Origin of the sequence: Cyclobacterium xiamenense (assembly GCF_042140265.1) — a bacterium.
GTDB lineage: Bacteria > Bacteroidota > Bacteroidia > Cytophagales > Cyclobacteriaceae > Cyclobacterium > Cyclobacterium xiamenense_A.
Genome location: NZ_CP159481.1, coordinates 2,747,571 through 2,862,913, shown reverse-complemented (window position 1 = coordinate 2,862,913; position 115,343 = coordinate 2,747,571). Strand labels below are relative to the sequence as shown.

87 protein-coding genes, 1 pseudogene and 1 riboswitch (2 of these 89 cut by a window edge) are annotated in these 115,343 nt (G+C 47.5%); of the genes and pseudogenes, 39 read left to right on the top strand and 49 right to left on the bottom strand.

The genetic code is table 11. From position 1 onward, the window contains the following. From ABWH99_RS11945 to ABWH99_RS11935, 3 genes are all read right to left on the bottom strand, one after another. Positions 1–908: the beginning of an FAD-dependent oxidoreductase gene (locus ABWH99_RS11945; RefSeq protein ID WP_375586502.1), read on the bottom strand. It extends 1,378 nt beyond the left edge of the window; 908 of the gene's 2,286 nt are visible here — the first part of the coding sequence; the start codon lies at positions 906–908; its stop codon lies beyond the left edge, outside the window. Between the two features lie 274 nt (positions 909–1,182). Next, positions 1,183–1,965 (bottom strand): glycerophosphodiester phosphodiesterase, encoded by a 783-nt coding sequence (locus tag ABWH99_RS11940; RefSeq protein ID WP_375586501.1) that lies wholly within the window; start codon positions 1,963–1,965, stop codon positions 1,183–1,185. Between the two features lie 598 nt (positions 1,966–2,563). Next, a complete protein-coding gene (locus tag ABWH99_RS11935; protein ID WP_375586500.1) occupies positions 2,564–3,340 on the bottom strand; it encodes an alpha/beta hydrolase in 777 nt (258 codons plus the stop codon). Positions 3,341–3,769: 429 nt separating this feature from the next. Between ABWH99_RS11935 and ABWH99_RS11930 the strand changes: the two genes are divergently transcribed. Next, the gene (locus ABWH99_RS11930) at positions 3,770–4,036 is read left to right on the top strand and encodes a transposase (RefSeq protein ID WP_375585647.1); all 267 of its coding nucleotides are present in this window, start codon (positions 3,770–3,772) and stop codon (positions 4,034–4,036) included. 5 nt (positions 4,037–4,041) lie between these two features. After that, complete coding sequence (locus ABWH99_RS11925; protein WP_375585646.1) at positions 4,042–4,842, top strand: IS3 family transposase; 801 nt, start codon at positions 4,042–4,044, stop codon at positions 4,840–4,842. Between the two features lie 434 nt (positions 4,843–5,276). Here ABWH99_RS11925 and ABWH99_RS11920 read toward each other — a convergent pair whose 3' ends face one another. The 8 genes from ABWH99_RS11920 to ABWH99_RS11885 all read right to left on the bottom strand — a co-directional run bounded on the left by ABWH99_RS11920 (position 5,277) and on the right by ABWH99_RS11885 (position 16,319). Next, positions 5,277–7,916, bottom strand: coding sequence for a DUF5686 and carboxypeptidase regulatory-like domain-containing protein (locus tag ABWH99_RS11920; protein ID WP_375586499.1), 2,640 nt, complete (start codon positions 7,914–7,916; stop codon positions 5,277–5,279). 503 nt (positions 7,917–8,419) lie between these two features. Next, a complete protein-coding gene (locus tag ABWH99_RS11915) occupies positions 8,420–9,127 on the bottom strand; it encodes a hypothetical protein (RefSeq protein WP_375586498.1) in 708 nt (235 codons plus the stop codon). A 181-nt stretch (positions 9,128–9,308) separates the two neighbouring features. Next, the gene (locus ABWH99_RS11910; protein WP_375586497.1) at positions 9,309–10,025 is read right to left on the bottom strand and encodes a hypothetical protein; all 717 of its coding nucleotides are present in this window, start codon (positions 10,023–10,025) and stop codon (positions 9,309–9,311) included. Between the two features lie 818 nt (positions 10,026–10,843). Then, the gene (locus ABWH99_RS11905) at positions 10,844–12,310 is read right to left on the bottom strand and encodes a sodium:solute symporter family protein (protein ID WP_375586496.1); all 1,467 of its coding nucleotides are present in this window, start codon (positions 12,308–12,310) and stop codon (positions 10,844–10,846) included. A 72-nt stretch (positions 12,311–12,382) separates the two neighbouring features. After that, positions 12,383–13,726, bottom strand: coding sequence for a Gfo/Idh/MocA family protein (locus tag ABWH99_RS11900; protein ID WP_375586572.1), 1,344 nt, complete (start codon positions 13,724–13,726; stop codon positions 12,383–12,385). A 15-nt stretch (positions 13,727–13,741) separates the two neighbouring features. Continuing rightward, the gene (locus tag ABWH99_RS11895) at positions 13,742–14,782 is read right to left on the bottom strand and encodes a Gfo/Idh/MocA family protein (protein WP_375586495.1); all 1,041 of its coding nucleotides are present in this window, start codon (positions 14,780–14,782) and stop codon (positions 13,742–13,744) included. A 467-nt stretch (positions 14,783–15,249) separates the two neighbouring features. Continuing rightward, a complete protein-coding gene (locus ABWH99_RS11890; protein ID WP_375586494.1) occupies positions 15,250–15,972 on the bottom strand; it encodes an SDR family oxidoreductase in 723 nt (240 codons plus the stop codon). Positions 15,973–16,040: 68 nt separating this feature from the next. Then, complete coding sequence (locus tag ABWH99_RS11885; protein WP_154858981.1) at positions 16,041–16,319, bottom strand: YtxH domain-containing protein; 279 nt, start codon at positions 16,317–16,319, stop codon at positions 16,041–16,043. Between the two features lie 255 nt (positions 16,320–16,574). On the opposite strand from ABWH99_RS11885, the gene ABWH99_RS11880 reads away from it, so the two are divergent. Both ABWH99_RS11880 and ABWH99_RS11875 read left to right on the top strand, forming a co-directional pair. Further along, a complete protein-coding gene (locus ABWH99_RS11880) occupies positions 16,575–18,422 on the top strand; it encodes an alkaline phosphatase (RefSeq protein ID WP_375586493.1) in 1,848 nt (615 codons plus the stop codon). A gap of 66 nt (positions 18,423–18,488) precedes the next feature. Next, positions 18,489–19,676: a lactonase family protein gene (locus tag ABWH99_RS11875; protein ID WP_375586492.1), complete on the top strand. Its 1,188-nt coding sequence runs from the start codon at positions 18,489–18,491 to the stop codon at positions 19,674–19,676. 549 nt (positions 19,677–20,225) lie between these two features. On the opposite strand, the gene ABWH99_RS11870 is transcribed toward ABWH99_RS11875, so the two are convergent. Continuing rightward, complete coding sequence (locus tag ABWH99_RS11870; RefSeq protein ID WP_375586491.1) at positions 20,226–21,386, bottom strand: exo-alpha-sialidase; 1,161 nt, start codon at positions 21,384–21,386, stop codon at positions 20,226–20,228. Between the two features lie 58 nt (positions 21,387–21,444). Next, positions 21,445–24,273 (bottom strand): M16 family metallopeptidase, encoded by a 2,829-nt coding sequence (locus ABWH99_RS11865; protein WP_375586490.1) that lies wholly within the window; start codon positions 24,271–24,273, stop codon positions 21,445–21,447. Between the two features lie 190 nt (positions 24,274–24,463). Between ABWH99_RS11865 and ABWH99_RS11860 the strand changes: the two genes are divergently transcribed. Further along, positions 24,464–25,666 carry a PmoA family protein gene (locus ABWH99_RS11860; RefSeq protein ID WP_375586489.1) on the top strand — a complete coding sequence of 401 codons (1,203 nt, stop codon included), beginning with the start codon at positions 24,464–24,466 and terminating at the stop codon, positions 25,664–25,666. Positions 25,667–25,710: 44 nt separating this feature from the next. On the opposite strand, the gene ABWH99_RS11855 is transcribed toward ABWH99_RS11860, so the two are convergent. Continuing rightward, the gene (locus ABWH99_RS11855; RefSeq protein ID WP_375586488.1) at positions 25,711–26,586 is read right to left on the bottom strand and encodes a LamG-like jellyroll fold domain-containing protein; all 876 of its coding nucleotides are present in this window, start codon (positions 26,584–26,586) and stop codon (positions 25,711–25,713) included. A 286-nt stretch (positions 26,587–26,872) separates the two neighbouring features. Here ABWH99_RS11855 and ABWH99_RS11850 point away from each other — a divergent pair, with 286 nt between their 5' ends. Next, on the top strand, positions 26,873–28,444 hold the full coding sequence (locus tag ABWH99_RS11850; RefSeq protein ID WP_375586487.1) for a sulfatase: 1,572 nt from the start codon (positions 26,873–26,875) through the stop codon (positions 28,442–28,444). 18 nt (positions 28,445–28,462) lie between these two features. Then, complete coding sequence (locus ABWH99_RS11845) at positions 28,463–32,287, top strand: PVC-type heme-binding CxxCH protein (RefSeq protein WP_375586486.1); 3,825 nt, start codon at positions 28,463–28,465, stop codon at positions 32,285–32,287. 7 nt (positions 32,288–32,294) lie between these two features. On the opposite strand, the gene ABWH99_RS11840 is transcribed toward ABWH99_RS11845, so the two are convergent. After that, entirely contained in the window at positions 32,295–32,630 is a 336-nt protein-coding gene (locus ABWH99_RS11840; protein WP_375586485.1) for a hypothetical protein, read from the bottom strand. A 493-nt stretch (positions 32,631–33,123) separates the two neighbouring features. Here ABWH99_RS11840 and pdeM point away from each other — a divergent pair, with 493 nt between their 5' ends. From pdeM to ABWH99_RS11780, 12 genes and pseudogenes are all read left to right on the top strand, one after another. Continuing rightward, complete coding sequence (gene pdeM, locus ABWH99_RS11835; RefSeq protein ID WP_375586484.1) at positions 33,124–33,807, top strand: ligase-associated DNA damage response endonuclease PdeM; 684 nt, start codon at positions 33,124–33,126, stop codon at positions 33,805–33,807. A 42-nt stretch (positions 33,808–33,849) separates the two neighbouring features. Further along, a complete protein-coding gene (locus ABWH99_RS11830) occupies positions 33,850–34,740 on the top strand; it encodes a cell division protein FtsX (protein ID WP_375586483.1) in 891 nt (296 codons plus the stop codon). Between the two features lie 4 nt (positions 34,741–34,744). Continuing rightward, positions 34,745–34,951, top strand: coding sequence for a DUF3098 domain-containing protein (locus ABWH99_RS11825; RefSeq protein ID WP_375586482.1), 207 nt, complete (start codon positions 34,745–34,747; stop codon positions 34,949–34,951). Further along, entirely contained in the window at positions 34,951–35,745 is a 795-nt protein-coding gene (locus ABWH99_RS11820) for an undecaprenyl-diphosphate phosphatase (protein WP_375586481.1), read from the top strand. The genes ABWH99_RS11825 and ABWH99_RS11820 overlap by 1 nt, the downstream gene beginning before the upstream one ends. Continuing rightward, complete coding sequence (gene truB, locus ABWH99_RS11815) at positions 35,745–36,434, top strand: tRNA pseudouridine(55) synthase TruB (protein ID WP_375586480.1); 690 nt, start codon at positions 35,745–35,747, stop codon at positions 36,432–36,434. Before ABWH99_RS11820 ends, truB begins: the two co-directional genes overlap by 1 nt. Further along, positions 36,421–37,374: a bifunctional riboflavin kinase/FAD synthetase gene (locus tag ABWH99_RS11810; protein WP_375586479.1), complete on the top strand. Its 954-nt coding sequence runs from the start codon at positions 36,421–36,423 to the stop codon at positions 37,372–37,374. The genes truB and ABWH99_RS11810 overlap by 14 nt, the downstream gene beginning before the upstream one ends. Further along, positions 37,364–38,062 (top strand): CoA transferase subunit A, encoded by a 699-nt coding sequence (locus ABWH99_RS11805; RefSeq protein ID WP_375586478.1) that lies wholly within the window; start codon positions 37,364–37,366, stop codon positions 38,060–38,062. The genes ABWH99_RS11810 and ABWH99_RS11805 overlap by 11 nt, the downstream gene beginning before the upstream one ends. 6 nt (positions 38,063–38,068) lie before the next feature. Further along, positions 38,069–38,730: pseudogene (locus ABWH99_RS11800) on the top strand (3-oxoacid CoA-transferase subunit B). Between the two features lie 63 nt (positions 38,731–38,793). Next, complete coding sequence (gene gldC / locus ABWH99_RS11795; protein WP_375586477.1) at positions 38,794–39,138, top strand: gliding motility protein GldC; 345 nt, start codon at positions 38,794–38,796, stop codon at positions 39,136–39,138. A 227-nt stretch (positions 39,139–39,365) separates the two neighbouring features. Then, positions 39,366–42,254, top strand: coding sequence for a carboxypeptidase-like regulatory domain-containing protein (locus tag ABWH99_RS11790; RefSeq protein WP_375586476.1), 2,889 nt, complete (start codon positions 39,366–39,368; stop codon positions 42,252–42,254). Between the two features lie 11 nt (positions 42,255–42,265). Further along, on the top strand, positions 42,266–43,726 hold the full coding sequence (locus tag ABWH99_RS11785) for a hypothetical protein (RefSeq protein WP_375586475.1): 1,461 nt from the start codon (positions 42,266–42,268) through the stop codon (positions 43,724–43,726). A gap of 3 nt (positions 43,727–43,729) precedes the next feature. After that, positions 43,730–44,323 carry an NTP transferase domain-containing protein gene (locus ABWH99_RS11780; protein WP_375586474.1) on the top strand — a complete coding sequence of 198 codons (594 nt, stop codon included), beginning with the start codon at positions 43,730–43,732 and terminating at the stop codon, positions 44,321–44,323. On the opposite strand, the gene ABWH99_RS11775 is transcribed toward ABWH99_RS11780, so the two are convergent. From ABWH99_RS11775 to ABWH99_RS11765, 3 genes are all read right to left on the bottom strand, one after another. Further along, on the bottom strand, positions 44,320–45,642 hold the full coding sequence (locus tag ABWH99_RS11775; protein WP_375586473.1) for a sugar MFS transporter: 1,323 nt from the start codon (positions 45,640–45,642) through the stop codon (positions 44,320–44,322). The genes ABWH99_RS11780 and ABWH99_RS11775 overlap by 4 nt on opposite strands. 12 nt (positions 45,643–45,654) lie before the next feature. After that, on the bottom strand, positions 45,655–46,410 hold the full coding sequence (locus tag ABWH99_RS11770) for a glucosamine-6-phosphate deaminase (RefSeq protein ID WP_375586472.1): 756 nt from the start codon (positions 46,408–46,410) through the stop codon (positions 45,655–45,657). A 102-nt stretch (positions 46,411–46,512) separates the two neighbouring features. Beyond that, entirely contained in the window at positions 46,513–47,916 is a 1,404-nt protein-coding gene (locus ABWH99_RS11765) for a Gfo/Idh/MocA family protein (protein WP_375586471.1), read from the bottom strand. A 171-nt stretch (positions 47,917–48,087) separates the two neighbouring features. Here ABWH99_RS11765 and ABWH99_RS11760 point away from each other — a divergent pair, with 171 nt between their 5' ends. Continuing rightward, positions 48,088–49,254, top strand: coding sequence for an acyltransferase family protein (locus ABWH99_RS11760; RefSeq protein ID WP_375586470.1), 1,167 nt, complete (start codon positions 48,088–48,090; stop codon positions 49,252–49,254). On the opposite strand, the gene ABWH99_RS11755 is transcribed toward ABWH99_RS11760, so the two are convergent. After that, a complete protein-coding gene (locus ABWH99_RS11755) occupies positions 49,251–49,724 on the bottom strand; it encodes a GAF domain-containing protein (RefSeq protein WP_375586469.1) in 474 nt (157 codons plus the stop codon). The two genes, ABWH99_RS11760 and ABWH99_RS11755, sit on opposite strands and share 4 nt — an antisense overlap. Positions 49,725–49,832: 108 nt before the next feature. Between ABWH99_RS11755 and ABWH99_RS11750 the strand changes: the two genes are divergently transcribed. Further along, positions 49,833–50,558, top strand: coding sequence for a 16S rRNA (uracil(1498)-N(3))-methyltransferase (locus ABWH99_RS11750; RefSeq protein ID WP_375586468.1), 726 nt, complete (start codon positions 49,833–49,835; stop codon positions 50,556–50,558). Positions 50,559–50,730: 172 nt separating this feature from the next. Here ABWH99_RS11750 and kdsB read toward each other — a convergent pair whose 3' ends face one another. Next, positions 50,731–51,468, bottom strand: a complete 738-nt coding sequence (gene kdsB, locus ABWH99_RS11745) for a 3-deoxy-manno-octulosonate cytidylyltransferase (protein ID WP_375586467.1) — start codon at positions 51,466–51,468, stop codon at positions 50,731–50,733. Between the two features lie 176 nt (positions 51,469–51,644). Between kdsB and ABWH99_RS11740 the strand changes: the two genes are divergently transcribed. The 3 genes from ABWH99_RS11740 to ABWH99_RS11730 all read left to right on the top strand — a co-directional run bounded on the left by ABWH99_RS11740 (position 51,645) and on the right by ABWH99_RS11730 (position 54,864). Next, positions 51,645–53,531 carry a CocE/NonD family hydrolase gene (locus ABWH99_RS11740; protein ID WP_375586466.1) on the top strand — a complete coding sequence of 629 codons (1,887 nt, stop codon included), beginning with the start codon at positions 51,645–51,647 and terminating at the stop codon, positions 53,529–53,531. Positions 53,532–53,621: 90 nt separating this feature from the next. Continuing rightward, positions 53,622–54,170, top strand: coding sequence for a ferritin (locus tag ABWH99_RS11735; protein ID WP_375586465.1), 549 nt, complete (start codon positions 53,622–53,624; stop codon positions 54,168–54,170). Between the two features lie 160 nt (positions 54,171–54,330). Next, on the top strand, positions 54,331–54,864 hold the full coding sequence (locus tag ABWH99_RS11730) for an META domain-containing protein (protein ID WP_375586464.1): 534 nt from the start codon (positions 54,331–54,333) through the stop codon (positions 54,862–54,864). A 144-nt stretch (positions 54,865–55,008) separates the two neighbouring features. Here the strand turns inward: ABWH99_RS11730 and pncA are convergent, their stop codons facing one another. Genes pncA through ABWH99_RS11715 form a run of 3 tightly spaced genes read right to left on the bottom strand, consistent with a single transcriptional unit; the run spans position 55,009 to position 57,995 of the window. Next, complete coding sequence (gene pncA / locus ABWH99_RS11725; protein WP_375586463.1) at positions 55,009–55,641, bottom strand: bifunctional nicotinamidase/pyrazinamidase; 633 nt, start codon at positions 55,639–55,641, stop codon at positions 55,009–55,011. After that, positions 55,631–57,112: a nicotinate phosphoribosyltransferase gene (locus ABWH99_RS11720; protein ID WP_375586462.1), complete on the bottom strand. Its 1,482-nt coding sequence runs from the start codon at positions 57,110–57,112 to the stop codon at positions 55,631–55,633. Before ABWH99_RS11720 ends, pncA begins: the two co-directional genes overlap by 11 nt. A gap of 58 nt (positions 57,113–57,170) precedes the next feature. Continuing rightward, on the bottom strand, positions 57,171–57,995 hold the full coding sequence (locus tag ABWH99_RS11715; RefSeq protein WP_375586571.1) for a DMT family transporter: 825 nt from the start codon (positions 57,993–57,995) through the stop codon (positions 57,171–57,173). A 140-nt stretch (positions 57,996–58,135) separates the two neighbouring features. Between ABWH99_RS11715 and ABWH99_RS11710 the strand changes: the two genes are divergently transcribed. Continuing rightward, positions 58,136–58,579, top strand: a complete 444-nt coding sequence (locus ABWH99_RS11710) for a peroxiredoxin (RefSeq protein ID WP_375586461.1) — start codon at positions 58,136–58,138, stop codon at positions 58,577–58,579. Positions 58,580–58,617: 38 nt separating this feature from the next. Here ABWH99_RS11710 and ABWH99_RS11705 read toward each other — a convergent pair whose 3' ends face one another. Together ABWH99_RS11705 and ABWH99_RS11700 are read right to left on the bottom strand one after the other, a co-directional pair. Beyond that, complete coding sequence (locus ABWH99_RS11705; protein ID WP_375586460.1) at positions 58,618–59,961, bottom strand: Gfo/Idh/MocA family protein; 1,344 nt, start codon at positions 59,959–59,961, stop codon at positions 58,618–58,620. A gap of 204 nt (positions 59,962–60,165) precedes the next feature. Continuing rightward, the gene (locus ABWH99_RS11700) at positions 60,166–60,927 is read right to left on the bottom strand and encodes a DUF1080 domain-containing protein (RefSeq protein WP_375586459.1); all 762 of its coding nucleotides are present in this window, start codon (positions 60,925–60,927) and stop codon (positions 60,166–60,168) included. A gap of 267 nt (positions 60,928–61,194) precedes the next feature. Here ABWH99_RS11700 and ABWH99_RS11695 point away from each other — a divergent pair, with 267 nt between their 5' ends. The 5 genes from ABWH99_RS11695 (at position 61,195) to ABWH99_RS11675 (ending at position 65,303) form a co-directional block, all read left to right on the top strand. Further along, positions 61,195–62,397 (top strand): aspartate aminotransferase family protein, encoded by a 1,203-nt coding sequence (locus tag ABWH99_RS11695; protein ID WP_375586458.1) that lies wholly within the window; start codon positions 61,195–61,197, stop codon positions 62,395–62,397. Between the two features lie 28 nt (positions 62,398–62,425). Beyond that, positions 62,426–62,833: a peptide-methionine (R)-S-oxide reductase MsrB gene (msrB, locus tag ABWH99_RS11690; protein ID WP_375586457.1), complete on the top strand. Its 408-nt coding sequence runs from the start codon at positions 62,426–62,428 to the stop codon at positions 62,831–62,833. A gap of 109 nt (positions 62,834–62,942) precedes the next feature. Further along, complete coding sequence (locus ABWH99_RS11685; RefSeq protein ID WP_375586456.1) at positions 62,943–63,536, top strand: hypothetical protein; 594 nt, start codon at positions 62,943–62,945, stop codon at positions 63,534–63,536. Further along, positions 63,533–64,075: a 5'(3')-deoxyribonucleotidase gene (locus ABWH99_RS11680; RefSeq protein ID WP_375586455.1), complete on the top strand. Its 543-nt coding sequence runs from the start codon at positions 63,533–63,535 to the stop codon at positions 64,073–64,075. The genes ABWH99_RS11685 and ABWH99_RS11680 overlap by 4 nt, the downstream gene beginning before the upstream one ends. 151 nt (positions 64,076–64,226) lie before the next feature. Then, on the top strand, positions 64,227–65,303 hold the full coding sequence (locus ABWH99_RS11675) for an MBL fold metallo-hydrolase (RefSeq protein ID WP_375586454.1): 1,077 nt from the start codon (positions 64,227–64,229) through the stop codon (positions 65,301–65,303). A gap of 108 nt (positions 65,304–65,411) precedes the next feature. On the opposite strand, the gene ABWH99_RS11670 is transcribed toward ABWH99_RS11675, so the two are convergent. Next, entirely contained in the window at positions 65,412–65,870 is a 459-nt protein-coding gene (locus ABWH99_RS11670; RefSeq protein ID WP_375586453.1) for a cold-shock protein, read from the bottom strand. 364 nt (positions 65,871–66,234) lie between these two features. On the opposite strand from ABWH99_RS11670, the gene ABWH99_RS11665 reads away from it, so the two are divergent. After that, the gene (locus ABWH99_RS11665; protein ID WP_375586452.1) at positions 66,235–67,518 is read left to right on the top strand and encodes an acetylxylan esterase; all 1,284 of its coding nucleotides are present in this window, start codon (positions 66,235–66,237) and stop codon (positions 67,516–67,518) included. A 16-nt stretch (positions 67,519–67,534) separates the two neighbouring features. On the opposite strand, the gene ABWH99_RS11660 is transcribed toward ABWH99_RS11665, so the two are convergent. The 4 genes from ABWH99_RS11660 to ABWH99_RS11645 form a co-directional block, all read right to left on the bottom strand. Beyond that, the gene (locus ABWH99_RS11660; protein WP_375586451.1) at positions 67,535–69,256 is read right to left on the bottom strand and encodes an FAD-dependent oxidoreductase; all 1,722 of its coding nucleotides are present in this window, start codon (positions 69,254–69,256) and stop codon (positions 67,535–67,537) included. Between the two features lie 29 nt (positions 69,257–69,285). After that, complete coding sequence (locus ABWH99_RS11655) at positions 69,286–70,449, bottom strand: AGE family epimerase/isomerase (protein ID WP_375586450.1); 1,164 nt, start codon at positions 70,447–70,449, stop codon at positions 69,286–69,288. Between the two features lie 13 nt (positions 70,450–70,462). Next, positions 70,463–71,869 (bottom strand): sugar porter family MFS transporter, encoded by a 1,407-nt coding sequence (locus ABWH99_RS11650; RefSeq protein ID WP_375586449.1) that lies wholly within the window; start codon positions 71,867–71,869, stop codon positions 70,463–70,465. A gap of 102 nt (positions 71,870–71,971) precedes the next feature. Continuing rightward, positions 71,972–73,102: an o-succinylbenzoate synthase gene (locus ABWH99_RS11645; RefSeq protein WP_375586448.1), complete on the bottom strand. Its 1,131-nt coding sequence runs from the start codon at positions 73,100–73,102 to the stop codon at positions 71,972–71,974. A 162-nt stretch (positions 73,103–73,264) separates the two neighbouring features. On the opposite strand from ABWH99_RS11645, the gene ABWH99_RS11640 reads away from it, so the two are divergent. Then, a complete protein-coding gene (locus ABWH99_RS11640) occupies positions 73,265–74,485 on the top strand; it encodes an S-adenosylmethionine:tRNA ribosyltransferase-isomerase (protein WP_375586447.1) in 1,221 nt (406 codons plus the stop codon). Positions 74,486–74,488: 3 nt separating this feature from the next. Here the strand turns inward: ABWH99_RS11640 and ABWH99_RS11635 are convergent, their stop codons facing one another. The 3 genes from ABWH99_RS11635 to ABWH99_RS11625 form a co-directional block, all read right to left on the bottom strand. Then, positions 74,489–74,908, bottom strand: a complete 420-nt coding sequence (locus ABWH99_RS11635) for a LytR/AlgR family response regulator transcription factor (protein ID WP_375586446.1) — start codon at positions 74,906–74,908, stop codon at positions 74,489–74,491. 582 nt (positions 74,909–75,490) lie between these two features. Continuing rightward, positions 75,491–76,825, bottom strand: coding sequence for an NAD-binding protein (locus tag ABWH99_RS11630; protein ID WP_375586445.1), 1,335 nt, complete (start codon positions 76,823–76,825; stop codon positions 75,491–75,493). A gap of 115 nt (positions 76,826–76,940) precedes the next feature. Beyond that, a complete protein-coding gene (locus ABWH99_RS11625; RefSeq protein ID WP_375586444.1) occupies positions 76,941–77,693 on the bottom strand; it encodes a TIGR00730 family Rossman fold protein in 753 nt (250 codons plus the stop codon). Between the two features lie 265 nt (positions 77,694–77,958). Here ABWH99_RS11625 and ABWH99_RS11620 point away from each other — a divergent pair, with 265 nt between their 5' ends. Further along, positions 77,959–78,606, top strand: coding sequence for a peroxiredoxin (locus ABWH99_RS11620; protein WP_375586443.1), 648 nt, complete (start codon positions 77,959–77,961; stop codon positions 78,604–78,606). Positions 78,607–79,089: 483 nt separating this feature from the next. Here ABWH99_RS11620 and ABWH99_RS11615 read toward each other — a convergent pair whose 3' ends face one another. Continuing rightward, complete coding sequence (locus tag ABWH99_RS11615) at positions 79,090–80,163, bottom strand: DUF4407 domain-containing protein (RefSeq protein ID WP_375586442.1); 1,074 nt, start codon at positions 80,161–80,163, stop codon at positions 79,090–79,092. Between the two features lie 320 nt (positions 80,164–80,483). On the opposite strand from ABWH99_RS11615, the gene ABWH99_RS11610 reads away from it, so the two are divergent. The 3 genes from ABWH99_RS11610 (at position 80,484) to ABWH99_RS11600 (ending at position 84,271) form a co-directional block, all read left to right on the top strand. Then, positions 80,484–81,131 carry an SGNH/GDSL hydrolase family protein gene (locus ABWH99_RS11610; RefSeq protein WP_375586441.1) on the top strand — a complete coding sequence of 216 codons (648 nt, stop codon included), beginning with the start codon at positions 80,484–80,486 and terminating at the stop codon, positions 81,129–81,131. Between the two features lie 469 nt (positions 81,132–81,600). Further along, positions 81,601–82,806, top strand: a complete 1,206-nt coding sequence (locus ABWH99_RS11605) for an OprO/OprP family phosphate-selective porin (RefSeq protein ID WP_375586440.1) — start codon at positions 81,601–81,603, stop codon at positions 82,804–82,806. 71 nt (positions 82,807–82,877) lie between these two features. Continuing rightward, positions 82,878–82,979: riboswitch (SAM riboswitch) on the top strand. Positions 82,980–83,095: 116 nt separating this feature from the next. Then, on the top strand, positions 83,096–84,271 hold the full coding sequence (locus ABWH99_RS11600) for a trans-sulfuration enzyme family protein (RefSeq protein ID WP_375586439.1): 1,176 nt from the start codon (positions 83,096–83,098) through the stop codon (positions 84,269–84,271). A gap of 63 nt (positions 84,272–84,334) precedes the next feature. Here ABWH99_RS11600 and ABWH99_RS11595 read toward each other — a convergent pair whose 3' ends face one another. The 4 genes from ABWH99_RS11595 to ABWH99_RS11580 all read right to left on the bottom strand — a co-directional run bounded on the left by ABWH99_RS11595 (position 84,335) and on the right by ABWH99_RS11580 (position 91,825). After that, a complete protein-coding gene (locus ABWH99_RS11595; RefSeq protein WP_375586438.1) occupies positions 84,335–85,786 on the bottom strand; it encodes a DUF1501 domain-containing protein in 1,452 nt (483 codons plus the stop codon). 9 nt (positions 85,787–85,795) lie between these two features. Then, entirely contained in the window at positions 85,796–89,020 is a 3,225-nt protein-coding gene (locus ABWH99_RS11590) for a DUF1553 domain-containing protein (protein ID WP_375586437.1), read from the bottom strand. A gap of 146 nt (positions 89,021–89,166) precedes the next feature. Beyond that, positions 89,167–90,474, bottom strand: coding sequence for an efflux RND transporter periplasmic adaptor subunit (locus ABWH99_RS11585; protein ID WP_375586436.1), 1,308 nt, complete (start codon positions 90,472–90,474; stop codon positions 89,167–89,169). 13 nt (positions 90,475–90,487) lie between these two features. Next, entirely contained in the window at positions 90,488–91,825 is a 1,338-nt protein-coding gene (locus tag ABWH99_RS11580; protein ID WP_375586435.1) for a TolC family protein, read from the bottom strand. Between the two features lie 237 nt (positions 91,826–92,062). On the opposite strand from ABWH99_RS11580, the gene ABWH99_RS11575 reads away from it, so the two are divergent. Beyond that, positions 92,063–92,878: an aminotransferase class IV gene (locus ABWH99_RS11575; protein WP_375586434.1), complete on the top strand. Its 816-nt coding sequence runs from the start codon at positions 92,063–92,065 to the stop codon at positions 92,876–92,878. On the opposite strand, the gene ABWH99_RS11570 is transcribed toward ABWH99_RS11575, so the two are convergent. The 11 genes from ABWH99_RS11570 to ABWH99_RS11520 form a co-directional block, all read right to left on the bottom strand. Further along, positions 92,875–93,669 carry a thymidylate synthase gene (locus ABWH99_RS11570; protein ID WP_375586433.1) on the bottom strand — a complete coding sequence of 265 codons (795 nt, stop codon included), beginning with the start codon at positions 93,667–93,669 and terminating at the stop codon, positions 92,875–92,877. The genes ABWH99_RS11575 and ABWH99_RS11570 overlap by 4 nt on opposite strands. A gap of 11 nt (positions 93,670–93,680) precedes the next feature. Beyond that, the gene (gene rfbB, locus ABWH99_RS11565) at positions 93,681–94,727 is read right to left on the bottom strand and encodes a dTDP-glucose 4,6-dehydratase (RefSeq protein WP_375586432.1); all 1,047 of its coding nucleotides are present in this window, start codon (positions 94,725–94,727) and stop codon (positions 93,681–93,683) included. Positions 94,728–94,790: 63 nt separating this feature from the next. After that, complete coding sequence (locus ABWH99_RS11560; RefSeq protein ID WP_375586431.1) at positions 94,791–97,238, bottom strand: GumC family protein; 2,448 nt, start codon at positions 97,236–97,238, stop codon at positions 94,791–94,793. Positions 97,239–97,240: 2 nt separating this feature from the next. Then, entirely contained in the window at positions 97,241–98,059 is an 819-nt protein-coding gene (locus ABWH99_RS11555) for a polysaccharide biosynthesis/export family protein (RefSeq protein ID WP_375586430.1), read from the bottom strand. An 86-nt stretch (positions 98,060–98,145) separates the two neighbouring features. Continuing rightward, positions 98,146–99,303, bottom strand: a complete 1,158-nt coding sequence (locus ABWH99_RS11550) for a glycosyltransferase family 4 protein (RefSeq protein ID WP_375586429.1) — start codon at positions 99,301–99,303, stop codon at positions 98,146–98,148. 124 nt (positions 99,304–99,427) lie between these two features. Next, complete coding sequence (locus ABWH99_RS11545) at positions 99,428–102,991, bottom strand: VCBS repeat-containing protein (protein WP_375586428.1); 3,564 nt, start codon at positions 102,989–102,991, stop codon at positions 99,428–99,430. A 292-nt stretch (positions 102,992–103,283) separates the two neighbouring features. After that, a complete protein-coding gene (locus tag ABWH99_RS11540) occupies positions 103,284–105,038 on the bottom strand; it encodes a RagB/SusD family nutrient uptake outer membrane protein (RefSeq protein ID WP_375586427.1) in 1,755 nt (584 codons plus the stop codon). A gap of 12 nt (positions 105,039–105,050) precedes the next feature. Then, positions 105,051–108,221: a SusC/RagA family TonB-linked outer membrane protein gene (locus tag ABWH99_RS11535; protein WP_375586426.1), complete on the bottom strand. Its 3,171-nt coding sequence runs from the start codon at positions 108,219–108,221 to the stop codon at positions 105,051–105,053. A 369-nt stretch (positions 108,222–108,590) separates the two neighbouring features. Continuing rightward, positions 108,591–110,141, bottom strand: coding sequence for a PQQ-binding-like beta-propeller repeat protein (locus ABWH99_RS11530; protein WP_375586425.1), 1,551 nt, complete (start codon positions 110,139–110,141; stop codon positions 108,591–108,593). A gap of 181 nt (positions 110,142–110,322) precedes the next feature. Next, the gene (locus tag ABWH99_RS11525; protein ID WP_375586424.1) at positions 110,323–112,284 is read right to left on the bottom strand and encodes a hypothetical protein; all 1,962 of its coding nucleotides are present in this window, start codon (positions 112,282–112,284) and stop codon (positions 110,323–110,325) included. 5 nt (positions 112,285–112,289) lie between these two features. Then, on the bottom strand, positions 112,290–114,128 hold the full coding sequence (locus ABWH99_RS11520; protein WP_375586423.1) for a DUF1080 domain-containing protein: 1,839 nt from the start codon (positions 114,126–114,128) through the stop codon (positions 112,290–112,292). Positions 114,129–114,308: 180 nt separating this feature from the next. On the opposite strand from ABWH99_RS11520, the gene ABWH99_RS11515 reads away from it, so the two are divergent. After that, positions 114,309–115,235 (top strand): NAD-dependent epimerase/dehydratase family protein, encoded by a 927-nt coding sequence (locus ABWH99_RS11515; RefSeq protein ID WP_375586422.1) that lies wholly within the window; start codon positions 114,309–114,311, stop codon positions 115,233–115,235. Between the two features lie 62 nt (positions 115,236–115,297). Continuing rightward, positions 115,298–115,343, top strand: partial view of an SDR family NAD(P)-dependent oxidoreductase gene (locus ABWH99_RS11510; protein WP_375586421.1) — the beginning only. 737 nt of this gene lie beyond the right edge of the window; only the first 46 of its 783 coding nucleotides appear in the window; the start codon lies at positions 115,298–115,300; the stop codon falls past the right edge of the window.

Below are 115,343 nucleotides of genomic sequence, written 5' to 3'. Positions count from 1 at the left end.
TCCCGCTTTCCAGGGATCATGCCCACCCATTCCAGGGTATGGGTTTCCATGTCCAGGTATTCTCCGGAATTCTTGATATGGTGCCAGATGCCATAGATGATGCGCCAGAGTTCCCATTTGATGGTTTCCGTATCGTGAATGGTATCCATTCTCCCCCCGTATTCGACCCACCAGAGGCGGCAGCCCCTGTCGTGCAGGTTAAAGGTATGGAAGCGGGGAAGGCTGGGCAGGTCGGTATTGGCAAAGGCAGGAGGAATAAATTGTACCGGCTTTCCGGAATCCTTGCTGTGGAAATACAGGGAATGACCCAGAAGTTCTCCATAGGCCTTTTCCGGTGCAAAGGCTTCATCAAATTCCTCCCTGGATTCCGCTCCAATGCGATAAGCCGCGCCGGAGAGGTACCCCAGGATGCCATCTCCCGACGCGTCCACGAATAACGGAGCCTCCAGCCTATATTGGGTGCTGTTTTGACTACAAAAGGCCAGGGCAGCTGCAATGCGGTTGTCTCCTTCTTTTTCACATCCATTTACGGCCGTGTTCAGCAAAAGGGTGATGTTGGTTTCCTGGGTCACTTTTTCCAGCAGGACCGTATCCAGGATCAGGGCATTGCCCTCCGGATTCCGGTATTGGTTTTCCAAAAGGATCTCATCGATGACACCACCCTCCCGGGCCCATCGGTTGTTATTGCCCATGCTGGAAGTAGCTCCCAGTATCCAAAGCCGGATTTCAGAGGAGGCATTGCCGCCCAGTACCGGGCGGTCCTGTACCAGAACGACTTCCATGCCCTGCCGGGCTGCCGTGATGGCGGCGCAGATGCCTGCCATCCCGCCACCTACTACAAGCAGGTCGGCGGTAAGTGTTTTGGAAGTTAGGGATCTATTACCAGAAAAAGGGCCTTCAACAAGCATACGAAAAGATTTTATGGGCGATATGACTTTTTTGCAAGGTACATAACCCAGTTCAATTCAAATTTCCCAATCAAAAAAATTTTGATCTGTTTTATTTCGAAAGTCCGTAAACCTGTCAGGTTTTTGTAGAAATCCAACCCAAAGCAATCTTTGCATAGAGGAAACCTGACAGGTTTATCCCTTTCACAATCACTGAAAGCAGCGTTATGTTGTGGATTTAGGAAAATTAATAAGCAGGGACTGGATAAATTGGGAGTAAAGCCCAGAGCTAAACTTACCTGAAAAACCGCTCGTAAACGGAATCAATTTGAAAGCTACAAACCCCTGCCTGCTTCAAATCTTCGACAACCTCTTCTATCGGACGAGAAATCCGGCCGCTTTCAAAAACCCAGGCATTCACTGCGGCCACCACCATGAAGCCCCTGTCCGTAGCCCATTTGAATTCCTCCGGGGAAATATCGGTGGAAAAAAGGTAGTAATTTTCAGGGCTAAAATCTTTTCGATTCAAATTTTGCTTCAGCTGGTCCATGCTGCAACTCAGTTTGAGCTTTCCGGTAAAATACTCCGTGGATGCTTCGGTACCGATCAGCAGGGCTTCCGACCGAAGATCGTATTGATCCAGCAGGGCTATCAGGGAATCAAACAGGTTCTCATTAAAACCGGAAATTTTGTTATCGATCATCACCTTGATCTTGCCCTGGCAATGGGCCAAAACAGTTTCCAGCGTAAGTACCTGCTGGCCCTCACTTCCTCTCAATTGCCGGATCTCCTTCCAGGTCATCTCGGACACCTCCCTGTCCACACCGTAATACCTTTTAAAATCCCGGTCGTGGTGGGTAATCAACAGGCTGTCTTTGGTTAGCCTGACATCCACTTCCACCCGATCGTATCCCCTCTTTATGGCTTCCTCCAGGGCGGCCAGGCTGTTTTCAGGCAGGGTATCGTTGACCACCCCTCCCCTGTGTGCAATAAGTTGATAGGGAGCAAAGCCTGATTCCTGGGCCAAAAGAGCGGAATGGCAAAATCCAGGGAGGAGCAATAGGAGTAACCACTTCATAAAGTCCATACGCATTTTTTTGTAGGAAACACCGAAAATACCAACGTTACACATCAATCGACGAATTAACAAGGGTAAAAACCTGTCAGGTTTCATCCACAAAATTGGTTGTTGGTTGAATAGCACCAAAAACCTGACAGGTTTGCGGATGCTAGGAAATAGGTAAAATTAGTGTTTATTGGTCAATAGTACCTAATCAAGAAAGACCTCTACCATCTTCCGGTACAAGGAGCCATACCGCTTGCCCAGGCTGCAAAGGCATTTGGGTAAAAAGCCATTCACAGCCAATTTGCCGTAAGTAATCCAATGTTAGCGTTCAACAAATATAAGTAGTCTTTACAGAACCTTATTCCCAAAAAATCCGATGTAGATGAAAGCCAAATTCCTCCGCTCTCTCGTATTTACAATGGCTGCCTTCCTAACCCTTTCAGCGCAGGTGAAGTAATCCATTTTTCAAAATAAAAGTTTAAATAAAGTAGAATAACAACTTAATTATTTTGATAATTCTTCAAATTTTTATCATAACGAACAATTCGTTTTCAATTTGAAATGTATGATTTCCGAATAAATAAAGATCCGTTAACTATTCAGTTACGGGTCATTGATTCAATATTTCTTTTATTTTTAATTGATATTCAGGGTTAAACGTCATTCCATTGTGTTGCTGACCCTTTAGCATGATCAGGCTGTCCTGCTCTTTAAAATGTGCTTTTAATTTAATGGAGGACCCCGGATAAATGACTTCGTCCTGATCACCGTGAAAAATCACCACCGGCATGGTACAGTTTTGGATATGCCGGAAATTTTCAAAAGGATACTTGTGTAAAAATGACGGAAAAATAGGGAAATAGTGTTGCACCAGATCGGATAAGCTATAATAGGGTGCCTGCAAAATCAACAATTTGGGATGATTGACGGAAGCCAGTTTTGTAGCCGGACCCGTGCCCATCGAATATCCCAAAACGATGATCTTCTGCTCTGAATACCTACCTTTCAACACATCATAAGCCCTTTGAACATCCTCATACAGTTGTGCCTGACCCTGAATCACCCCTTCGCTTTTTCCATAACCTCTATAATCCAGGATAAAAAGGTCATAACCTAATTTGGTAAATACCTCTGCTACCCCACCCCAGGTTCTTAATGATCCTGCATTTCCATGCAGGTAAAAAATGAGGCCTTTTGGATTTTCGGTTTTGAATAGCAATCCATTTAAGGTAATGCCATCTGTCATCGGGATGTTCATTTCTTCAAATTTTTGGTCAAATTGAAAGAGGAAATTGTCTTTTAGTTTTTCAGGAAAGAAAAAAAACTTCTCCTGAAAAGCGTATACCAACCCGTAAGCCACCAAAATCAGTATTGAAAATAACATCATCGGGATCATAAACCTACGCATCATAAACCAATTGACTTCAAATTCCCAAATTAACAATAAACTCGAAATATGCATTGGTCTATTTACGCCTCGGCACCCAGGTATTACGAGCTGAAACTGCTTAGGAGCCTTTTTTACCTTTACTTCTTCCTGTTCATTTTTGTCTTGACACAAAAACGAACCAAAAAAGTCAAGGCTGTCAAATGTTATTTCAAATGATGGGTTATGGTGCAGGGAATAAATTACTTTTACGTTGCCATCATTTGATTTTTGAATCTGGATTCCAGGCTAAAAATGAGTGGATCTCCTTGTGGGAGCTAACTCATTTTCTTAACGCCTTCCATCCTGCTCCAAAAACCATAACCTTTGAAGGGGTACTAGGCTGCTTTTTTTGAACAGGTTAAAACTAGAATTTTTAACTTAGTGATTATGAAAAAGAGCAAATTTAGCGAAGAGCAGGTCATCAAGATCCTCAAACTGCAAGAGGACGGCCACAAAGTAGAAGATATATGCCGGAAGTACGGCATCAGTTCTGCGACGTTTTACAGCTGGCGGAATAAATATTCGGGCATGGATGTGCAAGAACTTCGTCGTCTCAGAAGCCTGGAGGAAGAAAACAGTCGCTTGAAGAGAATAGTGGCCAACCAAAGTCTGGAGATTGACATGATCAAAGATCTTTTGTCAAAAAAGCCCTGACGCCCGTGCAAAAGCAGGAACAGGTGACCTACCTTGAAGATACCTACAAGGTGTCCCATGCATGGGCGTGCAGCGTCGTATCGGTATCCAGAACCACAAAGTATTACCAGAAGAAAATGCCAGCAAAAGATGCCCAGATCAAAACGATGATTGAGCAGGTGATAGGCTGTAGCCGAAAAGGCAGAAACAAGGTGATCTGCCTGGTGCAGAAAAAGTATCCTCACATTAGTGGTAGCAAGATCAGGCGCGTGTACGAGCAAGAGGGATTTAGCCTGCACAGGCGTCTGAAACGCAGGATCAAGAATCAGCCCGCCAATCCGATTGAGATTCCATTAGTGGCCAACCAAGAGTGGGCAATGGACTTTATGTCTGACACGTTGGAAAACGGGAGAAAATTCAGGACGCTGAACGTGGTGGATCATTTCAACCGTGCCTGCATGGGGATTGCGGTGGCACACAGCCTGCCGTCTGTACGTGTAATCGAATACCTGGAGCGTATGATTGAATTTCAGGGCAAGCCCAGGCGTATCCGAACCGACAACGGTCCTGAATTCAGAAGCAAGAAGTTTCAGGCATGGATGAGCGACCAGCAGATAACGTGGTCGCCAATCCAGAAAGGAAAACCCCAGCAGAACGGAATCGTAGAGCGGTTCAATAGAACCTTCCGGGAAGATGTGCTTGATGCTTACCTATTCAGTTCCGTTGCGCATGCTCAAGACCTAGCCGATACATGGAAACAAGATTACAACAATCAGAGACCCCACCAGTCACTGGGATACCAAACCCCTTCTGAATATGCGGCGTAAGGTTTTCCAAAGGAATAAAACTCCCAAAACAGGGAGACAAAAAGGCTGCCCACTGGACAGCCTTGGAACCCGTTTCGGTCGGCCAGCCCTATCCCTGGTGGGTTGCTCCTCAGCAGCGCCCACTTCCGTTTCGGACCGGCATGGCAAAATTCAAAACAAAAACCTACATTTACAACCTGTCAAAATTCCCAGCCATATACCAAGGCCGGAAAGGCATGATATAAAATGCTATTGTCCAGTTTTAGGATTGAATATTGTCATTACGATAGACGATCAGAAAATGCCAGCATCACAGCAGTTGGCTTCTTACCGTTTTTTCCCCCCTTCTTGGAACCCGGGGTAAAAAAATAAAGGTTAATGGAATGGTTTAGATTTACCCTGACAGCTCTTATTTTAAAATATTTTCCAGGTGGATATTCCCTCGCAATCAAACTTTATTCCCCTACATTGACCTGAATGAAAGTAGCGATACCAAAGCGAATCCCGCCTCTTTTGTAATTGCCGTTTTCAAACCCTGCGCCAATCTCTACCCGGAAAATCCGATACAAGTTGTCCAATGAATAACCCAACTCCCAATAATGGGGAGCGTTTTCGGTTTTTAAATAATTGAAAAATAGATTTTCACGGATTCCTGAAAACCGGAGCATCGGCAATTGGGTAAAAAGAAATTTTCTGAATTGATAATGCAGGATGCTACTGAAATAAGGACCTGCTGTGCTGTATTGGTAATAATCCAAAAATCGGAAATTGCTGGCCGCCCCCATATTACTAAAAATGGTCCGGTTACCTCCAAAATGTTTGAAATCCATAAAATAGACCTGGGAGCTGTTCAGGAAAGTACCCGTTTGCACGTTTACATCCAATTTGCCACTTACGCCAAAATTAAGTGCATGCTCCACCCCTACTTCCAGGTGATCGAATTTACCAGCTCCGGAGAAATTTTTGTTATAGTTAAATTTCACCAGGGGCGCAGTCTCCATTAAAGGGAATTTTCTTCCGTTTCTTATCCGATATTTCAATCCCGGTCTCCACTCAATGGAACCGCTTAGCAATACGGCCTCATTATTTGCAAAAGCTTCATTCCCTGCTTCCTGGTTGACTGGTCGATTGGAACCATACATTCGTTCCGGCTTATTGTAAAAACTATAGTCGGAATTGTTCTCCAGATTCACCCGATCCTCGAATCTAATATTCACCCTATAGGTGAAGGCATCCGTAATTCTGTGCGCCAGGTATAATCTGGTAAAGGTTTTCTCATACAGTTTCATGTAATTCTGCCTGAAAAATAAGGAATAAAGGGCATTAACCTGCTCATTGATGGGGTCCTCCCCATTGTATTGGTAAATGAATTTCCCTCCTTCTATACCCCAGGTATGGCCCGGCCTTCCTTTGGTCACCGAGCGCCTGATGTGCAGCATTCCGTAGGGCTTTTTACTTGCAAAACCATACCTGAATGCTGGTCTGAAATTCCAGGACCGCAGGTGATTGGTTACACTGTCTGCCATTTTGGTGTTCTTTTCAGCCCGATAGTATCCTGAAAATCCGATTTTAAACCCTTCTACCGTGTTGAATGATAGGTTGGTCCAATTGGAATGAAAACCGGCAGACCTGCCTTTCCCAAAATTGTAATCTCCACCCGTTAGAAAATCAAGTGGTTGGAATTTTCTTTTGGCTTTTTGAGCCACGGAGTCAACATCACTTTCCCGGGCCGCTTCTACCACAGCCAAACTATCATCCCTGCGATAGCCTTGTATCTCTTTGGCTGTCAGTTGGACCGGCCGAATGCTATCCCAATAGACAAGATCTCTTTTCCTGGCCATGGAATCTACGGTATAGGTTCTTTCGGATAGGACCTCCGCCTGCTCTCTTTCCTTTAGCGATTCCTTTTCATAGGCATTGACCATTTTTCTGAAATCCTTTCTGCTCATCTGATCAGCCGCTTCCAACTGTTCGATGGGGTCAGCGCTTTTGGTAACTTCCGGAAGGTGTTCGGGAATCTCCTCTACCTTTTCATCCAGAATCTTGGTATCCACCAGAAGATCGGGATTCAGGGTGATTTGGTAATCCCTTGTTGATGCCAGGTATTGGTATTCCCCGGCAAAACCAAAAAACGTTCCCCCGAACGTGTAGGTATGGGTCAGGGGCATCCAAATATTTTCTTCTACCGGAGCATATTGCTGGGTTACCCCAATATCAAAACCCATGAGGGAAGTTTTCAAATTCAGGCTATGAATGGCCCATAAATCCTCAACGATATAGATATACCCATCAAATACCTTTTCTCCTTTTGACCGGGGAATAACTCGAATTTTATTTACCAAAACCCCGTTATCAAAAAAATTTCCTGCTAATCGGAACCGGTAATAAACAAAGGCAGCCCTGGAGAGCGGAGAAACAACGCCATTGATTTGGTCATCGTAAAAACTGGCCCCGATATAGGGAGCAGGTGAAGTTTGGTTGTTTTCACCAGTGGACCGTATACTGATGACCGTCTCCGTAATTTCATCTGGCTGCTTAAAGTGAATTTTAGAAACCGATTCCGAAGTATAGGCTTCATTGAGTCCAACCCCCTCCTCTTTCAGTTTCTTTTTTAAAAAAAAGGGGGCATTGGTCAGTTCTCCGGTGCCTTTGATGTACACCATCATGCTGTATTCCTGAACCTGAAGGCGGTGAAATTTTGCTTTTGCGATGGCTTTTCGCATGACGGTAAGTGCCGGATCTTCCTGATCCCCCTTTACCTCTACTTCCTGCAAGGCAAATGTTTGCATTTCCAAACGTACATTCAGTTCTACCCAACTATCTTTTATTTCTACAGTCTGTAATTTAGACTGGTAGCCGAGGTGCTGGAAAATGATATCGTAGTTTCCGGGTGGTAGTTTCCATTCGAACCTTCCATCCTGGTTGGTGGGAATGCCATCATTCAGATTCCTTGCAAAAACGGTGGCGTAAGCCAGGGGGCTGCCTTCTTCTGAAGTGACCAAACCCCTGATCCCCTGCGATGATCCATTAAAAATAGAAGCTTGAAAAAGCACTAGGCAAGAGAACACCTTTATTTCGCTGGAAAAATCAATCATATCGTTAACCTAAATGTAATTTTACCTAAAAATACGTTATGAAAATAAATAAAAAATAGTTTTGACAATTTTTAACCTGCGTTCCATCCAAAGCATACTGATGGCTGTATAGAGATCACGTCTGAAAAAGTCAGGGCAAGCTCCCTCTCTGGGTGTAGTTTGCAACTACATCCCTTGCTATCCCATTGGTTACCTATTAGGAGGCAATTGTAAAGCCGGAAACCAACGACCAACCGTATAAAAATCGTTCTTAAAAAAGAATGCGATAAGCCATTACAAATGGCCTTTTGGCAGGTTTTATCTGTTTATGATTCCGAAAATAGTTGAGTGAAGTAGCATACTTCACCCAGCGGTAGTAAGTTACCCTCTCTGGGTGTAGTTTGCAACTACATCCCCTGGATAACGTAGCATACCTCGCCCAATAAATGATTTTTTTATTTGTGTTAATCGGAGTAATCTGTGGTGCCCCCGTTTTTAGCAGGTCCAGTTGGCCATTACAAACATCAAAACCGGTAGTTTAAAAATATCCCGGTATAAGGCTGAAAGCGCAAACCATTTAGCTTCACTGTATAACCTTCGGAGGACTGAATCTGATTTTGACTGCCTTCTTCGTTAGTCCTTATGGCCATGTGTTCGGTATATTGTTGCTCTCCCATATACCCTGAAAGGCGAAACTCTGTACTAAGCAGCAAGCGCGAAGTTAGCCTAAAACGGAGGCCTGCCAGGGGGGAGAGGGAAAACCTGATTCCCCGCTCGTACTTGTCCGTATTTTCAAGATAATTGGTTTCCGGGTCCAGGTCCGGCTGCTCAAAAAAGGACCTGCTGTGCTCTCTGCTCCCTTCCAGTTCCAGTCCATAATATCCCTCCCATCTCCTTGCGAGGGGTTTGATCCATTCATAGCCCAGGGCCAGGCCTATAGTTGACCAACCGTCAATATTGGTAAATTCTGCCTCTATTTTTTTATACCTGCTCACCATTCCAAAGACCCGCAAACGGATCCTGTTTTGTTCATGAATCTTTTTTCTCAGCATCAATTCCAACGGGGTCCGCTGGTGCTGATCCATCAACTGATCGAAGGCAAAATAGGTATTGAGACCAAGCTCGTAACGGCTTGTGGAGTCTAATTGGCTCCATTTTGAAGAATCGTTTTGGGCTGATGCTGTGGCGAGGCTCATTAGGAAAAATAGCCCTGAGAATATCCGCTGATACATGTATCTTCTTTGGTTAGGTTAATGAAAATAATGACGGGATTGTTCTCTGTGTTAACAATCCCGTCAGGAAAAGATTTATTATTTTATTAGTATTTGCCTTTTTATTACGCCGTCAGGATGTTGGATATGGACATAATAGCTGCCTGAAGCTATATCCACATTTAGATTTTCTTTCATTGTTCTAAAATTTAAGGTTAATAAAAATTCCGGAATAGGGTTGAAAATCAAAAACCCAGGCCTTTGCATCATGTCCTCCGATGGAATGTGTCTCTGACCCATCAGGGTTAGCGGAGGATTTTGCAAAGCCATCCTTTCTCGATTTTGTATTGTTATAGAATATTTCCATCCGCATTTCGTAGGAAACAAAAAAGTAATGCATCGGGGAATAGGTAAAGCCAACAATAGGGACCAAACCTAATGATTGTGTAGTAATAAAATCATATCTCCTTACCTTAACGCTCCCGTAAGTCTCGGAGTAATAGGAATAATTTCTCGTAGTATTGTGGATATCCCAACCCTTCTCCAGATCTGCCCCAAAATAATAACCGAGTTTTTTGTTGATGGGATGGTGCCACTCATGTCCCAGAGCAATGGCAAAGCGGGATTGCTGGATCCTCCGGTTTTCTTCTCCTTCTATCTTATTCGTATTCTCCACCCAGCCCCTGGCCCTTAGCCGGAGGCTGCGGTCACCCGGCAGCCCCCTGCGCAGCAAAAACTCGATGGGCGTGAATGTCTCCGGATCCAATAATCTATCCATCGCAAACTGGCTGTTGATACCCAGGCTGTAGTCTTTTGCGGGAAGAAAAGCCTGGGCTGCCTCCCCTGTTTCGTTCTCTTGTGCTAAAGCTGTTCGAAAAAACCCTGTCAGCAATAGGCTTGTTATTAAAAATTTAATCATGCTTTTTTTCCGAAATGTAGGTGTCGGAAATGGGATTTCCTACAAGTTTAGGAAAATAATTATTAGTATTTTTTATTGCATTATAATAATAATATTTTTTTAGTTTTTCCCGATTTTAATGCTGAAAACGGGTATGTTGAAACTCAAAAACAGCAATAAAATACCGAAAAAAAATGTTCCTTTTAGCCTGAATAATTACGAGAGTTTTCGAGGTAATTTTAAAGCTTTACCAATTGGTTCTCTCTCTGGGTAACACTACGTCCTCCCTGGATGTAGATTGCAACTACATCCCTTGCTATCCGATTATTTACCTATTTGGAGGCATTTGTAAAGCCGGAAGTCAAAGACCAGCCGTATAAAAATCGTTCTTAAAAAAGAATACGATAAGCCATTACAAATGGCCTTTTGGCAGGTTTTATCTGTTTATGATTCCGAAAATAGTTGAGTGAAGTAGTATACTTCGCCCAGTGCTGGTAAGTTATTGGGATTGCAAAACCATTATTACGGAATCAGTTTTGTTCTTCATTTACGAAATAAATCCCCCTTCCCCCTTTGTAAAGGGGGATTTTGTCATTTTGGAAAATAATAGGTACGTTCCTACTTTTGCGTTTACCCGCTCCACAGAATTTGTAATTCCGCGGTTCAGATGGTGGGGAATTTCTAATCCCCAAAACTGTCCGACAGCTGAATACCATAGACTAGCCGTCAAGATAGTCTTTCATTAAAACGCATACAGTTCGTTAGTACTGATCTTTTAATCTGTGCTAATCTGAGTAATCTGTGGTGCACCTTGGCAAGGAGGATTGGGACGCGTAAGGCTACTCCTGCGCTATATCCGACAGCATTTGTTTGACTTTATCGGGTACGGTATCCCTTTCCAGAAAGCCTACCAATATATAGGTGAAAGCCGACGACAATACCGGCAGGCTTACTTCCAGGGCCAGGCTGTTTAATTCCACATTTTTAGTGATCACAAAGGCCAGTAGTCCAACCAGAATGGATCCAATGGCTGCCTTCGGCCCACAGGACTTGAACCAGGGAATCAGGCCAAAAAGCATGGGGATGGCGATGGGCCCTACCAACGCACCAAACCAACTGATGATCAGTCCCAATACCCCACCAAAGCGCTCGAACTGTAGCGCGATCACGATAGTCCCAAGGGTGAACAGAAAGGTAGTAATCCTTGCGGTGGTGAGTGAAGTAGCTTCCTTTCGGAATTTTTTGTTAAGGGCCGGTAAAATGTCCCGGGAAATCACGGCCGAAATGGTGTTGATATCGGACGAAGTCATGGACATGGTATTGGCAAACAAGGAAGCGATCACCAGGCCGATCAATCCAATCGGTAGCAGCTCCATGGTCAAAATGCCATAGGACTGGGTAGGGTCTTCCATATCGGGCAGGAGAACCGGTGCAGCCCACATGGGAAAAAACAAAATCAATGGCCAAACCAGGTACAAAGCTCCTGAAAGCCAGGCGGCTTTTGATGCCTGCCGCTCAGTAGGAGCGGAAATATAGCGAGTAGCCAGGTTCCATTGCCCCCCATTGTAGGATAAGAAATTGATAAACAAAAAGGCCAACGCAAAACCTACCGTATAGGGATCGTTAAACGCCTGCGAATTGCCTTCAGGCAACTGATCCCAAACGGTGAAAACGGATTCCAATCCGCCCAGCTTTTGTACGACCACCACAAACATCACCAGTCCGGCAATTATCTGTACGATAAACTGGGCAAAATCGGTGATGATCACGGCCCAAAGTCCGCCAAAAGTAATGTACAACAGGGAAATTCCCCCCGATATCAAAATACCCCAAGCGAGGGAAATGCCGGTAAATACGTTTAATAATATGGCAATGGCCGCCCATTTGGCGCCAATATCAAACAATTTCAAAATAACACCACTCCAGGCCATCAATTGCTGGGTAGCCAGGTTGTACCGGGTTTCCAGAAACTCCAGGGGTGATTGGATTTTAAACCGCTTTCGAAGCCTTACCCAGAAAACGGGGAATACCTTGGCTGAAATCATCACCGTAGTACCGATCGTAAGTGCCCACCAGATATACACCGAAAAACCATGCGTGTAGGCCAAACCGGCATAGGCAACAAAAACTGCCCCGCTGTAACCCGATACATGGTGGCTGATTCCGGATAACCACCAGGGAAGCTTGCCACCCGCCACAAAGTAGTCCTCCGAATCGGTATTTCTGAAATACGACCAGACGCCGATCAAAAGCATCAGTAAAAAAAACAGACCAATCACAATCAGGTCAACGGTACTCAACTCCATAACAGATGATTAAGGTGATTAAAAGGAAAAGGCCAAACCAGGTTTGTTTGGCCTTTTGAGATATTAGAGAATTTAAACACTGGGTTCCCAACCGGGCTCGTACTCCCGCTTCCAGAGTTCCATTGCGGTGGGATCGTATTGAATTTTACCGGTTTTTGCGTCAATATCCAATGTACGTCCTACCCGCTGGGAAATATTTCCCAACTGAACCAATAGCGTACTTTTATGGGCGCCGACGACCTCGGACCGAACTTCGGTTCCGTTGGTAATGCCCTCAAAAAAGTTTTGAATGTGCAAGGCATCGAGTGCCTGCGCCGGATTGGTCCGGTTGGTCGGGTCGATTACCTGATCGTTTTTCACGTCCTTCACCAATTCATTTTTCAGGTTGAATATCTTGTAGGAATTTCCTCCTTCAATCAGCAGGCTACCCTCTTCGCCATAAAACAAGGTGCCTACGCTTCCGCCTTCAATATGCTTGCCGTTGCAGCTTCTGCCCTCCCAGGTGATCACCGAATTGTTGTCAAATTCCAAATTGATAATTTGGGTATCCGGGGTTTCCCAGTCGTCATTGTAGCGATACCTGCCGCCGGAAGAATTTACCCGGGTAGGATAATCCACCTGCAATCCCCAGCGCGCCAGGTCCACCATATGGGTGCCATTGTTCAGGGCTTCACCGGTACCCCAGTTCCAGAACCAATGCCAGTTGTAGTGCAGGATATTGTCCCGGTAAGCCTCTCTTGGGGCAGGTCCTTGCCAAAGTTCATAATCCAGCCATTCTGGCACGGGCACCTGCTTTCCTTCACCTATAGGGCCGCGGTTATTGGCATACCAGGTTTTGGCCATATAGGGCCTGCCGATCACTCCGTTGTGCAACTCCTCAATGCCTTTCATCACGTTGGGCCAGGAGCGGCGCTGATTCCCGACTTGTACTACCTTATTGTATTTCTTTTGCGCTGCCATCAGGAGCTCTCCCTCATGGGGGTTGTGACTGCATGGCTTTTCCAGGTAGACATGTTTCCCTGCCTTCAAGGCCATTAGTGCGGCCGGGGCATGCCAGTGGTCCGGGGCAGTTACAATCAATACGTCCACCTCTTTGTCTTCCAGTACCTTGCGCACGTCTTTTTCGATTTTCGGAGCCCTTCCCTGTATCTCATTTACCGAACCGGCAAATTTTTCGGCGGCACGGCGATCTACGTCGCAGCTATAGATTACCTCACATTGTTCCTGACCGGCAAAATTGGTTCCCACGGCATGGCCCCTGCTAACCACCCCCATGCTGGCCGCCAGAATGCGGTCATTGGCTCCAAGGATTTTGCCATAGCTTTTGGCTGACATGCCGGGAAGCACGCCACCGACGGATGCGAGAGTTGCCCCTGCTATGGCTTTTTTTACAAACGTTCTTCTGCTATTTTTCATCATAATGGGTGTAATTTAAATGCTGATTTGGGCGGCTTCCCTTCGGCCTTTGTCCAAAACGGCCTGCAAGGAAACAGCCTGCCCGTTAATTTTTTTGCTTTCGTCGGCAGCCTGCATAAAAGCAAAGATTTCTATCGTTTCTTCCTCAGAGACAGGTGCTTTCCCGGAATCAAAAAACTTTGCAATCTCCACTAAAAGTGGTCGGTATCCTCCATAAGATCCCATGTCCAGGATGCCTTCTTCTCCAAAGGCTCTACCTCCGTAGCCACTTTTACCAGAGCGGGTGCCCCGAAAAGTCCCGATCCGGCCACCTTCCCAGGTTCCAACCACTACATCTGCCCCGGGTGTAAACGTCCGCTGCACGGTTTCGCAACCCGTTCCCATCAGGGTATAAAGGGTTTCGACCCCATGTATGCCGTACCAAAACAAATCCGGGTGGGTGGGTTCCAACGTCGCCGGGCTATATGCTTCGGCCCCCATCACCTTTCCTACCTTTCCATTGCGTACAGCAGTGGCGTTCTCCATGTAGCGGAGAGAGCTGCTGGAAAATACCGGTACCTTGTATTTTTTAGCCGCCGCAAAAATAGCAATGGCATCGACCAACGAAGCTGAAATCGGCTTGTCGATAAAAACGGTTTTGCCCGCCTTAAACACTTCCAGCGCCTGCTCCAAATGGAGCCTGCCGTCGTTCGTCTCCAAAAGCACCACATCTACCCTATCCAAAAGGGCTGCGATGGAATCAACAATTTCTACACCTAAGGGCTGAATCTCTTCTGTGTAACCGGGAATTCGATTGACAGAAGAGGCAATATCTCGGCTTCCATGAGGATAGGCGGCCACTACTTTATAGCCGCCCAGGTCGGCAGCTGCATCGGCCGCATTAAAGGCTTTGGTGAAGGCCAGGCTGTGCGAGGTATCCAGGCCAATAATGCCCACCCGCTTACCGTTTCTGGGCAGGGAAGAGGCGAAGCTGATTGCCTGCGGTGCCAGGGTTATGCCTACACCCGCAAGGGCCGCTTTTCCCATAAATTTTCTTCGATTGAGTGCTGTGTCCATAGTTTCTAGTGGAATGGGTATACGATTTCGGTTTTTACTGGTTAAATAGTTGGAACTTCTCCTTGTTTACGGTTCAATGTACTAAAAAAATCAACTAGGCACTCATGACTATTCCACGAAAAGCAAATTTCCTCATCTAAAACCGCCAAATGACGAGTGAGTGGACCGACCCATGCCAAGTAATCGGTTCAATCTTATGAAGTTAGCGAAACCTATTCGAATTTCTGAAATTACCTCGAGTTTTCAATAAGCGGAAAATGCCATCAGAAAAATCCAACCTCTTAAGAAAACCAGCCCATAAAATCACCCTTCTACTGCATACTGCTACAAAAACCCGGAGCCAAGCCATTTCTACGATACGATGTCTGAACCGATTCAAAAAAAGAACCGTCCGCTCCGTCAAAAAAATACCGGTACCCCCTTTCCGGGCACCGGTCATCAAAGGCATTTACCGCCTCTTTCGCGAATTACCTTTTCGGCGGCATGCTAGGGCGGACCTCAATTTTACTCGGCAGCGTGCGAGGATCTAAGTTAAAAAGACCGACGACCATTTCTCCGATATCTTCAATCTGTATTTTCCAGGCATCCTTTTCACTCACTTGGTGTTCGTTAAACCCTGTGGCCACCGATCCCGGCATGATGGTACTTACCCGAACACCCTCCTGCCGCAAATCCAGCATGATGGCCTGGGAAAATCCCGTCAAACCAAATTTACTGGCATTATAGGCAGATCCACCCGCAAAGAAATTGGTTCCGGCAAGGCTGGAAATGGTTAAGAAAAAGCCCTTGGTGGATATTAACGCGTCTATCGAGGCCTTGATACCGTAAAACACGCCAGTGAGATTGGTATCAATCGTCTCCTGCCATTTTTCGACGGAGAGTTCCTGAATTGGCGCAAAATGCCCAACTCCGGCGTTAGCCACAAAATAATCAAGCTTGCCCCATTTCCGAAGCACATCCTGTACCGCTTTCTTTTGGGCATCAAAATCCCGTACGTCGACTTCCAGAGGAAGTACCTCACCCTTGGTTCGGGGACTATTTCGAATCTTTTCTGCAGCCTCCTCGGCTCGTTGAAGACTACGGCTGCTGATGGCCACGTTGACGCCCTCAGCGGCCAATGCCTCGGCAATTCCGTAGCCGATTCCGGTGTTTCCACCGGTGATAATCGCGGTTGTGTTTTTCAATGACATGTTTATGGTGATTGGTTAAAATAAAAAAGGCCAATGATCTTTCATTGGCCCTACTTACCCGAGTGGTGTTATTTGGCTTTTTCCTTTGCCTCGGCCAGAAGTTCTTTTCCCCTCGCTTTGGTCTCTTCGGCCACGGTAGCGATGTTCTTGTTCATCTTGTCCATTTTCTCGTTCATGCCTTTTAAGAGCCCATCGATTTGACCATTGATGTCCTTCAAGTATTCTTCTCCCTTTTTGGTTAGCTTTTTCCGGGTATCCTTGCCTTTTTCCGGGGCAATCAACAAGCCAATCTGTACCCCTACTGCTACTCCTGCCAATGCACTTAAAATTACTTTCGCTGATTTCATACTATCTGGTATTAATGGTTTATACTAATTAAAAACAATTCTCCTTCAATGAAGAAGTATTTAATTAAATAACAACAACATTTGTACCAAAGTTGCCAATGCGCCAATTTTATACAGGCAGGTTGTCAATTTTTCTGGAACGACTTGGATATTCCGGAAAAAGCCCTTGGGCAACTTCCGGATTTAATACTATCTTACTCCTGTACTTCCACCCTAGTTCTTTCGATTGCGCTACCTTTGTAAAAATATCAACCCATGAAACGACAATACACGATACACTTTTTCCAAGTAATCCTGCTTGTGATAGTCCTTGGAAGCCTCACATTTCCGGTACCGGCGCAGGATGTTGCCATCCACAGCCACAATGACTACCTGCAGGAAGTCCCTTTTTGGGAGGCCTATGCGCGCGGTGCGGCTTCTATTGAAGCCGATGTGATCTTACGGAACGACACGTTGTTTGTTGCGCACGAAGAAGAGAGTATTCGGAGAGGACATACCTTGCAAAGCCTGTATCTGGAACCGATGCTTCGGGCAAAACGACTCCGGATCGGCAGCATGCAGCCCTTTATTCTCCTGATCGATTTTAAAACGGAAGCCTATGCTACCATGGCAACGCTTTTGAAAAGTATACGCGGGTACGAAGAACTCTGGGATGACCCCGAACATCCCTTTGTGAAACTGGTGATCTCCGGCAACCGTCCGAAAAAAGAAGAGTATGAACAGTTTCCTTTTCCCATCTATTTTGACTACCAAAGCGTACAGGATACGCTGGAGCTTCCTTTGGAGAAAATTGCGTTGTTTAGCCTAAGTTTTCGCAATTTTTCCGCGTGGAACGGAAAAGGCAGGTTGGTTGATGCCGACCGGGAGCGTGTAGAACAAGCCATCGCTGTCGCCCACCGCTACGGTAAACCGTTTCGTTTCTGGGCCAGCCCCGATAGCAAAACCGCCTGGAAGGCCCTGTACGAGCTTGGTGTAGATTACATCAACACGGATCACCCCGTAGCAGCCCAAAGCTACCTATCGAGCCTCTCCTCCCGCTTGTACACCCGGCCCAATCCCCATGAGATTTATCGCCCCACGTTTGCATCGGACGGCACGGAACGAGAAGTCAAAAACGTAATTTTACTTATCGGCGATGGAAATGGTCTGGCCCAAATCTCTGCCGCCATGTATGCCAATGGGAATAATTTGACCCTTACCCAGTTGAAAAACATGGGCTTGATCAAAACCCAGTCAGCCGATGATTTTACCACGGATTCGGCTGCCGCTGGCACCGCCCTTGCCTCTGGTAAAAAAGCAAAAAACAGAAGTATCGGCATGCTTCCGGATGGGAGCCCGGCCACCAATCTCCCTGAATACCTTGCCGAATTCGGTTTTCATTCAGGAATCATCACCACCGACGAGGTAACCGGAGCCACGCCGGCTTCCTTTTTTGCCCATCAACCCGAAAGGGATTGGACCCGGGAAATCGCTGCGGATTTAGCAAATAGCCCCTTATCCCTCTTTATAGGAGGAGGTAAACAGACCTTTTTGGACGAAGAATCCAAAGGAATCGACCAACTAAGAAACGCTGGCTTTTTTCTCGCCAACTCCCTTTCCGAACTGGAGGACCACGAGGGTAGCAAGGTGGGTTACTTTGCAGCGTACCAAGGCCTCCCCAAGGTAAGTCAGGGAAGGCAACACTTTCTTTCCGAAGCCACCAAAGCAGGCATCAATTTTTTACAGACAAAAAACCAACCCTTTCTATTGGTAATTGAAAGTGCGTTCATCGATTCCGGAGGACATGCCAATGAGGTGGCAACGGTGATAGAAGAAGGGATTGATTTTGATCGGGCCATCGCAGAAGCACTTCGCTTTGCCGATGCAGATGGGCATACCCTCGTATTGATTACCGCTGACCACGAAACCGGTGGAATCACCCTTCCTCAGGGGAATACGGCGAGCCACACGGTTGAACTGGAGTTTTCTACGGAAGACCATACCGGACTGATGGTCCCGGTATTTGCCTACGGGCCCCATGCCCAGCATTTCCGGGGAGTGTATGAAAACACCGAAATTTTTACTAAAATCGTGGAGATTATCGGTGGGAATACCCTCAGGTAAATGAATTGGTATCGCTTTGTTTAAGACAGGTCCCACTTTCTTCCAAATTTGCCGTATATTCATAGAATGAAGACGTACCCATTGCTGTCAGCCACAATCGGCTCCCGTTGCGGCATTCCCATCCTGCTGCTACTTATTCTGCTTGCTGCACCTTTTTCCAAAAAAACCATGGCTCAAACCTCCAGGGAAATACTCTACATCGGCACCTACAGTCAAAACGAGAGCAAAGGAATCTACGTGCTCGAATTTGACCGCTCCACCTTTTCTGCCCGGGTTCTGCAAACCGTGCACGACAAAAAGAATCCTACCTTTCTGGCGCTTCACCCTTCGGGAAAATTCCTTTACGCGGCCTATCGCGAGGGCAAGAACGCCGAAGACCCCAACGGTACGGTTGCCGCCTATGCCATCGAAGAAGGCACCGGCCGCCTTTCCTTACTGAATTGGGTTTCGTCGGCCGGAGCCAGTCCCTGTCACATCAGTGTGGACCCCAGCGGCAACGTGGTATTTGTTTCCCATTACCAGGGAGGTAATTTATCCTCATTCAAGGTGCTCGATTCCGGGCTGGTCAGTGAGGCGGTTTCCTTTGTTCAGCACGAAGGCAGTAGCATCCACCCCAATCAAACCAGACCCCACATGCATTCCATGATTCCTTCGTTGGATGGAAACTGGGTCTATGCATCGGATTTGGGCATAGATCAGCTATTGAAATACCAGGTAAACACTGAGAAAGGGAGCCTGGAAAACGATCCGGAAGTGTTCCCGGTTAAAGCAGGTTCCGGACCCAGACATTTTGTCCTCCATCCCGTTCTGCCCTATGCCTATTCGGTGGAAGAATTGAGTAACACCGTGGGCATTTATGCGGTGGACTCAAAAAATGGGGATCTTTCCTTGCTATCCCGTATAGACATGCTTTCCCCTGCATTGCATTCGGACTACAACGCCGCGGCCGATATACATTTATCGGTGGACGGCAACTGGTTGTACGCAAGCAACCGCGGTCAGGATAACCTCGCTGTTTATCGAGTGGACCAAAACACCGGACTGCTGGATCTACAGGGGCACGTGCCTACTGGCGGAACGCACCCACGAAATTTTAAAGTAGACGAAAAAGGCGCTTTGCTTTTTGTAGCCAATATGGAATCCGATAATGTGGTCATCTTTACTATCCCGAAAGACAGGGGTATCCCCGAGCCCACCGGAAAAAGTATATCCATTCCCCGTGCCGTATTCGTTGAACAATTATTCATGGATTAACAGGTTCTATCGGGCCTGTAACGTACACATTCGTTCTGAACAATGGCTCATTTGCTTTTCCCACCGGCATTCGCTACTCGTTCCCTTTTGACTTGTCCGGCAGGCGAAACGATACGAGTTTTAGCCTGCCCTCTCCAATTCCACGTGCATCTTCGCTTCCGCTCGAAATCCGGTTTCCGTTTTCTCACACGATCCGAATAGCGTACCCTGCTTACCCCTGTTCCATGCGGCTTGTATCGGAAAAGAAACCAGTAATGACGGAGATGATCGTTTTGCTGTACGCCAAATTTCATTCACCTAACGTGTTTCGCGGAATTAGGACCCCCTGAACTAATCGTTCTCACAGAATGGCTGAATCGGTCGAAAAGCCATACGCTGCCGGCAATTCATTTTGTAGCCCGGTTTGCAGCCCCAGGCGAAACCGACCTTTTCCTGGTGGCGCGATACTTTGCGATCAGGATGAGAAACGCGAGCGGAGTTTCAATTTTTCAGAAACACAGCTATTTATCGAAAAATTAAAGGAATCATTGGGTGTTAGTTCCGGGCGGCTTATTCAAGATCACTCAGGCGAAGGCGTGCCAGGCTGATTTCCTCGTAGGGATGCTGCACTCCTTTTTCATAGGCGCAGAGAATCTCCCCATTGGGCAATACCGCAAGGGCCGAATAGGCTGAGGGGCCCGCGTGAAGAACCTTAGAGGCTACCCAGGTCTTCCCGCTATCTTTGCTCAATTTCACCGTCATATTTTCCCTTTTTGTACTGGCAGGATTTGAGAATAAGACCAGATCTCCGGTTGGATCTTCCGGCCAGGAGTAGCGGATCAACGCTGCCTGACAAACGGGCTCTATCAAAGATACCGCCTCGACGGGGTCGGACCAGGAGCTTCCGCCATCCTGGCTTACGGATAGCGCCCGCCTGTTCTTTCCAAAGTAGGAGCGCATGTTCATCAGGAGGTCTCCTTGTCTATCCGCGATTTCCACTACCTGGCACTCGTTCATCTTGGGTCGAATGATACCCCCTAGTTTCCAGGTCGTACCCCGATCATCACTGTAAATTACATGCGATCCGTATTCAAAGGGACCGCCCCTTACCTGGCCGGCCGGATCATCGTAACTATGATCAGAGGGGATCACCAAACGGCCTTTATACGGTCCATGTTTGATTTGAATACCGATCCCCGGACCTGTGGCATACCATCCCCATTCCGGGTTTTTGGTACTTTGGGTAATGTCTTTTGGTTCGGACCAGGTTTTTCCATGATCAGAGGACTTCATAACAAATACCCTACGCGTATCCCGGCTTTTCTTACGAATAATATCCCCTTCGGTATCGTAGCCTCCATTCCATGTGAGGAGCAGGTGGATTTCTCCTGCTTCTTCGTCCAAAACCGGGCTGGGATTGCCGCACACATTCTCCCCATCGTCCCAAACTACGATTGGCTCAGACCAGCTATGCCCCCCGTCTTCCGAACGCCTGAGCAACAAGTCAATGTCACCCGTATCGCCACTTCCGGTTTTTCTCCCTTCGACAAAGAGCAGCAACGAGCCATCTTTGGCTACCAATAACGATGGAATTCGATAGGTATGGTATCCCCCCGTACCGCTGACAAAAAGTTTTTTCTCGAGCGGCTCATCGGTAACCTGCGCAGCGAGCGGTTTCATCGCCAGGAATGAAAACAAAACCAAAACAAAGGATAACAATCGGATACGCATCGTATTTGTCATTTGATCACCTACTATTAGTACTATTGGTTTGGGCGGAAATTGTGCACTAAAGCCCGGCCGCTTCCTGTTGAAAATCGGCAGGATACCGGATGATTGTTAGTAAGTATTCCGATTTAAGAAGTTCTCTGGCTAGCGCCTGAACCTCAGCACCTGTGACCCCTACTACTCTATCGGAGGCACCCAAAACCGTGTCAAGGGGCATGTCCCCGGTAATCGCCGCACTGATTTGACCATGCCAGAAACCATTTCGGCGCAAGTTTTCTTCCAAAGATATCCGCTTGGTTTCCCGCACTTTCTCCAAATCAGCGGGTTCTGGACCGTTTTCTTGGATTTTCTCGATTTCCTTCCATACTGCTTGCGTCAACTCCGGAACTGCCTCAGGCCCGCATGGAAAATTGATCACAAAGCTGAACCGCTCACGCGGCACCCTACCTAAACTTCCCCTCGCACTTACACCATAAACACCACCAATTTCTTCGCGCAGGGTCTCTATTAATTTGATGGTCAGGATTTCGCCCAGATAGGAGAGTTGTTGAGATTTCTCCAGATCGTAGGCAGCTTCTCCATTGAAATACATAATTACCTGACTTTTTTCATCCACGCCCACTTTTATTAACTCCGTTTGGTCTTGAGGAGCGGTGATCCCCAGATCCCGAAACTCCTCCTTTTCCGTACCGGGTTCTCCGGGAATGCCTCCAAGATATCGTTCAACCATGGGAATTACTTCCTCCAGGTCCATATTTCCGGTAAACAAAAACTCAAAATCTGCAGCATTGGAAAACCGTTCTTCAAAAATTTCCAAACTGCGGTCTACCTGTATACTATCCAGCTGTCCCGGACTGAAAACACCCATTCCTCGTGGGTTCCCGTTGCTGATTATTTCGTTCACCCGTTTGTTGAATTGAAAATCCGGATTGACCTGTGCGCTTTCCAATTGGTTTTTCTGGTTTTGTAGAAAGACCTCCCAAAGGCCCTTGTCCATCCTTGGCGATGAAAAGTACAAATGAATCAGTTGTAAAGCCAATTCCAAATCCCGGGGAGAAGTGCTCCCAGATATGGTTTCCGAATAGGTACCTATATTGGGTGTTACCTGCACATTTTTTCCAGCCAGCACTTTTCTCAGGTCAGAGGGACTGAAGTCTCCCACGCCCATAACATTTACGGCTGTACCTGCATAGCTGGCATGGTAGTGGTCCCGATCGGGATATAGCGAGGTACCACCTTTGCTGGAACCCGTAAACAAGATCTCGTCATTTTTAAAATCAGTGGGTTTGAAGTGAACCTTGAGTCCATTGTCAAGTAATAGGGTCGTAATATCCACCCCATCCACGAAGGACCGTTTGATAACCTCGCCCGGATCCGGCAGACTACGTAGTAAGTTGTCTCGCAATTCCTTTTCCTGGTAAGGGCTTGTTTCCCAATTTTTGGATTCGTCCAACACCTGTAGCAACTCCGATTCTGTCGGCAGGGATTCCTTGTCTTTTTCAGGGGCTGTCACAATTACGACGGTGTTGGTCTCGCGGATCAGTTCGCCTATCATCTCATTGACTTCCTCCAAAGTAATGGAAGGAATCATTTCACGGTAAAAGTCGTAGCGATGAGCCGGGTCATCGGCGAAGGTTTGATTCAAGAAATGGGAAACGTACTTGCCTACCAGGGATCGGGATTCCGCCTTGTCCCGTTCATTAAACGACCTTTCAGCACTATTGAGAAGGGAGCGTTTTACCCGCTCCAATTCGCTTTCAGTAAAGCCATGCTGCATGGCCCGCCGATTTTCTTCCAGAAACGAGCGCAGACCCTCGCTGGCCTTTCCTGGCCCCACCACACCCGAAGTGGTAAAAAACTCCAGGCTTTTTACCAGCTTTCCATACCGGGCACCTGCAAAGATAAAGGGAGCATCGGGGGTTTGCCTGATTTCATCCAGCCGTTGGGTTAGCATCCCACCGATCATGGTACGTAATACGCGGTCTTTGTAGGCGGCGTAGGTACCGGAGGAAGCGGGCGGGTGTTTGTAGTACAACTGCACCTGAATTCCAGGCGCTTCCTCATCCGTTAGTATCTTTACAAAATTCGCTTCGTGTTCGGGCACCTCGTAATAGTCCCGTTCCGGGGCCTCAGCGGGATTGGTAAGATCGGAGAAATACTCCCTGATCAAGGCTTCCACCTTTTCGGGTGCCAAGTCGCCCACCGCTACAATTCCCATCAATTCCGGCCGGTACCAGTCCCGATAAAAATCCCGAATCACCTCTTCACTGGCACCCCGGATAATGTCCATGTCCCCGATCGGTAATCGGTCGGCATAGCGGCTATTGTAGAGCAATACCGGCAAATAGGCATCTCTCAATCGCTGGTCCACACCTTGCCCGGTTCGCCACTCCTCTACCACGATACCGCGTTCCGCATCGATGTCCTCGGATTGCAACAAAAGGCCTCCCGCCCAATCGCGAAGTACTTGAAAACCATTCTGTACATTGACTTCCTCTTCGGTGGGAATGGGTAGTATATACACCGTTTCGTCAAAACTGGTGTAGGCATTCAGGTCGCTTCCAAAAGCCACGCCGATGGATTGCAGGTAACTGATGAGTTCATTTTTCTCGAAATTCTCCGATCCATTGAACGCCATGTGTTCGACGAAATGGGCCAGACCAAGTTGGTCCTCCCGTTCTTGCATGGAACCCGCTTTGATAGCCAAACGCAGCTCCAGTTTGTTTGCTGGCTTTGGGTTGGATTGAATGTAGTATCGAAGACCATTGTCCAATTGCCCGACGCGCACCCGCGGATCCAGGGGAACCGAATCCATCGGGGCGAATTGGCCACGCGTACTACTGGCAAGCAAACAAAAGCAAAGGACGAGTAGCTTGATTTTTTCCTTCATGGGACGGTAAGGGGGGGGATGAACTAAATAAACCAAAATCCAATATGGCGAATAAATAAGCAATTTGAAAAATATTACCCGCAAAAACGGTGGTGCACCGGCTGTGCGGTAAAATAGTTCAGTGGTAAATTGGATTTTTACTAGTGCCTTCCGATCTTTCGTTTGCTTTCATCTGTCAAACTCCAAATGTATGGGAACCAATTACCTCTATCTCGCTCTTTTACTTCTCTCCCAAATTGCCTGCTCCTCTTCGCCAATCATGAGCATTTCCCTGGACGCGGGAGACCTGGATCGAAAAAATAGCCCCCTGCTAATTCCGCTGGATAGGGATTTGCCTGCTGGTAGCGACTACGAACTGATCAATGAGCAAACCGGTAAGTCTTATCCTGCTCAGATTTTATCCTCAGGGCACCTATTGGTACTGATTGACGAAATGCCCGCAGGCACGGTTGGTGATTTTGGGTTGCGCCAGACGCCAGGTACTGTGGAAAGCAGGGTCACGATTTCCCAAACTGACGAAGGCGTCGAACTCTCTGTAGCGGGAAAGCCCGTCCTTTTTTATCAGACATCCACCGCCTTTCCCCCAGAAGCACTACCGGATTACTACAAAAGAAGCGGCATGATTCACCCTCTTTACAGCCCAGAGGGGCAGGTGCTGACCGATGCATTTCCTGTTGGTCACACCCATCAGCACGCAGTTTTCAACGCTTGGGTCAATACCCGGTTCAAAGGGGAAAAGGTAGATTTCTGGAACCAACACCAGGAAACAGGAACCGTGGAACATGTCGACCTGCTACACCAGGAAGAAGGAGTAAACGCTGCAGTATTTGAAAGCCTACTGCGTCACATCAGCCTGAAACATGGAGAAGTACTGGAGGAAACCTGGAAGGTACAGGTATATCCCCTATCGGATTATTTCCTTTTCGACTTGTATTCCGAGCAGAAAAACACCAGTAGCGACACCTTATTTATTTTGGACTACCACTATGGCGGGATGGGGTTTCGGGGTAGCCGGGAGTGGAATTCGGTGGATTCGATGCATTATACAAATACATGGAACATCGAAACCTCGGAAGGCTTTACAGGGGAATCCGCCAACCATACCCACGCATCCTGGGTGACTGCATTTGGCGAGGTAGACGGGAAAACAGCAGGTGCTACGGTCTTTGGATTTCCTTCAAATTTCCGCTATCCGCAGGCGATTCGGGTGCACCCTACGATGCCTTATTGGGTCTATGCTCCCATGGTCGACGGAGAATTTACCATTGCACCCGGAGAAACCTTTACCAGCCACTTTCGGTATTACCTACATCAGGGACCACCTGACAAAGCCGTTATTGACCGCATAAACAACGATCTACTGAACCCGATACAGGCGCGCATTGAGGACTGAGGGTGGTTGAATAACCGAATCGTAAGCTCCCCCAACTAGCTTGGTCAGTGCGGCTGCATGGTCATCTGGTAAATTTCCCGCATCTCCGCCCCCGCTACTTCCCGATCGAATACGGCCAAGCCTCCAATGAGTCCATTGAAGAAATTTCCCATGCCTCCTTGTAATACCACTGCTCCAACCGTAAAATCCGACCCATTGTCTCCCAGGCCATCCGGAAAATAATACGGGTTCTTGGAGTGAACCAGCCCCTGGGGTACACCCGGGAATCCCTTCGTGTGGTTAATGGGCTCCGGAGGTCTTTCCTGAAATTCCCCGTCCAGATAAGATTTGATGAACAGTCCATCGTAGGTAAAGGCGATAAAGTGCCACTCACCTTGGGTGAGCTCCTGCTTACTGGCTGAGTAATCGCAACTGTAGGGAAAGGGTGGCGTGGGGCCGCCGGTGGCAGAAACGTGGCCGCAGACCTGGTTGGCCCCATTGTAGTGAGGCAAATCGACAAACAATCCGTACTGCCGTTTTCCTCCGTCGGTATATTCATTCCACATACCTCCCACAAAACCGGTTTTGCCGTACCACTTCACCCAGGCCATCACTGTAACCCCCTGCATCTTGCCATGAATATTCAGCGCTTCGGTACGATCGTGTGCAAGAGAAAAAAAAGATCGGTTGCCTAACCTTGCCGAAAAACCGGAGAGGGGGCCTTCGTCAACCCGAGGAATGGGCCCATGCTGCTCCGTTAACGGGAAGTCCCCTTTTCCTGTGGCCATTCGGGGCAGGCCGGCTGGTTCTCGAAAATCCCAAAGTGCAACCAGACCCGCCTTCCTGCTAAGGGCGGCTACGGAATTCTGCCTGCCCTTAACTTCAGTTGCCCAAACAATGAGAAATAAAATGAGGATTGAAGAAAATTTCTTAAGAATCATAAAGAAATGCGCTTTACGAACGTATGGATAATCGGCAAATTAACTGAAATTAGAAAGAATTACAGGAAAGCCGCGGCAAAATCGGTGGCAAATCTCCCCACTGCACCAGGACACCTGGCACAGGTAAGGGTCTGGATGTCAAAAAACACCATTCATTTTGTCATACACCTGCCCCATTTGCTTCCGTCAAATTTCATTGTCAAAAGAAATATATCTATCTTGTTTGGCCGTCAATTATTGGGCACTAAATCCAAACGAAACCCTATTACTCTGATTCAACCGAATAATGAAACCGATCCATTTATCCTCCTTTAGTCGCTTACTTCCCTTATTTTTCGCTGCTCTTTTTTCCTTTTCCTGCGCTGAAAAAGGTACCGGCAGCGCATCGGAACCGCAGCCACCGAATATAGTATTCATATTTTCCGATGACCATGCGTTTCAAGCCATTAGTGCCTACGAACACCAACTCGCTGGTTTTGCCCCCACGCCGAATATCGACCGGATTGCAAAAAATGGCATGCGGTTCGATCGGGCTTATGTCACAAATTCCATTTGTGCTCCCTCCAGAGCCACCGTTTTGACCGGAGCTCACAGTCATGTAAACGGTCACCGGACCAACGGCGACATATTTGATGGCGAACAAATTACCTTTCCGAAACTCCTCCGAGAAAATGGATATACCACGGCACTCATTGGGAAATGGCACCTTCGGTCAAAGCCTACTGGTTTTGATCATTGGGAAATTCTGCCGGGACAAGGCCACTATTATAATCCAGATTTTATTTCCGAGACCGATACAGGTGCGGTTGAAGGGTATGTATCCGACTTGATTACGGATAAATCCCTCGCCTGGCTGGAAGCCAATAAGGGTAGCGGAAAGCCATTTATGCTTATGCTTCAGCACAAAGCTCCCCACCGGGAATGGGAGAAAGGACCGGATCACCTGAACCTTTACGAGGACGTGGAATTCCCCGAGCCACCCAACCTGTTTGACGATTACAACAACCGGGGAACCGCTGCCAAAGAGCAGGACATGACCATACGAGAGACCATGCAGTTGGACTCCGATTTAAAGATATGGACCGAAGAAAACATAAATAAGGGCAGCTATAACCGCACCTACGGGCGCATGAACGATACGCAACGAGCAGCCTGGGATGCCGTCTATGATCCCATCATTGCAGAATTCCAAGAGAAAGAATTAAAAGGCGAAGAGCTGGTTCGTTGGAAATACCAACGGTACATGCGGGATTACCTGGCCACCATACGTTCCGTCGATGACAATGTGGGCCGGGTGTTGGATTACCTCAAAGCAAATGGTCTGGAAGAAAATACGCTGGTCGTATACACCTCAGACCAGGGTTTTTACCTGGGAGAGCATGGCTGGTTTGACAAACGTTTCATGTACGAAGAATCCTTCCGCACTCCATTACTGATGCAGTGGCCGGGAGAGATTCCCGAAGCCTCCGTAAACAGCGATCTGGTCTCTAACCTCGACTTTGCCCAAACCTTTTTGGATGTAGCAGGAGTCAAGGCTCCTGACCGCATGCAAGGGAGGAGCCTTCTTCCACTGATGCGGGGCAAAACACCCGAGAGTTGGCGGGATTACCTCTATTATCACTACTACGAATTTCCAGCGGTGCACAGTGTAAACAAACACGAAGGGATAACCGGCGAACGTTACAAGCTCATTCACTTTTACGAATTGGACGAGTGGGAGATGTACGACCTGGAAAACGACCCCATGGAGATGAATAACGTTTACAACCACCCCGAATACGATTCCATACAGGCCTCGATGATGGATCGATTCAAGCGCATAAAAAGGCAATACGGAGTAATTCATCCCCGAAATTAACCCTAACTCCCGCAGCTCATGAAAAAGCTTTTGATCCTTGTTTTCCCGCTAGTCCTGTGGGGCTGTGGAGGAGGAAAGGGCGTAGAAAAACATCAGGTTACGGAAGGCCCTGTTACGCTTCTAATCGTTCGCGATGATGCAAGCGATCGGCTGCGGGTACTAAGAAAGGACTTCCCGGACACGCCCTTATTGGTTCAGGAAGCGCAAGAGGGATTTAGACCCTACATTCACCCGATCCATTCTCCAGATGGAAATGGAATTTTAACCGAATATAGTCCCGGGCACCACAGGCACCAAACGGGCCTGTATTGGGGGTTTACGAGGATAAACGAGCGGGATTTCTTTCATCACCCGGAGGAAAGTCATTGGAAGAAAGTCGCAGCGAATGTCCTCCAGGAAGAGGGGAAAATAGTTAAGTGGCAGACCGTATACGAATTGCTTGACAGTCTTGGAAACGCCATCCTTACCGAAACCCAAAACTGGTCTTTGCAGCTGGAAAACGAAAGGTATTTTTTGGATCTGGAATGGCAGGGGCGCGCAGAGGAGGCAGTTACCATTGGTAAATACGACTACGGAGGACTATTTCTTCGGATGCCCTGGCGGAAAGGAATGGAAGCCGAAGTAGTCAATACCGCGCGGCAGAAAAACGAGCTTGCTGAGGGGCAACCCTCTATGTGGTTAAACATCGGGATGCAGGTAGAAGGACGTGAAGATCCGGCAAATGTGGCACTATTTGATCATCCGGACAATAAAGGATACCCGCAAAAATGGCGCGTCGATGGGCAATTCGGAGTAGGTCCGGCTTACACCCGCGATGCAGACTGGAGCCTTCCTGCCGGGGAAACGCTGATACTGAAACACCGACTGTTGTTTTATACCGATGAATTTGATGACCTGGCCTTAACAGAGGCCTGGGGAGAATATGTGGGCAATACAGGCATGTACAATACTACTGCCCTTTGGCGAATTGCTCAGGAAGAAGGGAAAAAAGCTAAGTTTCTTTCACCCGAAGAAGCTGTGGAAGAGATGACCGTAAAAGAGGGCTATCGTGTCGACGTATTTGCCTCCGAGCCCATGATAACTCAACCCATGGCTTTTTGTTGGGACGACAAAGGCCGCCTTTGGGCGGCAGAAAACAGGGATTACGAATCCCGAGGACACGGTTTCTCAGAGGCCGGCGATAGCCGGATATTGATTTTGGAAGATACGGATGGGGATGGAAAAGCCGACCTTAAAAAGGTTTTTATGGAGGGGCTGGCCTTTCCGGCAGCACTGGCCGTAGGGTTCGACGGGGTATTTGTCGGTGCGCCGCCTAATTTATTGTTTATCCCAGACCGGGATCAGGACGACCGCGCAGATAAGGATTCCATCGAAGTCCTGCTGACCGGTTGGGGTATCCGGGACCGGCACGAAACCTTAAACAGCCTGCATTGGGGTCCCGATGGCTGGCTGTATGGGCTGCAGGGATTTGCCACTCCCTCTAAAATCCGAAAACCCTCCGAAAAAGAAAAAAACAAACTGTATTACCACAAAGATCCCTTTCCGAAAAACTTGCTGGACGCACCGGGTGTAGCTATCAACGGCGGTGTCTGGCGATATCATCCCGTCAAGCAGAAGTTTGAGGTGGTGGCGCATGGGTTCAGCAATCCCTGGGGCATTGACTACGATCCAAAAGGTCAGTGGATCATGACCGCCTGTGTGATTCCCCACCTTTGGCACGTGGTGCAGGGAGGGATTTATCACCGGCAAGGGGGAAAGCATTTCAACCCCTATGTCTACGAGGATATCAAAACCATCACCGATCATAGCCACCGATCGGCCCATGGGGGGGCGAGGATTTATCAGTCCGATGCCTTTCCAGAGGAAGAATGGGGAAGGGTATTTATGGCCAATATCCATGAACATGCCGTACTCACGGACGAGCTCGTTCCAAACGGATCGGGATTTACGGGCAAACATGCGGACGATTTTTTATTGGCAAACAATGCCCAATGGGTGGGTTTTAGCATGGAAATCGGTCCCGACGGTGGTGTGTATGTATTGGATTGGCACGATGCCGATATTTGCGGACAGGAAGTGTTGCACAGCGAAACCGGTCGCGTATTTCGAATCATGCCCGACCAAACGAATGCAGAAGACTGGGAAGGGCGGTACGGCGATTTAAATTCCCTTTCAGATGCTGCCTTGGTACAGCTACAAACCAGTAAGAGCGATTGGCATTCCAGAAGGGCGCGGGGAATCCTGCACAAACGAGCCGTACAGCAGAAACTACAACAAAATACGGTGTCCCTGCTGAAAACGATTTTTCACCACCACGAGAATGGCAATTACAGACTGAGGGCCCTTTGGGCCTTGCATCAAGTGGACGGATGGCAGGAGCATGAACGCATGGCGCTGCTGGATGACGCCGATCCTTACGTGCGGGCATGGGCGGTCCAATTACTTTGCGAGGATCAAAATCCTCCCCAAGCGGCAAAAAACCGCTTCATCCAATTGGCCAGGGAAGACCCTTCTGCAACCGTCCGATTGTATCTTGCCGCTGCATTGCAGCGTATCCCGGAGGACTGGAAATGGGACCTTTCGGCTGCATTGATGCGTCGGGAAGAAGACCGAGAGGATCATAACCTACCGAAAATGATCTGGTTCGGGACAGAATACCTGATTGATAAAAACCCTGATCGGTTCCTGGCCATGGCCGAAGAATCTGCATCACCACTACTTACCCGATTCATGGCCCGAAGGGCCGTAGATGGGGATTACCTGGATGAATTGGTGACGCGGATTGAGCTGGCGGAACAAAATAAGACGGAACTCCTGGCGGGTATGTTGCAGGGAATGGAGGGCAGAACCGATCTTTCCCCTCCGCAACGCTGGCAGGAAATCGTCGAAAAACTCAAGGGATCGGGCGAAACTAGCCGACTCGTGGCGGAGGTCAGTGCGCTATTTGGAGACGCAGTAGCCACCCAGGAGGCGCTAAACCGGCTCAAAGACCCTGCAGTTTCCGAACCGGAGAGAATCAGCGCTCTTCAACGGCTCGCCGCACAGCAAAAGGCGGAACTGCTGCCACTCTTGCCCTCCCTGTTGAACGAAAATTCCCTGCGCTTGGAAGCCATACGCGCCGTGGCTGCATTTTCCAAAGCAGATCTCGGAGCAGCGCTACTAAAAGCCTACCCGACAGCTACCGCGGAAGAAAAGGTAGCCATCCTGCAAAGCCTGTCCTCTCGTTCTCTCTACGGAAACCAATTATTGGACGAAATAAAAGCAGGAAACATCGCCAGGAAGGAAATCCCGGTTACGCTGGCCAGGCAATTGCACCGGGTTATTGGCAGCGGATTTGTCGAGGTCTGGGGGCCGATAGAGCACGTTCCCAGCGACAAAGCAGCCTACGCCTACTACCGAGACCTGTTTACCAGGGAAGCCCTGTCCTCCGCAAATCTGCGGGAAGGCAAACGAGTGTTTACGCAATCTTGTAGTAGCTGTCACAAACTGTTCGGGGAAGGGGCGGACATCGGTCCCGATCTGACGGGATCCAATCGGCAAGACCCCGATTATATCCTGTTAAATGTGTTGGAACCCAGTGCGGAAATTCAGGACGCCTATCGCCTGGTGGTCATCACTACCGTAGATGGCCGTACCTACACCGGCAATGTGGTGGGGGAAACGGCCCGGCAACTGACACTCAAAGTGGCGGGCCAGGGTTCGGTTCTGATCAATAAATCGGCGATTCAAAACAAAGAGGTTACCGATGTTTCGCTGATGCCACCGGGTTTGTTTGAGCCCCTAACCAATCAGGAAGTGATTAACCTGATGGCCTACCTGCAAACTCAAAAGCAAATCGATTAGCCCATCTCTACCAAAACCGCATCCGTGCACCCAGACCATGAGCAATACCGTGATTCCATTTGGGAGCGGTCGTCTCCCAAGTTGGCTGCGCACCGAAATACCTGCCCAGATCGTACTGAAATCGGTAATAAAGTGCCAAATACTTATTGAATTCAACGGTCAAGCCAGCATTGGGAGAAAGCATACCACGGGTATACAGCTGCGTGCGAGTATGTAGCGAGGCCAGCATTTGCTGATTGGATTGAAGGGAGGCAAAGGAGAACCCCGCGGACGCTCCGTAATAAAAAGTGAGTACATCGCTGCAATACACGTCGTACCGAAAGGTGGCCGTTGTTTCTGACAAGTTGTTGAAATTGACCTGGGCCCGCTTCACTGTCGGAGTTCCTGCGAAAGATTCCCAAATTGGCTCCCCATGCGATCCTATCGGCAGAAAAAGGGGGCTGCTCCAGCCTTGCGGCGCTCAGCTCGACCCCAAAAACCGGCTCATGGTTCCGTCGCTGGGCACCAAAGAGTTGTTTGTGCGCAATTCCTCCACTGAGTTCGAGTTCCTGGGAATTCGCCATTGGAATGCACCAAAGCAACGTAAACAACCAGGTAATTGAGACATGTTTCATGCGATAGACGAATTAATTTTCTCTCGTATAGCCTGTAAAACCGGTAGGTATTGGTGATCGGTTTCCGGGGTGCGCGCAACTTTTATACCAAAACTCGATTTCATTCGGGGATACCCGTCCAGGGAAACCCGCCTGGAAGTGGTAAAAAATGTTGATGTTGTGCCCGTACAGTTTTCTTTCCTCTGTATTCACCGTACCTTTGAGTCCTTATATGACATTCCCTTGACGAGTACGACAAAAGAAAAATATGTTTGGCATTGGCAGGATACGCCTTTGTTTTTTTTAAAGGAAAAAGCCCTTTGGCTGGAAGAAGAGAAGAGCCTTTTGGTGGCGGACACCCATTTTGGAAAAGCCGGCCATTTTCGTAAATCCGGAATCCCCATCCCGGAAACGGTTCATGGCCAAGACTTTATCCGTATGCAGCAGTTGATTGATACCTACGGGCCGGCACGATTTCTGTTTTTAGGCGATTTATTTCACAGCGAACACAATCAATCCTGGGAGCAGTTGTTGCAATTCATCGAATCCAACGAAACGGTATCCTTTCATCTGGTTAAAGGGAACCACGATATTTTGCCCCAACGGGTATACGAAAACAGTCGGTTTCGCATTCACGAAGAAACGCTGACATTGGGGAAGCTACTGCTGAGCCACGAACCCCTTTCCCGAATTCCAATGGGCTATCTCAATGTATGCGGGCACCTGCATCCCGGGGTGGTGATTCGTGGAAAAAGCCGGCAACGCATCACCTTGCCCTGCTTTTTTTACCGAAAAAATTGCCTGGTCCTACCTGCGTTTGGGAGGTTTACCGGTTTGATGAAAATTCCTCAAGAGGATGCAGCTTGCATCGTGGTTACTACTTCCGATGCAGTGATTCCAATCAAATTAAAAAATAAGGTTGGTTAAGTTAATATCCCTGATTAATTTTGATTCGAATACCCAAGGCCAATGAGCGAAAAACAACGGAAAAAAACCAGACTGGGAAGTTATAAGTTTGTAAGCGTGCTTTTCAGCATCACACTCTCCTTGTTAATGATAGGAATTTTTGGTGTGGTATTGATCCAGGCAAAAATGCTGACACGTCTGATACGCGAAAACATCGAAGTTCAGGTATTCCTATCTAAAAACCTAAACGAGTCGGAGGTTAACCGATTGCTTGAGCAAGTGGAAGAAAAGCCTTATGTAGTAAAAAAAGAGGCAGGCTCCGCCTTGCTTTTTACCTCCAGAGAGGAGGCAGCAAAGCTTTTTATGGAAGAGATAGGCGAAGATTTTACGGAATTTCTCGACGAAAATCCGCTAAGGGATTCCTTCACTTTTTCGATCAATGAGGAATTCCAGACCGAGGAATCAATCGCTTCGATGGTAGACGAATTGGAACAGCTACCGGGGGTGTTTGAAGTGACCTATATGCAAGACATGGTCACAGCCATCAACGAGAATTTATTGAAGGTCAGCCTGGTTTTGGGTACAATGATTTTTATATTGCTGTTTACGGTAATGATTCTGGTCAGCAATACGATAAAATTGGCGTTGTTTTCGCAGCGGTTCCTGATCCGAAGCATGCAGTTGGTAGGTGCGACCAAAGGCTTCATACGGCGCCCTTTTCTATGGCGTTCGTTCTTTTTTGGTACCCTTGCAGGGGTCATTGCCTCTGTTATCATTTTCTCACTGCTCGCCTATGGTAGAAATTTCATTGAAGGATTTCAGTTGTTGTACGACACCGAATTGCTGGCACTTCTTTTCGGTAGCCTGATTCTACTCGGGGCCTTGTTATCCTGGTTGAGTACCTTCCGATCCATCAATAAGTACCTGAACATGTCCCTGGACGAACTATACTGACATTATGAAAGATAGCAAACTACCTTTTACGAAGAAAAATTACCAGTTAATGTTGACAGGCATTGCGATCATCGTGATCGGCTTTGTCCTTATCGGCATGGATCGGCAGCCACATGGTTTTGGCATCATGGGCCTAACGATCGGTCCTTTGGTGGTGTTGCTGGGATTCCTTTTTCAATTTTACGCCATATTTTATAAAAAAACGAGTTAATGACATTCTTTGAAGCAGTAATACTGGGTATCGTTCAGGGGCTGACAGAATTTTTACCTGTTTCTTCCAGTGGCCATTTAGAGATCGCTTCGGCGCTTCTCAACGGAAATTCCTTACCTGAGGAGAGTTTGCTATTTACCGTAGTGGTGCATTTTGCGACCGCTTTGAGTACCATTGTGGTCTTTCGAAAGGATGTATATGACATCGTAAGAGGCCTTTTTCAATTTAAAAACAACGAAGAAAGCCAGTTTTCGATCAAAATAATCTTATCCATGATTCCAGCGGTGGTCATCGGCCTTTTTTTTGAGGAAGAATTGGAACAACTATTCGGAGGGAAAGTAGTATTTGTAGGTTTTATGCTGCTCATTACGGCCTTACTTTTGTTTCTTGCCGATCGGGCTACCAGCACAGGTAAGCCGGTTTCCTATTTTCATGCCCTGGTGATCGGTCTGGCGCAGGCCTTCGCCATGTTGCCGGGGATCTCCCGGTCCGGCGCGACCATATCTACCTCCGTTTTGTTGGGAATTGACAAAAATCGGGCTGCCAGGTTTTCGTTTTTGATGGTAGTACCGCTCATCCTGGGCAAAATCGGGAAAGACATTCTGGATGGGGCCCTGAGTTACCAGAACGAGCAATTTGGCACCATGGTAGTTGCTTTTCTCGCAGCATTCTTTGCCGGACTGGTTGCCTGCACCTGGATGATTCAATTGGTTAGAAGAAGCAAACTTCGCTACTTTTCTGTCTATTGCACCATCGCAGGCCTACTGGCCATTCTTTCCGGTTGGATACTCTGATGGCGCCGCATGAACAGGCATATGGGGAGGTTTTTTTAGTTAATAAACCGTATCGATGGACCTCTTTCGACGTGGTAAAAAAACTTCGAAATGCCCTAAAGGTCAAAAAAATAGGACACGCAGGTACACTTGACCCCCTGGCGACCGGTCTACTGATCATCTGTGCGGGGAAAGAAACAAAAAACATTGAACACTACCAGGCCCAGGAAAAGGAGTACGAAGGTAGCTTCGTCTTAGGAAAAACCACCGATTCCTACGACTTGGAGCAGGAAATTAGGGATGTATCCGACCCATCGTTCCTAACTGAAACAGCTATCATACAAGCAGCTCAATCGCTGACTGGCGACATTCTACAAGTTCCGCCCGCCCACTCGGCTATAAAGAAGGATGGAAAAAGGGTATACGAGTCGGCGAGAAAAGGCATCACGGTTCATCTGGATGCCCGCCCGGTTACCGTAAATAGTTTCGTTATTACGAAGATATGCTTGCCGGAAATTCAGTTTCACATTCGCTGTTCCAAAGGCACCTACATCCGTAGTCTGGCACGTGACATCGGCGAACTGCTCGGTGTAGGAGCGTATTTGTCCGCATTAAAGCGAACGGCAATAGGGGATTTCCGGCTTGAGAATGCCTGGGAATTGGACGATTTGATCGATAAAATCTACAAGAAGCGAAATGAAGATTTATAGATCTCTTGAGGATGTGCCGAAAATAAACCGACCGGTCGTTACAATTGGTACCTTCGACGGCGTGCATCTCGGCCATCAGAAGATACTCGAACGGATTACCCGGATTGCCGGTAGCTCCGGGGGGGAAACAGTTTTGATAACTTTCTGGCCGCATCCCCGGATGGTCTTGTTTCCGGAGGAACATGGGGTACGGTTGTTAAACACGTTTGACGAGAAAACCAGGTTACTTGCCTCTTTTGGTGTGGATCATCTGGTGCGCATTCCTTTTACACGTGCTTTTTCCGAAATGCCCTCCGAAGACTTTATCCGATCTGTACTTGTCGAGAAAATCCAAACCAGCATTCTGGTCATCGGCTACGATCACCGATTTGGAAAAGACCGGGAAGGGAGCTTTGCCCACCTGAAAGCCAGACAGGCGGAATACAATTTTGAGCTTGAAGAAATCCCCCGGGAGGACATTGACAATGTAGGTATTAGTAGCACAAAGATCCGAGAAGCACTGGAAGCAGGAGATATCACCAGCGCCAACGAATTTTTGGGAAGAGCCTATACCCTGGAAGGAACAGTGGTGGAAGGGGACAAAATCGGCCGCACCATCGGGTTTCCAACGGCCAACATCCAGGTAGCAGAACCGGACAAGCTCATCCCGATGGATGGCGCATACATCGTTCAAGTACGATTGGGAAACAAGTTACTGGACGGCATTCTCAATATTGGAAAGCGCCCAACGGTTTCGGGAGGAACGAAAAAGATTGAAGTAAACCTCCTCGATTTTGACGGTATCCTTTACGGGGAAAGTCTCGAGGTGGCCTTTCTTGAATTTTTGAGACCGGAAAAAAAATTCGGAAATTTAGATGAATTAAAAGAGCAATTGGAAAAAGACCGGCAGCAAGCCCTGGCCTTTTTCGGAACGGCTAAAAATAGAGGGAATGATAACTAAACAGGTAGCGAATGCTGCGGATGCAATCCAGGACATAGCCGACGAAGCCGTACTCCTTCTTGGAGGATTTGGTTTGTGCGGCATTCCGGAAGCAACGATTCAGGCATTATTGGATCGGAATCCAACCGGATTAACCTGCATTTCAAATAATGCCGGGGTGGACGATTTTGGCGTGGGGCTCTTACTGAAGCAAAAAATGGTGAAAAAACTGATTGCCAGCTACGTGGGTGAAAACGAAGAATTTGAATACCAATACAAAGCCGGAGCATTAGAGCTGGAACTCATCCCCCAGGGCACGCTGGCAGAACGAATCCGGGCGGGAGGAGCCGGTATTCCGGCATTTTTCACCCCTGCCGGCATAGGGTCGCAATTGGCGGAAGGAAAAGAGATTCGCGAATTTGATGGTAGACTGTATTTGCTGGAGCGATGGATAAAAGCCGATTTTGCACTGATCAAAGCCTGGAAAGGGGATACCGCTGGCAATTTGATCTACCGAGGCACGGCCAGAAACTTTAACCCCCTGATGGCAGCCGCTGGAAAAATAACCATCGCAGAAGTTGAACAGTTGGTTCCGGCAGGCGAGTTGGACCCGAATCAAATTCATACGCCTGGCATCTACGTACAGCGGATCTTTCAGGGAAACAACTACGAAAAGCGAATCGAAAAAACTACCACCTCCCCAGAATAACCGCCTATGCTAACCAAAGAACAGATCGCGCAACGAATCGCCAGAGAAATTAAAGATGGTCAATACATCAATCTGGGAATCGGCATCCCTACACTGGTAGCCAACTATATCCCTAACCACCTCCAAGTAGTCCTTCAATCGGAAAATGGGCTATTGGGTATCGGCCCGTACCCAAAAAAGCAGCCATGGACCCCGATTTGGTGAATGCGGGTAAGGAAACCGTGTCCATGGTGAAAGGTTCCTCACTCTTTGATTCGGCCGAAGCCTTTGCCATGATTCGAGGTGGCCATATCGATGTGGCGATTTTGGGGGCGCTGGAATTATCTGAAAACGGCGATATCAGCAACTGGAAGATTTCTTCCGGCCTGATCAAAGGGGTTGGCGGTGCCCTGGATTTGGTCGCCTCCAATGCAACCCTTTTCGTGGCCATGCGCCATTGCCATAAGGACGGAAGTTCTAAGCTAAAAAAACAATGTGAATTTCCCGTTACAGGAATTCGTTGTGTGCATAAAATTTTTACCGACCTCGGAGTTTTTTCCATTCTTCCCGAAGGAGGATTTAAACTATTGGAAAAAGCTCCCGGCGTTGCGCTGGATGAAATCCGGAATAAAACCGAAGGAAGGTTGGTCATTAAAGGAGAAATTCCGGAAATGACCGGGTTTGAATGAGGAGAATAGCCGAATTTCCCGTTTTGTTTGTTAGTTTTGCGTCCTGAAAAACTGATACCAAAAATGAAAAAGTCGGAAATAAAATTCTCCGTTACGCTGGACGAACAAAACCTACCAAAAAGCATTGAATGGGATGCTTCGGACAAGGAGACCGAGGGGTTGGAATCCACCCGTAGCATCAGCCTGAACGTTTGGGACAACCTCAACCAAAGTACGTTACGCATCGATCTGTGGACCAATGACATGTCGGTGGCAGAAATGAAACGGTTTTACATCGACATTTTGGGAGGGATGGGACAAACCATTCTGAACAGCACGGGAGACGAATACTATGCAGAAGAAATAAAATCCCTTTGCGACAGACTCGTTACCCACGTAAACGAAGAAAACAAAAACCAAAAAAAATAAAACCTGCAACAAAAATACCCTTACTTTCGTTTTGAATGGTGAGTTTTTTGAATGTGTTTCTGAAGGGAAATCGACGTTTGATCTCTTTGGGTAATGGTACGGCTCGTACGCACAATCGTTTTCAGAGTAACTCTACCTGAGGATCGGGGCCACGGAAATAGTAGCCGAGAAGTCCCATTTGGAGGTGTTCGTTGCATGTATTTTGGTTGACCTTTAGCTATAAAAAAATGGTAGTATCCTCTAAATTGCTCGTATCCGCTGTTCTGATATGGATTTGTCTGACGGGCAGCGAGCAGATCTCTGCGAGAGCCCAACAAATAACCGAAATATCCGGTCGGGTCACAGAATCTGACTCAAATACGCCGTTAATTGGCGTCAACATCCTTGTCAAGGGAAAAGTAATTGGAACCATTACAGATCTGGACGGGAATTTTAGCCTGCAGGTCAGCCAGGCTCCGCCACTTTCACTTATCTTTTCCATGATTGGCTTTGCCAGCAAAGAGGTGGAAATTACCGAATCCCGCCAAACCAACCTGCAAGTTAGCCTGGAAGAACAAAGCCTACTGGGCCAGGAAATCGTGGTCTCCGCGTCCCGGGTGGAAGAAAGCATCCTGCAATCACCCGTTTCCATTGAAAAAATGGATATTCTTGATATTCGGGAGGCGGCAAGCGACACCTATTACAAATCCATCGCCAATTTAAAAGGTGTAGACGTCACCAGTACCTCTATCAATTTCCAAATAGTAAATGCCCGGGGTTTTAATTCTACGGGAAATACCCGGTTTGTCCAGTTAATAGACGGCATGGATACCCAGGCACCCTCCCTAAATTTCCCGATTGGCAACCTGAACGGCCCTTCTGAATTGGATGTGGAAAGCGTAGAATTTATCCCAGGAGCCGCTTCGGCATTGTATGGACCTAACGCCTTCAACGGGATGTTGCTGATCAAAAGCAAAAGCCCTTTTGAATACCAGGGATTAAGCGCGTCCTACAAACAGGGGTTGAATCACATCAATGGCCTACCGGGCGAACCGGGTGCGCCCCAACCGATGTTTGAAGGTGCCATTCGGTACGCGCACGCTTTTTCCAATAAATTAGCGTTTAAGGTGAGTGGTTCATTCATGGAAGCCGAAGACTGGTACGGAACCGACCAGACGGATCTCAACCAGACAGCTCAGGGGGGATTGCCCGTTAATCCAGGAGAAAATCGGGTACACGTATTTGGAGACGAGGTGGCCAATAACATTGGATTGTTGCGAAACGTGGGCGCGATACAACAGCAGGCGGCGCTATTGGGTTTAGGCGGCTATATTGGCAGCATTCCCGATCAGGTGGTTTCGCGGACCGGGTACGATGAACGCGAACTCGTGGACTACGGAGCCAAAAATTACAAAGTAAGTGGTGCCGTGCATTACCGGGTAAACGACCAGGCAGAGCTTTCCTACACCCTGAATTACGGCGCTGGCACTTCGGTGTATACAGGGGCACAACGGTATTCATTGAATAATTTTTCCATCACACAGCACAAACTGGAGCTGAAAGCGGATAACTATTTTGTAAGAGGCTATACCACCCGCGGAAACTCAGGCGATTCCTACATTGCCGATCTTACAGGGGTGAATATAAACGATCGATGGAAGGGAAATTCGCAGTGGTTTGGCGAATACGCACTGAATTACATGGGCGCCCTGGCGCTTCAACAGGTAGCCCCGGGTTCCCTCGGAACCATCGCTCAACAAGCGGAAGCGCATCGATTTGCCCGCACACAAGCAGACCAGGGGCGCTTGCTTCCCGGCAGTGCTGAATTTAATCAGGCGGAGACCGATATTCGAAGGGATTTCATTCCACAGGGCTCCTTGTTCAACGACCGGTCCCGTATGTACATGATGGAAGGCCAATACGATTTCAAGAATGAAATAGACTTTTTGGACCTACAGGCCGGCGCTTCCTACCGGGTCTATGACTTGCGTTCGAACGGGACCATTTTTGCTGACGTAGAAGGAAATAACATTTCGGTTTCCGAAATCGGTGCCTATGCGCAGGCTTCCAAACGCTTCGTTGAAGATAAGCTTAAAGTGACCGGTTCGGTGCGGTATGACAAAAACGAAAATTTTGACGGGCAGTTTAGCCCCCGGATCTCAGGGGTGTACACGGAGGGTAATAGCAATTTCCGGATTTCGTACCAAACCGGATTTCGGATGCCTTCTACCCAGGCCCAACACATCGATTTGAACGTTGTATCTGCCCGATTGATAGCAGGATTGCCCTACTATCGGGAAAAATATGCCGTCTTTGAAAATGCTTTTTCATTGACCTCTGTGCAGCGGTACACCGAAGCAGTAGCGGCTGGCGCCAGTCCTGTGGCAGCCTCGGCTACAGATTTGCTAGAGCAGGTGACAGATTTGCCGGCATTAAGACCCGAACATGTAAACTCAATCGAAGGAGGATACAAAGGGCTATTGGCAAATAACCGGCTATTGGTCGATATGGCCTACTATTACAACATTTACAGTGACTTTATCTCTCAAACTGCCGTTCGGAAGGCTCCCGGACCCGTATTCCCCGGTGCTGCCCCTACTTCGGACCAGGGAGCGATCAATGCCATCAACGCTCCTACCCTACTGACTCCGGTAACCATACCCGGACAGGAAAACACCTTTCAGACGTACACAAACATCGTGGACCGGACAGTCCGGGCCCATGGTTTGGCACTTGGATTGACTTATTCCCTGCCGAAGAACTTTACTATCGGAGGAAATTACAATTTCAATAAGCTGCTGACTGATTTTGAAGAGGGTTTTCTTTCCGAGTTCAATACGCCGGAACACAAGGCTAATTTGATTTTTGGTAACCGCAAGCTGACGGAAAAGATCGGTTTTAACCTGGCCTATCGGTACCAAACGGCGTTCCGTTGGGAGTCGTCCTTTGCGCAGGGTAACGTGCCGGCCGTACACAACCTCGATGCTCAGGTATCTTACCGCTTGAAGCCCTTGCAAACCATCGTTAAATTGGGCGGCTCCAATGTGTTAAACAACCGGTATTTCCTCAATTTTGGAGGACCCAATCTGGGAGCCATTTATTACGTATCGCTTACCTTTGATGAATTGCTCAATTAAACCAGTATCGCATGAAACGAATCCATTCAGTACTGTTCTTGCTTTCGTTTGGCTGGCTGGTATCCTGCCAATACACCTTCCCGGAAGCACCCGTTTTAGCCCCGGATTCCGGAGAGGCTGATTTTACTAAAATGATTACGATAGGTAGTTCAATAACGGCAGGCGTAATGGACGGTGCCTTGTACAACCGGTCTCAACAAAACTCCTTTGCGGTTATCCTGGCAGAGCAGATGAAAGCTGCCGGAGGAGGCGCGTTCCATGTGCCCGATATAGATGCAGAAGTCGGTTCGTTTATACTGAGCCCCCCTGGACAAACCCTGGGCAGACTTATCCTACAGGTAAACGGAGGGTCAATTACACCTGCACCCATCGTTCCAGGCAATCCAATCACCCCCTTCACCGGAGACAAATCCAATCTGAATAATTTTGGCGTGAATGGGATTTCCCTGGCTGGTGCCTTGTTTCCGCAAGCCGGAGACAGTAACAATCCCAGCCATCCCCTGTTTAATCCACATTATGCGCGCTTCGCCAGCAATCCGGGCACGTCTACCTTAGTTGGCGACGCTGCGGCTGCAATGGCAGACGGTGGTACCTTTTTCGTATTTTGGTTGGGTAAAAACGACGTGCTTCCATTTGCTATTTCGGGTGGAGCGGTACCTGAATTACTGACCGATGACCAGGACTTTTTACAAGGCTACCAAACCGCATTGGGTGCCATGCTTCGGGCCAATCCAGAGGCAAAAGGAGCCGTCGGCAATATTCCAGACCTCAATGCACTACCCTTCTTCAGCACGGTACCCTGGAATGCCCTCCCGCTCTCTTCCGGGCTCGCCGCTCTGGCGAATGGAGCCTACACACAATACAATCAGGTGTTGGAAGGGGTGCAGGGATCCGGCCTACTCAGTGAATCGGAAAAGAACCTTCGCCAAATAAACTTTGAGGCTGGCGCAAATGGATTCGTCATCGAAGATAAAACACTAACCGACCTTCGGGAACTTGGGATTCCATCCATACGCCTTACCAACGCGCAGGATAAAATCAGCCTCAACGCCGCACAGGTGTTGGGACAGGTCGTGGGCGGCAATCCCCAGGCGATACAGGGCGTTACCATTCCATTGGGTGATTCTTTTGTTTTGCTACCTTCCGAGCAAGCCATGCTTGACGAGAAGATAACTACCTTTAATCAGATCATCCAATCGGCTGTGGCTGCGGAAACGGATCGATTGGTCCTTGTAGATGTGCGGGACCTGTTGAATCGGGTTGCCGAGGGCACGGTCAATGCGGCATCCGTTCCACTTACCAATTCCATAATCCCGCCAAATGGAGGTTTCTCTACCGATGGCGTTCACCCGAATGCCCGAGCCAATGCATTTCTGGCGAATCACTTCATCGAAGCGATCAACGAAAAATGGGGCAGTAGTATTCCGCTGGCAAATCCCAATGCCTACATGGGAAATGACCTTCCCCGGTAATCGGTGAGTACCGGTGTCATCATACTGGCTGCCGGAAATTCCAGCAGACTTGGAAGACCAAAACAATTGGTTGAATACCAGGGCGTATCCCTGCTTCAACAAACCCTGACAAAGGCCCTACATTTAAAATGTGGACCGGTAGTGGTTGTAGAGGGTGCCTACTCTTTTGAGCTGCCCGCAGAAGACGGTCTAACCACCGTGCAAAATGCGCATTGGCAAAAAGGAATGGGAAGTTCTATAAAAACCGGATTGAACGAACTGGAAACCGATGCCTCCGTCCGACAAGTATTGATCCTGTTATCCGATCAGCCCCTGATTCCAATTGACCATCTAAAGGCGATGTTGGCAAAAAAAGAGCAGACACCGTACCCCATGATCGCGACGTTTTACAAGAATTCCTACGGAGTTCCTGCACTTTTTGACCGGGCCTGTTTTCCCGATTTGCATCAACTGGAGGATGGACAGGGAGCCAAACAACTGTTTCAGGCAAACCCGGATGCAATTGGCGGCGTACCGTTAGATGCGGCAAGGATAGACATAGACACACCCGCAGATGTGCAGGCCCTCAACCAATCAAATTGGAAACATTTCGATTAAGCCTTGCTCCATTTCCGGATACGGTAGCCTTTAAAGGCGTAAAACATGAGGTACAGGTAGCAGGGAACCAAAACCCAGTACGCTTCCCGCAATCCAATGGTGTCAGCCAGGTACCCATACACCATGGGCAAGATGGCATTGCCGCAAAGACCCATGATCAAGATGGATGCTCCCAATTTGGTGAATTTCCCAAGTCCATCCAACGCAAGGGGCCAGATTCCTGCCCACACAAGCGAGTTGGCCAGGCCCAGCAACACGACAAACCAAATGGAAACGTCCACCTGCATGCCCAGGAAAGAAACGTCTCCTCCCAAACCAAGGATGCCTACTGTAAACAGTAGCCCCATGCTGGTAAAGGATTTGAGGACCGTTACCTGGGAGAGGTACCTGGGAATCACGATGATTCCAAAAATATAGCCTGCGATCATCGCTGCCAAGGTATAGGAAGGAAATACCTTAGCGTCCAGCAAGGATATGTCCATGGAAATGGCATAGCTCATGATGGTATCAATGGCGATCACCTGTGTACCAACATGCAGAAAAATCGCCAGGGCACCGAGTATCAAATGCGGAAATTGAAGAATATAGGATTTGCTGGCATTCGCTTGAGAGACGGCTTCGCTTTCGTTTTCCGTATTGATCTCCGGCAGGGGGGAAATGCGAACCAAGATCCCCAAAAGCACCAAAACAGCTCCTACGACAGCATAAGGAACCATCACCCTTCGTACCAATTCATCAAGAAACTGATCTTTTTCCCCAACCTCCATCATGGGCAATTGGGAAATAATCTGATCGTCAGAAACCCGAAGAATAACTGCAGCAAAGATCAACGGTGCTAAAATCCCGGCTCCTTTGTTCAGTATTCCCATGATGCTGATTCGCTGGGCAGCACTGTCCTGTGGTCCCAGAATAGTAATGTAGGGATTGGCAGCCGTCTGCAATACCGCCAACCCGGCACCAATCAAAAACAGGCCAAGCAGAAATAACTCGTAGGTTCTACCCATCGCCGCCGGCAGAAAGACAAATGCCCCCAATGCCATTACCCAAAATCCCACCATCATTCCTTTCTTAAAACCTACAGCTTTCAGCAAGTAGGAAGCCGGAACGGAGAAAATAAAGTAGGAGATGTAAAACGCGAACGCGACCAGGTAGGACTGAAAGTTATTCAGTTCACAGGCAATTTTGAAATACGGAATCAAAATGGCATTTACCCAGGATACGAATCCGAAAATAAAAAACAGGCCGCCGATAATCGCGATGGATTGATACGTTTGTCTCGGGCTTAAGGCTCCTACTTCGACAGTTTGGGTTTTGGGCATGACAGGTATCGGCTACTCGCTTAGGGCGGTGGAAGAAGGTAAAAGGGAGGCAGAGGCCTCGTCCAGATACAAGGAACAATCCGGATGCTGCTGCAAAATACTTGCAGGAAATCTTGGATCCGGGTCATTTTCCAGACAAGCTTTTACCGCAGCTGCCTTTCGGGAATCCGGTACCGAACAAATGATTTTCTTTGCCTTAATTATTTGGCGAACAGACATGCTGATGGCTTGCTGCGGCACGGCCTCCAAATCGGGAAACCAGCCCTCGCCAAGTTGCTGTTTTCGGCAAGCTTCGTCCAGGTCTACCACCAGGTAAGGCGTTTCCGTTTCAAAATCGGCCGGGGGATCGTTAAAGGCAAGGTGTCCATTTTCTCCGATTCCCACCAAGGCAACGTCTATCGGGTTTTTTTGAATCAGTTCCCCCAGTCGTTTTGTTTCCGCATCGGGATCCTTTTCCCCATCAATAAGGTAATAGGCTTTGAGACCGGGCACCTGATCCAAAAATCGCTCTTTCAGGTATTTTCTAAAACTGGCGGGATGGCTCATCGGCAATCCGAGGTATTCGTCCAGGTGAAACATCGTGACCTTTGACCAATCGATATCTTTGTGTTCCAAAAGCTCTCTAAGCGTTTCAAATTGACTGGTACCGGTAGCAAGGATAATGTTAGCCGCTCCGCGGGATTTGATTGCAGATCGAATCGCTTCGGCAGCATGCGCACCGGCGACATTTCCCAGGGCTTCCGGGTCTTTGCGTTTATAAATCTTCATTCAAACAAATTATAATGTAACCAAAGCTTCAAAATGGCGGAAAAATCATGGATTTCCAAATAGATAACGGTGATTGGAGATTATTTCCTTTCAACCGGAAAATCATACGGCGAGGATTTGGGTCGTCCCTCCCTTGGTCAATTCTACATCTACCGGTGTATTTTGCTTCCAGGCTCCTCGGGTAAAATCGGGTACGTCTATCGCTCCACTCCTATTGGCTACCGACCATTCGCTAAGCGGGCCGATGGAACTCCAGGCAGCTGCGTCGTATACGTCCATATCCAGAGGGATGCCGTTTCGCAGGCAATCAATCATTCGCCAGTCCATTAAGAAATCCATTCCGCCATGCCCGCCGATTTGCCGGGCCAATTCCCCAATTTTCTTTACGATGGGCGGTTGGAAGTTTTCCTCCAATTCCTCCATGGCTTCGGACGACAACCAACCCTCGTGTCCTTCTGAAATTTTCCCAGGCAAGGGGTATTTTTGCGCGTAGGCTTTTGTCCCGCTGATCGTGTGTAAGCGAGAATAAGGCCTGGGTGAAGTCACATCGTGCTGCAAAAGGATGGTTCTTCCAAGCTGTGTTTTAATGGTGGTCGTATTCATGTTGCCCCGGTAGCTTTTTCCAGCAAATTGCTGGTAAAATGCGTCCCTTTCTGCGAGCTCCTTCGCCATTTTTCCCATCATGAAATCCCGGCTGGATACCGAAACCAGATAGTCCATCTGATCCCCCCGGTTGATATTCATGATTTGGGCGACCGGACCCAAACCATGGGTGGGGTAAAGGCTTCCATTGCGCATGTTTTGCTTGAGACGCCACATGTCATAATACTTGGTTTTTGAGAAATTCCCCTCCAGAATGTCGTGGATATAGGCCCCTTCACCGTGGATAATCTCTCCGAAATACCCCTGTCTGGCCAGATTTAAGGTCAGTAGCTCGAAAAAATCATAACAGGTATTTTCAAGCATCATGCAATGTTTACGGGTGTTTTCGGAAACCTCTACCAGCTGCCAGCATTCCTCCAGCGTCAGGGCTGCTGGCACCTCTGTCGCCGCATGTTTTCCCTGCTCCATGGCATATACAGCCATGGGCGTATGCAAGTACCAGGGAGTGGCGATGTAAATCAAATCCAAATCTTCCCGCTCACACATTTGCTTCCAGGCATTTTCTGAGCCTGTATAGGTGGCAGGTTCGTGGTTGGTATTTTCCAAAAGCTTCGTTACATGACTGATTCTTTCGGGGCGTATGTCGCATAGCGCCTTAATGGCTACGCCTTCGATTTTACTCATCCGTACTACCGCTCCCGGTCCCCGGTTTCCCAGTCCTACGAAACCAATGCGCACGGTATCCAGCGCGGGAGCGGCGTATCCACTCATATTGAAGTTCGCCGGTCTTCTACTGGCCTTTGGTGTATTTGTCGCACCGGTAGCGTCTGAGGACCAGCCCGATAACACCGAGAGTCCTGCCAAACTACCTAGTTTCAGAAAGTTTCTTCGATTATTTTTCATACCCTTTATTTGTCGTTGATTTGCATTTTTCGTTTACCTGTCTCCATTTTTTTCGAAGAGGCAGAAATTAAAAATACTTTTAAATTCCAAATAAATAAAATAAATTGGAAGGATTCCATCCGAACATGGGATAAACGGATAAAAAACCACCATTCACCTAATATCGTAATCATGAGTATATCGTCTTCCAGCGAGACCCGAAAAGATCCGGAAATAGGTTCTCCGGTCTCCGCTGCTCCTAATGCATCCAAACGTTTGCTATCGATCGACGCCCTTCGGGGATTTGACATGCTGCTAATTGCGGGAGGAGGAACTTTCCTGGTCCTACTTAAAGGAAAAACAGGAATTGGTGCCATTGATTGGATTGCCAATCAACTTACGCACCCGGCTTGGGATGGCTTTACCTTTTATGATTTTATTTTTCCCTTGTTTCTGTTTATCGCGGGTGTATCCCTAACCTTTTCGCTAAATAAAGGAAAGTCCCTCGGCCTTTCCAAGCCTACCCTTTACCGAAAAACCTTTGTCAGAATGATCGTTTTGATCCTCTTGGGTATGCTGTACAAAAATGCTCCTGTTCCCTTCTTTGAACCCTCCCAAATCCGACTGGGGAGTGTTTTGGGAAGAATCGGGCTGGCCACCTTTGTAGCTACCTGGTTTTACTTAAACATGGATTTTTACAAAAGACTAGCCTCTGGTATGACGATTTTGCTGCTTTATTACGCGGCCCTGTACCTAATACCCGTACCCGGGTACGGCGCTGGAGACCTGAGTTTTGAAGGAAATCTGGTTGGATGGTTTGACCGGACGTTTCTTCCCGGCCGATTGCATCAGGTCACCTATGATGAATTGGGACTATTGACCCAATTCCCGGCGCTGTGCCTGACTCTTTTCGGAACCCTTGCTGGCGAAATTATCGGAAAAGCCTGGCTAGATAAGCGAAAAGGAAGCTATCTGGCCATCGGAGGAGTAGCGGGTATCGCACTTGGGCTACTTTGGGGTCTGCATTTCCCCATTAACAAGCACCTTTGGTCGAGTTCCTTCATTCTGTTGACTACAGGAATGGCCTTTTTGTTTCTCCTGGCCTTCTATTGGGTCATCGACGTATGGAAAATCAGAAAGTGGGCCTTCTTTTTCCAGGTGATCGGCTTGAACTCGCTGACCATCTACTTTGCCTATAGCTTCATTGACTTCGGATTTACCAGCCGAAAACTATTCTATGGGCTGTACACCCCGTTACCGGAGGAATGGCACGCTGTTTTTCAGGCATTTGGAGCATTCCTTTTGGTTTGGATATTCCTTTACATCTTGTACCGACTGAAACTATTTGTGAAAGTCTAGCGAGCCGTTACCTGGATTTGGTGCAATGCCATCGCTGCGGCAATGCTCATCAGCGTGTCGGATTCCTCTGAGGTAAATTCGTAGGGGTCTTTCTTGGCAATACCCAAGGTACCGTAGAGTTTGCCCTGCCAAAGCATGGGGGCGGTAATGGCCCCCTCCACTTTGGTGTCTTTGGCGCCCGGCCGCACCACTCCTGAATCGTCCGTCTGCAGGTTGCAAACCTGCACCGCCTCTTTGCGCTCCGCTGCAATGCCGGCCATTCCTTTTCCTATCGGTATGCGGCTCATTTTCGGCAGCAAAAAATCAGGAATTCCCTGCATGGCTTTTAATTCCAACTCCTGGGAACGCTGATCCAGTACGTGCAAGGTACCGGTGACACAATCAAATATTGAGAGCGTATCTTCCAACCAAACTTGCCAATTGGACTCCCGGGCGTTCTTTATGGATTCGATAAAGTTTTGTGTGTTCATGGATATCGTTTATTAAGCGTTCTCACCTACTAGTTTCTACAATTATAGGGAATTTCTTCCTTCCATTTGCCCGGAATTTCATAATTTCGACAAACAATAACGAAAGGGATGCAGCTTTTTTTTGAGGAAAACATCAACGGTGAAACCTTTGACCTTGGGGAAAAGGAATCCCACCATCTGGTAAAGGTATTGAGAAAAAACAGCGGAGACACCGTGCTCTTTACCAATGGAAAAGGGTCTTTTTTCACCTGCATGATGGAAAGCAATCATCCCAAAAAATGCCGGCTGAAAATCATCGAACAGGAATTCAGTCCCCCCGAAAAATTCCATGTGCACCTGGCCATTGCGCCTACCAAAAATTCGGATCGGATCGAATGGATGCTGGAAAAAATTACCGAAGTTGGCTTCAACGAAATCACCTTTCTAAAAACCACCCATATCGAACGAAGTCAGCTAAATCTCGAACGACTTTCTAAAAAGCTGGTTGCCGCCTGCAAGCAAAGCTTTAAGGCCTGGCTACCAAAGATGAATGAGATGAGGTCCTTTGAGGAGTTTGTATCGGATAAAGCTTTCGAAACCTACGATCGGTACATCGCCTACCTGGGTAAGGAAAATACCAGTCACCTGGCGGAGTTGGCAACTTCTGGTCGCTCTTACCTGGTCCTGATTGGACCCGAAGGGGATTTCAGCCCGGGAGAAATCCGTCTGGCGCTGGAAATGGGCTACAGAGCCTGCTCTTTGGGAAAACACCGCTTACGAACCGAAACCGCCGGACTGGTCGCCGTACATACGCTACAGCTGGTAAACGTCATCCATGATCAAGCGCAGCGGTAGCAGAGGGAAACCCATTTTCAACAACACTGGGTTTTACGATCCCATACAGCTGACTAGTTCAATCTGGACAATGGAGAGGAGCTAAAAAAACGAACAGCACCTCCCCATTTGGCTGTAAAAAATGAAGGGCATCTAACGAGGGGGTATGGCCCTGTCAAAAAAGACGTTATCTTCAATAGGAAGGGTCTATGGAGTCGTAATAGTGTAGGGCACGATCCAAATCCTCGGGTACGTCGATCGCGAGGGCCTGATGATGGGTCTCGACCATCTTTATCGCATATCCATTTTCCAGCAAACGCAACTGTTCCAGCATCTCCACTTTCTCCAGCGCTGATTTTTCCCATGAAGTAAATTTCATCAATAGCGATTTCTTGTACGCATAGATTCCTATATGCCTGTAGTAGTCCACGCTACTTTCCTCGTTTCGTTGAAAGGGAATGGGCGAACGACTAAAATAGAGGGCAAAGTTCCGGGCGTCGGTGACCACCTTTACAAGATTTGGATTTTGCACCTGTTTCGTATCGGAAATCCGTGCCATCAGCGAGGCTACCGCGACCTCTTCATCCGCAAAGGCCGCCACCAAATCGGAGAGGGATTTTTTATCCTGGAAGGGCTCGTCGCCCTGAACGTTTACGATAAGATCCGCTTCCAGGGACGCGGCAGCCTCGGCAATCCGATCCGAGCCGCTTTCGTGCTCCCGGAGACTTCGGTACACCTGCCCTCCCTCCTGCTCTATGGCCTGGGCAATGTCCGGATGGTCAGTGACCACGCACACTTCGTCAAACACTCCCGTGGCCAGGGTGCTGAGATAGGTACGGGCGATCAACGGCTTTCCCCTCAAATCAACCAGCAGCTTGCCTGGAAAGCGGGTGGCTCCAAATCTTGCGGGAATTAATGCGACGGTCTTCATTTATTCGATTTACTATTTTAACTTTAACCGTGAAGCGGATTTGCCTTCTTTTTTCAAGCCAGATCCATTTTACGGAAAAAAGGTTAAGCAAAACTAATCAATTTTAATCCAATTGAAATTCTAACTTTTTAAAAAAGGATGCGTTTCTATTTGGATGCGTGAAAACAATTAAAAATATGAGACATACACTTACAAAAACATTCCTGTTGGGCGCGTGGATGCTATTTTCCTTGTCGTTTTCTCAGGCGCAAGACGAAGACTACGTACGGGAAAATTACGTGAAGGCCGAATACGACATCCCGATGCGGGATGGGGTTAAACTCCGCACGGTGGTATACAGCCCCAAAGATAGCTCGGTAACCTACCCCTTTCTGATGCAGCGGACTCCCTATAATGCGGGACCCTATGGTGAAGGAACCATGCGGAACGCATTGGGCCCCTCTTCCTTTTTGATGAAAGATGGCTATATTTTTGTCTACCAGGATGTACGTGGGAGGTGGATGTCAGAAGGTTCCTACGACAACATGCGGCCCACAATAGGGGAAAGAACGGGAGATCCCACCGAGATAGACGAAAGTACAGATACCTACGATACAATCGAATGGTTACTCGAAAATGTCAGTAACCATAACGGAAAGGTCGGACAGTGGGGAATCAGCTATCCAGGTTTTTACAGTGCAGCGGCCCTGCCCTACGCCCATCCAAACCTGATAGCCGTCTCTCCGCAAGCACCGATTGGTGATTTTTATTTTGACGATTTTCACCACAATGGCGCCTATTTCTTAAGTTACTGGTTGGCCACCTCCGTTTTTGGATACCAAAAAGAGGGCCCCACAGACGAGGCATGGTACGAAATGGTCAATCCCGGCACCAATGACGGATATCAGTTTTTTATGGATATGGGTTCGCTAAAGAATGCAGACAAATATTATGGGGAAGACAATTTCTTTTGGCAGCAACTAAAATCCAATCCGGATTACAATGAATTCTGGCAAAAAAGGAGTATCATTCCGCATTTGAGCGACGTTAAACCGGCGGTGATGGTCGTAGGTGGCTGGTTTGATGCCGAGGATTTGTACGGTCCCTTAACCATTTACAAAACCATCGAAAAAAACAATCCAAACACCTACAATACCTTGGTAATGGGTCCCTGGTCCCACGGGGATTGGTCCCGTGAACGCGGTTATCAGACCGTTTCAAACATGTATTTCGGAGATTCCATTTCTACCTGGTACCAAAAAGAGGTTGAACATGCGTTTTTCACGCATTTTCTAAAAGGCGAAGGGAATGGCAATACGCAGCTTCCGGAAGCCTATGTATTCAATACGGGCACCAACGAATGGGGGCAATTTGAAAGCTGGCCGCCAAAAGAAAGCCGGTGGGAAAGCTTTTACCTGCAGGAAAACGGCGGCTTATCAAAGGACCTACCGCAGGGAAACCGCTTTTCTTCCTTCGAGTCCGACCCAGCCAATCCAGTACCTTATACACAGGATATCAAACTTACGTTTACTCCTCGAAAATACATGGCCGACGACCAGCGGTTTGCTGCCAGAAGACCGGACGTGCTTACCTTTGAAACGCCCGTGCTGGAAGAAGACCTGACACTGGCAGGTGAGATAGTCGCTCAGCTCAAGGTAGCCACATCTCAGACAGATGCCGATTGGATTGTCAAAGTAATTGACGTCTTTCCTGGCGACTATCCCAACCACCAATACGTTCTGGACGGTGTGGACATGGGAAATTACCACCTGATGGTCCGATCTGAGGTCATCCGTGGTAGGTACAGAGAAAGTTTTTCTGAGCCCAAACCCTTTGTACCCGATCAGATTACGGAAGTGGATTTTCAACTTCAGGATATTTACCATACCTTTAAGAAAGGTCATAAGTTACAGATCCAGATTCAGAGTACCTGGTTTCCACTGATCGATCGAAATCCGCAAAAATACGTACCCAATATATTCGAAGCGGAGGACAGTGACTTCGTCAAAGCGGTTCATAAAGTATTTCATACGAAAGACTTTCCCAGTAAAATCAACCTGATGGTACTGTCTTCGGAAAAATAGAAGCGAGCTTTTGGTTCAATTTTGGCGAAAAACCCGTACACAGTTTGGAAAAATTGCTATTTTGTAATCGATAAAACAGAAAATATCCCTATGAAAACGACAGAAAAAGAAATCGTCACCTTAAAAAGGTCCTTACTAATCGACACCGAAAATAAGCTCAACAAGCAGGTTGAGATGGAGGGAAAATCTTCTGCCTACTACCTGTCCATGGCCTCCTGGGCAGACATGCAGGGGTTTACCAATTCTGCACGATTCCTGTACGATCATGCCGAGGAAGAACGAGGGCACATGTTGAAGCTATTTCGCTACATCAACGAAGCTGGAGGGCATGCCATTCAACCGGAAATAACGTCCATACGCCAGCACTTTAACTCTCTTCGTGAGGTTTTTGAATTAATTCTGGAACACGAAATTGAGGTTACTAAATCAATCAACACCATTGTAGATCATTGTTTTAACGTGAAGGACTTTGCTACCTTTAGTTTTATGCAGTGGTACGTTACCGAACAACGAGAAGAGGAAACACTGGCAAGAAGGGCCCTTGAGATATTTGATATCATTGGCGAGGAAGGTATTGGTCTTTGGACCATCGATCAGGAACTTGGCAAACTACACGCTACGACTGAGGGTCAAACCTGATTTTCCTGCGAATTCAGCAATAGACCCTTTAGGGAATTTCTTCCTAAAGGGTCTTTCTTTTTTTACCATACGGTATTGGGTGTCTGGCTTAATTTTTGACCAATTCTTTTTAATCTTCTCAATTTATTGGTATATTTCACTTAACAAGAACCCGATAACCATGAAAAAAATATTCCCTATATGGATGGTATTGTTTTCAACATTGGCAGGCCTGGGATTTGCTCAGATTCCGGATATCGTAGAAGTTGAGCCCTTTCCCGAGCGCTCACAAAAAACCACCTCCCAAAAAGATCTCGAAGGACTTTGGGAATTGAGCTACATCTACGATAAATTCAAGCCTTTTGACGAACTATTCCCCGACAAGAAGCCCACACTTTATTTCGACACGGTGAACAAGACCGCGGTAGGCCATACCGGCTGCAACATTTTCAGCATTCTTACCTATTTGGAAGGTAACGGGATTGATGTACTGGGATTTATGGGCATGACGGAAAAGTGGTGCGAAGGGGATGGTGAAGATATTTTTTTGACTGTACTCAAAGCTGCGCACACCTACAAGATTGATGAGGAGGGGACACTCTCCTTCTCCTGTGGCAGCCTGGAAATCATGAAAATGAGGAAATTGGATGATAGCCAAAGCCACCCGCACGCAATCCCAAAGATTTTGGCCTTGAACGGTCTTCAGGTATTTTGAAGTACCCGGAAGATTGATCCGCCAGCATTGCCGGAAAAAAGGCCCGATTGGAACAGGAAGCACCTACGCTCATCTGCCGGCGGCGTTGGGGCCGGTAGTTGAGGTAGCATGAAGTCAATGGTTTAAGCTTTTATTCGCGGTCAATCAGGCCAATTCTGTCGAGGCTATCACCTTCGCCCCTGCATTTTTCATTTCCTGAAGCGCGTTTGCGGTGTCTTCGGGTGAAAGATTCACTCCCTTCGTAGCATCCGCTATCAAAATGGTTGTGAAGCCAAGCGAAACCGAGTCCAACACCGTAAATTTAACGCAGTAGTCTGCTGCAAGTCCAACGATGAATACCTGCTCGATGCCATTTTCACGAAGGCAGGACCCGAGTCCGGTATCTCCCTGCCGATTGTTATCAAAAAAACCGCTATAGGAATCTACCCGAGGATGCGTACCTTTTCGGATAACCTTTCGCCAGGTATGGGTCTGTAAATCCCGGTGAAATTCCGCTCCATGGGATCCCTGTACACAGTGAACCGGCCATAACACCTGCCTGAGTCCATCCAGATCGATAACCTCTCCCGCCGTTTTTCCAGGATGGTTGGCGGCAAAGCTCGCATGATTGGCAGGATGCCAGTCTTGTGTAGCCACCACAAAATCAAACTGCTGCTGCAGACCATTGACAATGGGGATGATACGATCTCCCTCGACTACGGGCAATGCTCCTCCTGGTAAAAAATCGTACTGTAGGTCTACAATGACCAATGCACTCGTTTTTTGATCAATCTCCATTGTCTAGCGATTTCAATTTTAAAACCAAAGATGTTCGGAATTCATACAGGCCCGCCTCCAATCCCACCGGGTATATGTGGGGATTAATCAGCCGCTTGTGGGTTTTATCAAAAGTGGCTAATCGGCTTTGGGCCCGCTCCCGGATCTGATGAATGCTGGGGCGCTGGTATACTTTTCTGCCCTTCTCAAAGATCGGTTTCAACAAGACTTCCGCCTCGGCATGTTCGACCGAGATTTTCTTTCTGCGGGTTGGATCGATGGGATCAATGATGGTGACTACGTTTCCGTACCTAAGCCCCTCCAGATAAATCATGTCTGCCATGGCTTTTCCCTTGGCTGTAAACCGCATTACATTATGGTATCCGGGGATATTAATTTTTATTGACTGCTGGGAAAGTTTGATTTTTGGCACCCATTCCCCTTGTTTATTTTTCAACGCAGATAGTTTGTATACAGCGCCAAGGGCTGGTTGCTCATAGGCAGTGACGAGTTTTGTTCCAACCCCCCAAATGTCAATGGATGCTTCCTGCATTTTAAGCGAGGTGATGATGTGTTCGTCCAGATCATTGCTCGCTACTATTTTAACTTCAGGAAAACCTGCCTGGTTCAACATTTCCCGAGCCAGATTACTGAAGTAAGCCAAATCTCCCGAGTCGATGCGTATTCCCTTCAGCTGCTTTCCGTTTTGTTGTAGCTTTTTGGCTATTGTGATGGCATTTTTCACGCCCTGAATGATGTCGTAGGTATCCACCAAGAGAACGGTATTGTCTGGAAAGGTCTCGGCATACGCCTCAAATGCAGCCATTTCGCTATCGAAGGACATGATCCAGCTATGCGCATGGGTTCCCGAAAGCGGAATATCGAACAGCTTGGCCGCCATGACATTGGAAGTAGAGGTGCATCCACCAATGTAGGAAGCCCTACTCGCCGCCAGTGCTCCATCAATTCCCTGTGCCCTTCGCAGGCCAAATTCCATGACAGGGTCACCGTTAGCCGCAAGTACGATGCGGGATGCTTTTGTAGCAATCAGCGTTTGAAAATTGATAATGTTCAACAAGGGAGTCTCCAAAAGCTGACATTGAATCAAGGGGCCCCTTACCCGGACCATGGGCATGTTTGGAAATACCACCTCGCCTTCTTCCACCGCATCGATGTCACAGCTAAAATTCATGTTCCGCAAGTAATCGATAAATCCGGGCGCGAAAACCCGCTGCCCATTGCTATCTACCCGATCTGCCAAAAATTCCAAATCTTTGTCGGCAAACGTCATATTTCGACAATAATCAATGATGTAGTCGAGGCCCGCAGCCACGGTAAACCCGCTTTGGAAGGGGTTTTTCCTAAAAAAAAGGTTGAAAATTGCTTCCTCCTCCGCCTTTCCAGCCTTCCAATAGGCGTAGGCCATGGTGAACTGGTAGTAGTCCGTCAATAAAGTCAACGAACTTTGGTAAAGATCTTTGGTGATTTTCATAAAAGGCACAAATAAACCCCAAATTTACAGGATTCAATGGCTTATGCCACCGTTTATCCTATTTATTTGTAGCCGGAAACCGGGAGTGAAGAAAGTTTAGAATAACTCCGGAGAGCACCAATAACATGCCTCCATAGGTCCACAGATTGTAGGTCTCGTCGAAAAGTACAAAACCGAAGCCAAGCGCATAGATGATACCGACATAATTCAAGCTGGCTACTTTGGCAAGGTTTGCATTCTGGTACGCCATTGTCATGTAATACTGCGCAAACTGAGTCAAAATACCAATCAATAGCAGCAACCCCCAATCCCAACCTCGCGGTGAAACCCAAAAGAAATAGCTGACCAATCCAGCAATGGGAATGGTGACCAACGGGAAGTAAAAAACGATAACGAGGGGATGCTCGGTATTTTTTAATTTCCGGATGACATTGTAAGCAAGTCCGGAAAATAATGCGGAAACAATCCCTATCCCAAGAAACAACGGCTCGATTCGTGGGTCAAACCCTTCGATCATGAGCACCCCGGAAAAAGCCACGGCAAAATAAAAAAACTGAATCAGCCGCACCCGTTCCCTGACAATGAAAATCCCCAGTATACTCGTGAACACCGGCCCGAGGTACTGGATGGTAACGGCGCTTGCCAATGGAATGTGCTGCAAGGTGTAAAAAAAGGTGATCAATCCGATGGATCCGACAAACCCTCTTAGTATCAATAGTTTTTTGTTTTTCCCCAAAACGGGTACCTGCTGCTTCTTTAATAGCAAATAGCTAAATACGAAGCTGAAAATTGAGCGAAAAAGAATGATTTCGATGGCGGGAATGTGTGGCAAAAACTTGACCGTCACGTTCATTAGGGCGAAAAAAAATCCAGCCAGCAACATGTGCCGGGCGCTTTCGTTGCTCAAAACAAGTTGTTTAGGTGGGTTATAACTGAATGATTACAAGCCAAAACTAGTACATTTGATTCCGACACAAAAATTTTAAACTTATTTCCATTCATTTTGTTCTTTACCTAAAAATCATGGGATTAAAGATTGGACAAAAAGCGCCCGATTTCACCTTACCAAGCACCTCTGGTAAGTTGTTTTCACTTTCGAAGGATTTATCCGGAAAACCCTGCGTGATTTATTTTTACCCGAAAGACTTCACCGGCGGATGTACCGCCCAGGCCTGTGAGTTTCGGGATCAATTCGAAGAGTTTAGGGGTCTGGAGCTCCCGGTCATAGGCATCAGCAGAGATGACATACCCACCCACCAACGATTTAAGAAAGCCTACGATCTTCCGTTCGATCTGTTGTCCGACACCTCAGGAAAGGTATGTGCCTCCTACGATGCGTTAGTCCCACTGATTCGCATACCCAAGCGCATTACCTATTTGCTTGATGAAAACCATCACATAAAAGATTTCTTTCAAGACATGCTGGATGCAAAAGCGCATATAAAACGCATGTTGGAGAATTATTAACAAAAAAGGGGGATATTTCCCCCCTTATTGCTATCGGCTCATACATCAGGTAGCTTCCATCCATTATTGTAGTTCGCCCGCATCATTTTATTGGCCTTGTTGCTGGTAAATTGCCCTTTTTCAGCATCCCAGTAAATCTTCTCGCCTAGTTTATACGCAACGTTTCCCATGTGTGCATTGATTGCCGCAACTGAACCCGTTTTGACACCGCAGTTGAGCATGGATGCATCGTTTGCTTTGATGGCTTCTACAAAGTTTTTGCAATGTATGCGCTGGGCGTTGCCCTCTGGCTTCACCAATTCCATTGCCTCGATTTTCTCCTTCCGCTGGCCATTTACGTTTTCCGTTTCCGCAATGACTTTCCAACCGCCCCGATTCACCACCAGGGTGCCATTATTTCCTATAAAAGCGATGCCTTCGGTGGTACCATAGTTGCCGCCGTCAATGCCGGTAGCGTGTTCCCACAGCATGTTGAATCCATCGTATTCGTACACCGTCTGCAGGGTATCCGGCGTCTCCGATGCGTCATCCGGATAGGCCAACTTGCCTCCGGAAGCCATGATGGATTTGGGTGCGCTGACACCCATGGCATACAGGGCTATGTCAATTTCGTGCACACCCCAATCGGTCATCAGGCCTCCCGCATAGTCCCAAAACCAGCGAAAGTTAAAATGAAACCGATTGGGATTAAAAGGCCTTTCCGGAGCAGGACCCAACCACATTTTATAATCCACCCCGGCGGGTGCTTGTGCATTGGGCAGCACCGGTACCGGTTTCATCCAACCCTGGTATGCCCAGGTTTTCACCAGCCGAATGTTGCCCAGCTTTCCCGATTTGACCATTTCGATGGCCTGTGCGTACTGGGATCCACTACGCTGCCACTGACCAACTTGTACCAATTTACCGTACCGCTCCGTGGCTTTTACCATAAGGTTACATTCTTCGATACTGTTGGCAAGCGGTTTTTCTGTATAGGCATGTTTTCCGGCAGACAGGCTATCAACCAGGTTGAGGCAGTGCCAATGATCCGGGGTGCCAATGATTACAGCGTCGATAGTGGGGTCTTCCAGCATCTGTCGGTAGTCCTTGTATTGTTTCGGCTTCTTTCCCCGGAGCTTGTATACATCTTCTGTACGTTGGTCCAACACGTTTTGGTCCACGTCTGCCAGCCCGACACAATTTACTTCTGGGAGCAAAAGGTGGCTGTTCATGTTTGACCAGCCCATGCCCTTGCATCCAATGAGTCCAAAATTGATTTGGTCGTTTGCGCCGACCGAACGTTGTTTTTCACCCAAGGGAATGGCGGAGAGAGCCCCAGGAAGAGCGGAAATACCGGCAGTAGCCAGCAAGGAGCGTTGTATAAATTTTCGTCGTGTATTCATATGAATAGTATCTTTTTTTGTTGCCACCACTTTTTTCATGCCAATGATCAAGATCGGTTATACCGAACGCTATTTCAAAGCATCTCACCCGATGCCACCCCGGTACCTATCGGGAGCATCCCCTCGAGCTGTCACGTGCATCGAAACCAGCGATGGTAGACAGATTCGATTCTTTGGATAAGCAATGGCAGTGAATCGGTCCGGTTAATCCAATTTTCTAACCCAGATATTCCTAAAACTTACCGGATTTCCATGGTCCTGAATATGGAAAGGTAATTCTTCGGGGTGGGCCACATAATGCGGAATGCCTATGTATTGCGTAGGGCCCCTAAGTTCCACATTGTTTTGCACCAAAATACCGTTGTGAAACACAGTAATTCTCGCGGGAGAGAGGAGCATTCCATCTTTGTTAAACCGGGGAGCCGTAAATACCGCATCGTAGGTATTCCATTCGCCGGGAGCCCGCATCGCATTAACAAGCGGAGGATGCTGCTTATAGATACTTGCGGCCTGACCATTGGAATAGGTTTTGTTTTGATACGAATCCAATATTTGCAATTCGTATTTTCCCATGAAGAAAAACCCAGAATTACCTCTTCCCTGTCCGTCTCCAACCACTTCGTCTGGCGCACGCCATTCTATATGCACTTGTACGTCACCAAACGACTCCTTGGTCTTGATGCCTCCGGTTCTCGGAGCCACCGTTAAGATACCATTTTCCACGGTCCATTTAGGAAAGCTACCGTCGCGCTCACTCACCCAGGCGTTGAGATCGTTGCCACCAAATAATACAATGGCGTCTGCGGGAGGTAAGTGATTTTCGCTTCCCGGACTAACGACCTTCACTTCCGGATCGTAAAACTCCGTTGCCTGGGGAGGCAGTTTGGTTTCGTTTTGCTGGGCCATTAGCATCAAGGGAGCAAGTAACCCCAAAAGTAACAGCAAGGGTGTGCATTTACATTTCATAGGCTTTTTTAAGTTTATGTTTTTTCGAAGGATCAAATTAAGGTATTTGAATCAAATAAACCCCAATCCGAAGGAATTAATTTTGGACTTTTTACCAAATTCCCTACTCCAGAAATTCGTTGTCTTGTATACCAAAAAGTGATGCAAATCCCTTTGCTTACCGACAAGCGTTTTAAAAGCCGCGTGTATATCTGTACTTTTGTACCAGCCGACGTTTCGTCTAAGGCGCCCCGCTTGGGTACCTTCTCATGAATCAATTTTCTTTCCATGAATAACCGACAATTATTTCTTTCCCACCTGGCGCAGACAACTGATTTTCCACTCATGCTAGAAATAGACCGGGCGGAGGGTGTGTTTCTTTACGGCCCGGACGGATCCAGGTACCTGGACCTGATTTCCGGTATCGGCGTAAGCAATGTTGGCCACAGACATCCGAAAGTGCTGGAAGCCATGCGGATGCAATCGGACAAGTACCTCCATCTGATGGTGTACGGGGAATACGTGCAGCAACCTCAAGTCCAGTTGGCAGAGGCCTTGGTCGGCACCTTACCAGCAGCACTCGACAATGTATACCTGGTCAATAGTGGAAGTGAAGCCGTAGAGGGCGCCCTGAAACTTGCCAAACGATATACCAACCGCCCCGAAGTGATTTGCTGTGAAAATGCCTACCACGGATCCTCCCATGGAGCACTTTCTGTGGGCGGAAATGAACAATTCAAAAGGGCCTATCGGCCCCTCGTGCCCGGTGTGCGGCAAATTCGCTACGGAATACCAGAAGATCTCAATCAAATTACTGAAAACACAGCAGCGATCATTATCGAGACCATACAGGGAGAAGCAGGAGTACGCGTGGCAGAACGGGACTACTTTCTGGCACTGAGAGAAAAATGTACGAAAACAGGGGCTTTATTAATCCTTGATGAGATTCAGGCAGGTTTCGGGCGAACCGGCACCTTTTGGGCATTCGAACAAATGGGCATACAGCCTGATATTCTCGTCTGCGCCAAAGGGATGGGAGGAGGCATGCCCATCGGCGCCTTTATCGCCTCGAAGCACCTGATGAGCGTACTGAAATCCAATCCGCTCCTGGGCCATATCACTACTTTTGGTGGCCATCCCGTAAGTGCGGCCGCGTCTCTTGCCACAATCCGCGTTATTCAAGAGGAACAGTTAACCTCCGGAGTGGATGAAAAAGCCAACTTGTTTAAACGGCTATTGGTACACCCGAAGATACAGGGAATACGTAACCAGGGATTAATGATGGCCTTGGTTTTCGAATCATTTGCCGTTTTAAAGCCCATCATCGATCGATGTATCGCTAATGGCGTGATCACCGATTGGTTTCTGTTTTGCGACCAAGCCATGCGGATAGCACCGCCACTTACCATCACGGAAGACGAAATTGTCTTTGCCTGTAAGAAAATCCTCCAGTCCATCGAAGAACAGGAAACCATTCACCCTCCCTTGTAGTTATTCAGAAAGAAAAAAGTACGGAATAATGGAAAAAAACGAAGCCGATCGGTTGAGCGAAGCCGATTGGAAAAACAAATTAGATCCCGAGGCATACCGGGTGTTGCGTCAAAAAGGTACCGAACGGGCCTTTACCGGAGAGTATTACTTAAACAAAGACACGGGTATTTACGAATGTCGCGGATGCGGCAACGAGATTTTTCATAGTCGGGATAAGTACGATAGTGGCTGCGGCTGGCCTAGTTTTACCCATCCCGTTTCCGAAGATGCCATAACAGTAACCATGGATTACTCTCATGGAATGATCCGGGAAGAAATCTGTTGTGCGAAATGTGGGGGGCATTTGGGCCACCGCTTTCCAGATGGCCCTTCTGAAAAGGGAGGCATACGATATTGCATCAACTCGGTATCCATGAACTTTAAGAAAAAACCCTAAGACAAGCACTTCTTCACAAAAATGACCCTCTTTTCCTTTATATTTTTTTAGTTTTGCATAATAATTGAACTGCGGTTTGCATCGATTAGCAATTTGAAACAATTCGGCCATGAGAATCATTTATTTTTTACTTCCCCTTTTTTTAGGTTTGCAGCCTGAAATGCTCGCACAGGACGAAAACCCGGATCCTGCTTCGAACGAAGGCACCATACAAGAGCAGTTTGAATACCTGAAAAAGGTTTCCTCCAATTACCAGGAATACAAGGTAGTGAAACGTGCGCAGCTAGAGCAATTGGAAGCAAATATCGGGGACTCCATCGCCCACTATCAAGGGGTAATTCAACAGTTAAATACCACACTTCAGGAGAATAAAAACCAAATCAACCAGCTCAATCAGAAAGTTTCGCAAACCAACGATCAATTGGCACAGGCAATTGCCGAGAGAGATAGCTTTCGGATTTTTGGCACTCTTTTACACAAGCGCTTTTACACCAATTTGGTTTGGGGGATCATCGCGCTGTTGTTGCTCGTACTGCTGGTCTCCTTTATACGTTTCAAACGGAGCCATCGAATTACCGCAGAAACAAAGCAGAGTCTGGAGGACCTGCGGGAGGAATTCGAGCAACACCGAAGGAATACCCTGGAGCGGGAACGCAAGCTAAACCGCCAATTGGTGGATGCACTAAACAAGACGAATTCATGAAAACCATTGCCGTAGATATGGACGGGGTGTTGGCAGATGTGTACCGACAGTTTATCGACATGCACTTTCAGGACACCGGCGAGCATTTGGTAGCGGAAGCGATTCGTGGCCTGAAGGAGCGGGAGGCTTTTCCATTGCTAGAAAAACATGTGCATACACCAGGATTCTTCGAAAATGCTCCGCTCATCCCGGGAGCGAAAGAAGCCTTACAAGTAATTCACGAGCGATACAAGGTATTTATCGTTTCCGCTGCGACGGAGTTTCCTCGAAGTTTGCAGGAGAAGCAAGCCTGGCTCAGCCGGCATTTTCCCTTTATTTCCTGGCAGCGCATGGTGTTTTGTGGCTCGAAAGAAATCATCCGAACGGATATCATGATTGATGACCACTTCAAAAATCTTGATGCTTTCGAGGGAGAAACTTATTTATTCACCCAACCTCACAACGAAAACGCCTCGCCGGGCCGGCACCTTAGGGTAGGATCCTGGCAAGAACTGGCCCGACTGTTGGTAACCGACGTAAAAGCGCATCCCGAGGGGTAAGTTCCCTAGCAGCTTCCCTACCCTACCGGACTGAAAGGTCTGAACTTTCTTATTTCAGGACAGTTATAGGAACGATTTGAAGGAATATTCGCGTGCGTTCATCCAATACCGTGTACCTCAGCGCTCGCGCTTTAAACCAGTACCAACAAAAATGAACAGAACAATTGTACCATTTATCCGAGTGATGAGCTTTTTGCTGGTTGTTTTTGGCAGTTGTTCCGTTTCTGAAAACTCAAAAAAAATCACTTACATGCACAATCCGAGGTTGAAAACCGTTCACCCTTCCGCAGATTGGAAGGGCACACCAATGAACGAAAACGGCCAGTTCACCAATTTGTACCATGAATTTGAATCAAGTTTTGCGGACTTGTGGAAATGGCAAACCTCCGAAAATCCACAGAAAGAGGAAAAGAAAAACGATACCCGTACACTGGCGGTTGCGCCCGATGCGTACCTCCCAAAAAATGGGGAAGACTTTTTAATTTGGCTGGGGCATGCGAGTTTTCTAATGCAGCTGAACGGCAAGGTCATAATCACCGACCCGGTTTTATTTGATAACTTTTTTCTAAAAAGGCAGAGCGAATTGCCCTTTCCGGTGGAAGCGCTTCCCACCATTGATTACCTACTCTTATCGCACAATCACCGTGACCATTGCGATAAAAAAACCATACAGTTTCTGGCCGAAAAAAATCCGGATATGAAAATACTTACCGGGTTGAAGGTTGGGGACGTTATTGGTGACTGGACACAGGGCCAGGAGATACAGGAAGCCGGTTGGTACCAGGAATTTCAAACAGCCGATATTACGATTACCTACCTCCCTGCCCGCCACTGGTCGAGACGATGGTTATGGGATTTGAACGAAAACCTTTGGGGTGGTTTCTACCTTTCTACCTCAGAGAAAACAATCTATTTCATGGGTGACAGCGGATTTGGACCCCATTTTAAGGATATTTCATCGATCATGGGCGCGCCACAGTATTGCTTAATGGGTGTGGGAGCCTACAAGCCGGAATGGTTCATGGCGCAGGCACACATCAGCCCTCCCGACGCAATAAGCGCTTTCAACACCCTGGGAGGTGCGTATTTCATACCCATGCATTATGGAACGTTTGATTTATCGGACGAACCAAAGATGGAACCCTGGGACGTCTTGGAAACCAACGAGGGACAATTGAATGGAAAACTCCTCAGGCCCTTTCTCGGAATGAACCTGTTTCAGAAGTAAAAAAACCGGTGACCTTCTCCCAACCGGACTTCCATAGTTTGTGCGCAAAGAAGCGGAGTATTGCTCCACTGCTAAGCGACTCACAAATTTTATTATAAATCCAGCCCTTTATTTGGCCAGTTTTACGTCGATGGCACTCAAGCCTTTGGGCGTTCGTTCGGTTTCGAATGTAACCTGATCGTTTTCACGAACATCATCTACCAAGCCTTTGACGTGGACAAACACACTATCCTGAGATTCCAGGTCTTTGATAAAACCGTATCCCTTCGACTCATTGAAAAAAGTGACCTTTCCTTTCCTTCTAAGATCTTCCGGGTCCACAGGGGCCTGCTTCGAGACACTCACTTCAATGTCCTCCAACTCAATTTTTTTCTTTTTTACCGTAGGGTCCGGAGGGGTAGAAGTAATGTTGCCTTCCTCATCCACATAGGCAATCATATCATCCAGATCGCCTCCTTTATTGGAATTGGATTTTCTGGCTTCCTTTTTTTCTTCCTTCTCTTTCTTCTTCCTTAATCTTTTTTTCTCTTTTTCTTTTTTGTTAAATGTTTCTTTCGATTTTGCCATAAATTACTTTTTGTTGAACGTTACTTGCACCAAAGGTACAACAAAGACTACCCAAAGAATGTTGCCCGAAGGCCTGAAGTTTCACCAATCGAAAGGGAACAGGGACTGAGATAAAAAAATCAATTGCGATCCGAAACCTAATCCTGGGTTAGTATGCTGTGGCCTGTTAGGTACGTACAAATTTGACCAAAATAATGGATTATTCCTATTTCCTTTCTGTATTATATTTTTCATTGTGCCATTAATTCAATTTTGCCGTATCTTTCATGTAAATTTTGAATGTTTTCTTCTGTCTCCGGTAAATTGTACGCCAGATTTATCCGGGTAAAATGGCCATATAAATTCAATTAACGAACGAGTTCCCATGAAAAAAAACGTCCTTTTCCTTACCGTATTGTTTCTCTCGATGGTTGTGGAGGCCTTGCCACAATCCCAACAGGGTCAATTTATCCGCATCATGGTCAGCCCTTCCGCCCCCGATATGACCTATAGTACCGGCGAGCGGATTGATTTTGATGTCGCGATCTATAAGTTCGGTAAGTTGGTCGAGGATGCTGAAATACGGTACGAAATAGGTCCAGAGCAGATGCCTCCGGAAATCAAAGGCGAAATGGTCCTAAAAAAAGGAAATGGAACAATTAGCGGAGGAACACTCTCTACACCCGGCTTTGTCCGATGCAGGATTACCTACAGTGAAAATGGCAGTACTTACCAAAACACAGGAACGGCCGCGATTGATCCGGACGCGATCCTGCCGACTACCTACCTTCCGGATGATTTCAGTGAATTTTGGAATCAAAACAAAGCAGCCCTAAAAGAGGTACCGCTTGAACCCGTGCTGACTCACCTACCGGAACGTTCCACGCACCTGACCGATGTCTATCATGTTCATTTTCGGAACATCAGCGGGCGCATCTATGGCATTTTAAGCAAACCAAAAAAACCAGGTAGCTACCCGGCAATCCTGCATGTTCCGGGCGCCGGCATCCGTCCCTATTACGGGGCAATGATCGACGAAAATGTAATTTCCCTACAAATCGGTATTCACGGAATTCCAGTAAATCTTTACGATTCACCCATCTATCAAAACCTTTCGGCGGGTGCGCTGAGGGATTATAACCGGATATTCCTGGAAGATAAAGATCGCTACTATTACAAAAGGGTCTACCTGGGTTGTGTCCGCGCAGTAGATTTTTTATTCTCATTAGAAGAGTTTGACGGAGAAACGGTCGGTGTCATTGGCGGCAGCCAGGGAGGTGCTTTGGCTATTGTAACCGCCGGCCTTGACGATCGAATTCGCTACCTTGTCAGCTATTACCCGGCACTCGCCGACCTAACCGGTTACTTGCATGGCCGTGCAGGCGGTTGGCCGCACCTGTTCAAGGACGAGTGGACCAACCAACCCAAAAAAGTGGAAACGTCTCGGTATTACGATGTCGCCAACTTTGCACGGTTTGTCACGGTACCCGGGTTTTATTCCTGGGGATTCAATGACAATGTCTGTCCGCCTACCTCCATGCATGCCGCTTTCAACGTCATTCCCGGAAAAAAAACGTTTTCTGGCTACCTCGATGCGGCACATTGGCGGTACCCGGAGCAAAGCGAGGAAGGGCAGCGCTGGCTTATGGAAAAACTCCGCGTGGAATAAACCAATGGTCTGGAAATCAATTGCTCGTCCAGCTTGTCTCTATGCCCTGAGACCGGATGAATTCCTGAAAGGAATAAAGCAAAGAGCGGTCTTCCCGCACCGTACGCGGTGACACTCCTTTTTCCAATGCAAAGGGAACCAACATCCCCACCGCTTCTCCTATACTCCACTCCACGGGATGCAAGCGAAAGCAACCATTGGTGATGTGCGTGGTGCCGATATTCTTATTTGCCGGAAGGAGGTTTTCCATTTTTTTGGGAAGTAGCGATCCAAGTGGAATTTGGAACGGAAGGGAGCCAAAATCAATGTAATTATCCCCCCCGGAGCTTGGATGCAGATCAATGTGGTAGTACCCAATCCCCACGCTATCGTAAAACGATGCTGCGGTGAGCTCCTCCCCTTTCAGTCCGGAAATCTGAGCCCGCTGCTCCGCACCCACATGCTCTTCCAAAACCGTAAAAAGCGCCTTGATCCGCCTGGATTCCCTCACATAGGGGTATTTGGCCAATCCATCCGCAGTACCCATCAAGTCGTTTCGCAAACGCAAGCCGGGCCAACCTTTGCCTCCATCAGGCCGGGGCGCTTCGGTTTGCAGCCAATAAAGCAGGGAAAGGCTCTGTTGTTTCCCTGCATGGACATGACGGCGAAAGTCCTCCTCACTTACGTCCACGATGTTTCCGGATACGTAATCGTTTTGGGGCCAGTTGACGATAGTGGCATCACCCTGATAAAATCCCGATTTGAAGTTAGCCTGGTGCAAAATTCTTCGGTAAAGCATTAGGTTCAGGCTATCTCCAGTCGGATAACCTTCCGGGTGAAAGCCCAATTCTTTGGGCTGCAGATTCCTCGGATTGCTGTAATTCAATTCCAACATCTTTCCTGCCCAGGGTGGACGCATTTCCGGAGTAAAATCCCGCCAAAAGGCATATTCTTCGGGTTGAGGAATGGTCCAGTCTTCTCCTTTCACATAGTCCATGGCAAAGCATACGGTAAATGCCTGGTTGTTATCCGGCCGGTGCGTTTCTCCGGCATGTAATTCTCCGGTATCGTATTTGGATTCGCTACCGGTGATGTATTCTGTTCCCGTAAGGGGAAGTAACTCCCCCAGTTCGGTGGCATCTACAAAATACCTTCCTTTGGCCACCGCTTTATTTCCAGTTCGGACGTCGTTCAGCACCAACTCTTGCACACGATTCCCCATGACATTGGCGGATGCGACCTTGGTTTCTTTCAATATAAGGATTCTTCGGGCGCTTTCGTAGGGAGCAAACATTTCTTCCAACACCCGGTGGGCCACTTTGGGCTCGTGACACAGCCTGGAAACGGATCCATTTCCAGGATTAAGTCGTTCGTTGGCGGCTGCTTCAGGAGTCAGCGGATAATGCTGTTTGTAGTACGCGCGGATATTGTCCCGAAAAAGTCGGTACAACTCGGGGGCACCATGGGTTTCGATCCATTGGTGTTCGTCCGGAGGCACCCCCTGCTGGGAAAGCTGCCCGCCCAGCCAATCGGTCTCTTCCGTCATCACCACCGATAGCCCATTTCGTAATGCGGCCAACGCTGCGGCACAGCCGCCGAGTCCTGCGCCAGCGATAATCAGGTCCGCTTCGTAGACGGCTCCATTTTCCCGCAGGTTTACTTTCCTGGTACTGCTCGCTGCGATGGTGGGCAGCGCAAGTACCGAGGCTACCGAACCAGTCCCGAGGGCTACTTTGCCAATAAATTCTCTTCGCTTCATAGGATATCTGTGTATGTTCCAAGTAAGATTTAATGAGATGCCGTTTGCTCCAAGGTTTGCCAAACCTGATACAGACCACGAGGTACATGAAAACAGCCTTTCCACTTCCCTCCCTTCAGGGGCAATTGTACCCGTCCGTACCTGTCAAGATAGCCAAACCATTCGGGATAATCCGGATCGCGAAAATGGGCCCAGGTGTAATCGTGCACTTTTTCGAACCAGTTTAAGCAAGCTTTATTCCCAGAGATCTGGTACGCTTTTGCCAAAAACACCAGCGTTTCCAGGTGCACCCACCACAATTTTTGATTCCATTCCAGTTTTTCCGGAGGGTGGCCTTTGCAATCCAAAAAATAATAGATCCCGCCATAGGTGGTATCCCATCCGTATTCCAGTGTTTTCAATCCGGTTGTAATGGCCCGATCTTGCAAGGACTCGTCACCAAAACGACGGGATAAATCCAACATAAACCACATGGCTTCAATTGCATGCCCTGGACTGGTCAGCCGACCCTCAAAGGAATCCGAAAAACTTCCATCTTCTAAAACATTCTCCAATACCAAACCCATTTCGTTGTCCAAAAACACCTCCATCACCTCATGGATCACTGCCCTCACCAATTCATTTACCAATCCCGGTTCCAGAAGGTGTTCCATTTCAAGCGTCAAGTTACTTAGGATCATGGGAAGAGCGAAGCTCTTAAGGTTTCGTGTCCCGGGAACGGCCTTGGAATAGACCCCCTTTGGATTATCCCTCCGGCTGAGAATTCGCTGAAAGGTACGGGTGGCAAGGCTTGCATAGGCGGGCTCTGGATCCACTTTATAAAGTGCGGAAAACGCCATAGCGGCAAAACAATCGGAAAAAATATTGTACGGCTGCACCAGTGGCGCACCCGCCCTGTTAAGTGAAAAATAAAAATCACCGCTGCCGTCCCTTCCGTATTTCTGAAGAAAAGATGCACCCTCTCTCGCCAGGCGAAGCCATGCAGGATTTGGTTCCACCCTGGCGTATAGCATGGAAAACATCCAGACCTGCCGTGCTTGTAGCCACACAAATTTATCCGTATCGTACACCTCCCCTGTTCGATCCAAACAAGTAAAAAACCCGCCGTGGACCGGATCCGGACTGCGTTCCATCCAAAAGGGAATCACCCTGTCAAGCAATTCATTCCTATACGCTTCCAAATAGTGTCTCATGGAGCATTCATTTTTAGTTTTTATCACCCAGCCAATAGGATTCAATGTCCTCCAGGCTCCTGCCCGCCGTCTCGGGAATCTTACGCCAAATGATGTAAAGGTACGGAAAACACATGAGAGCAAAGAAAAGAAAGGTACCGGAAGGTCCCAGTTTCTCTAAAAACCAGGGGGTAAGTTGCCCTACGAGAAAGGTCCCCACCCAAAGTGAAAATCCCGCCATCGACATGGCCAAACCGCGAATTTTATTGGGATACATCTCGGAGAGCAGGACAAAAATCACGGCAGAAATACTGATCGCCGTGCTAAAAATATAGACCAGAAACAACACCAGTAGCACTAGCGAAGACCAACCCAATGAGTCCCCAAATTGGAAGTAAAAACTGATCAGAAAAAGACTGATAATCATGCCACTTACACCAAAATACACAAGCTTTTTCCTACCCACCCGATCGATAATTAGCAGGGCCAAAATCGTGGTCACTACATTGACCAAACCCACCATCACCTGATAAAATAGCGCGTCCCCGTCGGACAAACCTGATTGTTCAAAAATTCCAGGACCGTAATACAGCACGGCATTGACCCCCATGAACTGTCCCAAGACCGCGATACCCATTCCATATAGGACCGGTCGAAGAATTTTTGGATTTTTTAATAAGCCCAGGTTGGTTTCACTGATTTTGGCTGCTTGCTCCTGAACCTCGGAAATTTTCTGCGTTGCGATTCGACCGTCCGGATACAGTTTACCAAATACACGAGCCGCCTCTGGCAAGCGTTTCCGAATCACCAACCACCTGGGGCTTTCGGGAATTAACATCAAAATTGCCAAAAAAAATAAAGAAGGTAACAACTCCATACCCAACATGCCTCGCCAGACTTCTTCGTAAAAAAACAAACTCCAGGGCCCCGAGGTACGAAAGACGCCGGAAGCAACCCAGTTTAAAAGCTGGTAGTTTACCAAATACGCGGCGAGAAAACCGATGGTGATGGCCAGCTGATACAGGGAAACCAAACTCCCCCGTATGCCCGAAGGGGCTACCTCAGAAATGTACATGGGAGAGGCAATCGACACCATGCCTATGCCTGCGCCACCGATAATTCGGTAAGTGATCAGGGAAAAAAAACTGCCCGCTAATGCACAGCCCAGGGAGGATACAGCAAATAATAGTGCGGAAAGGATCATTACATTCTTTCTGCCGACCGTATCGGCCAACCGACCCGCGATGGAAACTCCCAAAATGGACCCGAGCAGTGCACATCCCACGTACCAACCCTGCGCGAGCGCATCCAACGCGTACTGAGTACTCACCTGACCGATGGTACCAGATATGACTGCCGTATCGTATCCGAATAAAAAGCCACCTACGGCGGCGATAAGTGCAAGGAATACAATGTACCGTAAAGATGTTTCCGCGATCATAAAGGTCCGCTCAAAAGGTTTGAAAATCAGTTGCTATTCGCTGTTGGTTTCTTCATTTCTTTCATTCCGGCTACCAGTATAAACCCAGCCATTCGCCATTGCTTAACCCATTTTCAGCCATTCGGGTAAGGACCAGCCCTTCTGTGGTTCATAGCTCAGTTTGCCAGAAGTTATGTGCAGCGGAGAGCCGATATTGTTTTGGTACAAGGTACCGGTTCCCAATCCCTGCGGAAGTTTTGGGTGCAAGGTAGACGTAAACTGAGCAATGGCATTGAGACCGATGTTACTTTCCAACGCAGATGTCATCCACCACCCAATGCCTGCCTGTTCGGCCAGCTGAATCCAATCCCGCGTGGCGAGTATGCCTCCAAGTAAGGTAGGCTTTAAAATAAGGAAAGACGGGCGTACCTGGTCCAATAACGCTTTCTTTTGCTTCCTTTCAGTAATGCCAATCAACTCCTCATCCAAAGCAACCGGGACCGGAGATTCCCGGCAAATCTTCTCCAGCTGCTCCCAATTCCCCGGAGCTATTGGTTGTTCGATGCTATGGATCCCTAATCTCCCAAGCCTTTCCAGCTTATCCATGGCCTCGTTCGCACCAAAAGCACCGTTTGCGTCCACCCGCAACGTTATTTCTTCATCGGAATAGTTGTTGCGAATTTCTTCCAACAAAGTCAATTCCAGGTCAAAATCGATGGCACCGATTTTCATTTTGATGCAATCGTACCCCTGGCCGAGCTTCTGATCGATTTGTTTCTTCATAAAGGTCCGATCCCCCATCCAGATCAACCCATTGATGGGAATGGGCTTGCCCAGATCATAAAAAGGGTTGGGAAGCAATTTTCGTTTCCCTCCATAAAACAGGTCCAAGGTAGCCGTTTCCAAACCAAAACGAAGACTTGGAAACTCCTCAAGCGGCATCTCGGATATTTTTTGAAGGATTTTTTCCGGATCAAAAGGAAACTCGACGTCGCCTACTTCTTCCAAAATTTCCTGGGATCGTTGCAGAAAATCCGGGCGATCATCCACACTCAGGCCTTTCAAGGGTCCGGCTTCTCCCAATCCGCAGCTACCTGGAAAAGCAGAGGAATCCGTCCGAAGTATAAAAGTTTGCTTTTCCCGCAACACGCCCCTACTGGTCCCGGCGTCAAAGGTAAAGTCCAGGGTATACGGCCGGATCGTCGCCCGCATCGTGAAACCATCTGCCATCATCGCTTTTTTTATTCCTGTCAAATATGCGCATTTTCTTTTACATCTGAGCGCACTTTTTGCTTTAAAAAAACATCCTCCACATCGAGCGAACACGGGACACCCAGGTACTCCGGGCAAATCATTTCAAACAAAAATTGTATCTTTGCGTCCTATTTTCATTTCCCCAATTGCCCGAACAGACGCATGGAAGATACGCCTCAACTAAACGATTACCAGTACGAATTGCCCGAAGATTTCATTGCCAAGTTTCCTCTGGAAAAGCGGGATGCCTCCAACTTGTTGCATTTCGAAGATGGGCGGATTGGACATCACCGCTTTTCAGACCTCCCAACGCTGCTACCGAAAAACAGCCATTTGGTTTTTAACGACACCCGAGTTATACCTGCAAGACTCCACTTTAAAAAAATTACGGGCGGAGTGATAGAGCTTTTTCTACTAAACCCGGTCGCACCGTCCACGCTCATTCAAGAGAGCATGCAAAGCCAAGGACCTGTGGTCTGGAAATGCATGATCGGTAACCTGAAAAGATGGAAATCGGAAGAGGCAATCAAAAATGAAATCCGCATTAACCAACAAAACTACGAGCTAAAAGCCCGCCTGGTTGCCAGAGATAGCATGGAGGTGGAATTTTGCTGGACTCCATCGGATGTTTCGTTTGCCGCGCTGGTTGAGGCAGCTGGTGAGATTCCCTTGCCTCCTTACCTAAATAGAAAAGCCGAGGAAACAGATAAACTTCGCTACCAGACTGTCTACTCAAAAATAGATGGTGCCGTTGCGGCCCCGACTGCCGGATTGCATTTTACCGAACAAACCCTCAAAGAAATTAGGGACAAAAACATTCCCCTGCATTACCTGACATTGCATGTTGGTGCAGGAACCTTCCTCCCGATCAAACACGACAACATTACCGAACATCCCATGCACCGGGAACAAATGGTTTTTACCAAAGAAACCGTTACCCAACTGTATCAGGCAAGTGGCAACATCGTTGCCGTTGGCACCACCTCCATGCGTTCACTGGAAAGCTTGTATTGGTACGGTGTGAACCTGATTTCGGATCCCTCCGCGGAGTTTTTTATCGAGAAATTAGCTCCTTACGACCCTGCCGCCAAGGCCGTTTCCCGCCAAGAGAGCTTTGAAGCCGTGTTGAGAAAAATGGAGCAAAACAAAAGCGATCACCTCATCGGAGCTACCGAAATATTTATTTTTCCGGGATATACGTTCCGTGTGTGCAACGGGCTGATAACCAATTTTCACCAGCCGGGCTCTACCCTTATCCTGCTTATTGCTGCCTTTACCAACCAACAGTGGAGAAAAATTTACACCGAGGCGCTGGCGAAGCGATACCGATTCTTAAGTTATGGAGACAGTAGTCTTCTCTGGAACAAAAAGATAAGCCACTAATTATCAATCAAAACCGTTGCTGCCCAGTTTTTGAATGCCGTTGATCAAGGTTTGGTAATAGGTTCTCCCGACAGGCACCTTATCCTTTAGCACGGTCACCTCTTTCGGAGATATGGTTTTAATGTCATTGAGATTTACAATATATGATTTATGTATTCTCAAAAATAAGCGGGTAGGCAGCATTTCTTCGAACTCCTTCAAAATATTACGCAGGGAGAAACTTTTTTCCTTTGTGATCAACGTAGTATAATTACCGTCTCCTTTAAGGTAGACAATATCTGAGTAGGCGACTTTGGTTAAACAGCCTTTGTCTCTTATGAAGATTGCATCTTTGATTAAAATTTCTTTCGTATCAAGTGCCATGTCGGCCGTTTCATTGACCACATCTTCCATCATTTCCTGTACGTTTTCTTTGAGTCCCATCTTGAGTAATAAGCTTAGATTTGTCAAATAAGTAACACGGTAACCAAATAAATGTTTGTGGCTGGTAAAAATATTCACCTTCCGACAAAGGGTCGTTGCTTTCTTTGTTTGGTCAAAAAGGCATGTTACCGGTAGCTGGACGCCTTTCTCAAAAAACTGTGGACACACTTACTGCTTAAAATAGGTATTTTATACCCCTTACGGAGTAGTTTGAATTTAAAAATCAGTCGTATATTTTTATTTCCAAAGGTATTCGACTTTACCCAAAATAGAATCTGCAAGTCATTCTATTTCACTGTCTAATCCACTTTGTAGTGAAAATTTCTAAATTTTTTTGAATAATACCAGCCAACCCGCAAAAAGTCACCCCGCGTGCTTTCGATCGATTGTCTGGTAACCTGGGAAAAAGCACCCAAAAACGACCGCTCTTATTATTCGGGTTGGGTTACAAACGGTAGCACATAACCCGGGACCATTTCTGAACTTCGGGAAATGAGACAACCCCGGGACCAAGCCATTCTGAACGAAAGCGAGGATAAAATTGACCCTACATGAGAAATACCTTGTGCTGTATGCTCCAGATCAAGAAAATCGGTCCAATAGTTTATGCATGAAAGTGGGATTCTTCTGTCTGTTAATCTTTCGGAATTCTACCGAAAATGCCTTGGTAATCTTTGGCAAGATTTCAGGGTCCATTTTTCCAGCAAAAACACCTTTCTCCAAGTCTGCCATAAAATCCGATACATGTCGTTTGTCTTGAATAGCAGCCTCGACGAAATCGGGAACAAAATGCATTCCCAGAGTGCCCAGTGCAAGCACGGAAAAATGAGATGTATCAAATACCAACCGAAATGAAACCCTACCTGAAGGGTGTTCCCAATAAAAATTTTGCGAATCTTTTCCACAAAGAGTGGAAAAGTCACCATAGGTAACCCATTCCAGACCCACCACACGAAATAAATTGGAACAGCTGGATTTCGCTTCAAGGAACGCGTGTGACCCGGCAATATTTTTAGCCATTTGATACCCCTGTTCGCGAAAGGATAACTCCGGGAAATCCCTGGCAATGGTTTCCCCCGTGTACATTTTTCTACCCAATACGTAGATTCCTTCGGCAGACCGGTTCACCCCTGAATCCTTCCCTTCACATGGGTAGCCGCCGGGATGCCAATGCTCACAAAGCCAGGAAAACGTTCCAAAGGTGCCATTCTCATAAATGACCAGCTCACAGGCCATTTGAGACCCATCCCTGAGGTGTACACCCTTTATTTCGCCTTTTAAACCTACTTCGTAGCTGCTAATTTCCTGGTTAAACAGAAGTTTAATGCCTTTATTTCGAAATTGCTTAGCCAATAAGCAGGCCTCTTCCTGCGGAAAATGCACACTTATAAGGACGCTTTGATCCGTCAACAGGGTAGGCTCCAGCCCTTTGCCCAGAAGGTAATCGGCCATTGCAAGCGCAACAAACCCATTTCCGCAAACCACTACCCGCTTGAAATTTCCCAGTGTTTTATCCCGATTTGTATCCTCGTGGTCCAGACCGGGGAATAAATCTCCTTTCGTATGGGTCAGGAATTTCGGCCGGCACTCGTTTACCAGTACCAGAAAATCAAAGCTAATTGACCCTTCACCAAATAAAATTTGTTTTTCATCCACATCCACTCGCTTTAGTTTTTCGACCAGAAATTTCCAACGAATGGTGTTGAACGAACCTTCGGAAAGAAAAAAGCCCTGAGCAATGCTTTTCAAGGAACACAGTGCCTCCAAGACGAAAAAATCGGATCGGGATTCAGCAATAACGGTAATGGATCGCAGGCTGGGGTTCAAGAGCGAGTAGCGGATTAATTCCAATCCGGAAAACCCCAGCCCCAGCAAAACCAAGTCTTTCTTTCCTTTCTGTTTCGAGCTAGCACCCATTTTTTTGACGTTGCGTGGGCTACTTCGCTAAGCATCCACTTTTTGGAGTACTCGGTTTTCAACAATCAGGCCAAATGTCGGTAAAAAGAAGCTATTCCTGTGGGGTCGGTTGAAATCAACCCTCTCCAAGCAATTTGGAAGGGGTTACGGGATCTTTCCTTTTCAATCCAAACTCTTCGATCGCGTATTTTTTAAGATGCATTTCCATTTCCTCCACACTATCGGTTAATAGAAATAAGTCGAGGTCCGATTCGCTGATTGTGCCCTCTTTTGCCATGGATTGAATGTGTTCATATAGATGCTGATGAAATGCGGTACCCACTAAAACGACCGGAAACCGCTTCATCACCCGGGTCTGTATAAGTGTCAACGCCTCAAAAAACTCATCCAGCGTTCCAAAACCGCCTGGAAGCACCACAAATGCATAGCTGTACTTGGAAAGGAGAACCTTTCGCACAAAGAAATACTTGAAATTCATGTACTTATCCAGGTAGGTGTTGGGAAATTGTTCAAATGGTAGGATGATGTTGCAGCCTACGGACTTTCCACCCGCCAATTTGGCCCCTTTATTGGCTGCCTCCATGATACCCGGACCTCCGCCGGTCATTACCGTGAAGCCAAGATGGCTGATAGACTCCCCTACCTGAACGCCCAATTTGTAAAAATCATCCTCCGGCTCAAAGCGGGCTGAGCCAAAAACAGTCACGCAGGGACCTACAAAGTGCAACATCCGAAAACCTCGAATAAACTCAAGCAGCACCTTGAATCCAAATCGAAAATCCTTAAACCGTGTCTGGGGCCCGGCAAAAAACGCCTCTTCCTCTGGGTTAACCAGGGGATTGATTTTTTTCCTCTCTTCTTTAATCATCGTATTCTAAAAGTTTTTTTCTGATTTCGGTACAGTACCAACGCCAGAATACCGTGAAAAGTTACTTTATCGCAAATGATTTAGAAGGCCAAATATAGGGAAAGTTTCCTACCCTACCCTACACCCGTATTAAAAGTGATTACAAACGTAGTTTGCCAGTGGATACATCAGAAAAGTAGCCGAAGGGTGACAAGAGTCACCCTACAAAACGAATATTTCGCTGACCTTTATGTCATCAACGCACACAACAAAAATAGATACAATCATGAACGAAGAAAATATGACAACCATGCCACGAATCGGCGATCTTGCGCCGGATTTCGAAGCCATGACGACTACCGGACCCATTAAATTTTCCGAATACATCCAGGATAGCTGGACCATCTTATTTTCCCACCCAGCCGACTTCACTCCGGTTTGCACCACAGAGATGAGCGGATTTGCGCTGGAGCAGAAATTTTTCGATGAGAAAAATACCCGATTGATCGGATTAAGTATTGATTCCATCCACGCACACATCGCCTGGGTGAATAACGTGAAGAAAAATACAGGCGTGCTATTTGAGTTTCCCATCATCGCGGATATTGACATGAGCGTGTCCAAAAAATACGGCATGCTTCAGCCAGGTGAAAGCGAGACGGCTGCCGTCCGGGCTGTATTTTTCATTGATCCGAACGCAAAAATCAGGTTGATCATGTATTATCCGCTGAATGTGGGCAGAAACATGGACGAGATCAAGCGCGCGCTGGTTGCACTGCAAACAGCTGACAAACACAAAGTAGCCATGCCACTGGACTGGCGGGAAGGAGATAAAGTGATTGTTCCCCCGCCAAAAACCGTTGCCGAAATGACGGAACGAGAAAACAGTGACTTGGAAATGGTCGATTTCTATTTGGCTAAAAAAAGCATTTAAAATCATTCAGCCATTAACTATACAAGCAGGCCTGAAAAAGGCCTGCTTTTTTGGTATCTTCTAGCAAGGGAATAGCCAATTATTCCAGAGAAATCAAGCTGGATAACCACCCGGGAATAGGAGGTTTCAATGCGTCAACGAATTAAAAATTTCAACGAATTTATTAGATTCGATTTGATCTGACGGCAAGAAATACACAGCGTGAAAAAATATTCCAGGAAGTCAGAGGGTATTTGGCGAATCTGGATTTGAGCCATCTATACTCCCATAACCCATATTGCCTGCGTATCAAAGTACCGGAGCTATGCTTTGCCCCATTGATGATAAATTCTGGTGTTTTGGAGTTTATGTAGGCAAATGCTTCATCCTGTTACCCACACGGGAAACAGCTACGAGGCTCCGGACGCTTTCGTTATCCTGGTTGCAAACCCTGCTTATCTGGATTCGATAGGACAAATATCGAATAGCACGTTTTCTGCCGTTTTATTTTTCCCCAAGCATACCCAATTCAAAATCCACACGTCTCGCCTTCCTTTTATCATACAAGTCATCAAAAACCTCTTTTCTCAATGCGCTATCCCCGGATTTTTTGTGCCATTGCTCCTCTCCTGCCAGGACAATACCCGCTTCATGGAAATCCAGCAACTGGTCATAGGGCCCCCTGCTTCCCATCAGCTTGACCAGGATGGGTGCCATCTCTATCATGACAAACAAAAAAATTATCATCCAGTTGGCCCAATAAATGGCCGTATTTTTTAGCGTCAAATCCCTGAAAGCCTGTAACCGGGCTGCCAACCCATCATACGCATCCAGGGACACCATCTGATTTTGGAATTCCTGTTCCTTCAAACCATTGATTTTCCTGATTTCCGCTTCCAGATCCTCAATCCTGCCCTCGTTCAGCTTCTGGGTATATTGGTAATCCTGCTCTGCCTGATCCAGTTGCGCTTCTTTCTTCTCAGCATTGATGCCTATGCCCGCAAGCCCGGTAGTCCCTTCCGTTTTTACGCCAAACCTTTCCTGATCGTACTCTACCTGCTTCTGGTTCCGAAAATCCTCCTTGGCGGCAATCCCTGCCCTGAGACGCTCAATTTTATTTTCCAAATCAGTGATTTCCGGATACCCTGCTGCTATTTTTTCCCTGCTGTTTTCTATCGTAGCCAGACGCTGTTCATCCAGTTCTCTGTTGATTTCTTTTTCAAAGATCCGAAGTTCCAAGGGTTTGGCAATGACCAGGGCGATCAACAAGGCCAAAACCAGACGGGGAAGGGCTTGTTTGAATTCCGGAAGAAATTGATCCTGCTTTTTTAGGGTGGAAACGATGTAGCGGTCCAAATTAAAAATCATCAAGGCCCAGACCAAAGCAATACCCAAAATCGCCCAAAATGAGGAAAAAACGGTAGACAAAGCATAACCTACAGACAGGCCTGCAAAAATCGCCGTAAACAGCACTGTTGCGCCAATCCCCGTAAACCTGTTTACGCTTGCCGGACACCTCCGGACCAATGGCAGGTAAGCTCCGGAACAAAAAATCAGGAATTTCTCGAAAATATTCATCAATGGATTTTAGTTTAGCGGATGCAATTCAAAATGCATACCATGTCTATTCAAGTATAGGTGTCAAAAAAATAATTGTCATACAAAAATAAAAACTAGCTATAATTAGGTAAATTTCAATGAATTATGATCACTTGTTCTGATGAAGAATGGGAATTTGCGGATAAAAAAAGCAGTGGCAATCTGAAATGTATCCTCAAATCGAACCAAAATTCCGTTTTGTCCGCCAATTGTGTCCGCTTTTGAGGCAGTACCTGTTGCAATCTGGTTTTAATAGTCACGTGATTGTAGTAGTTTAGCCCTTCATTACAAACCAAGCCATGAAATATTACGTCTATCTACCTCTGTTGTTTTTAATTAGCAGCTCCCTGGCATTTGCTCAGGACCCTACCCGCTTTTCCGATCAGGTTAGCCAAATCTCTAAAGATTATCCGGTTTCCGATTACCAGTCTTCGGTAGTTTTTACCGGTAGTTCCACCATCCGCATGTGGAAAAGTTTGCAGCAGGATTTTCCGAAGGAAAAAATTGTCAATACCGGTTTTGGGGGCTCTCAGGCAAGTGACTTGTTATATTATCTGGATGAGCTTGTACTGGGATACCGGCCTGAAAAAGTATTTATTTACGAAGGTGATAACGACCTGGCTGCGGGAAAATCAACCGAGGAGATCATCACTACCTACAATCTGATCGTTGAACAAATTCGGGCCGAACTGCCGGATACAGAAATAATCTTGATCAGTGCCAAACCCAGTCTGTCGCGCTGGGAATTGGCGGATAGCTACCTGGAACTGAACGCTGCCATGAAAAAATATGCCCGGGTGAATAAGAATGTGCGGTATGCCAATCTTTGGAATCCCATGCTAACCGCGAACAAAACACCCATGGAGGATATTTTTCTGGATGACAACCTCCACATGAATGCAAAAGGGTATGCCATATGGGCAAAAGTGCTCAGAAAATTTCTGTAGCAAAACCAAAAGACGTTCCCTACCGCTTGACTACCAAACGAAACGCCAAGCTCTGATGCCCGAAAATCCCGTTAGTTCGAAGACAAATCAGGGCGACGGCACCAAAAGAAGTATTTTTTTCAGACCTTCCAACAGGTAGAGAGCCGGCACTACAGTCAACCACCGACGATTTTTTGCAAATGGTCTGGCTACTCTGCTTTGTAATACCCTATGCATCAGCCTCTTTCCCATCCCGTTTCAAAACCGACCGAAAAAATAACTGCCGGCCCGGCTAATAAGCGCATGAAATGCCAGGGGAAGGGTTTTTAACTCAGCGGTCAATTTCTATCTTTGCAGGTGAAGTAACATTAAATTAACATTTATTTAACTTAATTGTAACACTGGTTTTTGAAATCAGGTAGCGTTGCCTGGTCAAGTTTCCGACAGCGGATGCTAGAATAATCATCTGCTTGCTCAAACGTTTGCACGTATGCTGTTAAAAAAGAGTTTGCTATTATTTTTTCTGGGATCGGTATTGGTCAAGGGGATGGCATTTCAAGATCCCGCAGATCCGCCATCCACGGTAAACACCCAGTACAGCTCCAGAGGTTTTCAGTTTAGTACGAACGATGGGCTTTACCGCTTGCAATTGGCCGGTCGCTTGCAGTTTCGCTTTGCCACACCCACGGATCAGGATCCAATAACCTACGATGATTTTTTTGAGCAAGAGCAAACCCTGTTTAAAATCAACCGTGCCCGTTTAAAAGTAGGGGGACACGCCTACAAGCCCTGGGTTTCCTACTATTTTGAGTACGAACTTTCGGCATCTCGACTCCTGGATTTCCGGGTAATGATAGAGAAATGGCCCTGGCTCAGTTTTAAATTTGGTCAGTGGAAGTCCGAGTACTCCAGAGAACGAGTGATCTCCAGTGGAAAGCAACAAATGATGGAACGTTCTATCATCAATAGACCCTTTACGCTGGACCGGCAGCAGGGGGCTACGGTTTACGGCAGGTGGGATGGCGGGGGCCTCGCGGACTTCAACTACCATATACTCGTGCTAACGGGTACGGGTATTGGAGCTCGGACAAATGATGACGATCAATTAATGTATTCCGGACGCGTACAATGGAACGTATTGGGCGAGGGAGTGGACATGTCTGGATCTGCCCTGGACTACTACCAAAAGCCCAATGCATCGATCGCGCTGGCAGGTACGACCAACACCAGCCAATACACCAGGTATTCTTCCCAGGGTGGTGGACAATTGACTGGTTTTGAAAATGGCAAACCCGGGCAATACGCCATGGAACAATACCTGATCGAGACCACGCTTAAATACCGAGCCTTTAGCTGGCACAGTGAATACCACCGGAAAAATGTTTTTGACAACCGAAACGACCGACTAACCCGTCTCCATGGCTGGTTTGTTCAGGGGGGAATTCTTCTAAACGGTTCTGCTTCGGAAAATTCCACTCCTAAATTAGAACTGGCGGGTCGGTATGCCCTTTTCCGTCCGGAAATGGAAATTCAAGGAAACAGGGAAGAAGAGTATTCCCTGGCATTTAACTGCTTTTTTAACGATCACTTGAACAAACTCACCGTGGATTTGACGCATTTTGATTTCGACGAACAATCCGTCAACCGCGAAGCTTCCGGCTGGCGCTTCCGCGTCCAATATGATTTTTCATTTTAACCCTTCAAATTCAGCAGCGAATTTGGATATGCCACATGCCCTCTGTTTATTTGCATTTGATTCAGGAAACTGATTTATAAAGAAGGGGGGAGAGAACAGGCTCTGCGATCCTCTGGCAACCTTCCGCCGCGTGGAAAGGTGCCAAAACCTGCCCCTATTGGGACCGATAAATTAGATAATATGATAGCAAAGACTTCTCCCCTACCTTATCCGATTGCATTCGTAATGGCTGCTATTTTTTGTCCGATGGGTGCAAACCTTTCCTTCCCCTCATTGAAATCAGGTATTTATGGCTTATAAGAATTTTGAAACACAGGCAGTACGTATCGCTGCTTCCGGCTCGGACCAACGGGAGCATTCCGCTCCAATTTACCTTAGTTCCAGTTTTGTATTTGATTCGGCCGAACAAGCGAGGCAACTATTTGCGGATGAACTTCCCGGAAATATCTATTCGCGGTATGCCAATCCAAATACGAGTGATTTAATCGAAAAAGTGTGCGCGGCAGAAGGCACCGAATCCGGAGTGACCACCGCCTCCGGCATGGCTGCGATGTTTGGCAGCATGGCCGCCCTCCTCCGACAGGGCGACCATATCCTGGCCTCCCGTTCCCTGTTTGGTAGCACCCATCAATTATTAACCCGGATTTTTCCCAGATGGGGGATCACCCATTCGTATGGCGACATCTCAGAGATAGACCGTTGGGAAAAGCTACTCCAACCCAATACAAAGATGATTTTCATTGAGACTCCCTCCAATCCGGGACTGGAAATCATTGATTTGGAATACATTGCCAATTTCGCCAATGCACACAATTTAATTTTGGTTGTAGACAATTGCTTTGCTACTCCCTACCTGCAGCAACCGGCCCGCTGGGGAGCGCACATTGTAACGCATAGCGCCACCAAGTTTATTGACGGGCAAGGAAGAGTGCTGGGTGGACTCATTTTGGGAAAAAAAGAACTGATCGATGAGGTACAGTTTTTTATGAGGCACACCGGACCTTCTCTTTCACCCTTTAATGCCTGGGTCCTGGCGAAAAGCATGGAAACACTAGCGGTACGCATGGACCGGCATTGCGAAAATGCATTCGCCATCGCCGGCTATTTTGAAGGGAATCCGGAAGTGGAACGTGTCCGGTACCCCTTTTTACCCTCTCATCCGCAGTACCCGTTGGCAAAAAAGCAAATGCGCCACGGCGGCGGCATCATCACGCTGACCCTTAAAGGAGGATTGAGCAGGGCGAAAAAATTCATCGATGCGCTAAAAATGATCAGTGTTACGGCCAATCTGGGAGACAGCAGAAGCATTATTACCCACCCAGCCTCCACCACCCATAGCAAATTGACCGAGGAAGAAAGAGAACGAGTAGGAATCCTGAATGGCCTGGTACGGCTATCGGTAGGGCTGGAGCACGTAGACGATATCGTAACAGACATCGAACAGGCACTCGAACGCTCAAAATAATAATCGTGAATGGCCCCTACCTGTACTTCTGCAGAAGGGGTAGGTACAACACGGATACCAGATTCAGGAAAGAATTCCTTTCACCAGTTTTCCATGTACATCGGTCAAACGGTACCGCCTCCCCTGGTGTTTAAACGTAAGCTTTTCATGGTCGACTCCCAGTAGGTGCAAGAGTGTAGCCTGGAAGTCGTGTACATGTACCGGGTCGCGCACCACATTGTACCCCAATTCATCGGTCTCTCCGTAAGAAATCCCCTTTTTCACGCCGGCCCCTGCCATCCACATCGTAAAACAGTTGGGATGGTGGTCTCTGCCGTAATTTTCCGGAGTCAATCTTCCCTGCGAGTAACTGGTCCGCCCAAACTCTCCTCCCCAGATCACCAGCGTATCCTCCAGCATGCCTCGTTGTTTTAAATCCCGGATAAGGGCGGCCGTGGGTCGGTCCATACTTTGCGACATGGTCTGAATGTCTTTGGGAAGGTTTCCATGTTGATCCCATCCCTTGTGGTACAACTGAATAAACTTTACGTCTTTTTCTGCCAATTTCCTGGCGAGGAGACAATTGGCCGCATAGGTTCCCGGCTGGAGTACTTCCGGGCCATACATGTCGGTAATGTGTTGGGGTTCGTCGGAAATATTCATCGTTTCGGGCACGGACGTTTGCATGCGGTATGCCATTTCGTACTGCGCAATTTTGGCATTGATCTCCTGATCCTGGGATTGGGCAAATTCCAGGTCATACAGTTTTTTTAAATGGTCCAGGTAATTTCTCCGGTCCCTTCCGGAAACCCCGGGAGGATCATTCAGGTACAGCACAGGGTCCTTTCCCGAACGAAACTGAACTCCCTGGTGCAGACTAGGTAAAAACCCGTTACCCCATAATCGGCTGTACACCGGCTGCGCGCCCTGCTTTCCCTGAGAAAGCAATACACAAAACGCAGGTAAATTTTCATTTTCAGAACCCAGGCCGTAACTAACCCAGGAGCCAATGGAAGGCCTTCCCGGCTGCTGGGAACCGGTTTGAAAAAAAGTGATGGCCGGATCGTGATTGATCGCTTCGGTATACATGGACTTGATCATGCAAATTTCATCCGTGATTCCGGCAATATGTGGTAAAAGCTCACTCACCCAGGCACCCGACTCCCCGTATTGCTTAAAATCGTATACCGACCCCACCATGGGGATGGATTTCTGGCCGGCTGTCATACCCGTCAGCCGTTGCCCCTGCCGAACACTGTCCGGCAGTTGCTCCCCGTTTCGCTTGATCAATTCGGGTTTGTAATCAAATAATTCCAACTGTGACGGCCCACCACTTTGAAATAAATAAATGACACGTTTTACTTTGGGTGAAAAATGCGTACCGAGTGGATTGCCGGCGGCGTCTAGCGGCGATCCGGCCTTTAACTCAGGCGAGCCAATTAGGGAAGAAAGAGCCAATCCACCCAACCCAAGACCTGTTTTACTTAAAAATTCCCTCCTGGAATACCTGTTTGTCTGTTGGCATAAATCGGCCATAGTTGTTTGTTACTTTTTGGTATAAAACTCGTAATGGTTAAACAAAAGACTCGCAACCATGGTCATGGCCGCTGTTTTTTCGGCTGGGATGCGGGTATCTGCGGGGTACTCCCCTACCGCCAGTAACTTTCGGGCCGCTTCGGGATCGTCTTCAAAACGACGCAATTCCGAGGTATACATGCTTTTCAGGACCTCCATTTCCGCATCTTCAGGATTTCTCCCCAGAGAACTGCGGACTCCTGCTACCAACTGCTGCTCCAGGTCAGCCGCCTGAAGCATCTTTTCAGCCATTACACGAGCTGCCTCGGTCACCTGGGGATCGTTCATCAATACCAACGGCTGCAAAGGGGTATTGGTCTCCTGCCGGGAGACCATGCATTCCTCCCGGTTGGGCACATCGAAGGTAGTCATCGCTGGAGGAGGCGCCGTCCTTCTAATAAAGGTATACATGCTTCTGCGGTACAAATTAGCACCGCTATCTTGCCGGTAGTTGTACAAAAAATACGAAAACTCTCCCTTTTCTTTCCAAATTCCAGGGGGTTGATAGGGCTTTACACTAGGTCCACCCACCTTATTGACAAGGAGACCACTGGCTTTCAAATAATTATCCCGGATAAACTCGCCCTGCAGCCGGTGCCGCGCACCTCTGGCCAAAAGCACATTGTCCGGATCCCGTTCCAGCAGGAGCTCCGTGGGTTCCGAAGACTGCCGATAGGTGGCGGACATGACTATCTTTTTTAAAAGGTGTTTTACGTCCCAGCCGTTTTCCATGAAATCCACAGCCAGCCAATCCAAGAGTTCCGGGTGGCTTGGCAATTGTCCCTGACTACCAAAATCGTCTACCGTCGGTACAATACCCCTACCAAAAATACGGTACCAGTAGCGGTTTACAGTTACGCGGGCCACCAACGGATTTTTCGGACTGGTCAGCCATTTTGCTAATCCCAGTCGGTTCTTTGGCCAATCCGGCGAAAAGCCCGAAAGTACCTCAGGAACCGCCGCTTCCACTTCTTCCGCAGGAGCATCGTACGCTCCTCGCTCCAACAAAAAGGTTTTTCGGGGAACGGGACGCTCCTGCATGACCATTACCTCCTCAATTCCTCCCATCAATTTCAATTTTTCGGCTCGCAACACATCCAGCGAATCGGTAAGTTCAGCAAATCTGGGATTCTCCCAGTAATGGGTATGGCTCAGGGCTGCTTGTGTTTGACTCAAGGATCGCCCCTCTTCTTCGGAAAAAAGCCAGGCCACTTCCCAACTACTCAATTCTCTCTTGAATATTTTTAGCTCAGAAAGGCTTCCGGTGTAAATCCCATCGTCTCCACTAAACACGCGGTAACTCCTGGCCAACCGCAAGGCCTTGTCGACCACCGTATAACTTGTATTTACCGGAAGGATGCTTTTGTACAGGTTATCCTTTTCCACCTGCCCCTTCGATTGTTGCCCGTTGATAAAAATCCGTAACCCGCTTGCTTGGCCTGAGCCATCGTAAGTAAAGGCCACATGGGTCCACTCTTTGGTAGGCAACCGCTGATCACTGCTCACATGAATGGCGTTGTGCGGAAGGGCATGGATCAACTGTACGTTGATACGGTTCAGGCTGTCCAGGTACAATTCATACCCTCTCCAATAGGTGTTCTTGTTTCCTATATTTCCTAATATAAAGCGGTAAGGCTCGATGGTTTCCGGATTGACCCAGATGCTGTAGGAAAAGGGCTGATCCATCTCAAAAAGGCCGGTGCCAGGAACTTCAACGATGTCGTAGTCTTGCTTGAATCGAAGTGCACCCGTAGCAGAAGCGGGTCCGGAAACGAGCTCGGGACTACCCGAAACACGAGCCTCCAATGCCTTGTCCGCAGATAGCGTGGTTTCGTTGTCGTAGGCAGCTAACGGGAAGTGGGCAACCAGTCCGTTCTTCAAGGTCTTCGAAGGTAGGTTTTTGGTAGTAGTGGCCACTGGCTCCACTCGAACTGCCCGCTGCTTCTCTTCCAACCTGGCAATTTTTTCTTTGATGCGCTCAATTTCTTCATCCTTCTTTTCGTCTGTAAACAGCATCATGGGACCGGCATTTTTATCGTCTCCGGTCATTCCCACCTCATCTACATTGTTGTAAAAAGCCGCCAAACTGAAATAATCTTTCTGGGACAAAGGATCAAATTTATGATCGTGACATTTCGCACATTCCATGGTAAGCCCTAAAAAAGCTTTGGCGGTCGTTTCCGAGCGGTCGAATACGTATTCTAACCGGTATTCTTCATCAATAATACCTCCTTCGGCGGTCATTTGATGGTTTCTATTGAAAGCGGTTGCCAACACCTGATCTTTTTTGGCACCGGACATCATGTCGCCCGCAATTTGCCATTGTACAAATTGATCGTACGGCATATTGGACCGAAACGCCTCTATGACCCAATCCCTCCAGGGCCACATCATGCGGACTCCATCAGCGTGCAGGCCATGGGAATCCGCGTAGCGGGCCACATCCAGCCAGTCCAGCGCCATTCGTTCCGCATAGGCATCCGAGGCAAGTAACTGATCCACGAAGTTTTCGTAAGCGTTCGGGGAAGGGTCCTTTTCAAACCGCTCCACCATCTCCCAGTCAGGGGGCAAACCGGTAAGGTCAAAAGCCAACCTACGAATCAGTGTGGTGGAAGGTGCTTCCGGGGACGGGGCTAGTCCTTCCCGATCCAGCCGGCTAAAAATAAAAGCATCCACTTCGTTGTCAACCCTGCTTGTATCGTTTGGAACAGGTAGGGCTGCCTTTTCAGGCGGTAGGTAAGCCCAATGATCCTGGTATTCCGCCCCCTGTTCGATCCAACGAATCAAAATTGCTTTCTCCTGATCGGAAAGTGCCAGGTTGGACTCCGGCGGCGGCATCCGTAACCCTGGATCCTCGGCCAAAATGCGGTGGAATACCTCACTGCTACCCGGTTTCCCCGGAGCAATGGCCTTTCGGAGCCATCGACCCTGTAGCGTCCGATAAGCCCCTTCTTCGGTATCCAAACGCAATCCAGCCTCCCGGGTATTGGGATCCGGCCCATGGCAGGAAAAACAACGATCGGAAAGAATAGGCTTCACGTGCAGGTTATACAACACCTCCTGCGGGATATTATCCGTCTCTTCGAGAACGGTATCCGGGATATCCGGACCGCATCCCACCGGGAGAACTCCTGCTAGTAAAGCTACCGAAAACACCCATCCGGCGCGAGGGAAAACACGTTTTATCCAAGACATACAAGAAAAACTGGTATCCTGGCTAAAATAAGAAAAAAAAGTTTAGCTCTATGGAAAATTCCAAACAAAATCGCTATTGAAACTTTCTATAAACAGCCAAAAGTCAGGCCACCGTCCCTTTTACCCGGACTTCTACGGCGGACAAATCATTCGTCTTTTGGTTTTTCCTGTTCGGACAACTTCACCGGTTTATCGTTTTCTAACTGTGTACTGACAATAAAATAGGGACCCGTAATCACTTCCTGTCCTTCGGTAAGGCCTTCCAGGATTTCGATGTTTTCAAAATCCGAAATACCCGTTTTGACTTCCCGAATTTTCGCTACTTCTCCCTCTCTTACAAAAACCAACTCCTTCATCTTACCTTCTTCCTCTTCGGAATCCACCGTCTCATTGGCACGTGTGGTGACTGCAGCCAGGGGAATGGAAAGCACCGCTTCTTTTTTGTCCGTTATGATCTCCACACTCGCCGTCATACCCGGTCGAAACGGAAAGGGATTTCCTTCAGATATCAATTCCGCATAAGAGGCATTTAAAATACGGATACGAACCTCGAACTCCGTAACTGCATCCGCACTTGCCTTTTCATTGGCGGAATTCGCAATGGCCGTGACCACCCCGGAAAACTTTTTACCACTAAACGAATAGGCATCTACATCGATTAAGGTTGTGTCGTGCAGGCTAATCCTCACAATGTCGTTTTCATTTACATTTACCCGCACCTCCATCCGCGATAGATCAGCGATCCGGAGCATTTCGGTACCGGCCATCTGAGCAGTTCCTACCACGCGCTCTCCCTGCTCTACCAAAAGGCTGGAAACCACGCCGTCCGTAGGCGAATAGACATTCGTCAGCCGAAGGTTTTCTGCAGCTTCATCCACCGAAGCCTGAGCGCTTTTGATGACGTATTCGGCTGCCAATACGGACTGCCTGGCAGCCTCCAGATCGTTTTGGGCAGTCAAAAATTCGGCTTTTGCTTGCTCAAAATCAGCGTCGGATATCACGTTGTCTTCGTATAATTTTGAATTCCGCTGAAACGAAAGCTCTGCGCGCGTGAATTGTGCCTCTGCACGCTTCAGAGAAGCCTTGGATTGGGCAAGATTGGCCAGTTGCTGGTTTAAATTCGCCTGGGAGCGATCCAATGCGGAGATGAAATTATCCGGTCTGATTTTCACCAATAAATCCCCCTGCTTCACGGAATCGCCCTCGTTCACATTTAATTCAATGATTTCTCCGGCCACATCCGGACTCAACTTGACCTCTTTTTCTGGTTGGACCACGCCGGAGGCACTGACCTTTTCCACAATGTCTCTTTTGGTGGCCTTTCCTACCTCTACTTCCAGCGGTTTTTCACCGCCGATCCATCCGGCTTTCCGGCCGACCAGAGTGATTACTACCAAAAGGGCTACCACGGCCAAAAGGATGTAAATTAGTTTATTCGACTTCTTAGTTGTCATGATTGGGGTTGAATTAGAGCGTGAGTGGTTTTCCCAGATAAAAATCCAGCACTTTCACACTGAAAACGTATTCGTATTTCGCGGTAAGCAGATCTGCCTGCGCATTGAATAAATTATTTTGCGCGACTTGAAAATCAACCGCATTTATCGCTCCCACTTCAAATCGTTGCTGCGCCATTCGAAAAGCTTCATCCAATGCTTCTACACGAAGCAAGGAACTCCGGTAAGATTGCCTGGCGGCATAAGCCGAAGTGTAGGCCGATTCAATGTCCTGGCGCAATTGATTCCGAACTTCTATTTCCGAAATTTCGCTAAGCCTCCGTTGTACCCGGGCGCGCTGCACGCTCGCACGGTTTCTGAAATTAGAAAAAATCGGTATGGATAAACCCAGGTTCGCCGCTTGCGACAAGTTGTTTTCAAATTGGCGCAACAAGGGATCCGTAGTGCCAAAATTGGTCTGATCGACATAGTTGGAAAAAACGTTGGCACTTAAATTCAGGCTTGGCAAAAACGAACCTTTCGCGATCCGTATGCCATAGTCTGCCGCCTGAATACCGAGCTCGGCAGCTTTCACCTCCGGGAGTATCCCTTCAGCAACGGAATAAATGTGTGCGACGCCCCTGCTCTCTACCTCCAAACCGTCCACCTCCAGCGCTGGAATCTGAATGTCAAAGTCATCCGTAAAGGGCAACTGCAAAGCCTGCGATAAATTTAACCGGGCAATCCGAAGGTTGTTTTCTGCGTTGATGACTTCAAGCTCGTTGGTGGCCATTTGGGCCTGCAAATCCAACTGATCGCTAACAGGCAAGGACCCCGCCTGAACCAATTTTTCGGTTCGTTGCAACTGCTCTTTGCTGGTGGTGAGCTGGGAATTTGCAATATTAAGCTGCTCCTTCGCGAAAGCAACATTGATAAACAAATTGACCGTATTCAGGGAAATGTCGTTGCGGTTGGCTTCCAGATTCAACCGATTGGTTTCGACTGTAACTTTTGCCTGCCGGATGCTATTTTGAATCTGACCCCCCGCAAAAATTGGTATATTGGAATTGGCAGAAACGTTAACATTTCCGATCCTACGGGTTTCAAACAAATTGGTCACCGGATTGATCGATCTACCCCAGCGAAAGCCCGAAGAAGCACCCATGGAAAACGAAGGCAATTGCTGCCCTTTGGATTCCATTAAGCTGGCCTCGGAAGAAAGTAAGTTCAATTCGCTACGTTTCAGACTGAGATTATTTTCCAGGGCAATCTGAACACATTGTTCCAGGCTCAATTTTCCCGAAGTACTTTGCGAAAACCCGTAATCCGTTAGCCCCCAGCCTAAAAAAAGGAGGAGTAAAATTCGTTTCATAAATTAGTATTCATTTGAAAATTGGTTGTTGGATGGAGAAGAATTTCTGGGTGTGACTATAAAGTTAATAAAAACTTCCCAACATCTTTCAAAATTGATGCTACTTTCGTTACCACTTGCAAGTTTAGCCGAAATCCATCAGAAATTACAGGGATGCCCGAAAATTTAATTAATTTTAACTAATTATAAATTAATTTGCCGCAAACCGTTCGAATTCGGTCAGATGTATGTACGATAATGAGACACTTTTTGTCAGACCACTCCAATACCTTCCGGGAAGTTGAGGCTTTCCCGTTAAACAGGGCAATGCTTTTTGGCGACGGGATTTTTGAAACGATGGTTTACCTGTATGGAACCATTCGGTTTGGGAATGCCCATCAGGAGCGTCTATCAAACGGGATGACAGCACTCGGGCTCCAGGGGGACGTTCCTCCTGCTGTGGAAAAAATCGCGAGATTGGTTTCAACCCAGTTTGGCTCTGATAAAGCCTTGCGCCTGCGATGGACAGTTTTCAGAGCCGGCAAGGGTACCTATACGCCCACGGAAGAAGGTTTTGGCCAATGGCTCACCGTGGCCGATTTTCATCCAGCGCCAGCCGTCAAAAAATCGGCCTACATCAGCGAGGCGGTTCGGGTCCCCTACAGCTCATGGGCGAACTGCAAAACGCTCAACGCGCTGCCTTATGTGATGGCGAATCTGGAACGACAGAAAAAAAAGCAAGACGAAGTCTTGCTTTTGGATCAAAACGGGTTCCTGTCAGAGGCGGGAAGCTCGAATTTGTTTTGGCTAAAAAACGGTAAAATTTTCACCCCTGCGCTCAAGCACGCTTGCGTGGCCGGTGTAGCAAGAAAACAAATACTCGAGCAATTTAGAAAACGGGGTTTCCCCGCGATCGAGGGAAGTTTTCGTGCACAAGAAGTACTTCATGCCGAAAAGGTTTTCGTAAGCAATGCCTCCGGAATCAGCTATTTAAAACAAATAAACGGCATCGCGTTTGACACGCAAGCCCTTCCGGAGTTGGTGGCACTATTCGAATCCAATTCGGTGGCTTAAACAGAAACCGCCGCCTTTATATGTGGATGGGGATCGTAATTTTCCAATCGAATGTCCTCGAACCGAAAAGCAAAGATATCTTTTACTTCGGGGTTTAATTTTAACTGAGGCAAGGGCCTGCAATCCCGGCTAAGCTGCAAACGTGCCTGATCCAGGTGATTATTGTACAAATGGGCATCACCGAACGTATGAATGAATTCTCCGGGGGCCAGGTCACATACCTGTGCCACCATGGAGAGGAAAAGCGCATAGGAGGCGATGTTAAAGGGTACCCCGAGAAAGACATCCGCACTTCGCTGGTACAACTGGCAGGATAGTTTACCATCTGCCACGTAAAACTGAAACAACAGATGACAGGGAGGAAGTGCCATTTGATCTACATCCGCCACATTCCAGGCACTTACGATAAGCCTGCGGGAGTTGGGATTCGTTTTGATCTGGTGAATCAGGTTTTTGATCTGATCGATTTCTCCCCCATTTCCATCGGGCCAATGGCGCCATTGATACCCGTAGACCGGACCGAGGTCACCCGCTTCGTCTGCCCATTCATCCCAAATAGACACCTTGTTGTCTTTCAGGTAGGCAATATTTGTTTCGCCCTTTAAAAACCAGAGTAATTCATGAAATATGGATCGGGTATGGCACTTTTTGGTCGTAACGAGGGGAAACCCCTCAGCCAGATCAAACCGCATTTGGTAACCAAACACGCTGATGGTACCCGTTCCCGTGCGGTCCCCCTTCGGCACGCCATTATCCAGTATGTGTTGAAGAAGCTGATGGTATTGTTTCATGATCGTTTGAGTTAGCCATAATGATCTTGGTAGTATTTCAGGTAATCTCCAGAGGTGACACCTTGCAACCAATCCTCGTTTTCCAGGTACCAGGAAACGGTTTTTTCGATACCCGTTTCAAAGGTTTGCAGCGGTTTCCATCCCAGCTCCTCATTGATCTTCGTTGCGTCGATGGCATACCTCAAGTCGTGTCCTGCGCGGTCTTTCACAAAAGTAATGAGTTTTGCAGATTCTCCCGGGGTTCTCCCGAGTTTTTGGTCCATTCGCTCGCAAATCAACCGCACAATATCAATATTTTTCCATTCGTTGAACCCGCCGATATTGTAGGTATTCCCTTTTTCTCCTTTATGAAAAAGCAAATCGATAGCCCGTGCGTGGTCTTCCACATACAGCCAATCCCTGACATTCTCCCCCTTGCCATACACCGGAAGCGGTTTTCCCTCTTTGATGTTGTGTATGCAAAGTGGAATCAATTTCTCCGGAAATTGATTGGGCCCGTAATTGTTCGAACAGTTGGACAGAACGGTTTGCATTCCATACGTATTGGCGTAAGCCCGCACAAAATGATCCGAAGCGGCCTTTGAAGCAGAATAAGGAGACTGCGGATCGTAAGGCGTGGATTCGGTGAAATACCCACCGTTATCCAGGGACCCGTACACCTCATCCGTCGATACATGGTAGAAAAGATGCTCTGACAAATCCTTCCAGTAATTCTTAGCAGCATTTAACAGATTGACCGTCCCCACCACATTGGTTTTTACAAATGAAAGTGGATCGGTGATGGACCGATCTACGTGGGATTCGGCCGCGAGGTGAATCACATCGGTGATCTGGAAATCATTAAATACTTGCTCCAATTGATTGCTATCGTTGATATCTACTTTTGAAAACACGTAATTGGCTTTGCCTTCGATATCCGAAAGATTTTCCAGATTCCCCGCATAGGTCAGGCAGTCCAGGTTGACAATGCGGTAATCCGGATACTGGTTCACAAAAAGTCGAACCACATGGGAGCCAATAAATCCTGCCCCACCGGTAATTAAAATGGATTTTTTCATAGCTATTTTATTCAATCAAACTAATAATATATTTTTAAAAACTTCCAAAAAACTGCACCTAAATCAAACCTTGAATCGACTGATTAGTTTTTTTATCCAACCGGGTCGGTACCGGGGCTCTTCTGCATAATACCCTTCGCCGTACCTGTTCTTCTTCATGTACGAATAATTATACCCGTAACCATAATTGTATCCGCCAAAATCGTAGGTATCTCCTCCACTCCTAAGCCCGTTAAATATCGCATAAAAATTCCTTATCTGATCATTGGCATACAAGTCATTGATCATCAACAGTTGATTCTTGTGGGTAAAATCATGCCGGACGATGTACAGGTTTACGTCCGAAAAACGCAGCAAATCCATGGTTTCCGATACCAGACCCACCGGAGGACAGTCCATAACAATGATGTCAAATTCCTGCTCCAGTTTTTCCAAAAAATCACTCATTTTTGTTTTCAAAAGCAGCTCAGCCGGATTGGGGGGTACCGGTCCGGACGGCACAACGAATAGATTTTCGTAAGCCGTAGGAACGATGATTTCATCGGCGGTATCCTTATCGATCAGGTAGCCGGACAACCCCTTCTTACCGGAAATATCCAGGTAGGAAGAAAGCTTGGGCTTCCTTAAATCCAATCCAACGATGCAGGTTCTCTTGCCACTTAACGCCATGGCAGATGCTAGATTAAGGCTTATATAGGTTTTACCCTCTCCGGAAACACTCGAAGTCACCAAAATCTTTTTGCATTTTTTTTCACTCGCAATGTAAAACAAAGCCGATCGAAGCGATCGAAACGACTCGGAGGCCAGGGATCGGGGATGCTCTGCCACCAATAAATTGGTGGCTTTGTCGCTGAATCCTATGGTGCCGAGAAGTGGGATTTTTAATAGGTTCTTCAACTGAACCTGATCCATGATCCGGTTATTGAGGTAATGAAATAATAACAAAAAACCGAGCGGGAGAAAGAAACCAAGGCCTACCGCATAGGAATAATTTTGTGCTTTTTTGGGATAGATCAATACCCCTCGTTTGGCATAGTCCACTATCGCATTATCGGGAACGTTCGATGCCTTCGCAATACCTGCTTCGGCTCGTTTTTCGAGCAAATAGGTATACAGGTTTTCACGAAGTTTGAATTCCCTAAAAAGGGTTGAATAGTTGGATTCTGCTTGAGGAAGATTGGCAAACTGCCGGTCAAAAGCCGCCAATTTTTGCTGGTATTGCTTTTTCTTACTTTCCGTATTGGCAACCAGGTTCTCGATGTTTTCGAAAATGTTTTCTTTCAGACGACCAATTTGCCGATCCAGTGCCGCAACGTCCGGATGGGTCTCCCTTACTGCTGTAAGTAATTTTCTTCGTTCCAGAGACTGGTCCACCAGTTGCTGAATCAATTCGCTAAGCAGTCCATCCGAAATCCCGATGAGGGAAGGAGCCACGATCTCCTCAAAATTATCCGACTTCGTGAGCAGGTAATCCTTCAACGCAGTGTAGTAGGAAAGCTCAAAATCTATGGATTGGATGTTCTCTTCCAAAAGTTGTATGCTGTTCAGCACGCCACCAAACTCGGCATCTACATCCAGCATTTTATTTTCTACTTTGAAACGCTGCATCCTTCGTTCCACAGAATTGAGCGAATCTTCGACGATGTAGAGCTGTTCTTCGATAAACCGGAGTGCATTCTCGGAGATTTGGTTTTTTTCGCGCAGATCGTATTCCAAAAAGGAATCCATAAGTGCATTGACGTAATCGCTTCCTTTCTCAACAATTTTGGTGGTCATACTTACTTCCAATACGGACCCATAATTGATCAAAGGCCTCACCTGAACTGCCCCCGCATAGCTATCAATCAGCGACTGGGGAGAATGAAGCAAAAATTCATAGGAATCGTATTGGGGGGAATTTGATGTCAGTTGAACAGTAAACCGGGCCTGATCCCCTACCACTTCTTCTCCAAAATGAAACTCTTTGCCAAAAACGTCCCGATCCTCCTCGATGTATTGGTAACTCATAAAAAACCGGTCAAAAAACATGTTTTCTCCCGGAAGCAATTGGAAGGTAGAATCCGAACGAAACTCGATTCGAATCTTTTTGTTTAGCATTTGCGGGTAGTCCCAGTTTACATCCACCTTTATCGGGCTATTTGTATACAACTCGATTTCCTTGATATTGGTGGAAGCAAAATAGCTTACGTCAAAATGAACCTTCGCGAGCGCTTCAGCCGCAAGGTTTTTCGATGAAAAAAGCAAAATATCGTTCGTCAGGTTTTCTCCCCCGGAAAAAATATTTGATCGGTCGAGTATCCGTACTTCTGGAGAAAGATTATTTTTAATCATGACACTTCCTTTCACTTCAAACCGTTCAACGGTATAGCGGTGAAACAAAAAAATGGACAGTACGGCTATCAGGGTGCAAAGCAGGTACAAGGGCCAGTAGCGCGAGTACTTGATGATATAGTATTTTATATCGATCGGTTTTTCCTGCTCTTCGAATTTGGACAAATCTAGGTTTTCCATAGCTAAAAAATCCCTGAGGTAATGCCATAGAAAAACATTGCGGCGGTAACGATGGATAAGCCTAACTGCAGGCTGGCAGAAAAATTCTCTCCCGAACCAATCTGTCGTATCTTCATTGGTTGAAGGTAGAGGATATCGTTGGGCTGGATAAAATAAAATGGGGATGCCAGCAAACGACGGTCATTTAAATCTATCTGATGGATTTTGGTACCTCCATCGTATTGTCGGATTAAAAATAGTTCATTCTTCCGGGCCAGAATACTGGACTCGCCGGCCATTGATACCGCATCAAAAATGGTAGCCCTATTTTTAAGAATGATTTTTGGACCCACCGTTTGAAACTCTCCAAGGGTTGTAAAACGGATTCCACCGATCCTTAATCGTACTTCCACATCGTCCTTGAAATACACATTTACGGCCTCCTGAACCTTGATTCGTGCATTTTCTTCGGTCAAACCAGATAACTTTATGGTCCCCAAGACCGGCATGCGTACAAAACCATTTTTATCAAGTGTGTAACCGGTAAAATAGAACACATCCATTGCTCCTCCCCGGCCGGCACCGCCCGCTCGCCCACCCCGGGCAGCAGAAGCCCCCTGGAACTCAAATGCACGCAGCAATTCCTCATCGGGAGATGCAAAATCAATTTCCACAATATCGTAGGGTTGCAATACGTACTCGTAATCAACGTCTGCATAAGGAATAAACTCGTCCAATTCGATGGCTTCGTTCCCTTTGAGGTTTTGCAGGTAATTGATTCTTTTGTTGCTGATGCAGGAGCTGACCATCAAAACAACTAACAGGATACAAATCGGCCTCATTCGATAAAAGTTCAGATTGCCCGGCTTCAAAATTAAGTAAATAGGACCGAATACGAAATTATTATTTGTAATATATTTTAAATACGTTATTTTCTATGCAACATGCGATTATATGCGTGTAACATGCTTGCATGTAGGAATTTTCTGTCGAAACCGTCCACCACTTTCTTGTACAGGTTCTCTGCAAAGTCCTGCATTTGAACCCTTTTCACAAAGGCGTACTCCAAGGCTTCCTGCAAGGCTTTCACCTGTCCGGTAGGAAAAACCAAGGCTGTTTTCTTGTGAGAAACCAGCTCCAGGTTCCCTTCTATATCTGAACAAATGACCGGACAGCACATGGCGCCTGCCTCCAACAATACATTGGGAAAACCTTCCCGGTGCGAAGCATGCACCAATACGTCCGAAAGTGCCAGATAATGCGCTACATGATCGGACCAGGGTACGTGCACGATTTTGGGATGGTCGGCAATTTGGTTCATCGTTTTCCTATCCAATGGATTCAGGCCTTGTTCAAAGTCCCCCAACAACACCAATTTGGAGCGGTTGACGATTTTCGATTGAACAAATGCCTCCACCAGATCGCCAATACCCTTATCCCTGACCAGCCTTCCAACCGCCAAAAATAGAAAATCGTTTTCGCTGGGAGAGATTCTCATGGTAGCGGCCACCAGATGGTTTTCCTGTAAATTCCCCCGGTTAAAATGTTCAAGATCGACGCCATTGGAACTACCGTTCCCGATGATGCTTATTTTTTTTTCTTCGGTCAGTTTTTCGCGTAGAATGAATTCTTTCAGGGAATGGGCATTGGGCCATACCTCATGTGCCAGACGGTATGTGGTCTTCTCGGCAAAAAGCAGCAGCGATCGCTGAAACCTCTTCCGGGAAAGAAGCGGCATTCCCGCCAGGGTGTGGACGCGATGCGGAACGCGGGCAGCCCAAGCCGCTAGCATACCAAGTAAGCCTGCTTTGGGGGTGTGGGTATGTACGATGTCCGGCCGATGCTGCCGGAATAATTTGTACAGCAGCCATAAACAATATACATCTGCAAGCGGGGTAATTTTTCTTGTAAAAGGTACGATCGCCTGGTCGATACGCTGCTCGCTACGCATCACGTCCGTCCATTCTTTTCCATCCGCAGCAACGGCCAGCACCTCGTATCCTGATTCCGCCATGTATCGCAACTGGTGTTTAAGTAATAATTTTAGGGAAAGGGGAACGGTCGTGATTCGAATTAATTTCGGCATGCAAAACGGCTATTCGTTAAAAATTCAAATATACCGCTAATTTCGATTGGTATGCGAGTAATTTCCCCTTTGTTGTTGGAAATACTATCCGTTTAGTCAGGGCTTCGAAAAAAATAGCCTGGCACTAGGGATCATACGGAGTGACCGTCAGGGTCCGACGATTCCCGGAATAATCCATTACCTCGATTTTTTTTGTAGCCTGAGGAATCGCTATCCAACGGGTGGATTGAGACAAAAAACCAGATCCATGGTACAATTCTTTTCGCATAGACTTGCCGTCCGTTGTGTGAAAGACCACCTCAAAATCCAACGTCTCGGGTAAAAAATACCGTACCGAATCCGAATCCCTCGCCTCGGAAAACACCCGCAAGCGACTTCGGTTCTGTCCCGCAATGGTTAATAGCTGCTCCTGTGAGGTCTTCAAACGCACCAGGGATTTTCCATCCCCTGGCACCAAAAAGCCACTTTCTGCAGGCAAAACCGGGGCAAACCCTCCTTCTCCATCACCTTTAAGCCAAAGTCCCACGAAAGCATCTTGTCTTCCACTGAATACTTCATTTCCATAATTATTACCAACCAGCAACACGTCAGTAAAACCATCTGCGTCCAGGTCCGCAGCCACCATGCCATAGACCGGACCTACTTGGGTCAACAACGGCAGGGCGTGTACACGAAATTGCCCATTGCCAAGGTTTTCAAGGTAGCTGCTTTCCATATAATTGGCTTTCAGGTGTAGAGAAGCATCTATTTCATCCGGCGTGAGGACCTCTTGCATCCCTGCCTTTCCGTAGGATTTGTAGGTAGCAAAGCGTTTCCGAAACAAGGGGCTCTGCCCGTACAGATCCTGCCAGAAATGGACTGGAAATTGATCAAATTCTCCTTTTTGATTCTTAAAATAGCCGAATAAAATGGGGTCGATACTCTCGTTTTTATCAAAATCTCCAGCCAAAAGCGACAATGGACGGTCCCTGTTTACTTGATAGAAGTTATTTTTTCCAAGATTTCCAGCCACATAATCGGTATCCCCGTCTTGGTCAAAATCCGCAGCAACTATTCCGTTCCACCATCCGACCTCTTCCTCTAATCCGGTAGTTTTCTGTCTTTCCAATTTTCCACCCGTATTTTTGAAGACGGTTACGGGCATGAATTCCCCCAGCAGAACCAAATCCACCCGCCCATCCTGGTCCGTATCGCTCCACAAGGCATCCATAATCATGCCGACGTTCGCCAAACCTGGAGCGAGGCGATCTGTCACATCGATCAACTTTTGCCCTTGCTTTTTCAACAGAACGCTTCTCCCGGGCAAAGGATATTGACCCTGTCCGGATCGTGCTCCTACAAAAAGCTCTAAAAACCCATCGCCGTCCATATCTGCAGCACGTACCACCGTCCCGACTTCCCGCAATTCGGGGAGTGCATTTTCCAGCAAACGAAAATTCCCCCTCCCGTCGTTTTCGTAAAGCCGGTCCCGATATACCGCATTATCCAGTGCGTATTCACTACTCCCACTTACGGCATACAAATCGAGATCCCCGTCCATGTCCCAATCAAACAGCAACAAGCCCATATCTTCCATCTGGCTTTCTGATTCAATGGGAAAATCCTGAGTCCGGAAGCTACCGTCTGCCTGTTGGAGCAAGAGCTGCCTTGGATAGCCCGCTGCGCCCCCCATCAGCAAGTCATCCAATCCATCGCCATTGATATCACCTACTGCCAGCGCCGGTCCAAACTGCGAGAGTTTGTGAGGAAGCGTTCGCTGCACGTGGTAATCCACCGCATCCCGTTCGAGATGCGTAAGACTCAGCCCAAGCTCTTCGCTCACTTCTTTTAATAAAGGACTGTTGGCATCCGATGCTGTCCCCGGGGAACCCTCTGGAGTAGCGGCTTGTAGAATATTCAGTGACAAAACCTGATTGACCGATACGTCGTTGATCACCTGCTTTGACCCGTCGGGCCAAACCACCTCCAGATAGGCTATGGTTTCCCGGCTTCCAAGACCAAAATGAAGTATGTCTTCTACGGAAGACATGTATCCCCTTGCGGTATACTGCTCCTGCAACAGGACTTCCCCGTCCGGCAGCACAATTCGTACCTTTGCGCCCAAGCCCTGAGGGTTACCTGGACTGCCAATGAGTTTGATTCTTAGGTAATTTCCCCGGTTTTTACGTTCCTTCTCATACAATTGGTTTTGGAAAACGAACGCTTCCTGATTAATATTATTCACCACATAATCCAGATCTCCATCCAAATCCAGATCGGCATATGCGGCTCCATTCGAAAAAGAAGGCACATCGATCCCCCAGGCTTTACCACTATTTTCAAAGGTGAGGTCCCCCCGGTTCCTGAACCCATAATTGGGAATTTTTACGACCGGGATGGAATCCAGGAGCATTTTAGTCGTCGCAACGGAACCCAAATCTGCCCGAAAATTGGTGAAATCCTTGTCAGTAATATCTCTTGGATATCCATTGGTAACCAACAAATCCCGGTATCCGTCATTATCCACGTCTACCCACAAAGGAGACCAACTCCAATCGGTTTGGTAGATACCTGCCAAAAAGCCAATCTCGCTGAAAGGCAGCTCCGGACCGTTATTCAGATGAAGCATGTTACGGATGTATTGGTATTCAAACCCCCATCGCTCGTTGTTGATGTACTTTTGGTAAGAATTCTGGCCGATCGTCGTTTTCATTCGAAAATTGCTTTCTGCCAACATATCCAGGGTAATGATTTCCTGCAGACCGTCGTTGTTGATGTCTCCTATATCCAAGCCCATGGAATAGTGACTTTGGTGCCGAATATAGTCGCGGATTTTGTTGGTAAAAGTGCCGTCTCCATTATTTATATAAAGCAGGTCATTCGATAGGTAATCATTGCTCACGTAAACATCCGGATAACCATCTCCATTGATATCAGAAATGGCCAATCCAAGCCCATATCCCTCGATCTGTATACCCGCCCGCTGGCTTATGTCTGAAAACGTGCCGTCTCCATTATTTTGATACAGCCGGTCGTTGTTGCCAGCGGACCCATCGGTCAGCTTTTCCCTAAAAACGCCCGGAAGATCGGTTACGAGCAGGTTATTCAGTACGTACAAGTCCAAATCTCCGTCCAGGTCGAAGTCAAAAAAAGCTGCTGACATGCTGTACCCCATTTCGTTGATCCCGTATTTTTCGGCTTCTTCTGTAAAGAAAGGCAGGCCGTCTCCGTCCGTGCCCTGATTGATAAAAAGTAGGTTTGCACGGTCCACCGAATCCTTTTTCATCGCTGCAGATACGTACAGGTCCATCCAGCCATCCCCATTGATGTCCACAACGGTAACGCCGGTGCACCATTTTCCAGGGGCCCGGATTCCGGCATGTTCCGAAATATCCTTAAACCGCATCCCCCCCTGATTGATGTATAGGCGGTTGTCAACCGCATTGCCGGAAAAAAACAAATCCGGGAGGCCATCTTTATTAAAATCGGCAGCACCCACACCTGCACCGTTGTAAATGAATTCTTCGGTAAGAATATTGAAAGAATCGGTTTCTAAAATATCGTTCGAGAAAGAAATCCCCGTCTGCCGAGCGGATAACTGTCGAAAAAGCGTGTCGTCGCTAACATTCCTACAACCGACAAAAAATGTGGCAACACCCATCAGAATAATTAGGAGCTGGTAATGCGTCATCCGACCGTAGCACTTCATACAACGAATTTATTACTTTTACTGATCTCTGTCAAATCTGGCATTAACAGGCTTTGGTCTCTTCCTGTTTAACAGGTCGGAATTCAACGACCCTCCCTACTGCTGATTTATAGCCAGCCCGGCTGGACCGAACCCATGTCTGCCCCCAAAGTTAATTTTTGACGCATACGGGTTATCGCAGGTGTTTCCCACGTGCATTTACCAGGTCAATTGCGCTCAAATGCCATTGAAAAAAGAAAAGTGAGGGTTGACCTCACTTTTCTTTTTATTAGTAGTCGGAATACCCACCTTATCAATACGCAGGATCCTGGGTAAGCGTCGCTACACCGTCTTTAAACGACCGCTCGATTGCTTCCAAAGGAATAGGAAAATATTCGTGGGTACCTTTTGTAAAACTCCTTCCAGACAGATACGACCTTCGGGTTCCTTCCACCTGCAAGTAATCGTTAAGTACCTCAGCAGCAATACCCCAGCGCTGTAAATCGAAGAAGCGGTGCCCTTCCATGGCAAATTCCAGGCGGGTTTCCATTCGGACCGCCTTTCTGGCTACGTCTGGATCGGTCCAGGGGCTGTCATAGGTGGAAATTACATAATTCGCTGCCGGCTCGCCTTCTACGATGGTAAAATCGTTTCGCTCGGCACCCTGGATTGCACGCGGTACAAAACCTGCAGGATTGGCTGCTCGTTCCCGGATCATGTTTACCAGTTCGCGTGCCCGCTCAAGATTTCCCAATTCCACCTCTGCCTCTGCCAACCACAATAGCACCATTCCGTAGCGCATAATTCGATAATTATTGGAGGAAAGGTTCTGCCAGCCGCCAATACCGTGTGCCTCGGGCTCTGCTACGTGCTTTTTCGGAGAGTATGGACCGGCATATCCCAAGTCCCGAATGAAATCCGTTTGGTGGATTTTAAATCCTTTGTAAAGAATACCAGGTCGACCCAGGGTATGGTCAATTCGAGGATCCAACGGTCCGGTATACTCCGTTTCCCAGGTAACGCTCTCTTCGTTAAAATCGTCCAGCATCGGTAATCCATTCTCCGTCGTCTTAAATGCATTTACCAAATTCTGAGAGGCTTGGTAAAAACCACAGCATCCCCAGGGGTCAGTGTAGGGATGAGCCAAACCAACCCCAGCATTGGCTTTGTCAGCATTCGCGCTGGTAATGGCAAATTGAATCTCAAAAATGGACTCTTGATTGTTTCGGGTCGCCACGAGGTGGTTGTCTTCAAAGTTAGGCACCAACTCAAACTCCCCTGAGTTTACAATTTGATCCAACAAGACCTTCGCTTCCTGTAATTTAGCCGTGTTGGCTTGTCCGGTGTTTTGATCCCAACCCTGAAACATCTTTGCTTTGGCAAGAAATGCCATGGCCGCCCAACGCGTAGGCCTACCAACTTCCGACTGAGTCTCAGGCAGCACATTCATCGCCGCTTCAAAATCCGCCTCAATGTCCGGCCAGATCTCTCGATCATTTGGTACCTTGGAACTTTCCAGGTCATTCAAAATGAATTCCTGTTCGTTGATATAGGGAACCGACCTCCACATTTTTCTTGCCTCAAAGTGATAAAACCCACGCAAGAAACGGGCTTCTGCGATAATTTGTTGCCTTCTACTTTCGGAAAGATCCTCTACTTCCGCAAGTGTGTTTAGCACATCATTGGTTCGTGCAACACCCTTATACACGCCTCTCCACTTGTTTCGAAGGTGGGTATTGGTAGCTTGAAAATCGTAAGCTTCAAGAAAAGACTGCTCCGGCTGGTCACCCGCATCTGTACCTTTGTAGGCGTCGTCAGAAGTGATTCCCCCAAAAACCCAATTGTGGATGTCGTTGTTCCACTGCGGCTGACCATCCAATCCAAAACCGGACAACATGGCATAGGCACCCAACAACAGCCCTTCTACTCCGTCGGCATTGGCAATGGCCACCGTACTAAACTGTCCCTGGGGTACCGTCTCAAGAAACTCATCGCTACAAGCAAAAGTTAGCGCACCTGCAACTACAGCCCCAACGCCTATATTTCTATATTTTTTTAATAAGTTCATCGTCGATAAAATTTAAAACGTAAGATTAAGACCAAGAATTAGATTCCGGGAAACCGGCATATAGCCCCCATCAAAACCCAAGGTGTTATCTGTACCTGTTTGGATTTCAGGATTCAACCCCGTGTAGCTGGTGAACGTCAGTAGATTTTGTCCTTGAAAATAAACCGAAGCATTCGACAAACCCACGGCATTCAAGGCAGTTTTTGGCAGGGTGTAAGTCAACTGAATGTTTCTAAATCTGAAATACGATCCATCTTCGATAAAATAACTGGAAGGTCTACTACTGATTTGATCATTTGCATCCATGATTGGCGTAGTACCGGAGGGATTGTTTGGTTGCCAGGCATCGTACAACGCCCTTCTCGAACGATTCCCCTGAAAGGTATTGAAATCTGCAAAGTACCTCACATAGTTAAACAGGTCATTACCGATAGATCCATTTCCGAACACATTAAGGTCCCAATTTTTATACCCCAGGTTCAAATTGATTCCAAAAACGAAATCCGGATGAGGGTTGCCTATAACCGTCCGGTCTGCGTCTGTAATTTCGCCGTCTCCATTGACATCCTCCACCTTGAATTTTCCAGGAGCGTTGTAATCTCCATAGGGAGGATGGCTATCCGCTTCCTCTTGTGACTGAAAAATGCCAAGGTTGTTGTATCCAAAGAACGATGATATGGGCAACCCTGCCTGAGTGACTGTTACGGCAGGAACCCTGGATGTATTGCCAAAGAAGATCGTTTCTTCGCTTTCATCCAACCGGTCAACTGTATTTCGGTACACAGAGTAGTTACCGGAAACGCTGTACCTAAAATCACTACCCAGTGTGTTGTTGTAGCCAATATTAAGGTCATACCCCTTATTGGTCATTTGGCCCACATTAAACGCAGGGGCAGTAGCATCGCCGTGCGCAAAACTGATGGGCGGAACGAACAACATATCCGAGGTCACCCGGTTCCAGATATCAAATTCGAAGAAGAATTTTCCATCCAACATTTCTACGTCCAAGCCAAGATTGTTAGAAGTTGTCGTCTCCCAACGTGCCTCGGGATTTCCAAATCTGGCTGCGTCAAAACCGATGAATGGGTTGGTCGTGGATCCATCAATCGGATACCCTGCATTGAAAATATTGGAACGATAGGTGGTGAATGCGTTGTAATCACCGATGGCCTGGTTACCGGTCTGACCCCAACCGTACCTCAATTTCATGTCCGAAACGAAAGGCAGCGCATTTGCGACTACCGCTTCGTCTGACAACCTCCATCCCAAACTAAAGGCAGGGAAGGTTGCGTTTCTTGAGGCAGCAAGGAATCTTGAAGAGGCATCGTTCCTCAATATGAACTGCACCAGGTATTTTCCCTCGTAAGAGTAGTTAAACTGCCCAAAGGTGGAAAACAAACGGTAATCGGTGTCAACACGGCCAAAATTAGAGGCGGTTGTTGGATCCCCCAAATCAAGGTAACTCAAAATATCGGTGGTTTGGAAAGCAAAGCGTTGCCTGGATGCTCCAAAGATTTCACCAAATTCCCGTATCGCCTCGGTCCCCACATACGCATCGAATTTGTGTACGTCATTGATGATTTTAGACCAGCTCAGTGTATTTGTCCATACCCATTGTAAGGAATATTGGTTTTCGGCCGTTGACGAGTTGATAAAATTCCCCTCTACGTATTCGGGCTGAGGCCGTCCCAAGAAGCGTCCGCGCCTGTTGGTACCGTCAAATCCGAAACTGGTTTTGAAGATCAAATCTTCTGTAAAATCGTAGGAGGCGTACACATTTCCAAAACCACGGATTCTAAAGTTTCTGTTATCCTGCTGCCTGGCCAACACCGCAACGGGGTTAAAGTTATTTCCCAGATTAGCCCCGCGGCTTCCAGCAAAGTTACCCATGATGTCGTATACCGGCAATAGCGGGTGTTGTTTGTATGCACCAGAAACAGCATTTTGCTCCTGGTTATTTCCAAAGCCTCCCTTTCTTACATCAAAAGAGACAGATAAATTTTCTCCGACGGTCAGTTTGTTATTCAACGCTTTAAACTCTGTATTCGCCCGCAGTGAATAGCGGTCATACCCGATATTGTTTACAACACCTTGTTGATTGAAATAATTGAGGGACAAAGCGTACCGTCCATTTTCGGTCCCACCATTGGCGGTAATCTGATAACTCTGAATGGGAGCGGACCGGGTAGACTCTGCCCACCAATCCGTGTCACCCGCGCGAGTAATGGGATAAATATTTCCTGGTTCCAAAGCGTATAAGGCCGGATCTACCCCTGGATCTCCTTCCATGGCACCACTTGGAAACACGTAATCGGGTAGGATTACTTCTCCATTAGGGCCATACCTGTACTGTCCGTGCTCGGTACTCCTCCCAGCATAGGTGTTTGCCAGAAAGATATACCGCCCTAACTCCTCCGCATTCAAGGCTTCCGGGGTTCCATCAGGTGTCTGCGTTCCATAAAATGAGTTTACAGAAATCGTCGGCTTTCCCACTTTTCCTCTTTTGGTTGTGATGATGATTACACCATTCGCCGCACGGGACCCATAAATGGATGCCGCAGATGCATCTTTTAGGATTTGAATGGTCTCAATATCATTGGGATTTAAGTTACCTTGGTTTTGAGTAGGCACTCCATCGATCACATACAAGGGATCATTGTTCCCTATGGTTCCAAATCCACGGATCCTGACGGTTGCATTCCCTCCCGGTGTAGCATCATTGACGATGTTTACGCCAGCGGCTCGGCCCTGCAACTGCTGGGCAAAGGTGGTCGCGGGAATCTTTAACAATTCCTCAGAGTCCACGGAGGTCACCGCTCCGGTGATCTCACGACGGGACTGGGCACCGTATCCAGTAATCACCACCTCGTCAAGGCCACTAATCGCCTGTTCCAACTGAATATCAATTGAACTCTGATTACCGACAGAAACCTCTTGACTTATGTACCCCAAAAACGACACGACCAACACCGCATTGTTTCCAGGAACGGAAATTGCAAACTGCCCATCGATATCCGTTACCGTACCGGTGGAAGTACCTTGTACCAAAACAGCCGCCCCCGGGAGCGGATCGCCAAAATCGTCCGAAACTACTCCGGAAACTTCTCGCTGGGCAAACACCGTGACGGTGCACAATACACCCAGCAGCGTGGCTAAGAAAATTACTTTGTAATTTTTGCGCATATGAGTAAGATTAGGTTAATGAAGATTAGATTATTAATTAATATTCTTAAGAATTTACTTCCACATAATAAAAGAGTTTCAATAAATACTTATCTTTTTACTAGAAATAGATGTACATTTTCTGAAATGAATAGGGTAAAATAGTACATCAACAATCAAAAAAATGATGCGAAAGGATTAAATGCCTGTGGAAAAAATCGGTGGAGACCGGTCTATTTTGGGTTTGTAAGGTAATCATCGTAGATTAGATTGGGTTGAAACATAAGATCAATATAACGGCAAAACCAAATTGCTACTGATAATGTTTTCAATTTTATATATTTTTTTTGTGAAATACGAAGGAAATCATAGAATTTAGACGGTATTCACCTAATCTATTGGCTGAACTACGGATATTCTTCCATTTCCTTCGCTACCCATGTAGCCTCCCCACAGGATCGGCGTCTTTATGGCTACGCTGGTTTTTATTCGATTCACGTTCATTCCATCGAAGGCGTATTCCTTCGTCGGATTGGCACTGTGGCAAAAAATAATATCCAATTCTCCATCCCCGTCCAGGTCGCCCAGCCAAGGAGTAGAGGCAATGTTTTGCCCATCTAGTGGTTTTATGAGCTCAAACATTTTTTCATCTAAAAAATCAACTAGAAAAAGAGTGTTTTGATACGTTTTTTTCCCGTCTTCCGAAAAGCTTTCATAATTAACGCTAAGCAGCGCTTCGTCCAACCCATCGCCATTTAAATCAATGACTACCGGAGAACTGGATTGAAAATATCCGAGCGTATCCGTTTGTACTATCTTTCCGCTTGCACCGTCCAGAAGGCTATGTTTGGAAAATCCCAGATTTGGCCAGGTACCGATTGCTGACGTTACGTAAACGCCCGGAACCTCTCTGTTTTTGAAATAACCTATGGCAGGTGTGCTGTAAATCTCAGTACCGGTTATCACTGTTTTCCATAACAACTCCTTTCTCCCTATATCAAACGCAAACACTTCTCCATCTACCGAAGCGGCCACCAAATCTTCCTTGCCGTCTGCATTGATATCTACCCATACCGGGGGAGCAATAAATCCCTTGTTTTCGTTAGATGCCAACCTGATCGCTTTCGTAAGGTCGCCGGCCAGCACGTTCGCTAGCGAGGCTACATAAAGGCTCCCTCCAATCGTCTCTCCACCTGTTCCAAAAGCAATCTCAAGTTCCCCGTCATCCCCACCGTTTGACAATACCGCCGATAAATAGGTTTCTTTTCCATCGGGCATGGGTGCCTCTGCAATGATTTTCCCATTTCTGCTGCCCATCACCATAAGATGACCGACGGGCCGGTCGGCATCGAATGGTTGTTTCAGCACGTCGCCTCCATTTGCTACGAGGATGTCACGTAAACCATCTCCATCCTGATCGGGTATTAATTGAGGATTGTAAAAATTAAAATATTTTTTACCCAGGGACGCCTGATCCACCAACTCGTGGAAGTTCCAGATGATTTGTCCCTCGGCTCCGTCGATCGCTTTAAAGATGCCGTTCCTTCCGCCGATCAGTACGTCGTTCACACCATCTTCCGTAATGTCATAAAATAGCGGTGATCCGAAAACTTGATTCTCCGCTGCGCTTTTCCAGATTAATTCGCCGGTTATTCCATCCAGGGCGATCACAGCTGTGTCGGACTTTTGAAATTCCTGTCTTCCGGCTCCTACGACAATATCTCCCACTCCATCCCTATTCAGATCCGTAACCCTGGGAGAGGAAAAGGACCCTATTCCATCCAAAAAAGTGGTCCAGGTAGGGGCTCTTTCAATCCCATAATATATTACCCGATAGGTACTTGGATGGCTGGAATTATGAAACAAGTAGTAGCCGATACCTGCCAGAACAACGACAAGCGACCCTGTCAGAACAACACGTGTCTTTCTGTTTTTAATCATCTCGCACTTTTCTTATGGCGTACGTTGAGCTGTACCACTGAAAGATGAAAATCTGTACAACGAAAACGGTATCCCTTCCGATTGGTATGCGCCACAAAACGGTGCAACGCAAAAGTTCCTTTGGATTCCAGCCTGGCGACTCGTACAGAATTAAAAACCCTTCCCGATACGATTTGTTTTTTTAATCCAACGAATTTATCCAACGAGCGATCTTCAGCGCATCTTCCTCTGGCACATGGGGCATGGGGGGCATGGGAGTGGCATAGTCCGGCCAGTTTTCCGGCCTGGGTCTGTATATCAAATCCACAATTTCCGCCGCAGCATACTTACGTTTCGCGACGTCTTTGTATGCAGGCCCTACCTGCCGGGTATCTTTATTATGACAAGCGATGCAGGTGTACTTTGAGAGCAAAGAGCTAACGAGTGCCTCGTCCGGCACCTCCGATGCCGCAGGCTTCTGGTTCATCAATCCCTCTGATTCAGAACTACCTGTGCTCCCGCTACCTGCTACCTTGGGAGATTCCCCCGCAGAAGTAAAAGAAATCATCTCATTGGCCTGCAACGGCAAGCCATCGGGCAATTCATTTAACGTGTAATAGGCAGCGGTATGAACCAAGGAATAGGCATGATCGCGTTCCCGAATTCCATCCAGTAGAATGTGATGAATGTGATATTTCTTCATCCCTGAAATTTTTAATCGTACCCGCATGCCATCTGCCGCCAACTGTACCCCCTCCACCTTTGCGGTTTCATTGCCTACAGGAGGACTGCCATAGACGGGATGGTATTTGTACGTAAACGTTTCTACGCGGTAGGAATCCGGATTTTTTGCTGTGACGGGATCTATAGGCTTTGTAAAACTGATTTCAAAACCATCGGGCATCGCCTTTATATCTCGGATTTCAAAAGGAACGGCCCCGTTCCAAACCAGACGCTCCAGGCCCTCGTTTGCATCCCCGGCGGATCCCCAACCGCGGTTGGTCTCTCCCACGAATAAAGAGCCGTCAAGGCCCCATGCCAAACGCATCACTCCTGAGCGAAACCCACTTCTGAAATCAATGGAAGCACCTTGCAAGACCCCCTTCACTTCCTCCATCATTACCCGCATGATTTTGCTTTGCCCTTGATCTCCTACCAACATCTGCCCGGAAAAAGGACCAAAATATCCCTCGGGAATTTTAACGGGCTCCGATGTAGAAATACCGTGGATTCCGTAGGGCAACCAAACAGCGGGAAGGGTGATTTGTGGAATGCGTTCCTTTGCCTGGTACAGGGTCAGGTACGTTTCCTCTGCTGTATTTTCGGGTTTTACGTACCGACCTTGAGCGTTTTTTACCTTTCTGGGGTCCACCACTGCAAAAAACTCCTCCTCACTTAAGTCTACCGGTGAATTTTCCAGCCCGGCCCAGGCAAGCCCGGCCGGGTGCCCAGAAAAAGCCCCCTTTTGAATGTGCCAAATACCTCCGGAGGCCATGTAATCCCCTTGGTTTTCGGTGTAGAAAAGCTTGCCATCAATGTATCCTAGCCCTGCAGGAGAACGCATACCGGTCGCCCAGGGCTCCATTTTTCCATCCGGGCTTATTTTCATGATCCAACCCCGATAAGGCACGCGGCTTTCCCCTCTCCACCATTCTTCATTTCCAAAAGCCACGTTTCCAGAGACATAAAAGTTGCCCTCCTCGTCCACTACCGGCCCGTAGCTGTATTCGTGGTAATGTCCGGAAACCGGCCAACTAAAGACACTGGTATATCGATCGGCCTGACCATCCTGGTCGGTATCCTCCAGCTTGGTCAGCTCTCCTCTTTGCGCGCAATAAAACGCCCCGTCTCGGTATACCAGACCAAGGATTTCGTGTAAACCCGAAGCATATTTTCTAAAATAGGGCCGCTGACTGCTTGGGTTCTCTACTAGGTACACATCGCCCCTTCGGGTAGCAACACCCAGATTTCCGTTAGGCAAGACCGTTAAACCTCCGACTTCCAACAACAGCCCTTCCGGAGCACCCACCCGCAAAATCTTGAAATAGTCCTCTTCCATAGGTGATTCCTGACCGAATACTGGTGAAATAAGAGAGGAAGATAGGAAAACCAAAATCAGTGCCGCGATTGAATTCTTTAATTGTTTCATGTTAGCTGTCATCATCGTTTTTAAAACCACATAATGTACCCCATGTTTTCCTTCGCCGGTACCAATAATTCTTTCCGTCCTTCGCTGGATCGTACCATGGGAGACAGCGAATTTTCTTCATTCAGTTCCAGGTAATACGCCTTGTCTCCTACCAGAAACAGCCCTTTTCCCAGATCCACGATTTGACCGGCAACTGCGAGCCGGAGGTAGGTATTTTCCAGCGAACCGCTCAGGCGCAGGGATCGACGGATGCCTTTTCCATCCGGTAACGGTTCCAATGAGTCTTCCACGCGAAGGTCAAAGGATTCGTATAAAAACTGCAGGTCGTGCGCTTCCGGCCCTATCAGATATCCTTTTGTTCTGAACCGACTACCGAGTGTATCGGCGGGCCAGGCCTCCTCCAATGAGGCAAGGCGCGCCAGGCTTAAGGCGGGAGTACCCAGGTGAACGATTGCGCCCATCGGCCTGGAAGAACCATCACCCCTGCTGTGCCACATGGGAGTTGCATTTAAAAACGCACCGCTCCAAACCTGCACCAAATGGCCAAAATCCATATCGTAGGTGTAATTTACCTGCTGCGGCGAACCCACAGAAACAGCATGCGTCACACGGTACCCACCCGGTATATCCATGAAACTTCGCAATACCGGCCGCTCCTTTGGATCAACCCGTATGGGATCCGGACCACTTGCACCTACAAGCGACGGATCCGATAGCACCACCGGACGGATTCCCGGACCGGCAACTTCGGCCGCTAAATTGGGTCTTACCCAATCCTGAACCTTGAGATAGACCAGTTCGAAGGCGCGCATTCCTGCTTCCAGATATACCTCTTCGGAAAGAGTCGGTCCACTGGACGTCGCGATTTCGCTGCCGTCGATGGACAAGCGTCCATTTCCACCGGGTAAAGAAAACAGAAAGGAATAATTTCCTTCCTCATGTACATGCAATTGTCCCCGGTACCGAATCGCAAACTGTCCGGCATCACCCGTCATGGAGGCCGAAAGTGTGTTCAGCGGGCCCGTTTTTTCTGCCTGTACCGCAGAGAAATCAGGTATTTCATCAAACTTACCTGTATAAAGTGAATAGGATAGATCCTGTAGTTCTGGTGCTGGATGGTCAAAAGAGGTTATCTGAAGGTTGCGAAAGGCGACGGCCCCATGATCTCCTTGTATCCGCAAAGGGCCACGACTCACTTCCTTTTCTGCCATGGCACCTCGGGTGGGGCCAAAAAGCTCCACATTTTCATGTAGCGTTACCCCATTTAATTGTACGTATAAAATACGGGCATTTTCGGTCTTTTCTCCAGCCGCATCAAATCGGGGGGCCCGGAAAGAAACCGAAAGCGACTGCCACAAACCTGGCGCTTTGCTGGCATTTTGCCTTGGTGCATAGCCCTGGTACCCTCTTTGGCCCGTGGGCTTTGTCTCGTCCCACCGCTGGTAGATGCCTCCATTGTCTGCCGCTCTGGGCATACGCACTCCCCAGCTATCGAGGATTTGGATCTCATACATGCCCTGCAGGTAAATTCCAGAATTAGAGCCTTTTGCTACCAGATACTCCATATCAAGGTCGAAATCCCCATACGTTTCACTGGTGAACAAGTCTCTACCTGTATCTTTATCCGTCGGCAGATTCACCAAGATCCCAGAACCTTCGACGATTTCCAGCACTCCTTTATTGGTAAGGTCCGCCAGCACATCGCCAGCTACCTTCCAGGTGCTACCAGGGTTCTCAAAAGCCTTCAGGTCGTCGAAGGAAATAGCATCCTGCGCCCAGGTATACGAGAAAGGCAGAACAAAAAACAACAACCAGTGTATTCCAAAGACTCTGGAACAGCTGCTTCGAAATCGGGACATAGGCTTCGCTTTAAAAACCAAGTGATACGAGAATTTTGTGGACAAAAGTAATCTTTTTAGTGGAAAAACATAGGCCAGCCTACATATTTGAAAAATGGTCGGTCCTGCCTGATTTGGTTGTTTTTCATTGGCTTCCCGGTAATTTTCTTTATTTTGTAAATATCCCGTTGAAAAAGCACTATGAAGCTACACACGATTTTAGGGGCCGGCGGAAATATTGGTACCGGTCTGGCCAGGAAGCTCGCAGAATCTTCCCACCCAGTACGTAGGGTGGGCCGTAACCCAAAGCCAATGGGCAGTCCGGAAGAGTGGCTAAAAGCCGACCTATTGGAGGCCGACCAAGTGATCGATGCAGTTAAGGGATCTACGATTGCGTATCTGGTCGCCGGAATCACTTATCGGACAAAAATTTGGGAGACCCAATGGCCCATTATCATGAAAAACGTCATTGCGGCCTGTAAAATCCATGAATCCAGATTGGTCTTTTTTGATAATATGTACGCATACGACCCGGCTGAAGTTGGCGGATTAAGTGAGGGTACACCCGTCCGACCAAAAAGTCGCAAAGGCGCCGTACGGGCAGCCATTGCTCAGCTACTACTGGATGAAATCGAAAAGGGCCAACTAACCGCCATGATCGTCCGAGCCGCTGATTTTTATGGACCAGGAGCACAGTCCAGCATGGTGCATGAGACTATTATTAACCGCATGAAAAGGGGTAAAAAAGCGCAATGGATGTACAACAAAGACAAAAAACACTCTTTTACTTTCATTCCGGATGCTGTCGAAGCGACCGCGTTTCTGGCCGGACAAGAAGGTGCCTGGAACCAGGTATGGCACCTGCCTACCTCTAAGGCCTACCCTTCCGCCCAGACAATCACCACCTTTCTGGCTACCAGATTGAATCAAGACGATAAAATTCAAGTGCTACCTGCCTGGGCCATTGGTTTGCTCGCGCTTTTTGTGCCATTGATGCGGGAAATTAAGGAGCTCAGGTACCAATTGGATGAAGATTATTGTTTCGATAGCAGCAAAATTGAAAAAGCATATGGATTGCGCCCGACTCCAATAGAGGAGGGTCTGGACGCCTGCCTTCGACAGGAATAATCCTGCCGCAGCAAGAAAAAAAATTAGTTTACCCATTTCAGTTAATCGTTTCCCCCTTCGTTATGAAAGACAGACTTCCAGGACTTCAACTTTTCGATTTAAGCGGCA

Bases quoted from the DNA above. Each gene is read 5' to 3' on its own strand.
- ABWH99_RS11940 (WP_375586501.1), bottom strand. From the start codon at position 1,965: ATGAAGTGGTTACTCCTATTGCTCCTCCCTGGATTTTGCCATTCCGCT.
- ABWH99_RS11935 (WP_375586500.1), bottom strand. From the start codon at position 3,340: ATGATGTTATTTTCAATACTGATTTTGGTGGCTTACGGGTTGGTATAC.
- ABWH99_RS11930 (WP_375585647.1), top strand. From the start codon at position 3,770: ATGAAAAAGAGCAAATTTAGCGAAGAGCAGGTCATCAAGATCCTCAAA.
- ABWH99_RS11920 (WP_375586499.1), bottom strand. From the start codon at position 7,916: ATGATTGATTTTTCCAGCGAAATAAAGGTGTTCTCTTGCCTAGTGCTT.
- ABWH99_RS11915 (WP_375586498.1), bottom strand. From the start codon at position 9,127: ATGTATCAGCGGATATTCTCAGGGCTATTTTTCCTAATGAGCCTCGCC.
- ABWH99_RS11910 (WP_375586497.1), bottom strand. From the start codon at position 10,025: ATGATTAAATTTTTAATAACAAGCCTATTGCTGACAGGGTTTTTTCGA.
- ABWH99_RS11905 (WP_375586496.1), bottom strand. From the start codon at position 12,310: ATGGAGTTGAGTACCGTTGACCTGATTGTGATTGGTCTGTTTTTTTTA.
- ABWH99_RS11900 (WP_375586572.1), bottom strand. From the start codon at position 13,726: ATGAAAAATAGCAGAAGAACGTTTGTAAAAAAAGCCATAGCAGGGGCA.
- ABWH99_RS11895 (WP_375586495.1), bottom strand. From the start codon at position 14,782: ATGGACACAGCACTCAATCGAAGAAAATTTATGGGAAAAGCGGCCCTT.
- ABWH99_RS11890 (WP_375586494.1), bottom strand. From the start codon at position 15,972: ATGTCATTGAAAAACACAACCGCGATTATCACCGGTGGAAACACCGGA.
- ABWH99_RS11885 (WP_154858981.1), bottom strand. From the start codon at position 16,319: ATGAAATCAGCGAAAGTAATTTTAAGTGCATTGGCAGGAGTAGCAGTA.
- ABWH99_RS11880 (WP_375586493.1), top strand. From the start codon at position 16,575: ATGAAACGACAATACACGATACACTTTTTCCAAGTAATCCTGCTTGTG.
- ABWH99_RS11875 (WP_375586492.1), top strand. From the start codon at position 18,489: ATGAAGACGTACCCATTGCTGTCAGCCACAATCGGCTCCCGTTGCGGC.
- ABWH99_RS11870 (WP_375586491.1), bottom strand. From the start codon at position 21,386: ATGCGTATCCGATTGTTATCCTTTGTTTTGGTTTTGTTTTCATTCCTG.
- ABWH99_RS11865 (WP_375586490.1), bottom strand. From the start codon at position 24,273: ATGAAGGAAAAAATCAAGCTACTCGTCCTTTGCTTTTGTTTGCTTGCC.
- ABWH99_RS11860 (WP_375586489.1), top strand. From the start codon at position 24,464: ATGGGAACCAATTACCTCTATCTCGCTCTTTTACTTCTCTCCCAAATT.
- ABWH99_RS11855 (WP_375586488.1), bottom strand. From the start codon at position 26,586: ATGATTCTTAAGAAATTTTCTTCAATCCTCATTTTATTTCTCATTGTT.
- ABWH99_RS11850 (WP_375586487.1), top strand. From the start codon at position 26,873: ATGAAACCGATCCATTTATCCTCCTTTAGTCGCTTACTTCCCTTATTT.
- ABWH99_RS11845 (WP_375586486.1), top strand. From the start codon at position 28,463: ATGAAAAAGCTTTTGATCCTTGTTTTCCCGCTAGTCCTGTGGGGCTGT.
- ABWH99_RS11830 (WP_375586483.1), top strand. From the start codon at position 33,850: ATGAGCGAAAAACAACGGAAAAAAACCAGACTGGGAAGTTATAAGTTT.
- ABWH99_RS11825 (WP_375586482.1), top strand. From the start codon at position 34,745: ATGAAAGATAGCAAACTACCTTTTACGAAGAAAAATTACCAGTTAATG.
- ABWH99_RS11820 (WP_375586481.1), top strand. From the start codon at position 34,951: ATGACATTCTTTGAAGCAGTAATACTGGGTATCGTTCAGGGGCTGACA.
- truB (WP_375586480.1), top strand. From the start codon at position 35,745: ATGGCGCCGCATGAACAGGCATATGGGGAGGTTTTTTTAGTTAATAAA.
- ABWH99_RS11810 (WP_375586479.1), top strand. From the start codon at position 36,421: ATGAAGATTTATAGATCTCTTGAGGATGTGCCGAAAATAAACCGACCG.
- ABWH99_RS11805 (WP_375586478.1), top strand. From the start codon at position 37,364: ATGATAACTAAACAGGTAGCGAATGCTGCGGATGCAATCCAGGACATA.
- gldC (WP_375586477.1), top strand. From the start codon at position 38,794: ATGAAAAAGTCGGAAATAAAATTCTCCGTTACGCTGGACGAACAAAAC.
- ABWH99_RS11790 (WP_375586476.1), top strand. From the start codon at position 39,366: ATGGTAGTATCCTCTAAATTGCTCGTATCCGCTGTTCTGATATGGATT.
- ABWH99_RS11785 (WP_375586475.1), top strand. From the start codon at position 42,266: ATGAAACGAATCCATTCAGTACTGTTCTTGCTTTCGTTTGGCTGGCTG.
- ABWH99_RS11775 (WP_375586473.1), bottom strand. From the start codon at position 45,642: ATGCCCAAAACCCAAACTGTCGAAGTAGGAGCCTTAAGCCCGAGACAA.
- ABWH99_RS11770 (WP_375586472.1), bottom strand. From the start codon at position 46,410: ATGAAGATTTATAAACGCAAAGACCCGGAAGCCCTGGGAAATGTCGCC.
- ABWH99_RS11765 (WP_375586471.1), bottom strand. From the start codon at position 47,916: ATGAAAAATAATCGAAGAAACTTTCTGAAACTAGGTAGTTTGGCAGGA.
- ABWH99_RS11760 (WP_375586470.1), top strand. From the start codon at position 48,088: ATGAGTATATCGTCTTCCAGCGAGACCCGAAAAGATCCGGAAATAGGT.
- ABWH99_RS11755 (WP_375586469.1), bottom strand. From the start codon at position 49,724: ATGAACACACAAAACTTTATCGAATCCATAAAGAACGCCCGGGAGTCC.
- ABWH99_RS11750 (WP_375586468.1), top strand. From the start codon at position 49,833: ATGCAGCTTTTTTTTGAGGAAAACATCAACGGTGAAACCTTTGACCTT.
- kdsB (WP_375586467.1), bottom strand. From the start codon at position 51,468: ATGAAGACCGTCGCATTAATTCCCGCAAGATTTGGAGCCACCCGCTTT.
- ABWH99_RS11740 (WP_375586466.1), top strand. From the start codon at position 51,645: ATGAGACATACACTTACAAAAACATTCCTGTTGGGCGCGTGGATGCTA.
- ABWH99_RS11735 (WP_375586465.1), top strand. From the start codon at position 53,622: ATGAAAACGACAGAAAAAGAAATCGTCACCTTAAAAAGGTCCTTACTA.
- ABWH99_RS11730 (WP_375586464.1), top strand. From the start codon at position 54,331: ATGAAAAAAATATTCCCTATATGGATGGTATTGTTTTCAACATTGGCA.
- pncA (WP_375586463.1), bottom strand. From the start codon at position 55,641: ATGGAGATTGATCAAAAAACGAGTGCATTGGTCATTGTAGACCTACAG.
- ABWH99_RS11720 (WP_375586462.1), bottom strand. From the start codon at position 57,112: ATGAAAATCACCAAAGATCTTTACCAAAGTTCGTTGACTTTATTGACG.
- ABWH99_RS11715 (WP_375586571.1), bottom strand. From the start codon at position 57,995: ATGTTGCTGGCTGGATTTTTTTTCGCCCTAATGAACGTGACGGTCAAG.
- ABWH99_RS11710 (WP_375586461.1), top strand. From the start codon at position 58,136: ATGGGATTAAAGATTGGACAAAAAGCGCCCGATTTCACCTTACCAAGC.
- ABWH99_RS11705 (WP_375586460.1), bottom strand. From the start codon at position 59,961: ATGAATACACGACGAAAATTTATACAACGCTCCTTGCTGGCTACTGCC.
- ABWH99_RS11700 (WP_375586459.1), bottom strand. From the start codon at position 60,927: ATGAAATGTAAATGCACACCCTTGCTGTTACTTTTGGGGTTACTTGCT.
- ABWH99_RS11695 (WP_375586458.1), top strand. From the start codon at position 61,195: ATGAATAACCGACAATTATTTCTTTCCCACCTGGCGCAGACAACTGAT.
- msrB (WP_375586457.1), top strand. From the start codon at position 62,426: ATGGAAAAAAACGAAGCCGATCGGTTGAGCGAAGCCGATTGGAAAAAC.
- ABWH99_RS11685 (WP_375586456.1), top strand. From the start codon at position 62,943: ATGAGAATCATTTATTTTTTACTTCCCCTTTTTTTAGGTTTGCAGCCT.
- ABWH99_RS11680 (WP_375586455.1), top strand. From the start codon at position 63,533: ATGAAAACCATTGCCGTAGATATGGACGGGGTGTTGGCAGATGTGTAC.
- ABWH99_RS11675 (WP_375586454.1), top strand. From the start codon at position 64,227: ATGAACAGAACAATTGTACCATTTATCCGAGTGATGAGCTTTTTGCTG.
- ABWH99_RS11670 (WP_375586453.1), bottom strand. From the start codon at position 65,870: ATGGCAAAATCGAAAGAAACATTTAACAAAAAAGAAAAAGAGAAAAAA.
- ABWH99_RS11665 (WP_375586452.1), top strand. From the start codon at position 66,235: ATGAAAAAAAACGTCCTTTTCCTTACCGTATTGTTTCTCTCGATGGTT.
- ABWH99_RS11660 (WP_375586451.1), bottom strand. From the start codon at position 69,256: ATGAAGCGAAGAGAATTTATTGGCAAAGTAGCCCTCGGGACTGGTTCG.
- ABWH99_RS11655 (WP_375586450.1), bottom strand. From the start codon at position 70,449: ATGAGACACTATTTGGAAGCGTATAGGAATGAATTGCTTGACAGGGTG.
- ABWH99_RS11650 (WP_375586449.1), bottom strand. From the start codon at position 71,869: ATGATCGCGGAAACATCTTTACGGTACATTGTATTCCTTGCACTTATC.
- ABWH99_RS11640 (WP_375586447.1), top strand. From the start codon at position 73,265: ATGGAAGATACGCCTCAACTAAACGATTACCAGTACGAATTGCCCGAA.
- ABWH99_RS11635 (WP_375586446.1), bottom strand. From the start codon at position 74,908: ATGGGACTCAAAGAAAACGTACAGGAAATGATGGAAGATGTGGTCAAT.
- ABWH99_RS11630 (WP_375586445.1), bottom strand. From the start codon at position 76,825: ATGGGTGCTAGCTCGAAACAGAAAGGAAAGAAAGACTTGGTTTTGCTG.
- ABWH99_RS11625 (WP_375586444.1), bottom strand. From the start codon at position 77,693: ATGATTAAAGAAGAGAGGAAAAAAATCAATCCCCTGGTTAACCCAGAG.
- ABWH99_RS11620 (WP_375586443.1), top strand. From the start codon at position 77,959: ATGAACGAAGAAAATATGACAACCATGCCACGAATCGGCGATCTTGCG.
- ABWH99_RS11615 (WP_375586442.1), bottom strand. From the start codon at position 80,163: ATGAATATTTTCGAGAAATTCCTGATTTTTTGTTCCGGAGCTTACCTG.
- ABWH99_RS11610 (WP_375586441.1), top strand. From the start codon at position 80,484: ATGAAATATTACGTCTATCTACCTCTGTTGTTTTTAATTAGCAGCTCC.
- ABWH99_RS11605 (WP_375586440.1), top strand. From the start codon at position 81,601: ATGCTGTTAAAAAAGAGTTTGCTATTATTTTTTCTGGGATCGGTATTG.
- ABWH99_RS11600 (WP_375586439.1), top strand. From the start codon at position 83,096: ATGGCTTATAAGAATTTTGAAACACAGGCAGTACGTATCGCTGCTTCC.
- ABWH99_RS11595 (WP_375586438.1), bottom strand. From the start codon at position 85,786: ATGGCCGATTTATGCCAACAGACAAACAGGTATTCCAGGAGGGAATTT.
- ABWH99_RS11590 (WP_375586437.1), bottom strand. From the start codon at position 89,020: ATGTCTTGGATAAAACGTGTTTTCCCTCGCGCCGGATGGGTGTTTTCG.
- ABWH99_RS11585 (WP_375586436.1), bottom strand. From the start codon at position 90,474: ATGACAACTAAGAAGTCGAATAAACTAATTTACATCCTTTTGGCCGTG.
- ABWH99_RS11580 (WP_375586435.1), bottom strand. From the start codon at position 91,825: ATGAAACGAATTTTACTCCTCCTTTTTTTAGGCTGGGGGCTAACGGAT.
- ABWH99_RS11575 (WP_375586434.1), top strand. From the start codon at position 92,063: ATGAGACACTTTTTGTCAGACCACTCCAATACCTTCCGGGAAGTTGAG.
- ABWH99_RS11570 (WP_375586433.1), bottom strand. From the start codon at position 93,669: ATGAAACAATACCATCAGCTTCTTCAACACATACTGGATAATGGCGTG.
- rfbB (WP_375586432.1), bottom strand. From the start codon at position 94,727: ATGAAAAAATCCATTTTAATTACCGGTGGGGCAGGATTTATTGGCTCC.
- ABWH99_RS11560 (WP_375586431.1), bottom strand. From the start codon at position 97,238: ATGGAAAACCTAGATTTGTCCAAATTCGAAGAGCAGGAAAAACCGATC.
- ABWH99_RS11555 (WP_375586430.1), bottom strand. From the start codon at position 98,059: ATGAGGCCGATTTGTATCCTGTTAGTTGTTTTGATGGTCAGCTCCTGC.
- ABWH99_RS11550 (WP_375586429.1), bottom strand. From the start codon at position 99,303: ATGCCGAAATTAATTCGAATCACGACCGTTCCCCTTTCCCTAAAATTA.
- ABWH99_RS11545 (WP_375586428.1), bottom strand. From the start codon at position 102,991: ATGAAGTGCTACGGTCGGATGACGCATTACCAGCTCCTAATTATTCTG.
- ABWH99_RS11540 (WP_375586427.1), bottom strand. From the start codon at position 105,038: ATGAACTTATTAAAAAAATATAGAAATATAGGCGTTGGGGCTGTAGTT.
- ABWH99_RS11535 (WP_375586426.1), bottom strand. From the start codon at position 108,221: ATGCGCAAAAATTACAAAGTAATTTTCTTAGCCACGCTGCTGGGTGTA.
- ABWH99_RS11530 (WP_375586425.1), bottom strand. From the start codon at position 110,141: ATGATTAAAAACAGAAAGACACGTGTTGTTCTGACAGGGTCGCTTGTC.
- ABWH99_RS11525 (WP_375586424.1), bottom strand. From the start codon at position 112,284: ATGATGACAGCTAACATGAAACAATTAAAGAATTCAATCGCGGCACTG.
- ABWH99_RS11520 (WP_375586423.1), bottom strand. From the start codon at position 114,128: ATGTCCCGATTTCGAAGCAGCTGTTCCAGAGTCTTTGGAATACACTGG.
- ABWH99_RS11515 (WP_375586422.1), top strand. From the start codon at position 114,309: ATGAAGCTACACACGATTTTAGGGGCCGGCGGAAATATTGGTACCGGT.